The sequence below is a fragment of the Mesorhizobium sp. B2-1-3 genome (assembly GCF_006442495.1).
Classification (GTDB): domain Bacteria; phylum Pseudomonadota; class Alphaproteobacteria; order Rhizobiales; family Rhizobiaceae; genus Mesorhizobium.
Genome location: NZ_VFWL01000008.1, coordinates 1 through 112,872 on the forward strand (window position 1 = coordinate 1; position 112,872 = coordinate 112,872).

Below are 112,872 nucleotides of genomic sequence, written 5' to 3' on the forward strand. Positions count from 1 at the left end.
GTGCCGACAATGCCGAGCAACAGACCGAGCACGACCATCGCCAGCGCCTTGACGATCGAACCGTGCGCAAGCGCGACCGACGAGACGAGGCCGACGACCATCAGCGAAAAATATTCGGCCGCGCCGAACTCCAGCGCGATCGAGGTCAGCGGCGGGGCGAAGATGGCGACGAGGAAGGTCGACACCGTGCCGGCGAAGAACGAACCGATCGCCGCAATCGCGAGTGCCGCGCCGGCGCGGCCGTTCCTGGCCATCTGATAGCCGTCGATCGCCGTGACGGCCGAGGACGATTCGCCGGGCATGTTGATGAGAATGGCTGTGGTCGAGCCGCCATATTGCGCACCGTAATAGATGCCGGCGAGCATGATGAGGGAGGAAACCGGGTCGCCGATCTGAAAGGTGATCGGCAAGAGCATGGCGATGGTCGCGGTGGCGCCAATCCCGGGCAGGACGCCGATCAGCGTGCCAAGAAGGACGCCGATCAAGCAGAATCCAAGGTTCGTCAGCGATGAAGCGGTCGAAAAGCCGAGCGCCAGATTGCCGAGGAGCTCCATGCTCATCTCCTCACAATGGCAGCCATGGGCCAAAGCGCCGGAACGGAAGGCCGAGCGCGTAGCTGAAGACGAGGAATGCAAACAGGGTCAGGCCGGTCGACAGCACGAACGCAGTCAGCGGTTTCATGCGGCCGCTGGCGAACGATGCGATCAGCGCCGTCAGGAAGATAGACGGAATGAAGCCGAGGCCGCGCACCGTCAGGCCGAAGAAGATCGGAGCGGGAAGGATGAACAGCGAGCCGCGCCACGCAATGTAGCCGATCGGATCGCCCTCGAATCGCATCGCCTGGACGAGGATGACGAGGCCAAGCAGGATCAGCACGATCGCCAGCACCAGCGGGAAATAGCCCGGCCCCATGCGGAAGGCGGTGCCGATTTCCAGGCCGAGCGACTGCAACGCGAAAAATGCGCCGAAAACGATGAACAGCGCAGCGCATATGCCGTTCGTCCTGTCGATTGCGAAAGCCTTCATGACATTCCTCCCAAGCTGCGGGCGCGCGACGATACCGAAGCGAAAACGGGGCGCCGGCGGCGCCCCGTTCAAAACTCAGTCGGCGTATTGGCCGGCGGCTTCGATGATCGGCTTCCAGCGCGCGATCTCGTTTTCCAGCTTGGCCTTCAGCGCGGCCGGCGTCGCGTCGGCCTGCGGCGACGGCCTGGTGCCGAGCTCGGCGAAGCGGGCGGCGACGTTCTCGTCCTTCAGCGCGACCTGCAGGGATTTCGACAGCCGTTCGGTGATCTCCGCCGGAGTGCCCTTGGGGGCATAAAGACCGTGCCAGATGCTGACCTGCACGTCGGGAAGGCCGGCTTCCGTCGTCGTCGGGACATCGGGCAGCACATCGAGGCGCTCCGGCGAGGTGACGGCGTAAGCCTTGATCGTGCCGCCCTGGATCTGCTTGGTGGTGTTGGTCGTCTGGTCGCACATGATGTCGACCTGGCCGCCGAGGAGATCGGTCATGGCCGGGCCGGTGCCCTTGTAGGGGACGGTGACCAGCGGCGTCTTGATAGCGCTCATGAACAGCATGCCGCAGAGATGCGAGGCAGCACCTATGCCGGCATTGGCTACGGTGACGCTATCCTTGTTGGCCTTGGCGTACTCGACCAATCCCTTCAAATCGGCCGGCTCGAGGTCCTTTCGGCCAACGATGGTCATTGGCACCTCGGTGACGAGGCCGACATATTCGAAGGCGTTCAGCGTGTCGTAGGCGAGCTTTCGGTAGAGTGTGGCACTGGTGGCCATGCCGATGTGATGGAGGAGCAGGGTGTAACCGTCCGGCTCGGCCTTCGCGACGCGGCCAGCGCCCAGCGTGCCACCGGCGCCGCCGACATTCTCGACGATGACCTGCTGGCCGAGATCCTTGGACATGGCTTCCGCGACAAGACGCGTGACCGTGTCGGTCGGGCCGCCGGCCGCAAACGGCACCACGACGGTGATGGTGCGTTCGGGATAGGTTTGCGCGCCTGCGGCGACGGGATAAAGCGTGACGGCCACGGCGGCAGCCAGAGCGGCGACAAATCTTCTCATCGTGATTTCCTCCCAGAGCTTAAATCTTCAACCGCCGCGCGGAGTTCTCCTCGACACCGGCTGCACGGATACAACTAGCGCAGGCTAACAGATTGCAATCGTACTCAAATGGCAAAGTGCTGATATCCGCAACCGTTCTGGCTGGCGGCCCATGAGGCGCGGCCGGACCATCGGAGGAACGACTGTCCCGGCTGGATCGAGACACGCCAAGCGCGCGCCGTCTGTCTGGAAGATGATCCGCGCCGGCCTGGCCCTTGCTCGCGGCCGGTGATTTGCTAGGTGCTGCAGGTTTGAGCGAGGGCGACCCATGACCCATCACGACACAAGCGGCGTTCCGGTTATCGAAACGACGCGCGCCATCCTGCGAGCGCACCGGCTGGAGGATTTCGACGCCTATGTCGCCATGTGGGCCGATCCGGTCGTCACCCGCTTCATCGGCGGCAGGCCGCGCACGCGAGAAGAGAGCTGGATGCGCTTCCTGCGTCACGCCGGGCTCTGGTCGCTGCTCGGCTACGGTTTCTGGGCGATCGAGGACAAGGCGACGGGCCGTTTCGTCGGTGAGGCCGGGTTTCACGACCTCAAGCGCGATATGGAGCCGCCGATAGAGGGCATTCCGGAGGCCGGGTGGGCGCTCGCTCCGGCCGCCCACGGCGCCGGCCTCGCCACCGAGATCGTCAGCCGCGTGCTTGGCTGGGGCGACGAGACCTTCGGACGTGGCAAAACCGTCTGCATCATCGACCCCGAAAACACCGCTTCCTTGAACGTGGCGACGAAGTGCGGCTACCGGGAGGTGGCGCGGACCATCTATCACGAAACCCCGACCATCCTGCTGGAGCGGTTGGCCTGAGCACTCGCCAAGTGCCTAAAGCGCGCGGCGTCGAAACGGATTCATGCGCTGCGCTTAGCTTTCTTGTTTTACGTCGTTCTCCCAAAGCCGAGGTCCCTTTGGGCGGCATGCATTAGCGATCGTTCCGCAAGGGCGTCGAAATGATTCGAGAACGCCGTCTGCTCCTGATAACCGCGCCGGGACTGGCATTATCCGTTTGCACCGCGGCTTCGCGAGCCGCTTCATCGAGCATCGAGGCATCCTCGCCGAAGGCGCGGGTGGCACGGGCCGCCGCCTCGAGCAGCGGCCGCCGCATGCGCCGCAGGAAGGCCGCGTCGACGCGTGTGCTCGGGCCGGCCAGGGTCAAGGCGCCGAGCAGAACCCGCCCAGGCCCGAACACCGGCGCCGAGACGCCCGCCGTCTGCGGGTCGCGGTCGCCGATGGCGAGGCAGTTGCAGGTCTTGCGGATGGTTTCGTACGGTTCGCCCGGCTGTCCGGAAAACGCCGCCAGCACACGCCCGCCGGAGCCCACCAGCAACGGCAGGACGTCACCCTCGCGGATCGTATAGCGGATAGGATGCTTGGACTCGACGCGATAGAGACAGGTGCGTACGTCTCCCGACCGGACATAGAACGCAACGCTTTCCCAGCTTAGCTCGCAGAGATCGCGCATGATCGGCAGCAGGATGTCGACCGCCACGACCGACCGCTGATAGAGCGCGCCGAGCCGGAAGCTGGCCGGTCCGATGCGGTAGCGTCCGTCGTCCAGGCGCTCGAGCAATTGTCCGCGCAAAAGCGAATTGGCCAGCCGCAGAATGGTGCTCTTATAGAGGCCGGTTCGGGCCGCGATCTCGGAAAGGCTGAGCGAGCGGTCCGCCGTGGTGAATGCATCGAGGATGGCAATGGCCCGGTCAAGCGCGGCAACACCGTCGGCTGACGCGCTCCGGATTTCGATGCCAGCTGGTTTGCCTGCCGAATTCATTGGTTCCCAGTCGAACAAAGGTCGAGCGGCGCGATTGTGTCGCGCAGCTCAAGCATTCTGTCCAGCAGAATATCGTTCCTGTTGACGGAACGCGGTAAAGTCTGCTTGAACTCAAGCACGGGTCTGGTTTCAGGCGCGTTTTTGGCGGGCACCGGAGGAGGTGTCGTGATTTGGAGGAATCCCATGCTGAACAGACGCAAATTTTTGATGAGCACCGCTGCCGCGGGGGCCGCCGGGCTGGTGGCGTCGCGTCTTTCTCCCGCCTTTGCCCAAGGCACGCCGCAGATCCAGATTTTCGTGCCGGCGGCGCCCGGTGGCGGCTGGGACCAGACCGCGCGCACGATGGACCAGGTGCTGCGCAGCGAGAAGCTGATCTCCGGCTCGCAGATCACCAATGTCGGCGGCGCCGGCGGCACGGTCGGGCTGCCGCAATTCATCAGTCAATGGAACGGCAAGGGCAATTCGCTGATGGTTGGCGGCATGGTCATGGTCGGCGCCATCATCGCCAACAAGGCTGCCAATAATTTGACGCAGGTCACGCCGATCGCCCGGCTCACCGGCGAGTTCGAAGCGCTGGTGGTGCCGGCGGCCTCGCCGTTTTTTCAAGACGGCCGCCGACTTCGTCGCCGCGCTTAAAGAGGATCCGACGAAGGTTCCCGTCGCCGGCGGCTCGGCCGGCGGTTCGGACCATATCCTGTTCGGCCTGATCGCCAAGACGGCGGGCGTGCCGGCGACAAACCTGTCCTACGTGCCGTTCGCGGGCGGCGGCGAGGCGCTGTCAGCGCTGCTCGGCAACCAGGTGGCGGCGGGCATTTCCGGCTTTGGCGAGTTCTCCGAACAGGTCAAGGCCGGGGCGCTCAGGCTGCTCGCCATTTCCGCCGACAAGCGGCAGGAGGGCATCGATGCGCCAACGCTGAAGGAAGCCGGCATCGACGTCGAACTGTTCAACTGGCGCGGCGTCTTCGCACCCCCCGGCGTCTCCGATACCGATAAGGCGGCGATGATCACGCTGGTCGAGACCATGGCCAAGAGCGATGCCTGGGCCACGGAATGCAAGAACCGCAACTGGACGCCCATCCTGCTCACCGGCGACGACTATGCGAAGTTCCTTGCCGAGGATACGGCTCGCATCGAAGCCATCCTCAAGGATCTCGGGCTCGCCTGATTTCCCTGAAGGGGGCGGGTCCATGGTCCGCCCTTTTTCCTCCCGCCGTTCGCATGGACATGCGATCCACCGGGGATGAAGATAGGATAAAAGCCGGCTGTGAGACGCCGGCTGTCTTGGGAGGACATTCATGAGCACCAGCGACCAGCAGGCTGCGTCCTCGCGCCTTGCCGTACCCGAACTGCTGATCGGCATCGGGCTTCTGGCCTGTGCCGGGGCGGTCGCCTGGCAGACCTTGGCGATCCCGGTGTCGCCGCTCTACTCCAAGGTCGGCCCGACCGTCTTTCCCTACCTCACCATGTTCGGCCTGGTGGTTCTTTCGCTCCTGCTCATCGTCACCGCACTGCGCGGCGGCTGGCAGCCGGAGGAGGAAAAGGAGACGCCGACCGACTGGAAGGCGATGGGCTTCGTCGTCATCGGCCTTGTCGCCAACCTGCTCCTGATCCAGCCGCTCGGCTTCACCGCGGCATCCGTCATCATGTTCGTTCTGGTCTGCTACGGCTTCGGCAGCCAGCATACGCTGCGCGATGCGCTCACTGGCCTCGTGCTGGCGCTGGCCGCCTATTTCGGCTTCGCCAGGGCGCTCGGCGTCAATATCGGCGCCGGTTTCATCGAGAACCAGCTGAATACGGTAATCGATGCGTTCACCAGCACGCTGAGGGGCTGACGCCATGGAAACGCTAGGCCATCTGGCACACGGTTTCGCCGTCGCCTTCACTCCGGTCAACCTTCTGTGGTGCCTGCTCGGCACCACGCTTGGCACCGCCATCGGCGTGCTGCCCGGCCTCGGACCGGCGCTGACCATCGCGCTGCTTCTGCCGATCACCTACCAGGTTGCGCCGGAGGCCTCCTTCATCCTGTTTGCCGGCATCTATTACGGGGCCATGTATGGCGGCTCGACGACCTCGATCCTGCTCAACACGCCAGGCGAAAGCGCTACCATCGTCACCGCGCTGGAAGGCAACAAGATGGCCCGGTCCGGGCGCGGCGGCGCCGCACTTGCCACCTCGGCGATCGGCTCCTTCGTCGCCGGCACTCTCGGGACGCTGGGCGTCGCCTTCCTGGCGCCTATCGTGGTCAGGTTCGCGCTGGCCTTCGGCCCGGCCGAATATTTCTCGCTGATGGTGCTGGCCTTCATCACGGTTTCGGCGGTGCTGGGCTCGTCCTCGGTGCGCGGCTTGACCAGCCTGTTCGCCGGCTTTGTTATCGGCATGATCGGGGTCGACCTGCAGACCGGCCAGCCGCGCTTCACCTTCGGCATGACCGAACTGCTCGACGGCGTCGACGTCATCATCGCCGCCGTCGGCCTGTTCGCCGTCGGTGAGACGCTCTACATGGCCTCGCGCCGTTATGCTGGCAAGGACGAGATCGTGCCGCTGAAGGGCTCGCTCTATATGACGGCGGCCGAATGGAGGCGCTCGTGGAAGCCCTGGTTGCGCGGCGCCGCGATCGGCTTCCCGATCGGCGCCATGCCGGCCGGCGGCGCCGAGATCCCGACCTTCCTGTCCTATGCCATCGAAAAGAAGCTTTCGAAGCACAAGCAGGAATTCGGCACGGTTGGCGCCATCGAGGGCGTAGCCGGTCCGGAGGCCGCCAACAATGCCTCGGCCGCCGGCGTGCTGGTGCCGATGCTGACGCTCGGGCTGCCGACCTCGGCGACGGCGGCAATCATGCTTTCGGCCTTCCAGAGCTACGGCATCAATCCAGGCCCGCTGCTTCTGACGACACAAGGCAACCTGGTCTGGGGACTGATCGCCAGCCTGTTCATCGCCAACGTCATTCTCGTCATCCTCAATCTGCCGCTGATCGGGCTTTGGGTGCGGCTGCTGAAGATCCCGGCGCCGCAGCTCTATGCCGGCATCCTGGTTTTCGCCACCGTCGGCACCTACGGCATTTCGCAGTCGCCGATCGACCTCGCCATCCTCTATCTCCTGGGTGCTGCCGGCTTCCTGATGCGGCGCTTCGATTTCCCGACCGCGCCCGTCATCATCGGCATGATCCTGGGACCGCTCGCCGAAACTCAATTCCGCCGCGCCATGACGATCTCGAACGGCGACTGGTCGGTGTTCTACAAGCACCCGCTGTCGCTGACCCTGCTGACGCTGGCCTTCATCGGCCTGGTCGGGCCGCATATCTGGGCCTACATCGAACGCCGCCGATTGCGGGGGCCGGAGCATGTGCCGGGCGATGCCTGATCGATTTGAAGTGACATGACAGACCTGCTTTCCGGCATTCGCGTGCTCGACCTGACCAACGTCCTGGCCGGGCCCTACTGCGCCTACCAGTTGGCGCTGCTCGGCGCCGACGTCATCAAGGTCGAGGCGCCGCAAGGCGGCGACCTGGCGCGACAGCTCGGCGGTTCGCCGGAACTCAACCAGGCCGGCATGGGAGCTTCGTTCCTGGCTCAGAATGCCGGCAAACGCTCCGTCGTGCTCGACCTCAAGAAGGAAGCCGAGCGCGAACGCTTGCTCGACCTGGTCGCCAGCGCCGATGCGCTGGTGGAAAACTTCCGCCCCGGCGTCATGGACCGGCTTGGCCTCGGTTACGAGGCGCTGAAGGCGGTTCGCCCCAGCCTTGTCTACTGCGCGATATCGGGCTTTGGCCGGACCGGGCCGATGCGCGACAATCCGGCCTATGACCAGATCATCCAAGGCCTTTCGGGCATTATGAGCATCACCGGCACGCCGGAGACGGCACCCTTGCGGGTCGGCTATCCCGTCGCCGACACGCTGGGCGGACTGGTCGGGGCCTTCGCCATCGTCTCGGCGCTGGTAAGGCAGAAGACGAGCGGCGAGGGTGCTTTTCTCGACGTGTCGATGCTTGAATGCACATTGTCGGCGCTTGGCTGGCCGGTTTCCAACTATCTGACGGCCGGGGTCGATCCCAAGCCGATGGGCAATGAGAACATGACGGCGGCACCGTCGGGCGCCTTTCGCACCGGCGACGGTCTGCTCAACATCGCCGCCAACAAGCAGGAGCAGTTCGTAACGCTTTGCCGGCTTATCGAACGGCCGGAGCTGGCGTCGGATCCACGCTTTGCCGAGCGCGAGACGCGCAAGCGGAACCGTGCGGCGCTGAAGATCGAGATCGAGGGGGCCCTGGCGAATGGCCCGGCGGCTGCGTGGGAAGAAAAACTGAACCGCGCCGGGGTGCCGGCGGGCAGGGTGCTGACGATCCCGCAAGTGCTGGCCGAACCGCAGGTGCTGGAGCGCCAGATGACCAGGGCTTTCGACGGCGTGGCTGACATGGAGAGACCGCTGACGGTTCTGCGCGGCGGCTTCATGGTCGATGGTACGGCTCCATTGCCGGCCTCCCCGCCACCGGCCCTGGGCGAGCACATGGACGAGGTTTTCGCCGGCCTGTCGCCCCGAGCGAAGACAAAGGCACTCACATGAACGAGCAAAAGACGATATGAGTGAGCAAAAGACGGGCCGCGAGCGTGCAGAGGAGTGGTGGCAGACCGGCATTATCGAAATGCGGCCGGGCGTCATCCGGCTGCGCGGCTATGAAATCCAGGACCTGATCGGCCGCGTCAGCTTCCCGGCTGTCATCTGGCTGATGCTGCGCGGCGAATTGCCCAGCGAGGAACAGGCCGCGCTGCTCGGCATTGCGCTGGGCGCCGCAGTCGACCACGGGCCGCAGGCGCCGTCGATCGCTATCGCCCGCATGGCGGCGACCTGCGGTGTCGGCATCAACAGCGCCATGGCTTCGGCCATCAACGTGCTTGGCGACGTGCATGGCGGCGCCGGCGAGCAGGCGCTTGCCTTCTATGGCGACATTGCCGCGGCGCTCGATGGCGGCACGACGCTGAAAGAGGCTGTCTCGGGGCAGCTCGACCGGTTCTTTGCCGGGGAAAAGGGCTACGTGCCGGGGCTGGGCCATCGCTTCCATCCGGTCGACCCGCGCGCGCCGCGCCTGATGGAACTGACTCGGGAGTTTGCCGCGCGCGGCGTGATCAATGGCCGCTTCGCCGATATCGCCGAGGCGATCGAGGCGGAGGTCGCGCGGCGCAAGGGCAAAAAGATACCGCTCAACATCGATGGCGCGACCGCCGTCATTTACGGCGAGCTCGGCTTTCCGCCACCGCTGACGCGGGGGCTTTTCGTGCTGTCGCGCTCGGTCGGCATCCTGGCGCATGCCTGGGAACAATCCCAGCAAGCCGAGCGGAACAAAGGTCCGCTGCCACGCGAATGGCTGTGGGCCTATGCCGGGACGCCAGCGCGACCGCTCCCCGAAGAGGACGGCGCCGGGGCGTGAGGCCTTTACGTAGGGCCGATTTGTGCCGGCTGGGGAAGCTTCAAGGTCCTTACCAGCGTCGAAAGTTCGGGTTCGTCGATGAGCATGGCCGCATCGGCCGGCGCCAGCCAGGCCCGTTGCCGCCGTTTGGCTTCCTGCCAGTCGGCAAGCTCTTGCGTTACTTCCAACAGATAGACGATGACATCGACGCGCACGAACCGGTTGGCCAGCCGCTTCCAATAGGAATAGGTGCCCGCCGGCTGCTTCAGGGTCTTGCCGAGCACGCCCGCTTCTTCCTGCGCCTCGATGGTGGCCGCCTTGCGTCCGCTCTTGCCTTTCATCGGCCAGCCCTTGGGTACGATGAAGCGCCTGGTGGTGCGCGAGGTGACCAGCATCACCTCGATGTCGCCGCGCTGGTCCAGCCGAAAAGGGATAGCCGCGACCTGGCGGATCGTCTCGCCCTTCTTGGCCTTGCGCACGGCCTTTTTCTTGGTGGCTGCCATTCGTAAAATCCAGTCGGTGCAGTGCCCATACCGTGACGCGGTGTCGTTGCAAAACCCAAACTGCCGCAAGGGCACCGGAACGCCCCTACCATGTAAGTCGGCTAAATAAAAGGGAAGCCCGCCTCAGCGGCAGGTGCTTACGGCGGTGTTGCCGATTATCTGGGTCTGGCAGTTCGGCCTGACCCGCGGCACGATGGGCGGCGGCTGTTGCACGATCACCCGGTCCTGAGCCCGATTCTGTTGCTGCTGCTGCTGAAACTGCTGCCGCTGGACACGGTTTTGCAAGGCCTGCAGATCGTTCTGCTGGATCAACGCGTTGTTGTCGACGGAGGGAATGAGCACCTGCGCGGAAGCAGGCAGACAGATGCCCGCCAGCGTCGAGGCTGCCAATGCCGCCGTCATGAAAACCGTTGATGGCCGAAGCGCCAACATCTGCTCATTCCCGCACAAACAAAATTCCCTCTACATATAGTGCGTTTGTCCCCTCGTGCCACGCCAGAGTGCCGAATAACAGGAAATCGCGTGATCGCGCCCCCTTCGCGGCGGAGGAGAATCTGCCCCGCCGCCCGCATCGCACTTGACGGAAGCGATCGATTCGCCGCTCTATCGGGCTGACGCCGGCCTCCAATTCCATGGCGTCAACGGCGTCGGCATGTCCGTCGGATGTAACGGCGCCTTCGAGGAAACGGTCAAACAGAACGCCGACAGTGCGTCCTTCAGGGTCAGCTTCCAGCTGGCTCAGGGATGGAGCCGGGCAAAAGGGGTCCTTATGAGGAAGCACGCGTATCTGCTGGCGATGCTGGGGGCTGCCTGCATCGCCGGTCTGCCGGCCGCGGCGGCGCAGACAAAAGGCGACAAAGCGGCGGCCGCGCCCGCCGCCAACCAGCCACAGTTGCCCGGCGGCGCATCGGCCCTGTCCGAAACCCATGGCGACTGGGCGGTCAACTGCCAGATATCGGGCGCGGCCAAGGCATGCAGCCTGTCACACCAGCAGTTCAACAAGCAAAGCAACCAGCGTCTGCTGGCGATAGAGCTGTCGAGCAGGACGGGCGAAGACGCGACCGGTACGCTCGCTTTGCCGTTCGGCCTGGCGCTCGCCAAGGGCGTCACCCTGACGATCGACGACCAGAAGCTGGACGGCAGTCTGCAGTTCAACACTTGCCAAGCCGTCGGCTGCCTGGTGCCGGTGGCGTTCGATGCCAAGGTCGTCCCCGTGCTCAAGGCGGGCACCACCTTGAAGGTCGATGCCTTCGCGGCGGATACGGGGCAAGCGGTTAGCTTCTCCATTCCGCTCAATGGCTTCGGCAGTGCGCTTGCACGGACCGCGGAGCTTCTTGCCGACTAACACGTTCAGCGTTCGATAGAATCGCCAGCCCGCGCTAAACCTTTGTTTTTGCGGAATTCCGACGATCCAGCTCGTCAAACCACGATCGTTTTCAGCCGTTCTGCGATCAGGGTGGCGAGCCGGGCCGCGACTTCGTCCTTGCTCATCTCGGGCCATTCCTCGACGCCGGCCTTCGAGACGATGCGAACACGGTTGCGGTCGCCGCCCATCACACCGGACGGACCGACGCCGCTGGTCTGCGACACGTCGTTGGCGACAATGAAGTCGGCGCCCTTCTTCCTCAGCTTGGCTTCGGCGTTGCGCAAAAGGTCCTGCGTCTCGGCGGCGAAGCCGACCACCAGCGCCGGCCGCTGCTTGTGATGCCCGACGCCCGCAAGGATGTCGGGGTTCTCGATCATGCGCAGCACCGGCGGGCCTTCGCCCGGCGCTTTCTTGATCTTCTCGCCGGCCGGGCTGTCGGCGCGCCAATCGGCGACGGCGGCGACGAATACCGCCGCATCGGCCGGTAGAAGCTGTTCCACGGCATCGCGCATCTCCTGCGCCCGCTCGATATGGATGGTCTTCACACCAGCCGGATCGGCGATGCTGACGGGACCGGAGACCAGCCTCACGTCGGCGCCGAGCCTGGCCAATGCCGCCGCAATGGCATGGCCCTGCTTTCCCGACGATCGGTTGGCGATGTAGCGAACGGGGTCGATCGGCTCGTGCGTCGGGCCTGACGTGACGATGATCTTCTTGCCGGCCAGCGGCTTGGATCCGGTATCGAGCAGCGCCTCGATGGCGGCGACGATCTCCAGCGGCTCGGCCATGCGACCTTCGCCAGCCTCGTTGCTCTCGGCCATCTCGCCTTTGGCGGGGCCAACGAAGGTGATGCCATCCTTGTGCAGCGCCGCACGATTGCGCCGCGTCGCCGGATGCGCCCACATTCTGGGGTTCATGGCCGGCGCCATCAGCACCGGCTTGTCGGTGGCCAGGAGCACGGTGGAGGCAAGATCATTGGCGTGGCCGTTGGCGAGCTTGGCCATCAGGTCGGCGGTGGCGGGCGCCACCACTAGCAGATCGGCCTCGCGCGATAGCCTGATATGGCCGACATCGTGCTCGTCATTGCGATCGAAGAGATCGGTAAAGACATGGTCTGCCGAGAGCGCACCGGCGGACAGCGTGGTGACGAATTCCCGCGCAGCCGACGTCATGACCACGCGCACCGCCGCACCCCTTTCACGCAGACGGCGGATCAGGTCGAGTGCCTTGTAGGCGGCGATGCCGCCGCCGATGATGAGCAGGATGCGCTTGCCGGAGAGGCTACTCCGCGGCAGGCCCTTGCCCACCGGAGTTGGCACCGGAATCGGAGTGCCTTGCGAACTCGCCAGTTGGTTGAGGGCTTTCTCGATCTGATCGAGGCGGCCAACGGGGCCGATCTGACCGTCGACAGCGGCACGGATCATCACCCGCGCCTGTTCTTCCATGGAGCGATCGTTTTCCGCTGCCAACAGACGCAGCAGTTCCTTGACCTCATCGTCGAGGTTGCGGATCGTGATGCTGGCCATGTGATTGCACTCTGCTCGTCCTGTCCGTTAGCAATGATAGCAATGCAATCAAATTGCCGCAAGCCACGCTTCGAATGGGGCGAGGCTAAAGAAGCTTCCAGGCGATATAGACCAGCGTAAGAGCTATCACCCAAAGCGCCACGCGGCCGGAGCGGTTGTAGCGCGCTTCGGCCTTGCCGATGGCACGGGCCGTCGCCTCGTCGAAGCGCAGGCCATGCTCGGCCATCAGGTCGATCTCGCGCGACAGCCGCTCGGTTCGCGCTGCCAACTCGGGGGCTTGGCGGATCAGCGTCAGCATCGCCTTGCCGCCGTCGCGGGCGTCGGCCAGCAGGCCGCTTGGCCCGAGATTTCCTGATATCCAGCCGCTGACCACGGGTTCGGCGGTCTTCCACATGTTGAAGGCCGGATCGAGCGTGCGCGCCACGCCCTCGACCACCACCATGGTTTTCTGCAGGAGGATCAGTTCGGGCCGTGTCGCCATGTCGAAGAGTTCGGTCACCTCGAACAGCAGCGTCAGAAGCTTGGCCATGGAAATGGTCTCGGCCGGCTGGCCATGGATCGGCTCGCCAATGGCGCGGATCGCCTGGGCGAAGGCCGCGACATTGTGCTGGCGCGGCACGTAACCGGCCTCGAAATGAACCTCGGCGACGCGCAGATAGTCGCGCGTGATGAAGCCGTAGAGGATTTCGGCGAGGAACCGGCGCTCCTTCTTGCCGAGCCTGCCGGCAATGCCGAGATCGACCGCGACGATCGTGCCATCAGCCTCGACGAACAGGTTGCCCGGATGCATGTCGGCGTGAAAGAAGCCGTCGCGCAGCGTATGGCGCAAGAACGACTGGATGAGGTTGGCCGCGATTGCCCTCAGATCGTGTCCAGCGGCGGCGAGTCCGGCGATGTCGTTCATCTTGATGCCGTCGACCCATTCCATGGTCAGCACGTCGCGGCCAGTGCGCTCCCAGTCGACGGAAGGGACGCGAAAGCCCGGATCCTCCCTGGTGCTTTGACCAAGTTCGGAAAGCGCGGCCGCCTCGAGGCGCAGGTCCATCTCGATCTTGGTGGTCTGCGCCAGCGTCTCGGTCACCTCCACAGGCCGCAGCCGGCGTGAGGAGGGGATGTATTTCTCCTGCAGGCGGGCGGCGAGGAAATAGCTTTCGAGATCCTGGAAGAAGCGGCGGCGCACGCCCGGCCGGATCACCTTGACCGCTACCTTCCTGGCGACGCCGCCATCGACGGTTTCAGCGGCATGGACCTGGGCGATGGAGGCCGCGGCGACCGGGTCGCCGAACTGCGTGTAGAGGTCGCCGAGCTTGCGCCCGAGCGAGCCCTCGATGGCCGCCACCGCCTCGGCCGTCGGGAAGGTGTGCATCTTGTCCTGCAGCATGGCGAGATCGAGCGCCATGTCGTTGCCGACGACATCGGGTCGTGTCGCCAGAAACTGGCCCAGCTTGACATAGGACGGCCCGAGCCGGACCACCGCCTTGGCCAGCCGATCGCTGCGCTCATAGGCGAGCGCGCGGCGGCGGGTAAACAGCCGCGCCAGCCGCCAGCCCAATTTCGGCAGGCCGGACAGTTCCTCGCCGGGCAAAGCGGCGACGACGCCCTCGCGCACAAGCACCCAGCCGGCCCGCATGAGCCGAAATCCAGCGCTGACGGTGCTCATGCCCGGGCCTGCCTCAAAGTTTCCAGCCCGAATGAAGCGCGGCGATGCCGCCGGAATAGTTGCGGAACGAGACCCGATCGAAGCCCGCGCGGGTTATCATGGAAGCAAAATTCGCCTGGTTGGGGAATTTCGCGATCGACTCGACCAGATAGGAATAAGGCTCGCCGTCGCCGGTGACGGCCTTGCCGATCTTCGGAATGGCCTTGAACGACCAGGCCTCATAGACCCTGTCGAGCAACGGCATCTCGACCTCGGAAAATTCCAAGCACAGGAACCGCCCGCCCGGCTTCAGCACGCGCAACGCTTCGCTGAGAGCGACGTCGATCCTGGGGACGTTGCGGATGCCGAAAGCGATGGTGTAGGCGTCGAAGGTGGCGTCCGCGAACGGCAGTTCCTCGGCATTGGCTTCGACGAAGTCGGTGTTGCCGGACATGCCTTTCTTTTGCGCCCTGTCGCGACCGACGGCGAGCATCGAGCCGTTGATGTCGAGCACGGTGGCATGAGCATGCCCATGGCTGGCATCGACGATGCGAAAGGCGATGTCGCCGGTGCCGCCGGCGACATCGAGCACGCGCCAGCCCGGCCGCTTCGGCGGATTGAGCCAGGTTACCATGGCATCCTTCCACAGCCGGTGCAGGCCGCCCGACATCAGGTCGTTCATCAGGTCGTAGCGGTTGGCGACCTTGTGGAAAACATCGTTGACCAGGGGCTGCTTGTCGCCTGCCCCTACACGCTTGAAACCATAGGAGGTTTCCATGCCGCCGGCGGCCGTGGTTCTCTCAACTGACATTTTTTTGATCCGTCATAAAACCGGCGGGACCATAGCCGATCGATGGTGCGGGCGCTATTGTTTAAGGCGCGGTGTTCGGCCGCGCTTCCAGGTGGCGGGTTTCGAGACCTGGACTGACCGACGGGATGTTTGAATGCCTTTGAAAGCGGAACTGCACTGCCATATCGAAGGGGCAGCGGCACCGGAACTCGTCATCCGACAGGCGCAGAAATACGGCAAGGACATCTCGCCCTATATCCAGAACGGCTCTTTCGTCTGGCACGATTTCACCTCTTTTCTCGCCGCCTATGACTTCGCCTCCGACCTGTTCCGGACCGAGGAAGACTATGCACGGCTGGCTGACCACTATCTGACCAGCCTGGCGCGTGACGGCGCTATCTACTCGGAGGTCTTCACCTCGCCGGACCATGCCACGAAGGCGGGGCTGTCGCCGAAGGCTTATACGGATGCGCTCGGCGAAGGCATGGCCCGCGCCAAGGCCAAGACCGGCATCGAGGGCCGTATGATCGTCACGGGAGTGCGCCATGCCGGCGTCGAGTCCATCGAGCAGGCAGCGCGTTTCGCCGCGCGCTGCGGGCACCCGCTGGTCACCGGTTTCGGCGTCGCCGGCGACGAGAGGGTTGGCGATATGGAGGACTATGTCAGGGCTTTCGAGATTGCCCGCGAGGCCGGGCTCGGCATTACCATCCATGCAGGCGAGCTGACGGGATGGGAGACGGTCCAGGCGGCGCTCGATCATATCCGCCCGTCACGCATCGGCCATGGCGTGCGCGCCATCGAAAACCCCGATCTTGTCCGGCGCATCGCCGATGAGGGCGTGGTGCTGGAATGCTGTCCCGGCTCCAATATTGCGTTGAAAGTGTTCGACAGTTTCGCCGCCCACCCGTTCCCCGCCCTGCTCGCGGCCGGCTGCAAGGTGACGCTCAACTCGGATGATCCGCCCTATTTCTGGACCTCGCTGAAACGCGAATACGACATTGCGGCCGAGTATTTCTCGATGAACGAGAAGGCGCTGGCGGCCGTTACCCGAACGGCCATCGAGGCCGCTTTCGTCGACAGGAAGACCAAGGCAACGCTGCTCAGCCGGCTGGATGCGAAGGCCAGGTGAATGAAGGCTGGGTGGACAGGGAGTGGCCAGCAGTGAGCAGTTTGGCGGAGCGCGCATCGGGACTCGCAAATCGGCTCACTATTCACTACTCACTATTGGCTACTCACCACGAACCACGTCGGAGCACATCATGAAGGGCGTCACCGTCGTCGACCACCCGCTTGTCCAGCACAAGCTGAGCATCATGCGCAAGAAGGAGACCTCGACGGCCGGTTTCCGGCGGCTGCTGCGCGAGATCTCGCTGCTGCTCGGCTATGAGGTGACGCGCAATCTCGAACTCACGACGACGACCATCGAAACGCCGATCGAAACGATGGAGGCGCCGACGCTGGAAGGCAAGAAGCTGGTCTTCGCCTCGGTGCTGCGCGCCGGCAATGGCTTGCTCGAAGGCCTGCTCGACCTGGTTCCGGCGGCCCGCGTCGCCCATATCGGCCTCTATCGCGACCATGAGACGCTGGAGGCGGTCGAATATTTCTTCAAGGCGCCGAGCGACCTTGCCGACCGGCTGGTCATCGTCGTCGATCCGATGCTGGCCACCGCCAATTCCGCCATCGCGGCGATCGACAAGCTGAAGGGGCGCGGCGCCACCAACATCCGCTTTCTGTGCCTGCTGGCGGCGCCCGAAGGCATCGAGCGCTTCACCAAGGCACATCCCGACGTTCCCGTCTTCACGGCTTCCATCGATCGCCAGCTCAACGAGAAGGGCTACATCATGCCCGGCCTCGGCGACGCCGGCGACCGCATGTACGGGACAAAGTGATTTACCGAAAGTTTACGCAACGGCGCGGTTTCGAGCGGCGTTAAAACGGCAAACACCATCCCGGCGTTAAGGATCGGCCTTCACGACAGCGCCGCGCGTCCTGTCGGACGCTGCGACACTTTAATTCGCGCGTGATCCTTTCCGAAAATCGATCCCGATTTTCGGGGTCATGCGCCAGGGCCGATCCATGCTGCGCAAGCTACTTGTCCTCAGCGTCTTTGCCGGTACATCGGCATCCATCCCGATTGTCTATCAGTCGAATCCGCAGATGTTCGAAAGCCTGCTGAAAACGGCGGTGACGGCCAAGCCAGCGGCCGACGCCCGTCCGGAGGTCGCCTTGGCAGCGGCTCCCGACAAGCCGGTGGCGCCGTTGCCGATGGGCCGCAAGGTTGTCGTCACGGCCGACGCGCGAGGGCATTTCTCGTCGGCCTTCAAACTGAACGGACGCCAGATCGACGGCATGATCGATACAGGAGCGACACTGGTCGCCGTCAACACCTCGACGGCGCGCAGGATCGGTCTGTCGCTGAACCCGTCGGATTTCAGTCATGAGGTCAACACGGCCAACGGCACGATCAAGGCGGCGGTGGTGATGATCGACCGCTTGCAGATCGGCAGCATCACCGTCAACGACGTGCAGGCCATCGTGCTCGACGACAAGGCGCTGCACACCAATTTGATCGGCATGAGCTTTCTCAATCGGCTGGGCAAATATCAGGCCGAAAACGGCACGCTGCTTCTTGTCCAGTGAGCGGGCACGGCCGTTCGGGGTTGGGTCATATCAGCCACGCGGCAGGATGCGCCGGATGACCGACTTGTCGGCAGGCGGCTTGGAAGCGCCGATCGCATAGGCCGAAAGCACCGTTGCCGCCGCGGCTTCGGCGTCGGACACCGAGCGGGCATGGACCAGCGCCAGCGGCTCGCCAGCTCGAACCTCGGCGCCGACCGGCAACAGCCTGGTGATGCCGACCGCCGGGTCGACCTTGTCGTCTGGCCGGGTGCGGCCGCCGCCCAGCCCGACCACGGCAAGGCCGATATCACGCGTGGCAATGCCGGTGACGAAGCCGTCCGCGATCGCTCTCACCGCGTGTTCCGTTGGCGCAACGGGCAAATATCGTTCCGGCTTGTCGATGAAATCGGCGGGGCCGCCGAGCACCGTCACCATGCGCGCGAAGGTGGCGGCGGCGCGGCCGCTGGCAAGCGTTTCGGTGGCCCGCCGCATGCCGTCCTGGTTGGACGGCACCAGACCCGCCGCCTGCAGCATTTCGGCGGCGAGCGCCAGCGTCACATCCTCCAGGCGCCGGTCGCGAAGGCGGCCGGTCAGGAAATCGACGGCGTTGCGCACCTCGACCGCGTTGCCGGCGGCCGAGGCCAGCGGTTCGTTCATGCCGGTGATCAGCGCCGAAACTTTCAGTCCGGCGCCGCTTGCGACTTCGACCAGGCTGTTGGCGAGCGCCGTCGCGTCGCGCGACTTCTCCATGAAGGCGCCATTGCCGACCTTGACGTCGAGCACCAGCGAGCCCAGGCCTGCTGCCAGTTTCTTCGACAGGATCGAGGCGGTGATCAGCGGCACCGACTCCACGGTTCCGGTCACGTCACGGATGGCATAGAGCCGGCGGTCGGCCGGCGCGAGGTCCGCGGTCTGGCCGATGACGGCGCAACCCGCCTCCAGCACCGCCTTGCGAAACAGCGCGATGTCGGGCTGGCTGGCGTAGCCGGGGATGGAATCCATTTTATCCAGCGTGCCGCCGGTGTGGCCGAGGCCGCGGCCGGATATCATCGGCACATAAGCGCCGCAGGCAGCGACGATCGGCGCCAGCATCAGCGAGACGTTGTCGCCGACGCCGCCTGTCGAATGTTTGTCCGTGACCGGGCCGGGCAGGTCCGACCAGTCGAGCACGTCGCCGGAATCGCGCATGGCCAATGTCAACGCCACGGCCTCGTCGCGGCTCATGCCGTTGAAGAACACCGCCATGGCGAAAGCCGCGACCTGGCCATCGGGGACGGCGCCATCGGTTACGCCAGCGATGAAGTCGGCGATTTCGCGCGCCGGCAGTCTGTGGCCGTCACGCTTGTGGCGGATGATTTCCTGCGGAAGCATCAGTTCTCCAACAGTCCGTCGCGGAACACACGCTTCAGGATCGTCGCCAGCCGCGCGCCGCCGACCGGGGCCATATCCTTGGTCTCCTGGTGCGAAAGCTCGGCTCCGGTCATGCCGGCGGCAAGATTGGTGATGATCGAGCAGGCGGCGACACGCAGGCCAAGGAAGCGGGCAAGGATGACTTCCGGCACGGTCGACATGCCGACCGCGTTGGCGCCCATGATGCGCGCCATGCGGATCTCGGCCGGCGTTTCGAAGCACGGGCCGGAGAACCACATGTAGACGCCCTTGTGCAGCGCCGTGCCGGTCGCCTTCGCCGCCTGTTCGATCGCCTTGCGGATGCCGGCATCGTAGGCTTCGGTCAGGCCGACGAAACGGCGGTCGCTCGGCTCGCCGATCAGCGGGTTGGTGCCGGAGAAATTGATGTGGTCCGATATCAGCATCACCGAACCCGGCCCCATCTCCGGATCGACCGAGCCGGCGGCATTGGTGAGGATCAGCTTGGTGATGCCGGTGCCGGCAAGCACCTCCAGCACCGGCCGCATCGCCGCCGCGTTGCCGTGCTCGTAATAGTGGGCGCGGCCCGACAGCATCAGCACCGGCGTGCCGGCAAACAGCCCGACCACCACCTCTCCGGCATGGCCGGAAACGCCGCTTCTGGGAAAGCCGGGCAGATCGGCATAGGAAACACGGATCGGGTTCTCGACCTGGCTGACCAGCCCTCCCAGGCCAGAGCCCAGCACCAGCGCCGTGGTCGGCGCCAGGCCGTCCAGCCGTTCGATCAGATGGTCGAGCGCTTCCTTCATTTCAGCATGTCGCCGCGAAAGCCGTAAGGCAGCATGTCGCCCATGGTCACGGTTTCGGCGACGCCCGCATTGTCGCAGAGATAGAGTTTCGTTTCCGGACGGCAGAATTCGGCCAGCCGCTGCCGGCAGCCGCCGCAAGGCGAGCATTTGGCCATGCGCTCGGCAAGGACGGCGATTTCCATGATCTTGCCGCCGCCGCCCATGATGTAATGGCCGAGCGCCGTCGTCTCGGCGCACCAGCCTTCCGGATAGGAGGCGACCTCGATATTGGCGCCCGTGAAGACGCGCCCGTCCTCGGTGCGAAGTGCGGCACCGACCGGAAATTTCGAATAGGGGGCATAGGCCTTGGCCATGGCAGCCTTCGCCGCTTCGAATAATTCATGCGACATTTCGGTGTTCTCTCCGATGATCTTGTCCATAAGCCGGCGCGCCTTTTGCGTCGCGCCCTCGATCCTCAGCGTTCCTTGACATAAGGCACGCCGCCGGCGCGCGGCGGGATCGCCTTGCCGATGAAACCGGCGAGCAGGATGACGGTGAGAATATAGGGCAGGGCCTGCATGAACTGCACCGGCACCTTGCCGATGAGCGGCAGCGGCGAGCCTTGCAGGCGGATCGACAGGGCGTCGAGGAAGCCGAACAGCAGGCAGGCGAACATGGCGTTGACCGGCTTCCACTTGGCAAAGATCAATGCGGCCAGCGCGATGTAGCCCTTGCCGGCGGTCATGTCCTTCACGAAGCCGCCATTCTGCACCATTGACAGATAGGCGCCGGCGACGCCGGTCAGGATGCCGGTGCAGATCAGCGCCCTGTAGCGCAGCCAGGCGACCGAGATGCCGGCGGTGTCCACGGCGGCTGGGTTTTCGCCGACCGCGCGCAGCCGCAGCCCGAAGCGCGTGCGAAACAGCACCCACCAGGTGAACGGCACCATCGCGAAGGCGAGATAGACCAGTATCGAGTGGCCCGACAGCAGTTCCGAATAGATCGGCCCGAGAAACGGCACGTCGCGGATCGTCTCGGCGCCGGGCCATGTGATCGCCTCGAACCGCTCGGCTGGTTCCAGCGCCGGCGTGCGCCCGCCTTGCTGGAACCAGGCCTGGCCGAGGATGATGGTCGAGCCGGCGGCGATGAAGTTGATCGCCACGCCGGAAACGATCTGGTTGCCGCGATGGGTAATCGAGGCAAAGCCGTGGATCATGGCGAACGCGACCGAGATCAGGATCGCCATGCCCAGTCCGAGAAAGGCGGAATGGAAGACCGACGCGGCCGCCGCACCGGCGAAGGCGCCGACCAGCATCTTGCCTTCGAGGCCGATGTCGAAGATGCCGGCGCGTTCCGAATAGAGGCCGGCCAGGCAGGCGAGCAGCAGCGGCACCGAGAGGCGGATGGTGGAGTCCAACGTCTGGACGATGGCGTTGAAGGTGTCCATCTCAGGCGCCTTTTCCCTTGACCGCTTCCATGCCGACCGACCTCGGGCTGAGCGAGGCGAACAGCGCCTGGATGTAAGGCCTGAACATGTGTTCGAGAGCACCGGCGAACAGGATGACCAACCCTTGGATGATCACGATCATGTCGCGGCTGATGGCAGGCATCTCGAAGGCGAGTTCGGCGCCGCCCTGGTAGAGCATGCCGAACAGGATGGCCGCCAGCACGATGCCGACAGGGTGCAGGCGACCCATCAGCGCCACGGCGATGCCGACGAAACCGGCGCCGCTGACGAAGTCGATCGCGACATTGTGCTGGTCGCCCATCACCGGATTGAGCGCCATCATGCCGGCGAGCGCACCCGAGATCATCATGGCGGTGATGATGATGCGGGTTTCCGAAATGCCGGCATAGCGCGCCGCCTTTGGGCTGTGGCCGTAGGTGCGCATCTCATAGCCGAGCTTGGTGCGCCAGATCAGCAGCCAGACCAGGAAGGCCATGAGCAGCGCGAGCATGAAGGAGATGTTGAGTGGTGCCGAGCGGATCTTGGCGCCGAACAGCTCGATGACCCAGTTGAGTTTCGGCAATTCCGCGCCCGCCAGGAAGTTGCGCGTCTGCGGCGCCTGCGAGGCTGCCGGTTTCAACGGGCCGACCAGCAGGTAGACCATGATCGAAGCAGCGATGAAGTTGAACATGATGGTGGTGATGACGATGTGCGAGCCGCGCCTGGCCTGCAGATAGGCGGGGATCAGCGCCCACAAGGCGCCCACGGCCGCCGAAGCCACGATGGCCAGCGGAAATGTCAGCCACCATGGCAGCACGCTGTCGAAGGAGAGACAGACGATGGCGATGCCAAGGCCGGCGATGTAGGCCTGCCCCTCGGTGCCGATGTTGAACAGGCCGCAATGCGCTGCTACCGCCACCGAAAGTCCGGTGAAGATGAAGGTGGTGGCATAGAAGAGGGTAAAGGCGATACCTGTTCCCTTGCCGAAGGCGCCCTCGACCAGGATGACGGCGGCACGGAACGGGTTCTCGCCGACCAGAAGCACGACGAAGCCCGCGACGATGAAGGCCACAGACAGATTGATCAGCGGGATCAGCCCATAGTCGGCCCAGGCCGGCAATTTGGCATAGGGCGTGCTCATTGCGCCGCCTCCTGGCGCTCAACACCCGCCATCAGCAGGCCGAGCTCGCCCTCGCTCGCCTCCGGCCCGCGTTCGCCGACGATGCGGCCGGCAAACATGACCAGGATGCGGTCCGAGAGCGAGCGGATCTCATCGAGCTCGACCGACACGACCAGCACGGCCTTGCCCTGGTCGCGCATGGCGATCAGGCGCTTGTGGATGAACTCGATGGCGCCGACGTCGACGCCGCGCGTCGGCTGGCCGACGATGAGAACGCCGGGGTCCTGTTCGATTTCGCGCGCGAGCACGATCTTCTGCTGGTTGCCGCCGGAGAAGTTGGCCGTCTTCAGCCGAGGATTGCCGGGGCGGATGTCGTATTTCTCGATCTTGTCCTTGGCATCGGCAACGATGGCATCGATGTTGAGGAAGGGTCCTCTGAGGTAGCGGGGATCGTCATGATAGCCGAGGATGGAATTCTCGTTCTCCTCGAAGGCCAGCACCAGCCCGACATGATGGCGATCCTCAGGCACATGGGCGAGGCCGCGGTCGCGCAGTTCGCCGGGATCGGCCTTGCCGGTGAGATCGATCGGCTTGCCCTCGAGCATCACCGAACCGGAAACGGCGTGCCTGATGCCGGAGATCGCCTCGAGCAGTTCGGACTGGCCGTTGCCGGCGACACCGGCGATGCCGACGATCTCGCCGGCGCGCAGGTCGAAGGAGATGTCGTCGACCATGGTGACGCCGCGGGAATCCTTGACCGTCAGGTTCTTGACCGCGAGTTTTACCGCGCCGGCTTCCGCTTCGCCCTTCTCCACCCGCAAGAGCACGCGGCGCCCGACCATCAGCTCGGCCAGTTCCGCGACGGTGGTCTTCTTCGTTTCCCTGGTCGCCACCATCGTGCCCTGGCGCATCACCGAAACCGTGTCGGTGATGGCCATGATCTCGCGCAATTTGTGGGTGATCAGCACCACCGTCTTTCCCTGCTCCTTCAATTGCTTGAGGATGCGGAAGAGGTGGTCGGCCTCGGCCGGCGTCAGCACGCCCGTCGGCTCGTCGAGGATCAGGATCTCGGCGCCGCGATAGAGCGCCTTGAGGATCTCGACGCGCTGCTGCAGGCCGACCGGCAATTCCTCGACGATGGCGTCGGGATCGACCTCGAGGCCGTATTCACGCTCCAGCCGCTCCAGTTCGGAACGCGCCTTGGCGATGCTTTTCTTCAGCAAGGCGTCGCTTTCGGCGCCCAGGATGACGTTCTCCAGGACCGAGAAATTGTCGACCAGCATGAAATGCTGGTGCACCATGCCGATGCCGAGCGCGATCGCATCGTTGGGCGTGCTTATCGATGCCGGCTTGCCGCCGACGCGGATCTCGCCGCTGTCGGCCTGGTAGAAGCCATACAGAATCGACATCAGCGTCGACTTGCCGGCGCCGTTCTCGCCGACGATGCCGTGGATGGTGCCGCGCGCGATTTCCAGGTTGATGTCGCGGTTGGCGCGCACGGCGCCAAAACTCTTGTTGATGCCAATCAGTTCGATTGCGGCCAGTTCAATCGCGGCATGCGCCATGCAGCCTGTCCCACTCTTATTTTTTTATCGCTTGGTCAAAATGCCTAGCATGACGCTCCGCCCGTGCCAATTGGCCGGAGCAGCGTCCACTCTCGACAAATCCCGGCGCGCTTGTCAATTTCGAACGTGGCCGAAGCTCTCATATTCGCTAATATGGCAAGCCGATTTGACACTGCGCGCGATACCTGAGGACTTTGCATGACCATGCCCGCCGACCGGCTGACGACGCTGGAGATCCGCTCCGCCGAGCAGGAGAAGACCATCGAGGAGCTGTCCGGCCAGATCGCCGAGCAGTGGAAGGTGATCGAGCGCATGCAGCGCAAGCTCGACGCGCTGACCGACCGCTTCCTGGCGCTGGAGGAACAGGCGGCACCCGACGTGCCGGTGACTAAGCCGCCGCACTGGTAGGGGAGGGAAGTCGAGCGATGGCCAGCGATCGCATCGCAAGAGCCGGCGACTACGTGCTTGGCCTGATGAACGATGCAGAGCGCGAACGGGCCGAGCGCGATCTGGAGATCGATCCAGCCTTTCGCGATGCCGTGGTCCAGCTTGCTGAGCACCTGCATATTTTCGACCGCACCGAAGCCGCCGGTGGCGCGGAGCGCTGGCGGCAGATCACGCAGCGCATCGGCGACTTGCCGCAGATGCGCGCTGTCGGTCTTGAGGACGCTAAACCGGTGATCCGGGGCCCCGCCAAGCCGCATGATGTCGGCTTCTATTCTCTCGGCGACCGGCGCGGACTTGCGGTCGCCATTGGACTGGTCGTGGCTTTCGCATTGGGTTATCTGGCGGGAAAGCTATAGCCCACATTGGCGCGACATCAGCGCCATCGGCTCCCCGTTCTGCCTGAACGGCTCGACGACCATCCAACCAAGCCTCATGTAGTAATCGCGCGCCTCCCACGTGTAGAGATAAAGCGCCTCCACGCCGAGCGATGTGGCATGAGCTTCGATTGCCCTGACCAGCGCAGTGCCGATCCCTCGGTGCTGGTGCTCGGGAGCGATGGCCAGGCCGGCCAGCCATGGTGTCAGATCATGCGCCGGTTCGAGTTCGTCGCGGACCAGCAGGCAGGTCCCGACCGGCACGTCGCCGATCCGGGCCACGAACGCCGTTTCGAAGCCGTCGCCGTGCAGCAGTTTACGAAGTCCGGCCACGTCGTCGTCCAGCGTTCGTCCGGTGCCCGTGAAAAAGGCGGCAACGCGCAATCGCGCCACCGCTGCAATGTCACGTTCGTTCATGGGTTCGACTGTCAACTGCACCATTGGCCTGGGGTCGTGTTTCTTGCGAGACGTCTGCGTCTACCCGGCAGCGACTTCCAAAACAAAACCGCCGGGACCATGCCCGGCGGTTTGCTGTCGGTTTGGCAGATCAATACGGGCAGGCGTTGTCGGCGGTGTAGTCGTGCACCTCGACCTTGCCGGCGATGATGTCGGCCTTGGCCTTCTCGACCGCCGCCTTCATCTCGTCGGTAACCAGCGCCTTGTTGTTATCGTCCATGGCGTAGTCGACACCGCCTTCCTTGAGGCCGAGATTTTCGACGCCACCCTTGAAGGTGCCGTTCTTGCCGTCCATGAAGGCGGTGTAGACGGCAACGTCGACGCGCTTCAGCATCGAGGTCAGGACCTTGCCGGGCTGGAGGCCGTTCTGGTTGGAATCGACACCGATGCCGAGCTTGCCGGCATCAGCCGCCGCCTGCAGCACACCGACGCCGGTGCCGCCCGCGGCCGCATAGACCACGTCGGAACCCTGGTCGATCTGCGTCTTGGCGATCTCGCCGCCCTTGGCCGGGTCGTTCCAGGCGGCCGGCGTGTCGCCGGTCATGTTCTGGATGACGTCGGTCGCGCCTGCCGATTTGGCGCCGCCGACATAGCCGCATTCGAACTTGCGGATCAGCGGAATGTCCATGCCGCCGACAAAGCTCACCTTCTTCGTCTTGGAGGCCATCGCCGCCATGATGCCGACGAGATAGGAGCCTTCATTCTCCTTGAATACGAGCGAGCGGACATTGGGCAGGTCGACGGCATCGTCGATGATGGCGAAGTTGAGATCGGGATATTCGGTCGCGACCTTCTTCAGTGCATCCTCCCAGGCGAAGCCGGCCATGACGATCGGGTTGTGGCCGTCCTCGGCGAAGCGGCGCAACGCCTGCTCGCGTTGCGAAGCGTTGGAGACCTCGAACTCGACATAGGGGACGCCGGTCTCTGTCTTGAACTTTTCGGCGCCATGGTAGGCCGCCTCGTTGAAGGATTTGTCGAACTTGCCGCCGAGATCATAAAGGATGGCCGGCTGCACATCCGCGGCGAAAGCCGGAAGAACCATTGCAGTTGCGGCCAGAAGGCCGAGAACGATACGTTTCATGTGATCCACACCCTGTCGGTTATTTTTTCCGTTACGCCCGCCCGCCTGCCCGGTTCTGCGGCATGCGCGCGACGTCAGGCAGGAGTGTATATTCCCCTCCCGCTCAGCGGCAATCTGGCACGGCCCGAAACAAAATTCACGTGGAATTTTGACCTTTTGGAAAAGCATGGCGGGGTGCGATGCCCGTGCCCTTCAGGCGAACTGCCCGGTGCGCCGCTGCCGCCTGTAGCCGATGGCATAGAGCAGCAAGGCCAGCACCGCGAACACGGCAAAGCCCGGCTGGTTGAGCACCCAGGCGATGGCGCCGTCCCATAGCAGCGGGCCGGCCTTGGCGCGAACGAAGCTTTCAAAGGCGGCGCGCGTGTCGGGCGACACGGCCAGCCAGCTTGCATTGAGCGGGGTCAGCACCAGTGCCGAGGCGGCCACCGTGCGTGTCGTGTCAAGCACCGCCATGATGACCGAAATCGACAGCGCGACCATGGCCGCGAGACGAAAGACGAAGCGAAACATCAGAGACCTTTCCCCTGGCCGATCCTCAACATCTTCCCGAGGATCTCCGGCGGTGTTCCGAAATGAGAAATAGAGCGCATGGGCCCCGTTCGCAATCACGGCACGCGAATTGAATCGCGGCCGACGCAGCCTAGCCGGCCGGCCTGCGCTTGCGCCGGTTGGCGAGCCAGACGGCGAGAATGCCGCCGGCAATGGCGCCGACCACCAGCCCGGCCAGGCCGATGAATGCGGCGAAGTAGCCGCACGCACCCTCGAAGCAACTCACGTCGGTGACATCGGCGATGAGCGAACCGGCCAGGAAACCGCCCACCGCGCCGACGACCGCGCCGAGGATGATGCCGAGCAGCGCGGCGACAATGGAAACGAAGACCGACGGCGCTTCGGCTCGCGGCTTGGCATAAACGGTCTCGGCGCCGGAGCCGCGGCGCAACAGGTAGATGCAAAGCAGGCCGATGGCGATCTCGGCGGCGGTGATGGCCAGGCTTCTGGCGGAGAAGACGAAGCCCGGCACGGCAAGTGCGTAAGCGTGACTTGCCAGCAGCCATATGATCGTGGCGGCCTGCCAGATGGTGAAGTGGCTGGGGAAGCGCGCCGAACGGCCGAAGGCGAGGCCGAGCAGGTAAAGTCCCCATAGGATGGTGATGACGTCGGCGACGAGCCCGCTGAAGAGGAAATAGAAAACGGCGTCCGGCAGGCCTGAACTCCCCACCAGCCACAAGGCCGACGCCAGCCAATAGACCGACAGGGCCATAACGATAACCAGCCAGCCCACCGGGACATAGGAAAGTCCGCTGTCCAGATGTCGGGCCGGGATCTTTCCCTCGGCCGGTGGCTGTCCGTTGTCCGGCGTACCGCCCGGAATTCCGCTGCTTGACGTCATGTTGCGACGATGCCCCCCGCAAAGCCTTTCGGACACTCGACAGGCCGCTCGGGACGAAGTCAAGCGCGGCTGGCCTCGCAGCCTTGCCCGTGCACATCATCAAGCAGCGATTGAAGTGGCGGGACTCCAAACGGACGTGCCGGCGGCCCCCATGAACGCCGTGTGGCCGGCAAAGCGAATTGACCGCCGTTATGGCTTGGCATTCGGCGCCGGATCGACTAGATGAGCCCCGCGCCTGTTGCTTCGACGGCTCAGGTGCGGGCAGGGCGTCCGCTGGTTGGCGGCGCCCGGTGCGGGCAGTTCCGCACGCATCCCCAAAGGGAGAGCATCTCCCCAACCCGCGCGGCGAAACCGGCCGACGCGAAAGGCAAGGACGGAGAGGTGGCCGAGTGGTTGAAGGCGCACGCCTGGAAAGTGTGTTTACGGGAAACCGTAACGCGGGTTCGAATCCCGCTCTCTCCGCCATCCTGCTTCGCTCTTCGAGCTTCGCAGGATTGGCTCAATCGACAGCGCGAAGCAGGATGCCCTCCGAAGCTTCAGCGTAGGAGGGCAGGGTCATCAACCTTGCCGACCGGCTTGCACGATTAAAAAAGCAGCTGTTAGTTTCGAGCGCTTTGGGAAGCGCGTCGAGTGATCCTTGGGCATTCTATGAAAACGCCGCGCACGAGCCGGTTTTGGAATTCCTGGTGATCTGGTAGTGGTGATCCCGATCACAGGAGATAGCATGCCGGACGATGTAATGGTGCGCGACAGCAACGGCGCTCAGTTGAATGACGGCGATTCCGTCACGTTGATCAAGGACCTCAAGGTCAAGGGCACTTCGGAGACGATCAAGCGGGGCACGTTGGTGAAGAACATTCGCCTCAACGGCAATCCCGGTGAGATAGAATGCAACACCAGGCAAGTGAAGGGCCTCGTGCTCAAAACCGAGTTCGTAAAGAAGGCGTGACCCTCGAGGCGGTCGAGCCGCAGCGATAGAATTGCGTTTGCCGGCGAGGTCGCATCGTTGGCTAACCTGCCATCCTTGCGACTGGCGATATCGCTGGACGCATTCACCACTTTCAATTCATTCCGCCGAAAATCTTTATAGAATTCCTATTTCTTTCCGCTTTGCCCCGTCTCGAACCTTTATGGCGATCGGGTCCATATTCCGCTTTGAGAAAAACGTCGGACGCCGTCACCAATCCAGGTTGGCGCGCCGTTTCATGTAGTCGCCAAGCTGCTTCGAGCGGGCGCAAAGTGGAAAAATCAAAGCAAGGACAAGCACAATGGACATCATTGTTCTCGGGATCGGGGTTTTGTTTTTCGCCCTCTCCTTTGCCTACGTCAAAGCCTGCGACAGAATTTGAGCGGAAGGATCGGGCCATGCTTGTCGATTACATCCTCGGTAGCGGCGTGACGTTGTTCCTGCTCGCCTACCTGACATACGCCCTGATCCGCCCGGAACGCTTCTGACCGGCGCACGGAAAGCCAAATCATGACTATCAACGGATGGATACAGATCCTTCTTTATTGCGGGATCCTGGTTTTGCTCGTGAAGCCGCTGGGCGGCTACATGCATCGCGTCTTCACCGGCGACCGCAGCTTGCTGTCGCCGGTGCTCGGCCCCGTCGAGCGGGGCCTTTATCGCCTGGCCGGAACCGGCGACCAGGAGCAGCATTGGACGGGCTATGCCGCCGCCATGCTGTTCTTCAACCTTGCCGGCTTCCTGGCGCTCTATTTCCTGCAGCGCCTGCAAGGCGGCCTGCCCTACAACCCGGCCGGCATGAGCGCGGTCGAACCGGGGCTCGCCTTCAACACCGCGGCCAGCTTCATGACCAACACCAACTGGCAGAACTACGGCGGCGAGAGCACGATGTCCTATCTCGTGCAGATGGCCGGCCTCACCGTGCAGAACTTCCTGTCGGCGGCCACCGGCATCGCCATCGCCATGGCGCTGATCCGCGGCTTTGCCCGCGCCTCCGGCAAGTCGATCGGGAATTTCTGGGTCGATATGACCCGTGCCACGCTCTACGTGCTTTTGCCGCTCTGCGTCGTGCTCACCCTGGTCTATGTCTGGCTCGGAATGCCGCAGACGCTGGGAGCCTATGTCGACGCCACCACGCTCGAACGCGCCAAGCAGACCATCGCCGTCGGGCCGGTCGCCTCGCAGATCGCCATCAAGATGCTCGGCACCAATGGCGGCGGCTTCTTCAACGCCAATGCCGCGCATCCCTTCGAGAACCCGGACGCCATCTCCAATCTGATCCAGATGCTGTCGATCTTCGCCATCGGCGCGGCGCTCACCAACGTCTTCGGCCGCATGGTCAGCAACCAGCGCCAGGGCTGGGCGATCCTGGCCGCCATGGGCGCGCTGTTCATCGCCGGGGTCGCCGTCTGCTATTGGGCGGAAGCCGCGGGCAATCCGCTGGTCCATGCGCTGGGCATCGACGGCGGCAATATGGAAGGCAAGGAAACCCGCTTCGGCATCGCGCTCTCGGCGCTGTTCGCGGTCATCACCACGGCGGCCTCCTGCGGCGCGGTCAATGCCATGCATGACAGTTTCACCGCGCTCGGCGGCATGATCCCGCTCATCAACATGCAGCTCGGCGAAGTCATCGTCGGCGGCGTCGGCGCCGGCTTCTACGGAATCCTGATGTTCATCCTGATCGCCGTCTTCGTCGCCGGCCTGATGGTCGGGCGCACGCCCGAATATCTCGGCAAGAAGATCGAGGCCAAGGAGGTCAAGATGGCGATGCTAGCGATCCTGTGCCTGCCGCTGGCGATGCTGACCTTCACGGCCATCGCGGTGGTCCTGCCGAGCGCCGTGGCATCGATCGCCAATGGCGGTCCGCACGGCTTCTCCGAGATCCTCTACGCCTATACGTCGGCGGCGGCGAACAACGGCTCGGCCTTCGGCGGCCTCACCGGCAACACGCCCTGGTACAACATCACGCTGGGTCTCGGCATGCTCATGGGCCGCTTCCTGGTCATCATCCCGGCGCTCGCCATCGCCGGCTCGCTGGCGGCGAAGAAGACCGTGCCCGCCTCGGCCGGCACCTTCCCGACCGACGGCCCGCTGTTCGCCGGACTGCTGGTCGGTGTCATCGTCATCGTCGGCGGCCTGACCTTTTTCCCGGCGCTCGCCGTCGGGCCGATCGTCGAGCATCTGGCCTACATCCACGGGCAGACATTCTGAGACGGAAGTGTCCTGGCTGAAACGGAGATGTCCTGGTTCAACAACAGGCATCGCAGCGATCGCCATCCCGCCGAGAACGGAAAGGAGGAGCAGCCTCCTCCTTTCCCCACCATGTCGACATTCCTCGGCATCGCCGCCGTCATGATCGTTCTGTGGTTGCTGGCCTACGGGCTTCCGCATCTTCTTTCGGCATCCGACCGCTCGGTGCCGCCCACCAACACCGAAGCTGGAGCTTCAAAATGAGCCAGTCGAAATCAGCCAGCATCATGGATGCCGGCATCCTGTGGCCCGCCATCGGCGGCGCCTTCAAAAAGCTAAACCCACGCACATTAGCCAGGAACCCGGTAATGTTCGTCGTTGCCGTCGTCTCGGCGCTGACATCAGTGCTTTTCGTCAAGGACCTCGCCAGCGGCGGCGGCAATCTCGGCTTCACCATCCAGATCATCATCTGGCTGTGGTTCACCGTGCTGTTCGCCAACTTCGCCGAAGCCGTCGCCGAAGGCCGCGGCAAGGCGCAGGCCGATTCGCTGCGCAAGGCGCGCACCGAGACCCAGGCCAAGCTGCTGACCGGCGAGGACCGGACGAAATTCAGGCTGGTGCCGGGCACCAGCCTGAAGGTGGGCGACGCCGTGCTGGTCGAGGCCGGCGACATCATCCCCTCCGACGGCGAGGTGATCGAAGGCGTGGCTTCGGTCAACGAGGCGGCGATCACGGGCGAATCGGCGCCCGTCATTCGCGAATCCGGCGGCGACCGCTCCGCTGTCACCGGCGGCACGCAGGTGCTCTCCGACTGGATCCGCGTGCGCATCACAGCTGCCGCCGGCCACACCTTCCTCGACCGCATGATCTCGCTGGTCGAGGGTGCCGAGCGCCAGAAGACTCCGAACGAGATCGCGCTCAACATCCTGCTGGTGGGCATGACGCTGATCTTCGTGCTGGCCACCGCTACCATCCCGAGCTTCGCTTCCTATTCGGGCGGCTATATCCCGGTCACGATGCTCGTCGCTTTGTTCGTGACCTTGATCCCGACCACTATCGGCGCGCTTTTGTCGGCCATCGGCATCGCCGGCATGGACCGTCTGGTGCGCTTCAATGTGCTCGCCATGTCCGGCCGCGCCGTGGAGGCGGCCGGCGACGTCGACACGCTTTTGCTCGACAAGACCGGCACGATCACGCTCGGCAACCGCCAGGCGACCGAATTCCGCCCGGTCAAGGGCGTCACCGAGCAGGAACTGGCCGATGCGGCACAGCTTGCCTCGCTCGCCGACGAAACGCCGGAAGGCCGCTCGATCGTCGTGCTGGCCAAGGAGAAATACGCCATCCGCGCCCGCGACATGGCGACACTGCACGCCACCTTCGTGCCCTTCACCGCGCAGACCCGGATGAGCGGCGTCGACATAGACGGCTCCTCCGTGCGCAAGGGCGCGGTCGATTCCGTGCTCGCCCATGTCAACCAGACGACATCAGCCAGCCACGCGACGCGCCCGAACAGCGATACGATCAGGGATTTGCAGGCGATCGCCGACGAGGTCGCCAAATCGGGCGGCACGCCGCTTGCGGTGGAGCGCGATGGGCGCCTGCTCGGCATCGTGCACCTCAAGGATATCGTCAAGGGCGGCATCCGCGAGCGCTTCGCCGAGCTGCGCAGCATGGGCATACGCACGGTGATGATCACAGGGGACAATCCGATGACGGCAGCGGCCATTGCGGCCGAAGCCGGTGTCGACGACTTCCTTGCCCAGGCGACGCCGGAGGACAAGCTGAAGCTGATCCGCGACGAGCAGGCCAAGGGCAAGCTGGTCGCCATGTGCGGCGACGGCACCAACGACGCGCCGGCCCTTGCCCAGGCCGACGTCGGCGTCGCCATGAACACCGGCACGGTGGCGGCGCGCGAGGCCGGCAACATGGTCGACCTCGACAGCGATCCGACCAAGCTGATCGAGATCGTCGAGATCGGCAAGGCGCTGCTGATGACGCGCGGTTCGCTGACCACCTTCTCCATCGCCAATGACGTGGCCAAGTACTTCGCCATCATCCCGGCCATGTTCGCCGTGTTCTACGTCGCACCCGGCCACACCACAGGTCCGCTGCAGGCGCTCAACATCATGCATCTGGGGACGCCGCAGAGCGCCATCCTGTCGGCCATCATCTTCAATGCGCTGATCATCATCGCGCTGATCCCGCTGTCGCTGCGCGGCGTCAAATACCGGGCGATCGGCGCCGGGGCGCTGCTCAGCCGCAACCTGCTCGTCTACGGCCTCGGCGGCATCATCGTGCCGTTCGCCGGCATCAAGATTATCGACATGGCCGTCACGGCCCTCGGCCTTGCATAAGGGATCACTCCGATGCTCAAGCAAATCAGACCCGCGATCGTCATGATCGTCTTCTTCACCGTGCTGACCGGGCTCATCTATCCCATTGGCATGACCGGCATCGCCCAGGCGCTGTTCCCGAAACAGGCCAATGGCAGCCTGATCGAGAAGGACGGCAAGGTGCTGGGTTCGGAACTGATCGGCCAGGCCTTCGGCAGCGACCGCTATTTCCACGGCCGGCCTTCGGCGGCCGGCAATGGCTATGACGGCGGCGCCTCCAGCGGCTCGAATCTGGGTCCGACCAACCCCAAGCTGATCGAGCGCATCAAGGGCGACGCGGCGAAGTTGAAGGCCGAAAACCCCAATGCGCCGGTTCCGATGGGCCTGGTCACGACATCGGGCAGCGGGCTCGATCCCGACATCAGCCCCGAGGACGCTTCTTTCCAGGTTCCGCGTGTCGCCAAGGCAAGGGGCATCGATGAAGCCAAGGTCAAGGCGCTCGTCGACAGCCATGTCGAGGACCGGGAGCTCAGCGTGCTGGGCGAGCCGGTGGTCAATGTGCTGGCCCTTAACCTCGCATTGGACGACATAGCCAAGCAATGAAGAACAGCGCCGGGGATCGACACCGTCCCCGGCGCCGTTCAAACTGGATGCCGATGCCGGACGACAGAAGCAACGTCGAAAACAGACCTTCCCCCGACGCGCTACTCGAGCATGCCGAGCGCGAGGGCCGCGGGCGTCTGCGCATCTTCCTGGGCGCGGCACCGGGCGTCGGCAAAACCTACGAAATGCTGATGTCGGGACGCGCCAGGCTGGCCGACGGCATCGACGTGGTGATCGGCGTCGTCGAGACGCACGGCCGCAAGGAAACGCTGGCCCTCGTCGAGGGCTACGAGGTCATTCCGCGCCGCCCGGTCGAATACAAGGGACGCACCCTCGACGAGATGGACATAGACGCCATCCTGGCACGCCGCCCGGCACTGGTCCTGGTCGACGAACTCGCCCATACAAACGCGCCCGGCAGCCGTCACCCCAAGCGCTATCTCGACGTGCAGGAAATCCTGGCGCGCGGCATCGACGTCTACACGACGCTCAACATCCAGCATGTCGAAAGCCTGAACGACGTCGTCGCCCAGATCACGCGGGTCAGGGTGCGCGAGACGGTTCCCGATTCCATCATCGACCAGGCCGACGACGTCGAAATCATCGATCTGACGCCCGACGACCTGATCAAGCGGCTGGAGGAAGGCAAGGTCTATTTCCCCAACACCGCCCAGCGCGCCATCGAGAACTATTTCTCGCCGGGCAATCTGACCGCGCTGCGCGAGCTGGCGCTGCGGCGCACCGCCCAGCGTGTCGACGAACAACTGCTCAACCACATGCAGTCCCATGCCATCCAGGGGCCATGGGCGGCGGGGGAAAGGGTGCTCGTTTGCCTCGACGCGCGTCCGGGCGGGGCGGCGCGCGTGCGCTATGCGCGCAGGCTGGCCGACCGGCTCCGCGCGCCATGGACGGCGCTTCATGTCGACACGCCTCGTTCGGCCGCCATGTCGGAAGAAGAGAAGGACAGGCTGGCGAACCATCTGCGCCTCGCCGAGCAACTCGGCGCCGAGGTGACGACCATTCCGGGCCAGAACGTCGCGCAGGACATCGTGCGCCATGCGACGGCGAACAATTTCACCCATATCGTGGTCGGCAGGCCGACCCGGTCGCGCTGGCGGGAATTGATCGAGGGCTCGCTCACCTATGATCTGATCCGCAATGCCGGCGACATCAGCGTCCATGTCATCTCGGGAACCGAGCGCGATACCGACGCAGCATCGAGAAAGGTCAGGACGGCGGCCGAGCAGCGGCCATTCCAGATATGGCCATATCTGTTCGCCACGGCCTATGTCGCGGGCTCGCTGGCCGTCGGCACGGTTCTGGATCAGTTCCTCGACGTGCGCAATCTGGCGATCGTGCTGCTGCTGGCGGTGCTGACATCGGCGGTGACGTTCGGACTGTGGCCGGCCTTGTACGCCTGTTTCCTGAGCGCCCTTGCCTTCAACTACTTCTTCCTCGAGCCGCGCTACACGCTGACGATCAGGGATCCCGAGAGCATCGTTGCGTTTGCCGTCTTCCTCGTCGTTGCCGTCATCGCCAGCAACCTGACGGCGCGCGTGCAGCGCCAGGCTGCCGCCGCCCGCTCACGGGCGCGGGCCACGGAAGATATCTACCTGTTTTCCAAGAAGCTTGCCGGCGCCGGCACGCTCGACGACGTTCTGTGGGTCACGGCCTTCCAGATCGCCTCGATGCTGAAATTGCGGGTCGTACTGCTTTTGCCCGAAAACGGCGCCATCACCGTCAAGGCGGGCTATCCGCCCGACGATACGCTGGCCGAGGCCGATATCGCCGCCGCCCGCTGGGCCTGGGAGCACGATCGCGCCGCCGGCCGCGGCGCCGATACGCTGCCCGGTGCGAAGCGGCTCTATCTGCCGCTGCGCACCGGACGCACGGCGGTCGGCGTGGTCGGCCTCGACAACGACAAGCAAGGTCCGCTGCTGACGCCCGAGCAGCAGCGGCTGCTCGACGCGCTGGCCGACCAGGCAGCGGTCGCCATCGAGCGCATCCAGCTCGTCGCCGATGTCGACCGTGCCAAGCTCGCGGCCGAAGCCGACAGGCTGCGCTCGGCGTTGCTGACCTCCATCTCCCATGATCTGAAGACGCCGCTCGCCGCCATCATGGGCGCGGCCGGCACTCTCAGGGAGTTCGCGCCTGATCTGCCCGAGCAGGACCGGACGGAGCTGTTGTCGACGGTGGTCGACGAAGCGGAGCGGCTGAACCGCTTCATCGCCAATCTGCTCGACATGACCAAGATCGAATCCGGTGCGATGGAGCCCAATTATGCGCTGCATTACGTCGGCGACGCCGTCGGCACCGCGCTCGATCGCGCCCGCAAGATCACCAGCGAGCACAAGATCGAGGTCGATATTCCGCCCGACCTGCCGATGCTGAAGCTCGACCCTGTGCTGTTCGAGCAGGTCCTGTTCAATCTGCTCGACAATGCGTCGAAATATTCGCCGCCCGGCTCGACGATCCGCCTGCAGGGCTGGACCGACATCGGCTCCGTCGTGCTTCAGATCATGGATGAGGGATTGGGCATCCCTCCGCAGGATCTTGAGCGCGTGTTCGATACTTTCTACCGGGTGCGCAAGGGCGACCAGGTGCGCGCCGGCACCGGGCTCGGCCTGTCGATCTGCCGCGGCTTCATCGAGGCGATGGGCGGCACGATCTCGGCCGCCAACCGGACCGACCGTTCGGGTGCTGCCTTCACCATCAGGATGCCGGTGCCGGCGGAACTGTCCGGCAATCGCATCGGCTCCAGCGCGGATCAGCCTCGATGACCAATTCGAACGTCAGGATACTGGTCGTCGATGACGAGCCGCCGATCCGCAAGCTGCTCCGGGTCGGCCTCGCCAGCCAGGGCTACGCGGTCAGCGAGGCGCCGAACGCCAAGGCGGCTATCGAGCTGATGGTACAGGAAAAACCGGATCTCGTGCTGCTCGACCTTGGCCTGCCTGGCATGAGCGGCCATGAACTGCTGCGCAAATGGCGCGACGACGGCTTCGACATGCCGGTGGTCATTCTCTCCAGCCGCACCGACGAGGCCGGCATCGTCGACGCGCTCGAACTCGGCGCCGACGACTACATCACCAAGCCGTTCGGGATGAACGAGCTGGTGGCGCGCATCCGCGTGGCACTGCGGCACAAGTTCCAGCAGCAGGGCGAGAGGCCGGTGTTCCAAACCGGTGATCTCAGCGTCGACCTGGTCAAGCGCATCGTCAAGGTCGGGGGCAAGGAGGTAAAGCTGTCGCCCAAGGAATACGACATTCTGCGCATTCTCGTGCAGTATGCGGGCAAGGTTCTCACGCACCAGTTCCTGCTGAAGCAGGTGTGGAACGATTCGACCGACGTGCAGTATCTGCGGGTCTATGTCCGGCAGTTGCGGCAGAAGATCGAGAAGACGCCGGACCAGCCGCGCTACATCACCACCGAGACCGGCGTCGGCTACCGCCTGCGCGAGGTCGAATGAGCGTTGCCTGGCCTGATTAGCCGACAGCTTCCGGCAGCCGGTTCGCGGTCGTCGATGTGCGCAGGGCGGCGACGCAGCCAATGATGCCGAGCGGCACGAAGGCGAGGAACAGCCAGGTTGCCACATCAGCCGCCGCGTCCCGGTTCAGGCCTTGCGAGAAGCCGCTGGCATTGGCGACGATGCCGGCAAGGGCGGCACCCACCGCATAGCCGATGCGCTGCATGGTCGGCACCGCGGCCGAGGCGATGGTCTGCTCATCTTCCGGCGCGGAGGCCACGATGACGCGCGTCAGGAACGGCCAGGCAACGCCGAAGCCGCCACCCTGCAAAAGGGCGCATACCAGGATCAGCGGGATCGAGCCTGCCGGGATGGTGTAGGCGAAACCAGCGAGGCCGGTGGCGATCATCAGGGCGCCGATGACGATGATCAATCTCTCACGCTCCTGTGGCGCGTTGGCGACAAGGATCGACAGGATCGACCAGGCGATCGATTCGGCGGCGATGATGTAGCCGGTGGTCAGGAGCGGAACGTGGTGCAGCGTGGTCAGAAGCAGCGGGCCGTAAATGGCAAAGGAACAGGTCGCCACCGAGAAGGCGGCGACCATGGTCATGCCGCTGCCGACCGGCGTGCGCCACGAGAACAGCCGCGAGGGGAAAAGCCGCGATCTCGGCTTCAGCGCATCGATACGGAAGAACAGCACAAGGCCGACCAGGCCGAGCACCATCAGCACCGACGAGCGCAGCAAGGCGATGTCGACGCCCGCCGAGGCGATCAGCACGACGGCGACGGCAAGGCAGCCAAGCGCTATGAGCGGGAAGGGTGGTGCCTTGCCCGCGCCGGCACTAGGCCTCGTCGCTTCCGGCGTGTCGAGCACCACGAAGCTCGCCAGCGCCATCGCCGCACCGCCGAACACGAAGATGCCGAACGCCCAGCGCCATGACAGAAGCTCTGTCATGATCGCGCCAAGCATCGGCCCGCTGAAGGCGGCGACGCCCCAGATCGCCGACATGATACCGAAAAGCTGCGGCCAGATGGCCCGCGGAAACAGGCGCTCCACCGAGACAAAAGCCAGCGACACCAGCGCGCCGCCGCCCAGACCCTCGATCAGGCGCCCGGCCAGGAACAATTGCATCGAGGGCGCGGTGGCGCAGATCAGCGCGCCGGCCGCGTAAAGCAGCGCCGCGACCACCATGTTGGTGCGCAGCGCCACATAGCTGACCACCCGTCCGGCCGCGGCACCGGCGACGATGGCGCCCAGTTCATAGATCGCCAGCGACCAGCCGACGAGCTGCACGCCCGCCAGTTCGCCGATCATGGCGGGCATGACGGTCGCCACCATCGTCTCGTTGGTGGCGTGCAGCAGGATGCCGAGGCTGATGAAGCAGAAGCGCGCGAGGTCGCCGCTCGCCCACAATGCGCGCCAGTCGACCCTGTTTGTGCTGATGTCGGTCACTTCGGTCCCTCGAATTTCATATCCCGATCAAACGCATGGCGCCAGGAGCCGGCTCGGGGGTCCGGCAGGACCATGGTCGGATGGGTTTGTAGAACCTCAACCAAGCTTGAGCTCAAGCGATTTTTTGGATGTTCGTGGATGCCCGCATCCCTGGCCGGCCGGCATCGCCGGCCAATCAGTTCTCCGTGCTGCGCAGCTGGAACTGGCTGACACCGATGGCGAAATTGATGCCGGTCTGGGTCTGCAGGCTGAGCGGCTGCAAGGTGAAGGACTGCGAAGAGCCGCCAACCAGCAGATTGGCCCCGGCGCCGACGGTTGCCGTCACCTCGGCGCTGGCGCCGACATAGTCGCCGGCCAATGCGCCCGGCGCGTAGATGTTCTTCAGCGGCGTCAGCACCAGCCATCGCATCACCGCCTGCTTGGTCGTGCCGATGTCGAGGCCGTATTTGTTGACCGCGCCGAAATAGGCTTCCGGCGCGAAAGTCTTGTCGGCAGGGGTGAAGGTGCAGCTCAGATCCTTGCTCGAGCCGAAGATGAAGCCGGTGCCGCCCGATATGGCGCATTCAAGTGTGCCGAGCTCGATGCCCTGGTCCTGTGCCTGGGCCAAGGCGGAGCTGGCAATGGCAACGATGGCAGCAAGGATCATTTTGCGTGTCATGGGCCCCTCGTGCATTCGCTGCAGCCATCTTTGAGGAGCAGATGACACTGCTTCGCGAGCGAAGGATGCCAGGTCAGTGCACGGGGTCCGGTCGGTGATCGTCGGGCTTTGGCCGGCAACCGTCTATGGCGGGATGTATCGTCCACTGGTTCTGAGGCTCCTGCTGGGATGCGACGGTCAATGGCGATCCTGCCGTCCCAACGGCTTCACACCAGCGCGCGGGGCTGCCGTCGGGAACCGGGGATTCGTTCCAGCTGCCGTTCCAGGTGCCGATCTTCTGACAGTGCTTGATGGGATGGATTTCGTTCCAGCCGTCATGTGCCGAATCGTAGACCCACGTTCCCTTGACGAACAGGATGTCCGCGCCGCGGCGCGTCGGATCGTTGACGTGAAGATCGCCGAGATTCTCGTCGAGATCCGTCGGATTGGCTGTGTCGAGCAGGCCGACTATGCCGCCTATGATGACGATGACCGCCGCGATGAGCGACAGGACCGCGCAGGCGATCCAGCCGAAGAAGGGAATGGCGCAAGCAACCGCGGCGGCCGTGGCGACTGGAATTGCGGCAAGGCAGGCTATCATGAGGTCGTAGACGCCGGCGCCTTCGAACTCGCAATGCAGCACCGCGGTCGGGTCGTCATTGGCCCATTGGCGCGCTTCCTGACCTTTCCAGTCGAGGCCCGCGCCCTGGATCGCAGGCGTGTTGGCGATCAGGCGTCCAAACGGCGCTATCTTTTCGGCCGTTGCCTGGTTGGTGAATTCGACGACATTGGCCGGCACCAGATTGAGACTGTAGTCGGTGTCGAACCGGTCCAGTCCCGACTTCTCCTCCGGCGGATCGACCTTGAGCAGCCAGCCCACCGCGCATTCGTCGCCACCGAGACAGATCAGCCGGTCGTACAGCCACCAGCGGCAATAGGCCAATATGGCCGCAAGCGCCACCAGCATGGCGGCCGGTCCGGGAAGGGCGCCCACAAGGATGAGCGGCAAAGCGACCACGGCCGCCGCAATGATCATCTGCCCGTATTGTTTGCCGTGGTGATTTCCGACCGACACGCATTTGGTGTAGTGCCGATAAGCCATGGCGACCCCCTATCGCTCGACATAGAGCGTCACGCCGCCGGCGAGGCCGCGGGCCGAGAAAGCATGAACGTTGATTGCCTTATGGCCGGTGAAACCGGCTGGCGGTTCAATATTGACAGTGACGGGGATTTCCTCACCCGGGGCAAGGTCCGCTTGTGCGGGCTCGAACGTGACAAGCCAGCCGGCGGGCAAAGGATGCGATTGACGGGTGTGGCCGACAGGCACTGCCGCGATGGTGCCGGGGAAGGTGCGCAAGGGCCGGCGACGCGGCCTCGGGCGAGGGCGCGGCTCACAGACCGGCAATTCAGGAAGGGAATAGGCATCGGCCTCGAGACGAAATCCCATCCTCTCCCGCTCGCCATTGCGCAGGCGAAATTCAAATCTTGCGGGCGAATGGGCGACACCGACGGTGGTGTTGTCCTGGCCTAGGTTGTTGTTCGGGTTCGCATCGTCGAGCCAGTCGAGCAGGACCTGGATGCAATAGTGACCAGGCGCTGCCGGAGTTCGCCATTTGACCGACGCGAAAGCCGGATGGTTGGCCCCGCCCTTGACGCCGAGATCGGTCCTGGTCTCATCGATCCAATGCGACACCGTGCCGATGCCGAAACTCAGATAGGAGAATTTCACCGGCAGATCGACGACCGGGGCCTCGGTCGAGTTGTTCCAGATACGGGCGACGATTTCATATTCGGTGTCGGGCGCCAGCATATGTGGTGCGACAGGATTGCCGCCGCTTCGGATCTCGATGTCGGGGTTGTCCCATGTGACGGCGAGGCCCTGGCCCATCAAATAATACTGCGCGTAGATCAGGGGATCCGGGCGTTTATAGGCGGGGTCGCTGATCTTGACGCAACGTTGCGGCCCGCTTCGGTCCAACCGATCGGGGAGCTTCATTCTTTCGCAGAGCAATCTGGCGAGGGCGCAGATCCGGGCAGCGATCTGGCGCAGGTTCGATGGCCACTCGGTGAACGCGTCGGCGAGCGCGTTCAGGAAATCCAGTACTTTGGGGAGCGGGTTCATGGCCAGTCCGCGGCCATTTCGTCAACGTCGCTGTCGACGCATGAAAAACCAGACAGCGGCAATCAAGAATGGTGCGAGTATCAGAAGAAGTTCGAAGGATCCCGACCCGCCATCGGGCGAAAATCCGAATAACTGCTCGATGAAATCCATCACGGCCTCCGGCAGCTGCAACAAAATTGCATTCGACGATGTCTTTACATCTGCCGGAGCTCGCGCGCATTTTCGCGCAGAGCCAGCAACATTTCCGGTTGGTAGCACAGAACGAGCAAGTCTTCCATCGGCAATAATTTCGATCTGCTAGCTTGGCCTGGTCACAGCAGTTCGCAAATGCAAAGCGCGCGGCGGAACCAAGTCCACCGCGCGCTATTTTGATCATCGCGCGGTTGCCGTCCGTGCCGAGAAGATCAACGTGCCGTTACTTGAGAGAGTGGATCAGCTCAAGCGAGGTCACGGCAACGGCCAGGTTGACGCCGGTCTGCGCCTGGACGCTGAGCGGCTCCAGCATGAAGGCGCTGTCGAAGCCGCCGACCAGCAGATTGGCGCCGCCGCCGGTCACGACGCTCGCCTCGGCATTGACGCCGTAGTAGCTGCCGGCAAGATCACCCGCGTCGCGGTCACGGGTCGCGGCAAACACGGCCCAGGCGAGTTGGCCCTGGTGCGTCTTGCCAACATCGACGCCGAGCTTGGAGATGACGCCGGTGTAAATCTCGGCCGGACCGTGATGATAGGGGCGGAAGACACAGGACACGCCCTTGTTGGATGTCACGATGTAGCCGGTGCCGCCGTCGATGGTGCAGTCGAGCGTGCCGAGCTGCAATCTGCCGGCGCTTGCCGGTGCAACAGCGAACATGGTCGTGGCGAGCGCAGCGGCGCAGACGAGTTTCTTGGTCATGGGAGGTCCTTTCGCAAAACGCTTCAAAGTAACGGCTGGGTGGCCAGACCGTTCCGCTGAAACCTTGGCGCGAACAAGGCAGGCGATCACGGCTTGCAGCGGGGTCAGCGCGCGGTTGCCGGATTGATGGCGATCTGCGGCGATACGTGTCCTTTCGGACACGCATCCGACGCGTGTGGGCTTGGCCGGCCTTGCCTGATCTCAGCTGACGCGGGCGAGGCCATCCTTGGCCGGCTGGTAGGTGGGATCGAGCCGAACGGCTTCGCGGTAGGACTTGGCCGCCTTGGCCTTGTCGCCGCGCCGCTCGTAGATCAGCGCCTGGTTGGACCAGGCCTCGGCGTTCTTGCCGTCGAGCTTGATGGCCATGTTGAAATCGGAGAAGGCATTGTCCTCGTCATTGGTGGCGAGGTAGGAAAGGCCGCGGCCATTATACGGCTCGGCGGCGTCCGGGGCCAGCGAGATGGCGGTCGAGAAATCCTCGATAGCGAATTTGTGCTGGCCCTGGCTCTGATAGATCAGGCCCCGATTGTGATAGGCGCGGGCATCGGTCGTGTCGAGCTGGATCGCCTTCTGGAAATCGTTGAAGGCTTCCTGGGTGCGGCCGGCCTTCCGGTAGAGATTGCCGCGGCCGATATAGGCGGCATCGTAGTTGCCGTTGATCTGGATCGAGCGGTTGTAGTCCGCCAGCGCTGCTTCCTGATTGCCGAGGAAGCGCTGGATGAGCGCACGGTTCGAATAGGCCTGGTAGAAATTCGGGTTAAGCTGGATGGCCTGGTTGAAATCCTTGAGCGCCGCCTGGTACTGGCCGCCCCGGCCATAGGCCGAGCCGCGCACATTGTAGCCTTCAGGATCCTGCGGATTGCGCTGAATCACCGCCGACAGCGAGGAGATGTTCTCGCTCGACCCTTGCGCCTTGTCGATGTTGTTGAACTCGCCGGTCGGGCCCGAGGTCTGGCAGCCGGCAAGCATCAATCCGGAAAGCAGGGCTGTCGCCAGGGCAAAGCCACGAAATGTGGTTTTGCTCTCCACGCTGATTGCGTTCATGTCTGCCCTGTCCTCACTTGCCGCGTCATTCAGGTCCGGATCCCCCCTCCGGGCCGGGTCACATCAAAATAAAAAGGTGGCGGCGATTCCGCATCGCGCCACCCCTGGTATCCTTCGAAAAGGACGAAATATAGGCGTTAATCAGCGCGGCGGACGCGCTGCGCCGGCGGCACCGCCGGCAGCCACCGGACGCGGCGTCATCGGCAGCAGACCTTCGCGCTGTGCACGCTTGCGGGCCAGCTTGCGGGCTCGGCGCACGGCTTCGGCCTTTTCACGGGCGCGCTTCTCGGAAGGCTTCTCGTAGTGACCGCGCATCTTCATTTCGCGGAAGATGCCTTCGCGCTGCATCTTCTTCTTGAGAGCGCGAAGCGCCTGATCAACATTGTTGTCGCGGACGAGTACCTGCACGGGCAATCCTGTCTTTCGGGTTTGATATCAACAGGCAAGCGGCCATAGCCACTAGCCTCCGCGGCGATTTACACCACGAATTGTGGCGGCTGATAGCAGAATCACGCCGCGCTGTCCACAGCCGAAATGAACGGAGGCGGCCAATTCGCCCAGCGGGCGCTCGCAAGATAGGCAGCCAACTACGCGGTAGCCAGATGCAACCGCTCAAAATCCTCGAAGAATTCGCCATAGTCGCAGGTTATCTCTTCGCCCGCCGCTATGTCGCGGGTCGCAGTTGCCCCGCCATATTGCGAAAAGTCCGTGTTCGGCGTCGCCGAATGGTTCATGAAGCGGCCATTGTCGACCTCATAGACCACGAAGCCGGGCCGGTCGGGACTGGGATAGGCGTAGCGGTCGAGCAGTTCCCTGAGATGCGAGGGTGCCGCCTGGTATTTTTCCAGCGGGATCAGCCGGTCGAAATCCGGGTCGAGCCGCCAGATCGAGGCGCCTTTCCTGATTGGCTCGGCGGCGAACACGCCGACGCCCTCGATTGCGCTTTGGGCGACATAGGTTTTGATCAGCAGCATGGTTCCGGCCCGTTTCCAAGGAGAGAACGGAATCGTCAATTCGAGCCCAAATGCAAGCCCGGATTGCGACATCGCGGCCCGCGTTGATCCGCATGCCGGCGCCGAAACCGTTCACGTCCGGTTGATCGACACGCCGCCGTCGGCGAACAGCGCCGTTCCGGTGGTGAAGCTCGACGCGTCGGAGGCAAGATAAAGCGCCGAGCGGGCGATCTCTTCCGGCCGGGCCATCCGCTTCAGGGCATGGATGCCTTCGACGAACGTGCGGGCCTCGGGCGTGGTTGTGGTCGCGCCGGGCGTGTCTGTGCCGCCTGGCAGCAGTGCGTTGACGCGCAACCCCTTCGGCCCGTACTCGGCGGCCAGCACTTGCGTCAGGCCGATCAGGCCGGCCTTGGCCGCGGCGTAGGCCGCCATGCCTGGCATGCCGACGGTATAGCCAACGAAGCTGGAGGTGAAGACCAGCGATCCGCCGCCACGCTCCAGCATCGCCGGTATCTGATGCCTGGCGGCCAGATAGGCGCTGGTCAGATTGGTATCCATCGTGTCATGCCACGACGCCGGCGGCAGGTCCGGCAGCGGCGCCATCATGCCGACAGCGCCGGCATTGTTGAATGCAATGTCGACACCACCGAAGCTACCGGTCGCGAGATCGACCAGCGCCTTCGCATAGGCTTCGTCCCTGACGTCGCCGGCAAGAGCGAGCGCAGTGCCGCCGGTTTCCACGATCTCCTCGACAAGCCTATCGAGCTCGGCCTGACGGCGCGCGGCGGCGACGACCTTGGCTCCTTCCTCGGCAAAGAGCTTTGCAGTGGCGCGGCCGATGCCGGAACTGGCGCCAGTGACGATGGCGATCTTGTTGGCGAGTGCGAGCATGTTTCTGTCATCCTTCCGCTAAGCCGGCCTTGCCGGCGGTCGGATGCGTCGTCGCAAATGAGCATGGCCGCAGCCACCCGAAAGCTGCGAACCCGCCGATTTTCCCTGGCCTCGCACGCCGCGGCCGGTTGCGGCGCAAAACGGCAAGAGCCGTCGCAAACAGCGCAAGGGTGGCAGCGCTGTTTCGCTAGTGATACACCTCGCGCGCCGGGGGAAATTGCTAGCCCGGCCGCAAATCCGCGAGACTTTGGCGCGAGGCTGGAACGTGAAGAAATACTCTGTATTCGCCATCGCGCGTGAGGCCATGCGCGGCCACAAGGGCTGGGAGGAGCAATGGTCCTCGCCGGAGCCGAAGAAGGAATACGACGTCGTCATCGTGGGCGCCGGCGGCCATGGCCTGGCTACCGCCTATTATCTCGCCACCGTGCACGGCATCACCAATGTCGCGGTGCTGGAGAAGGGCTGGCTCGGTGGCGGCAATACCGGCCGCAACACCACCATCATCCGCTCCAACTATCTCTATGACGAGAGCGCCGGTATCTATGACCATGCGCTGAAATTGTGGGACGGGCTCAGCCAGGAGCTCAATTACAACGTCATGTATTCGGCGCGCGGCGTCATGATGCTGGCGCACAATGTGCACGACATCCAGGTGCTGAAGCGCCATATCCACGCCAACCGGCTGAACGGCATCGACAATGAATGGCTCACACCCGAGCAGGCGAAGGAATTCTGCCCGCCGCTCAATATTTCCAGGGATGCGCGCTACCCGGTCGTCGGTGCCGCCTTGCAGCGGCGCGGCGGCACGGCGCGCCATGACGCGGTCGCCTGGGGGTATGCGCGCGGCGCCTCGGCGCGGGGCGTGCACATCATCCAGAATTGCGAGGTCACCGGCGTCAAGCGGGCGGCCAATGGCGCGGTGACCGGTGTCGAGACGACGCGCGGCTTCATCGGCGCCAAGAAGGTCGGCGTGGTCGCGGCCGGCCATTCCTCGGTCATCATGAACATGGCCGGCGTGCGCATGCCGCTGGAAAGCTATCCGCTGCAGGCGCTGGTGTCGGAGCCGGTCAAGCCTGTCGTTCCCTGCGTGGTGATGTCGAACACGGTGCATGCCTATATCTCGCAGTCCGACAAGGGCGAACTGGTGATCGGCGCCGGCACCGACCAGTACGTCTCCTACTCCCAGACCGGCGGCCTGCACATATTACAGCATACGCTGGACGCAATCTGCGAGATGTTCCCGATCTTCACGCGCATGAAGATGCTGCGCTCCTGGGGCGGCATCGTCGACGTCACGCCCGACCGCTCGCCGATCCTGGCCAAGACGCCGGTGCCCGGCCTCTACGTCAATTGCGGCTGGGGCACGGGCGGCTTCAAGGCGACACCCGGCTCCGGCCATGTCTTTGCCCACACCATCGCCAGGGACGATCCGCATCCGATCAACGCGCCCTTCACCATCGAGCGGTTCCGCACCGGCCGGTTGATCGACGAGGCGGCGGCGGCGGCGGTGGCGCATTGACGATGACTGAGCTGTAGGAACGAAAACATGCTTCTCATCCGCTGCCCCTATTGCGAGGAAGAGCGTCCGGAACTTGAGTTCCGCAACGCCGGCGAGGCGCATATCGCGCGCTCGGCCAACATGTCAGGCGAGAGCGACGAGGATTTCGAAAAATTCTTCTTCATCCGCTCGAATCCCAAAGGCATCATCTATGAGCGCTGGCGACACATGCATGGCTGTGCGCGCTTCTTCAACGCCGTGCGCGACACCGTCACCGACAAGTTCGTCATGACCTACAAGGCCGGCGAGCCGAAGCCTTCCAAGCTGCCCAAGAACTCCAGCGAAGTGGTTGCCAAATGAGCGGCGCGTTCCGCATACCGAGCGCCGGCCGCCTGAGCCAGGCCAAGACCGCCCGCTTCAGCTTCGACGGTCAGTCCTTCGTCGGCATCGAAGGCGATACGCTGGCTTCGGCGCTGCTGGCCAACGGCGTGCACCTGGTCGGCCGCTCGTTCAAATATCACCGGCCGCGGGGCGTGCTGTCGGCCGGCGCGGAGGAGCCCAACGCGCTGGTGCAGATCGTGCGCGACGACGCGCGCAAAACGCCGAATGTTCGCGCGACCGTGCAGGAACTCTATGACGGACTCGCCGCCAACTCGCAGAACCGCTGGCCGTCGCTGTCCTTCGACGTCAGCGCGGTCAACGATCTGGCGTCGCCGCTGTTTTCGGCCGGCTTCTACTACAAGACCTTCATGTGGCCGAAGGCGGCCTGGAAGAGCCTCTACGAACCCAAGATCCGGGAAGCCGCCGGGCTTGGCGTGTCCCCCGACAGGCCGGACCCCGACCATTATTCGTCGCGTTACGCTCATTGCGACGTGCTGGTGCTGGGCGGCGGTGCGGCCGGCATCGCGGCTGCATTGGCAGCGGCTGAAACCGGCGTGCGGGTCATTCTGGCCGATGAGCAGGCCGAATTCGGCGGCAGCCTGCGCTTCGAGAGCGGCGCGAAAATCGACGGCCAGGGCGGCTTTGCCTGGGCGCAGGCGGCGATCGCCAGGCTGAAAGGCATGGACAATGTCCGCGTGCTGTCGCGCACGACTGCCTTCGGCTACTACGCACAGAACTTCGTCGGCCTGGTCGAACGGGTCAGCGATCATTTGCAAAATCCCGGCCACGACCTGCCGCGCGAGCGGCTGTGGCAGGTGCGCGCCAGGCGCGTGGTGCTGGCGTCCGGGGCCATCGAGCGCCACATGGTGTTCGCCAACAACGACCGGCCGGGCATCATGCTGGCCTCGGCCGCGCGCACCTATCTCAATCACCATGGCGTCGCGGTCGGAAAAAACGTCGGCGTCTACACCGCCAATGATTCCGCTTACGCGGCGGCGATCGACCTGAAGAAGGCCGGCGTCAACATCGCGGCTATCGTCGATCTGCGCGACAATCCGACAGGGCCGGTGATCGATGAAGCAAGGATGCTCGGCATCGAGATCAATTTCGGCCGCGCGGTGATCCGCGCCGGAGGCAAGCTGCGCGTCTCGTCGATGACGGTGCAGCCGAAGAATGGTGGCGGCGAGCGCACCATTGCGGTCGATGCGATCCTGATGTCGGCCGGCTGGACGCCGTCGGTGCACCTGTTCTCGCAGTCGCGCGGCAAGGTCGCCTTCAACGACGAAACCAAGCGCTTCGTGCCCGGCACCTCCGCGCAGGACTGCGTCTCTGTCGGCGCCTGCAACGGCACGGACGGCCTGTCGGCGACCCTCGACGAGGCCTATGCGGCAGGGGCCAAGGCGGCAAGGGACGCCGGCGCAAAGACTGCCAAGGGTACAAGGCCAAAAGTCGACGCCTCGGAAAGCTGGTCGCGTGGCATGCTGGGCGCCGCCCCCGGCGCCGGTCCGGATACGACGGTGAAGGCCTTCGTCGATTTCCAGAACGACGTCACCGCCAAGGACATCCGCCAGGCGGTGCATGAGGGCATGCGCTCGATCGAGCACGTCAAGCGCTTCACCACCAACGGCATGGCGACCGACCAGGGCAAGACCTCGAACATGCACGGCCTGGCGATTGCCGCCGAGACGCTTGGCAAGCCAATCCCCGAGGTGGGCCTCACTACGTTCCGCGCCCCTTATACGCCGGTGACCTTCGGCGCCATCGTCAGCCATGCGCGCGGTCCGCTGTTCGATCCGACGCGCAAGACGGCGATCCATCCCTGGGCTGAAGCCCAAGGCGCCGTGTTCGAGGACGTCGGCCAGTGGAAGCGCGCCTGGTACTTCCCCAGGGGTGGCGAGGACATGCATGCGGCGGTCGACCGCGAGTGCGTCGCCGTTCGAAACACGGCCGGCCTGTTCGATGCCTCGACGCTCGGCAAGATCGAAGTGGTCGGCCCCGATGCGGCAAAGTTCATGGAGCTGCTCTACACCAATCCGTGGGAAAAGCTGGAGCCCGGCCGCTGCCGCTACGGCATCATGCTGCGCGAGGATGGCTTCATCTATGATGACGGCGTCGTCGGCAGGCTGGCGCCCGACCGGTTCCATGTGACGACGACGACCGGCGGCGCGCCGCGCGTCATGAACCACATGGAGGACTATCTCCAGACCGAGTTCCCGCATCTCAATGTCTGGCTGACCTCGATCACCGAGCAATGGGCTGTCATCGCCGTGCAGGGGCCGAAGTCTCGCGACATCATCGCGCCGCTGGTCGAAGGCATCGACATGTCGGATGAGGCCCTCCCGCACATGTCGGTGCGCGAGGGCAAGATCTGCGGCGTGCCGACAAGGCTGTTCCGCATGTCGTTCACCGGCGAGCGCGGCTTCGAGGTCAATGTGCCGGCCGATTACGGCCAGGCCGTCTGGGAAGCGCTATGGGCCGAGGGCCAGAAGCATGGCGCCACCGCCTACGGCACCGAGGCGATGCACGTGCTGCGCGCCGAGAAGGGCTACATCATCGTCGGCCAGGACACCGACGGCACGGTGACGCCCAATGATGCCGGCCTCGACTGGGCCGTCGGCAAGAAGAAGGCCGATTTCGTCGGCATTCGCGGCCTGACGCGGCGGGACCTGGTCGCCAAGGGCCGCAAGCAACTGGTCGGCCTCAAGACCAAGGATCCCAAGGTGGTGCTGGAGGAAGGCGCGCAGATCGTGGAGGATCCCAGGCAGGCGATCCCGATGAAGATGATCGGCCATGTCACGTCGAGCTATTGGTCGCAGAATTGCGGCCGCTCGATCGCTCTGGCGCTGGTCGCCGGCGGTCGCGCACGCACGGGCGACACGCTCTACGTGCCGATGCCTGGCGGGACGATCGAAGTGGAGGTTTCCGGCATGGTGTTCTTCGACGAAACCGGAGGCCGCCTCAATGGCTAAGACTGCCGCAAAGAAAGCCGCTCCGGCCGCATCGCCGGCGGCCGAGCGCCGTCCGGCGCTTGCTGGACGCACCATCTCCGCGGCAGGCGCCAAGGTCGAACTGCTGGCGCCTGCCGAGCGTATCTCGCTGCGCGCGCCGGAGGCGTCGCTTGCCGCCTTGTCGAAGGCGCTCGGCGTGACCTTGCCGAAAAAGCCGAAGACGTCCGTGTCGAAAGGCGGGCGCACCGCGCTGTGGCTTGGACCGGATGAGTGGATGATCATCGACGAGGCCGGCAACGACCCGCTCGCCGATTGTGCAAAGATTTCCGCCCTGCATTCCGCTGTCGGCATCTCGCATCGCAACGTCGCGATATCGGTCGCCGGTCCGGCCGCGGCCGCGGCAATCAATTCGGGCTGCCCGCAGGATCTGTCGCTCGAAGCCTTCCCGGTGGGTGCCGCCTCGCGTACCATTCTCGGCAAGGCCGAGATCGTTCTGCTGCGCACGGCGCAAGACGCTTTCCGGGTCGAGTGCTGGCGTTCCTTCTCGGATTATGTCTTTACTTTCCTCTCCGAGGGAGCACGCGACGCGGCGGCCTGATCCCGGAACGTTTGCCGCCCGCGCCCGTTTGCGGGAACAGGTCGAGGGAGAATGCCGATGCCATCGAAGTCCACGCCGAAGTCGCCCGGGAAAAGCTCGGCCGTGCGCTCCCTGGAGCATGAGCGGCATCACGGCGCCGACGCCGAAGAGGAACTCGAGGAAGGCCTCGAGGATACGTTCCCGGCCAGCGATCCTGTGTCGATCACGGGGACGGCTATCCCCGGTGCCCCCGCAAGGCCGGGCAAAGCCAAGACCGTTCCCGGACGCAAACCGCGCTGATTTCCCCAGCTTCGGTTGAGGAGCCATCTTTCCAAGACGGCGCCAAGTGGGATATTCAAAGCGCTTTGGGAGATCGTAAAATGCCGGTAAAAGCCGTCGTCTGGGGCGAGAATGTCCACGAGCAGACCAATGCCGCCGTGCGCGGCCTTTATCCATTGGGCATGCATGGGACCATTGCAGCCGCGCTCAACCAGGATAAGGGCATCGAGGCGACCACCGCTACCTTGCAGGAGCCGGAGCACGGCTTGAGCGAAAGCCGGCTGGCTGCCACCCATGTCCTGCTCTGGTGGGGCCATGCCGCCCATGGCGAGGTCAAGGACGAGATCGTTGAGCGCGTGCAGAAACGGGTCTGGGAAGGCATGGGTCTGATCGTGCTCCATTCCGGACACTATTCGAAGATCTTCAAGCGGCTGATGGGCACGCCTTGTTCGCTGAAATGGCGCGAAGCGGGCGAGCGCGAGCGCGTCTGGGCCATCAACCGCGGCCATCCGATCGCGCAAGGTATCGGCGAGTGCCTGGAGATCGGCGAGACGGAGATGTATGGCGAGCCCTTCGCGGTGCCGGAGCCGCTGGAGACAGTGTTCGTCTCCTGGTACGAAGGCGGCGAAGTCTTCCGGTCGGGGCTGACCTATCAGCGCGGCGCCGGACGGATCTTCTATTTCTCGCCCGGCCACGAGACCTACCCGATCTACCACAATGAAGGCGTGCAGCAGGTGCTGCGCAACGCCGTGCATTGGGCGCACAATCCCGCACCCGCATGGTCCGGCATCATCAATGCGCCGAACGTGCCGACAGACCAGGCCAAGGAGAAGATCGTCCAGAAGGGCCTGCGCCTGCATGCCGACGGCGACAAGGGCCTGAGTTAGGCGTGAGTTGAAGATGCACCGCCTCCTTCTGCTCGGCACCGGTGGCATTGCCGGACATCACGTCGAGGAGTTCGCCAGGATTCCAGGATGCACAATCGTCGCCTGCGTCGACCAGGTGCCGGGCCGCGGTGCGATGTTCGCCGCCGCCAACAAGATCAGCCAGTCTTTCGAGAGCCTGGAAGCGGCGATCGGCTGGGGTGCGTTCGATGCGGCCATCAATGCGACGCCGGATGGCGTGCACAAGGCCACGACGCTGGCGCTGCTTGCCCAGGGGAAACACGTCTTTTGCGAAAAGCCGCTGGCGCCGAACCATGCCGACGCGCTTGCAATGACGGAAGCGGCCGAGGCGGCCGGGGTCGTCAACATGGTCAACCTGACCTACCGCAACTCGCCGGCGATCGAGGAAGCGCGACGCATGGTGCAGGCCGGCGAGATCGGCGCATTGCGCCATGTCGAGGCGAGCTACAAACAGAGCTGGCTGGTCAGCAAGTCATGGGGCGACTGGCGCATCGAAGACAAATGGCTGTGGCGCCTGTCCAACCGGCACGGCTCGACGGGCGTGCTCGGCGATGTCGGTATCCACATTCTGGATTTCGCAAGCTATGGCGCCGACCAGGACATCGCCACCCTGCACGCCGACCTGGTGACGTTTCCCAAGGCCGAAGGCGATCGGATCGGCGATTATGTGCTTGATGCCAACGACAGTATCGCAATGACGGCGCGGTTCAAATGCGGGGCGCTCGCGACGATCGTCGCCAGCCGCTACATGACCGGCCACGCCAACGACCTGTCGCTGGCCATGCATGGCACCAAGGGCGCCATCAAGGTCAAAACAGACGGCAAGGTTTCGCGCCTGTCGGCCTGCCTGGGCGAGGACATCGACCAGCAACGTTGGCGGACACTGGCGCTGCCGGATGTGAAGCGCAACGCGCTGCGTTTCGCCGAAGCGCTCGATAGGGGAAGGAACGGCGATCCATCCTTCCGTCGCGCCGCCGACATGCAGAGGCTGATCGACGCGGCCTTCGAGAGTTCGTCGTCCAGACTGCCGGTCACGATCGCCTGAATCACATCTGGCCGGCTGCACCGGCCAGGCGTGTGTTGCCGCTATCAGAACGCGCTCGGCACGATCCAGGGATTGATGCTGATGCCGAGGCGCGGGCCCTTGCCTTCAGCGGTGGTTTCCGTGACGCCCTTTTTCTCGAGCGAGCCGGTCGATGCGCAATCGAGCTTCACATTGGCCTTGGTGTCGACGCAGGTCGCGGCGGGCACGTGCTTGACCGGGTGTGTCGTGTTGGCGGCAAGGGCCGAGCCCGAAAGTGCCAGCACGGCAGCGAGGGTGAGGAGGGTCTTTTTCATTGTCCGTCTCCGGGTTCGATGGGTGAATTTGTTCTCGTACGTGTACGGTATTCCGTACAAATACGCCCACCGATCGCGGAGTTCAAGCCAGAATCGTACACGTACGGAAATTTTTGTTAACCAAGAAAATCCGCCCCGCTTGGCACGTTAAACGCGGAGCGTCGATGAAGCGTGGATACGCAAGGAGATATCGTTCAGCAGTTGACCGGTGTCTCGGTCAGCGGGGGCACGTTCTGCGTGCTGAGCGTGGCAAGGGTGAAATCGCACATCCGTTTCACGAAAGCCTGCGGATCACCGAAGGGGTAGAAGGGGAAGGTGATCAGCAGCGAGATGGTGCCGTGGCCGACCGCCCACAGCATGGTAGCAATGGCGCGCGGATCACCCTGCAACTTCCCCGCGGCGACGCAGGCCTCGACCCTGCTGATCAGCACCTTCATCGCCGGGTTGCTTTCTTCCATGTCCTCGTAGCTCCGGCCTGCCGGCAGCTTGGTCTTTTCGGTCATGAAGACGGTGCGGTATTCATTGGGATTGCCAAGCCCGAATGCGGCGTATTCCGTCATCACTGCTTGCAGCGCCTCGATCGGATCGTCGGAAGGATGCTCCTCGATGCGCCGGGCAAGCGTCTCGAACGCATCCTCGGCCAGCGCGAACAATATGTCCTGCTTGTCGGCGAAATAGGAATAGACCGACATCGGCGCGTAGCCGACGCGCTTGGCCAGCTTGCGGATGGTCAGGCCCTCATAGCCTTCCTCCTGCACGAGCTTGTGCGCGGCCTCCACAAGTTCGGAACGCTGTTCGGCCTTTTGTTTCTCGCGGCGTGTCTGGGCGCTCACCGGCAATATCGCCTGCCTCTGCTGGTTGGGTGGCCAACTGAATTATATACGCTGTACGGAAACGGACAAGGGCGTCGCTGGTTCCCGTCGCAGGTTCCCAGGCGGCAGGCGTCAGATGGCGCCGACGCCGCCGTCGACGGCCAATGTGTGGCCGGTCATGAAGGAGTTGGCGGGGTCGGCGGCGAACAGGATCACCGTGGTGATCTCATCCACTTCGGCCACCCTCCTCATCGGCACGCCGCGCGTCAGTTCGGCCAGGGCGTCGGCTTCCGGAGCGCCGGAGACGCGCACGAAACTGTCGACCATCGCCGTTCTCGTGTGCGCCGGACAGACCGCGTTGATGCGCAGGCCCTTGCTGGCGTATTCAATTGCCGCCGACCGGGTCAGCCCGACCACACCGTGCTTGGCGGCGGCATAGATCGAAAGCTTCGGCGCGCCACCCAGTCCGGCGGCGGAGGCGATGTTGACGATGGCGCCGCCCTTGCCGTCCGCCTTGAACTGCCGCTCCATCTGCGGGATTTGGTGCTTCATGGCATAGAAGACGCCGAGCAGATCGATTTCGATCACCCGGCGCGCCTCCTCCGAGGCGACCTGCGGCAAACGCACGAAACTCTGCACGATGCCGGCATTGTTGACTGCGACATCCAGCCGGCCGAATCTTTCGACCGCCAGAGCCACCAGCGCCTGCGACAGCGCCTCGTCGGCGATGTTGCCGGCCAGGACCGCCGTCTCGGCATCGAGCGTTTCGGCAAAGCTCCTCAAGGTTGGTTCATCGAGGTCGGAGAGGACCAGCCGCGCGCCTTCGGCGGCAAAAGCTTTGGCCGCGCCGCGGCCAAGCCCGCCCGCGGCACCCGTGATCAACACCGTTTTTCCGTCGAAGCGGCCCATCGATTATTTCTCGTCGATCAGTTTCGGTCGATCAGTTTCGCGGCGAGGTGCGAAAGCAGTTTCACCGCCTCGCCATAGGTCCTGGCCTTTTCCGGGTTCGAGGCATTGCCGTCCAGCGCGCGCTTGTAGACGCCCTGGCAGATCGCGGCCAGCCGGAAGAAGGAGAAGGCGAGGAAGAACGTCCAGTCGCCGATGCCGGTGAGCCCGCGCCGCCGGCAATAGGTGGCGACATAGTCCTCTTCCGAAGGCAGTCCGAGCGCGGCGCGGTCGATACCGCCCAGGCCGCGAAAGCCCGAGCTATGCGGCAGGCGCCATTGCATGCACTGGTAGGCGATATCGGCAAATGGATGGCCTGATGTGGACAGTTCCCAGTCGAGCACCGCCATCACCTTCGGCCGGTCCGGCGCGAATATCAGATTGTCCAGCCGATAGTCACCATGCACCAGCGAGACACGGCCGTCGTCGGCGGGCCTGTGCGTCTCCAGCCAGTCGATCAGCCGGTCCATGTCGGCAATGGCACCGGTCTCCGAGGCGCGGTACTGACTGGTCCAACGCGCCAGTTGGCGCTCGAAATAGTTGCCCGGCCGGCCGAAATCGCCGAGACCCACGGCCTCGATATCGACGCCGTGCAGGGCGGCGAGCGTGGCGTTCATGGCATCGTAGATGGCGGCGCGCTCGCCATTGTCGCGCGCTTCCGGCAGTGCCGGATTCCAGAAGATGCGGCCGTCGATGAAATCCATGATGTAGAACATGCGGCCGATCGGTGAGTTCTCGGCTGAGAGGTGCAGCATCCGCGGCACCGGCACGGCGGTGCCCGAAAGGGCGCTCATCACCCTGAATTCACGGTCGACCTGGTGTGCCGATTTCAGCAACTGCCCCGGCGGCTTGGCGCGCAGCACGTAGCGGCCGCTGGCCGCCGTCAGCAGATAGGTCGGGTTGGATTGGCCGGATTTGAATTTTTCGACGGAGGAAAGTCCGGCAAAACCGGGGATCCGCGCCTCGAGATAGGGCGAAAGCGCTGCCTGGTCGAGCGCGTTCGGGTCGCTCATGCGGTCTCTGGCTGGCGTTCGATCAGGGTCAGCGTCAGCCAGCGGGCGGTGAGCGCCGGTTTCTTCGAGCCCTCGATCTCGATCGTCACGTCATGGGCCGTCTGCACCCAACCTGAGGGCCTGACCTTGACGTCAGCCAGCACGAAACGGGTGCGGATGCGCGCGCCGGTCTTCACCGGCGCCAGGAAGCGCAGCGAATCGAAGCCGTGGTTGACGCCCATCTTGCCGTTTTCCAGCGGCGGCATGGTCTCGAACGTCATTGCCGACAACAGCGACAGCGACAGGAAGCCATGCGCGATGGTGCCGCCGAATGGCGTCTCGCGCTTGGCCCGCTCCGGATCGCAATGAATGAACTGGTGGTCGTCGGTGGCGTCTGCGAACTGGTCGATCATGCGCTGCGTGACCACCCGCCATGGCGAGACGCCCACCTCCTTGCCGACGCTGGCCAGAAGCACATCGAGACTGATCGGTTCCACGCGGATGTCCTCCAGTTTCATCCCCGGCTTCCCCGGCCGGACATGTCATTCCTTGAACAGGGTCAGCCCATGCTGCACCGACTGTCCGCCGTCAATCGGCAGGATGGCGCCGGTGACATAGCTGCCTGCACGGCTGCACAAATAGAGCGTTGCGCCGGCAATGTCATCCGGGGCGCCGATACGGCCGATCGGAACGTGGCTGCCGACATACCTGGCCTGTTCCTCAGTGGCGGTGGCAAACGCCGTCATCCGGCTCTGGAAGGGCCCAGGGGCAAAGGCGTTGACGGTGATGCGGCGGCCGGCGAATTCCAGCGCCAGGGTGCGCGTCAGGTGATGAACGGCCGCTTTGGAGGCGGTGTAGGAGTAGGCGTCGTCGGCCAGCGGCTGCGTGCCCATCACGGAGCCCAGATTGATCACCCGGGCTGGATCCTCGTCGCTGGCGGCGGCTTCGAGCAGCGGCAGCAGTTCGCGGGTCAGGTGGAAGACGGCGGTGACGTTGACGCCGAACACCTTGGCCCAGGCATGATAGGGGAAGCTCTCCAGCGGCGCTCCCCAGGACACGCCGGCATTGTTGACCAGGATATGCAGCCGTTCGGCCCGCGTCTTGACCTCGCCGACCAAGGCGGCAATGCCGGCCTCGCTGGAAACGTCTCCGGCAAAGCCTTCCGCCCGGCCCGGCGCGCCAAACCCGTTCAATTCCTCGGCGACCTTGATGCAGTCCTCGCCCTTGCGCGAGGCGATCATCACCGTTGCGCCGGCCTTGACGAGGCCCGTCGCCGCCATGCGGCCGATGCCGGTCGCCGCGCCCGTGACCAGCGCGGTCTTGCCGGCCACCGAAAAAAGATCGTCGAGATAGCTCATCGAACTCCTGCGCCTTTCATCGGCGGATCGGGGAAAGCGTTCGCGTTGACAAGGCTATCCGAAGTACGGTCATCCTTGCCACTGACAAAATGCCCGGCCTGAATGAAGGGTTAGCGACCGATGACGGAGATGAATCTCGGCATGACGGAGCGGCTGAGGCCGATCCACGCGCGCGTCGCGGCCATGGTGCGCGACGAGATCATGCCGCTCGACAAGGAATTCCTCGGTGAAGTCGGCAAGGCGGGCGACCGCTGGACATACACGCGGCGCCAGACCGAGATCCTCGAAGGGCTGAAGACGACCGCAAGAGAGCGCGGCCTTTGGAATTTCTGGCTGACCGGCTCGGAACGCGGCTACGGTCTTTCCACCGTCGAATACGCCTATCTGGCCGAGGAGATGGGCAAGGCGCATCTCGGTGCCGAGACCTTCAACTGCTCGGCGCCCGACACCGGCAACATGGAGGTGCTGGAGCGCTACGGCTCGGCGGAGCACAAGAAGGCTTGGCTGGAGCCGCTTCTCGACGGAAAGATCCGCTCGGCCTATCTGATGACCGAGCCGGACGTAGCCTCGTCGGATGCCACCAACATTTCGATGCGCTGCGAACGGCGCGGCGACGGCTATGTGCTGAACGGCGAGAAATGGTGGGCCTCTGGTGCCGGCGATCCCCGCTGCGCCATCTATATCGTCATGGTGAAGACCTCCGATGGAGAGCCGAAGCACAGGCGGCATTCGATGATCCTCGTGCCGGCGGACACCAAGGGTGTCAACAAGCTGCGCCCGATGCAGGTCTATGGCGACGACGACGCGCCGCACGGCCACATGCATCTTCGCTTCGACAATGTGCTGGTGCCGGCGTCGAACCTGATCCTCGGCGAGGGCAGGGGTTTCGAGATCGCGCAAGGCCGCCTCGGCCCCGGCCGCATCCATCACTGCATGCGGGCCATCGGCCAGGCCGAGATGGCGCTGGAGCTGCTGTGCCAGCGTTCGGTCCGCCGGGAAGCGTTCGGCCAGCCATTGGCGAAACTCGGCGCCAATTTCGACATCATCGCCGAATGCCGCATGGAGATCGAGATGGCCCGCCTGCTCTGCCTCAAGGCGGCGTGGATGATCGACCAGGGCGACGCGCGCGCCGCCGCGCCCTGGATCAGCCAGATCAAGGTGGTCGCGCCACGCATGGCTCTGAAGGTCACCGACGAGGCGGTGCAGATGTTCGGCGCGCAAGGCATCAGCCAGGACACGCCGCTGGCGCGCTCGTGGACGCATCTCAGAACGCTGCGCCTCGCCGACGGGCCGGATGCCGTGCATCGCCGCCAGGTGGCGCGGGCTGAATTGAGGAAATACACGCAGGAAAAGGTTTGAGCCGGCCGGCATCTCATCGTCTTGCGTCGACAACCAAGGAGCAGCCACCAATGGCCATACCCTCCGAAATGAAGGCCCTGCTCCTGGTCGGCGACGGCTACACCAGGGCGCCGAGCGGCAGCGTGCTGGAGGCGATGGAGCCCTATCTCAAGCCAGGCAGTATCGCAGTGCCGGCACCTGGGCCGACGCAAGTGCTGATCAAGGTCAGCCTTGCGTCGATCAATCCGTCCGATGTCGCCTTCATCAAGGGCCAGTACGGCCAGCCGCGGCTCAAGGGCCGGCCGGCCGGCTTCGAAGGCGTCGGCGTGGTCGTTGCCGGCGGCGACGAGCCCTATCCCAAGAGCCTCGTCGGCAAGCGCGTTGCCTTCGCCACCGGGCTCTCCAATTGGGGCTCATGGGCCGACTATGCCGTTGCCGAAGCCGCCGCCTGCATTCCGCTCCTCGACACCGTGCGCGACGAGGATGGGGCTGCCATGATCGTCAATCCGCTTACCGCGCTCGCCATGTTCGACATCGTCAGCCGAGAAGGCGAAAGGGCCTTCATCATGACCGCCGGCGCCAGCCAGCTCTGCAAGCTGATCATCGGGCTGGCCAGTGAGGAAGGATTCCGGCCTATCGTCACCGTGCGCCGCGACGAGCAGATCGCGCTGCTGAAGGAAATCGGCGCCGCCCATGTGCTCAACGAGAAGTCGCCCGATTTCGAAGCCTCGCTGCGCGAGGTGATAAAGGCCGAACAGCCGCGCATCTTTCTCGATGCGGTGACCGGGCCACTGGCCTCGGCCATCTTCAACGCCATGCCGAAGCGCTCGCGCTGGATCATCTATGGACGGCTCGATCCCGAGGCCACGATCATCCGCGAACCCGGCCAGCTGATTTTCCAGCACAAGCACATAGAGGGCTTCTGGCTGAGCGAATGGATGCGGCAGCATAAGGATCGCCGCGGTCCTGCGATCCTCGAGGCGCAGAAGCGCTTTTCCGACGGGCGCTGGACGACCGACGTGACGGCTGTGGTGCCGCTGGCCGAGGCGATGGCGCGCGTGCCGGCGGAACTGGCCAGGCCCAATGGCAAGGTGTTCATTCGGCCGTAAGGCAGGGGGTGTGCGGTTGAGCTGCATTCCGGTTCATCGAGAGCACAGCTGCTATAACCTTCGAGGGCCGGAAAGAGGGTGGTTTGTTGGCTGCGATCGTTCAATGTCATCGGCGGCCGCGCCGTTCGATCCCCCTATGCCACCCCGCTTTGTCCGTGATATGCCGCCGCCAATGAACGCTGGGACAGTGCCGGACCGGGCCTGTTCCGGATTGGTGTGGGGTGCTTGGTGAGGATTTCCAAACCGGTTTTCGACCGCCTGGGGCTTGGCCTGTGGATCGGGGCATTCGCGGTCGTGCTTGGCCTGGTCCTGTGGTCGCCCGATGCGCGCACCGTATTGCACGCCTACAGATATGGCAGTGTGGAGTTTCTCGCCGGCCGGCCGCTCTACGACCTCGAGTCCGAGATGGGATACCTTTACACGCCCGCCTTCGCCGCGCTCTATATTCCGTTCTTGAATCTGGGACCGCATCTTGGCGGGCTGGTCTGGCATGCCCTCGGTTTCGCCGTTCTCACCCTTGCCGCGGCGCGGCAGGTGCGCAAGCTGGGCGGACAGGAGCAGACCTGGCTGCTTTCCTTCGGCCTCTTTCTCGCTTTGCCGATGACACTGGGCGCCATCCGCAACGGCCAGGCGACAATCCTGCTGACCGGCGCCTGCTGGCTCTTGACCCTGTCGGCACTGGAAGGACGGCGTGCGGAGACCTTTTTCTGGGCCTCGCTTGCCATAACGGCCAAGCCGACCGCGATCATCATGCTGCTGTTGGTGGGGGCGTTGCGCCCGCGGCTGATACCGGTGCTGGTGCTCGCGGTGCTGTTCGTGCTCGCCATCCCCTACGCTTTCGCTCCCGCCGGCTACCTGAACGAGCAGTATGGCGATTTCGCCCGCATGCTGACGTCGATGGCCGTCGACAAGACCAGCCATTTTGTTCCTACCGATTTCACCGCGCCCTTTATCGAGATGGGGCTGCCCGTTCCGGACTCGGCTGCCACGGCGGTGCGCGTCGTGATCGGCCTGCTGACGCTCTCGATCGTGCTCTGGTTCGACCGCAAGCTCGAACAAGGAGCGGCCGGACTCGCGATCTTCCTGGCGGCCGCCTTCTACATGTGCGTCTTCAACCCGCGCGTCGAGCCCAACACCTATGCGATGATCGCGGTACCCGCCGGCCTTGCCATTGCCCTGTTGTGGCGCGAAGAAAAAGGTGGCGTCCTGGCCTGCGTGCTGTCCATGACTTTATTCCTGACAGGTTTGACTGGTGTCGAGCGCCACATGCATGACTTTCTCTATCCCTGGTTTCGGCCGATCACGGTCACTTTCATCGCCTGCTTCCTGATATGGTGGTTCTGGGCCAAGGCGCGGCAAAAATTGGTGAATGCGGAGCCTGTCGCCCATGGCTGAGATGCGCCCGACACTCGATATCGTGGCGCCGTTCTTCAACGAGGCGCAATCGGCGACGGCTTTCGCGGCATTGCTCGACGCGCTCGAGGCGGCGGTGTCGAGCCGCTTCGGCATGCAAGTCCACAAGATCCTGGTCGACGACGGCAGCCGGGACGATAGCGCCGGGCGGTTTTCGCAGGCACTTTCGGGATCCTGGGAAATCGTGCGCCTCAGCCGCAATTTCGGCAAGGAGGTCGCCGTGCTCGCCGGCCTCGACCACTCGCGGGGCGACATGGTGCTTGTCATGGACGCGGATCTGCAGCACTCCCTGGAGACCAGCCTGAAGATGATCGTCGAGCTGGCTGAGAATCCGGACGTCGACGTCGTCTACGCGCAGAACGACCGGCGCGGGGCAAGCTGGCGGCGCAGCCAGTTGGCGAAACTGTTCTACAGTCTGATCAACAGCAGCCAGCGGTTCGATATACCCGAGAATGCAGGCGATTTTCGTGTCATGCGCGGCACCGTGGCGCGCGCATTGACCAGCCTGCGCGACAAAAGGCGCTTCAACAAGGGCCTGTTCGCCTGGGCCGGCTTCCGCCAGAAGGCCATATCCTATTCGCCGGAAAACCGCGCCAGCGGCAAGTCGAAATGGAGCCGGCTCAACCTGATCGCCTTTTCGTTAGAGGGGTTTACGTCCTTTTCGGTGATTCCGCTGCGCCTGATCAGCCTCAGCGGACTGCTTGCGGCGTTTGCCAGCGCGGTCTACGGCGCGAAAGTGCTCTTCGAGGTGCTGTTCTACGGCATTGCCGTTCCAGGCTATCCGAGCCTGCTGGTCGCCGTGGTGCTGCTCGGCGGCCTCAACCTGACACTTCTCGGGCTGATCGGTGAATATGTCTGGGTCACGCTCAGCGAAAGCAAGGATCGCCCGGTCTACATCGTGCGCGATATCGTGCGCAGCGATGTTCCCGCCAGGTCGGCGCCGGGCGTTCCCGGGGCATGATGCGCGGCATCCGCCTGATCGCCGACGATTACGGCCTGGCGCCCGGCGTCTCGGCGGCGATCCTCGACCTGCTCGATCGCGGGCGGCTTACGGGTACCGGCTGCATGACCGGTTTCGCGGAATGGCCGGGGGAGGCGGAACGCATCAAGCCGCTGTGCGGCCGGGTCGCCGTCGGCCTGCATCTGACCTTGACGGACCAGCCGGCCGTGACCGGCCCGTCGAGCCTGGCGCCGGAAGGCCGGCTGCCGCCGCTCCGCTCGCTGGCATTGCCGATCCTGCGCGGCGGCATCGAGACCTGCGACGTCCATGCCGAGCTCGACGCCCAATTTGGCCGCTTCGTCGAGGCGCTCGGACACCGGCCCGATTTCATCGACGGCCACCAGCATGTGCATTTCCTGCCTGTCGTGCGCAAATGGCTGCGGGGGCGTTTCGCCGGAGATGCCGGCAGACCGTGGCTGCGCGGCGCGCCGGCACTGGCCGGCAGCGGAGCGGCGGCATCGAAAATTGCGGCGATCGCCGCCCTGGCAACTGGTTTCAACCGATCCATGCGGCGCGCCGGCTTCACCGTGAGGGCGCCGCTCGCCGGCATCTATGACTGGCGGCAGCCGGAAAAGTTCGCGCCCGCCCTGCAAACCGCCGTTGAAAGCCTGCCGGAAGAGGGACTGTTCATGTGCCATCCCGGGCATGTCGACGAGACGTTGCGTGCACGCGACCCGATGCAAGATGTGCGCGAAGTCGAATTCGCGGTTCTCGCCTCCGATCATTTCGGCGCAAACCTGGCTCGCGCGCGTGTCGGCATCATGGACGGCACAGCATGAGTGCCGATCAGTCCCGGCGTTCGACCGGCAACAAGATTATCCGCTTCGCCATTGTCGGCCTGGTGAACACGGCCATCGACCTTGCCGGTTTCTTTCTGCTGCTCAAGCTGCACGTGCCGCCGCTGCCCGCCAACGTTGCGTCCTGGTTCATTGCCGTCACCTTCTCCTTCGCGGCCAACGGCTTCTGGTCGTTCGAGCGCGATCCGACCATCCGGCTGCATCATGCCTTTCTTCGCTTCGCCTCGCTCGGCGCGCTGATTTCGCTTGGTGTCTCCAGCCTTGCGATCGCGCTGTTCGCCGGCGTCGTCGGCGTGTGGCCGGCAAAGATCGGCGGGGTGGTTGTGGCGGCGGTGCTGAATTTCCTCGCCGCGCGCTGGTCGATCGAGGGCCGTCTCTTGAAATAGCAGGCTGTTTCCCCACGAAAATTCCGGACCCGCTACACGGTCTCCCGGAATTTCCCTATTCAGCCGGCTCCACATCGGTGTAGGCGGCTTCCTCGAGTTCGCGCTTCAGCCGCGCCTCCTCGTGGGTCTTCGGCGTGACGAAGCGGCCGAGCAAGAGATAGGCGACGGGGGTCAGGAACAGCGTCGAGACGGTGGCCAGCCCCAGTCCGCCGACGATCACCCAGCCGAGCGCGATACGGGCCTCGGCGCCGGCGCCCGCCGCCAGCACCAGCGGCACGCCGCCGAGCACGGTGCAGATCATTGTCATCATCACCGGGCGCAAGCGAATGGTCGAGGCCTGTTCGATCGCCTCGCGCACGCCCAGTCCGCGATCGCGCAGCTGGTTTGCGAATTCGACGATCAGGATGCCGTTCTTGGCCATGACGCCGACCAGCAGCACCAGACCTATCTGGCTGTAGGCGTTGAGGCTGGTGCCCGAGAGCAGAAGCGCGAAGATGGCGCAGGCGAGGCCGAGCGGCACTGTCGCCATGATGATGATGGCGCTGACGAAGCTCTCGAATTGCGCGGCAAGCACCAGCAGGATGATGACCAGGGCAAAACCGAAGATGGTGACCATGGCGCTGTTTGTCTCACCCAGCGTCGCCGCCTCGGCCAATGGCACGATGCGGCTGCCCGGCGGCAGAAGCGGCGTTGCGATCTCCTCGGCGCGCGTAAGGGCCGAGCCGAGGGCGAAATCGCCGCCGAGGTTGGACGTGATCGCCACCGACGGCTGCTGCTGCTCGCGCGACAGCGAGGGCGGCACGGCACGCTCGGTCAGCGTGGCTATGGTCGACATCGGCACGAAACGGCCGTCAGCCGTCTTCAGGAAGACGTTCTCCAGGTCCGTCGGATCGTTGATCGGGTTGGTGGTCGAAACCAGCTTCACCCCGTAGCTGCGGTCGGCGATGTAGACATCGACGACATCGTTGCCGTCGAGCATGGCCTGCATGGTATTGGCCAGCCCGGTGATGTCGATGCCGAGATCGGAGGCGCGCTCGCGGTCGACGGCAACGGAAAGCTGCGGTTGCGTCGGGTCGATGGAAAGGCGTGGCGTCTGGAAACGCGGATCCTTCTGCATCTCGGCGATGATCTTGACGGCCGAGTCGCCGAGCGCCTTGCGGTCGTTGCCGACCAGCGCAAACTGCAGGCCGTTGCCGGCGCCACGGATGCCGAGGCTGTTGGGCTGCACCGGGAAGATGCGCACGCTGGGCACCTGGCGGGTGAGCTGGCTGATCTCGGCCATGATCTCCTGCTGGCTGCGGCTGCGCTCGTCCCACGGCGCCAGCGTCATCACCATGAAGCCTGAATTATAGGCGCCGTTCTGGCCAGCACTCTCGAAAGTGCTGACGATTTCGCCGGAATCGCGCAGCGGCTGGATCAGCTTTTCGATCTTCTGCATCTGCTGCGTCGTGTAGTCGAGGCTGACGCCTTGCGGGGCGCTGATGCGAAGCAGCACGACCGCGCGATCCTCGGTCGGCGTCAATTCCTGGCGGATGGTGCCGAACAGCGCGAATGCGGTGCCGGCGAACAGCAGCGCCACCAGCACCACGATCCACGGCGCATCGAGGCAGACATGCAGGCTGCGCCGATAGGCCGCGTTCAGCGCGCCGCCGATGCGTGCGCCGACGCCGTTGCCGCCCTCGTGGTGGAGGGCGGCACTGGACAGCATGCGCGAGGCAAGCATGGGGCAAAGCGTCAGCGCGACCACGCAGGACAACAGCACCGACATGGCGAGCACGAAGCCGAATTCGCGGAACAGGCCGCCGGTCTGGCCCGGCAGGAAGGAGATCGGCACGAAGACGGCAACCAGCGTCAGGGTGGTGGCGATGACGGCGAAGAACACCTCCTGTGCGCCGAGCACGGCGGCGGCACGCGGCCCCATGCCTTGATTGCGCCGCCGCACGATGTTTTCCAAAACGACGATCGCGTCATCGACGACAAGCCCCGTCGCCAGCACCAGGGCCAGCAGCGTCAGGATGTTGATCGAGAAACCAGCGAGATAGATCGCCGCAATGGTGCCGATCATGGCGACGGGCATCGACAGGCCCGGAATGAGCGTGGCGCGCCAGTCGAGAAGAAAGGCATAAATGACGACCAGAACGATGGAGACGGAAAGCGCGAGCGCGATCTCCACCTCGTGCACGGCGCCGTTGACGAACACCGCGTCGTCGCTTGTGACCTTGATCGACATGCCTTCCGGCAGGTTTGCCTGCAATTTCTCGACGGCGGCCTTGACGCCAGTGGAGATATCCAGCGTGTTCGATTCCGCCTGGCGGATGATGCCGATGCCGATGCCGGTCTTGCCGTCCGAACGCAACGTGGTCTGGCCGATGTCGGGGCCGAGCGTGACGGTGGCGACATCGCGGATGCGCGTCGTGCCGCCAATGATGATGTTCTCGAATTCTTCCGGCGTCGTCACATCGGCCGTGGTGCGAACGATCAGGTCCTGATTGGTGGTGGTGATCGAGCCGGCGGGTGAATCGAAGGCGACCGAGGCAAGGGCGGTCCTGAGGTCGGCGACGGTGAAGCCCAGGCTGGCGAGCTTGTTCTGATCGACGTCGATGCGGAAGATCTTGTCGCGGTCGCCATAGACCTGGACGTCCGCGACGCCTGGAACGGCAGCCAGTTCGTCCTCGATCTGGTCCTGGACCACGACGGTCATGTCCTGAACCGACATGGTGTCGGAGGTGACGGCCAGGCGCATCACGGGGTCGGAGTTGGCGTCGGCCTTGACGATGCGCGGCGGATCGGCCGTTTCCGGCATCTGGTTGGCGACGCGGCCGACGGCATCCCGCACATCCGAGGCCCCGACATTGAGATCGACGCCGTCGTTGAATTCGATGGTGACGCGGCTCGAGCCGAAGGAGGAGGTCGAGGAGATCGACTTGACGCCGGAAACGCGGGCAACAGCTCCCTCGATGGTATCGGTCAGTTCGCGATCGACCGTTTCGGCCGCCGCGCCTTCGAAAGTCGTGGAAACGGTGACGACGGCGCGGTCGACGTCAGGCAGTTCGCGGATCTCGACGCCATAGAAGGCGGCGAGGCCGGCGACCGCGATGAGGACATTCAGCACCAAGGCCATGACCGGCCTGCGGATGAACAGGGCGGTAAAGCCGGTCTCGCTAGCGGCGTTGACGGCTCCGGTCATGAGCCTTCGGCCGCGTTCGCGGCGCGCTGCTCTCCGCGGGCGATGCGGACTTCGCCGCCCTCGCTGACGCTCTGGGTGCCTTCGGTCACCACCATGTCGCCACTGTCCAGTTCCGCGTCGATCAACACGGTTTCGGTGTTGCGCTGGATGATGCGCACCGGCACCCGCTTGGCCTTGCCGTTCTCGACCGCCCAGACGTAAGCGCCCTCCGAGCCCCACAGGATCGCCAGCGGGCTGACGGCGGGGTAAGTCTCGCCAGGGAATTTCATGGTGATGGCGAACGACATGCCGGCGCGCAGCGAATCGGCCGGGTTGGCGATCGTCGCCTTGACCAGAAGCGTACGGCTGTTCTCGTCGATGTGGTTGTCAATGGCCGAAACCGTGCCGGTATAGCTGTTGCCGGGGTTGGCGATCGGCGTCGCCGACAATTGCGCGCCGATCTTGACGGCGGCGGCGAAGCGCTCCGGCACCAGGAAATCGACAAGGATCGAGGAACGGTCGTCGAGCGTGGCGATCGCCGACTGGTTGGTCACATAATTGCCGGCGGAGATCGGCAGGATGCCGACCGTGCCGGAGATCGGGGCGAGAACAGACCGGCGGTGCAGGGCGAGTTCCGCATCCTGTAGCGCCAGCTTGGCACCGGCCAGCACCACTTCGGCATCGGCGACGGCGACCGGTGTCGCCGCATTGGAGGCGCGCAGCGACCTGACCCGGTCGAGCTTGGCCTGTGCGTCCTGAAGCGCGAGCCGGGCACGGTCCTGGGCGATCACTTCGGTTTCGGAATCAAGGGTCGCGATGACCTGTCCCTTGTCGACATGGGTGCCGGACGAAACCAGCAATTCGGCGAGACGGCCGGAGGAGTAGGGGTTGACCGTCACCGACGCATTGGCGCGGCCGGTGCCGATGGCCTGGAGCCGATCGTTTATGGTCGCGGAAATAGCGGGCACGACAACGACGTTGACCTGACGGGCTCGCTCGCCGCCAGCGGATTTCGTGCCGGCGCCGGTTTCAGCCGGAGGCGTTGCCGCGTAGGCCCAGTCTATTCCCCAGCGCGCCAGCACGTCCGGCGCGCCCGGGAAAAAGCGCAGCCAGGCGGCAACCGCCACCACCAGCACCACAAGGGCGAAAAGTATCTGTTTCCAGGCGGCCATCGGCACTCCGGTTGGCAAAACAATCCTTCCGTCCACCGGTTTCCCGAAATAAGCAGACGCAGCGGGGCTATTCTAAGGCAAGAAGCAAGCCCCCGATATCGTGCCTTTATGACAATTCTTCAGTGTCCGCGCACATTAAATATGCGTAACGTTGCCGGTGTTCGTGCCGTTTTGATTTTTTAGTTCACTTCGAGCCGGGCTTTCGAGATTACAACGGTGGCTATGCCGCCCCGACGCCAGTTTCGGACCGAAATCGTTCCAGACTTATCCCGGGCTGCATCAACGCAGGCCTTCCATCTCGCGGATGCGCCGGGCGCCGTCGGCCTCGAGTTGCCTTGTGACGGCGCCGATCAGCGTTTCGGCGACGACGAAGAGCGCCGCCGAGGAGTCCCACGCCGAAGGCACGGCGGTTCGCCCGGCGATGACGTGACGGGCGAAGCGGGCGATCGGCGACAGCCACTGGTCGGTGAACAACACGATCTGCACGCCACGCTGATGCGCCTTCTCGGCGAAGCGGATGAGGCTGTCCTGGTAGCGCCTGATGTCGAAAATGACCAGCACGTCGCGCTTGCCCATGTCGATCAGCCTGTCGCGCCACATGCTTTCCTGACCGGCGAGGTGAATGACGTCAGGCTGGATGATGGCAAGGTGGGCGGCCATGTAGCGCGCCAGCGGATCGGTGAAGCGGCCGCCGATCAGGAATGTCTTGCCGCGACGCTCTGCGAGGCGGGACGCGATGTCGGCAAGCTGCTTGTCGGACAGGTGCCGGAACGTCTCGCGCATATTGTCGAGCGTTGCCTCCAGCATCGGCGACGCCGTGCCGCCGGGCAAGGGCGGATTGAGCGTGCGGGTCGCGGGGGACTGCAATTGCGCCGCCAGTTCGTCCTGCAGGCTCGACTGGAACTCCGGATAGTTCTGGAAGCCGAGCCTGGCGACGAAACGCAGGATCGTCGGCGAGGACACGCCGGCCGCGGACGAGAATTCGGCGACAGTCTTCAGACCGATCATCGGATAGCTCGCTATCAGCGTCTGGGCCGCGCGCCGCTCGCCGGCCGGCATTGTGCCGATGCGGTCGGCGATCAATTCGGCAATACTGGAAATCATCTTTCCCATCCATGGCCCGGCCGACGGTGTTTTCCCCAAATCGCATTTGACAAAGCCGGGCAAACTGTATGAAATCATCCATAGGGACGCAATGAGGCAAAATACGTAACATACGATACAGCGCTCCCCGGGGACCGCAGACTATGGAGAAAGCACGGCCCGCCAGCCTTGCATCGCCTGATGCCGTAAGGGTGACCAACCCGGGCGGATCGAGTCCCTTCGTGCTCACCTGCGACCACGCCTCCAATTTCCTGCCCGCCGAATTCGGCACGCTCGGCCTCACCGCCGAGGACCTGTCGCGTCACATCGCCTGGGACCCGGGCGCGCTGCCCGTTGCGCTGCGCATGGCGCAGTCGCTCGATGCGACGCTGGTCGAAACCTGCATTTCGCGTCTCGTCATCGACTGCAACCGGCCGCTTGACGCGCCGGACCTGGTGCCGCCGGTCAGCGAAACCACAGCCATACCGGGCAACACCGGCCTGTCGGAAAAGCAGCGCGCGGCGCGGGTCGCCCTGTCCTGGCAGCCGTTTCATAACGCCATCGAGCATATTGTCGAAGACAGGCTGGCGCGCGGCCAGGAGACGCGGCTGGTATCGGTGCATTCCTTCACGCCGGTCTACAAAGGCCGAGACCGGCCCTGGCATATCGGCATCATCCACGATGACGACCGCCGGCTGGCAGCGCCGCTGATATCGGCGCTGCGGCACCTTGCCGGCATCACCGTCGGCGTCAACGAACCCTATTCGCCGGCCGACCGCGTCTATTTCACGCTGGAACGCCATGCGCGCCCGCGCGGGCTGCCCTGCGCGATGATCGAAATCCGCAACGATGAAATCTCCGGCGAGACCGGGCAGCGGAAATGGGCGGATTTGCTCACAGGCATCTTTTCGGATCTGGAGCCCGAGGAGACCAGAGGCGCCAGGGAACACGCAACGGGAAAGTCAGTTCAATCGGCTAGCTGAGAACGCAAGGGGACTAAAAATGGCAGCACCTGGATATACCGAAGTTGACAAGGCGGAGGACGTCAAGGTCCTCCACAGCATGGGCTACGCCCAGGAACTGGAGCGGCGCCTCAGCCGCTTTTCGAACTTCGCCGTTTCCTTCTCCATCATCTGCATCCTGTCGGGCGGCATCAATTCGCTGGCGCAGGCAACGTCGGGCGCCGGCGGCATCGGCATCGGCATCGGCTGGCTGGTCGGCTGCTTCGTCTCGTTGACGTTCGCCGTCGCCATGTCGCAGATCAGCTCGGCCTATCCGACGGCAGGCGGGCTCTATCATTGGGGCTCGATCCTGGGCAACCGCGGCACCGGCTGGGTCACGGCCTGGCTCAACCTGCTCGGCCTGATCACCGTGCTCGGCGCCATCAATGTCGGCACCTGGACATTCTTCATCGGTGCCTTCGGACCGGCGCTCGGCATCGAAGGCACGCTGACCAACCAGATGATCTTTCTGGTCATCATCACCGGCGCCCAGGCGCTCATCAACCATCTCGGCATCAAGCTGACGGCCAAGCTCACCGACTTCTCGGGCTACCTCATCTTCTTCGGCTCGATCCTGATCGCAGTGGTCTGCCTGCTTTCCGCCGAAACCTGGGATTTCAGCCGGCTGTTCACCTTCCATAACTACTCCGGCGATGCCGGAGGCGGCGTCTGGCCGTCGGTTTCGAATGCCTGGGTGTTCGCGCTCGGCCTCCTGCTGCCGATCTATACCATCACCGGTTACGACGCCTCGGCGCATACCTCCGAGGAGACCATCAAGGCGGCCAGCTCGGTGCCGCGCGCCATGGTCATGTCGGTGATCTGGTCGGCGGTCTTCGGCTATCTGTTCCTGGCCGCCTTCGTGCTGATGATCCCGAACATGGACGATGCCGCCAAGCAAGGCTGGAACGTGTTCTTCTGGGCCTTCGACCAGCGCGTCAGCCCTGGCCTCAAGGAGTTCGTCTATCTCGTCGTGTTCATCGCTCAGCTGCTGTGCGGCCTCGCCACCGTCACCTCAGCCTCGCGCATGATCTTCGCCTTCTCGCGTGACGGCGGCCTGCCGGGTTCGTCGGCACTGGCCAAGGTCAGCCCGACCTACCGCACGCCGGTGGCGGCGATCTGGACGGCATCGATCCTGTCGGTGCTGTTCGTCTGGGGTTCGACGCTGGTTTCGGTCGCCGGCACCTCGGCCTACACCATCGTGGTCTCCTGCACCGTCATCTTCCTGTTCCTGTCCTTCACCGTGCCGATCGTGCTCGGCATGCTGGCCTGGGGCACGCCCAAATGGGACAAGATGGGACCGTGGAACATGGGGCGCGGCGTGTTCATGCTGTTTGCGGTCCTGTCGATCGTGTCGATGATCCTGATCTTCGTCATTGGCATCCAGCCGCCGAACGACTGGGCGCTCTACATCACCGTCGGCTTCTTCATCCTGACCGCGATCGTCTGGTTTGCCTTCGAGCGCAACCGCTTCCAGGGTCCGCCGCTCGGCGACATCATCGCGGCGCGCCAAGCGGCGATCAAGGCGGCTGAGCAGGCCGTCGGCGAAACCGGCCACTGAGGCCAGCATCTCACAGCCATGGCCCGCGCATCGCCGGCCATGGCTTCGACCCTTCGAAATCGACAAGCCCAAAATGACAAGCACTGGAGCGCCAAAGGAATGGCCGGAAATTTCTCGTTCGATCAGTTGAAGAAAGCGGTTTCCGGCGGGGAGATCGACACGGTGCTGGCCTGCATCGTCGATATGCAGGGACGGCTGGCGGGAAAACGGTTCCTGGCCCAGTACTTCGTGGATTCCGCGCATGACGAGACGCATGGCTGCAACTATCTCCTGGCCGCCGACATCGATATGGAGCCGGTGCCCGGCTATAAGGCGGCAAGCTGGTCGAAGGGCTATGGCGATTTCGTCATGAAGCCCGACCTCGCGACGCTGCGGCGCATTCCGTGGCTGGAAAAGACGGCGCTCGTGATCTGCGACGTGCTCGATCACCACACCCATGACGACCTGCCGCATTCCCCGCGCGCCATCCTGAAGAAGCAGGTCAAGCGGCTGACGGAGCGGGGTTATATCGGCTATTTCGCCTCCGAGCTCGAATTCTACCTCTTCAGCGAGACCTACGATTCCGCCCGCAAGAAGCACTGGCAGGGCCTCGACACCGCCTCGCCCTATATCGGCGACTATCAGATCGGCATCACCACCAAGGAAGAAGGCGTCATGCGACGGCTTCGCAACGAAATGGAAGCGGCAGGCATCCCGATCGAGAACTCGAAGGGCGAGTGGGGGCCGGGTCAGGAAGAGATCAATGTGCGCTATGCCGAGGCCCTCGACATGGCCGATCGCCACGTCATCCTGAAGAATGGCGCCAAGGAGATCGCCGAATCCGAAGGCAAGGCGATTTCCTTCATGGCCAAGTACAATTACGGGCTCGCCGGCAATTCCAGCCACATCCACAATTCGCTCTGGAGCGCCGACGGCAAGACGCCGCTTTTCTTCGACAGACAAGCCGACTGGACGCTATCGAGCCTCGGCCAGCAGTGGGCGGCGGGTCAACTCAAATACGCCAAGGAGTTCACCTGGTTCCTGGCGCCCTACATCAATTCCTACAAGCGCTTCCAGGCCGGCACGTTCGCGCCGACCAAGATCATGTGGAGCGAAGATAACCGCACCGCCGGCTTCCGCCTGTGCGGCGAGGGCACCAAGGGCATCCGCATGGAGTGCCGCATCGGCGGCGCCGACTTGAACCCCTATCTCGCCTTCGCGGCGTTGATCGCCGCCGGCCTTGCCGGCATCGACGAGAAGCTGGAGCTGCAGAAGCCCTTCGTCGGCGACGCCTATCAGGCCTCGCGCCTGCCGGAGATCCCGAAGACGCTGCGCGACGCCACCGACACGCTGGCCAAGTCCAAGATGCTGAAACAGGCGCTCGGCGAGGACGTGCTCGAACACTACGTCCACACCGCTAAATGGGAGCAGTTCGAATACGACCGCCGCATTACGGATTGGGAACTGCATCGTGGGTTCGAGCGATACTAGAAGATAGTATATTACTATCTTTACCTTGATCGGAAACGCGGATTGGACTAAATTTGTACAATGACCGACGGAACCAAATACCATCCGCTTTTCGAGCATCTTCTGTTCTCGGGCCAAGGCCGTATGTCCATGAGCTTCGCGGAGATCGAGCAAGTAATAGGCGGCCGCTTGCCACCGTCGGCGCGACAGCGGCAGGAATGGTGGGCGAACAGCCCGAGCGGGCACAGCCAGGCGCGCGCCTGGTTGCGCGCAAACTATCGGGCGTCCCATGTCGACCTTGCGAACGAACGCGTGGATTTTAAACTGGAGGGATGGCCCGAGGGCTATCGAAAGCCGAACATGGCTACCATGGACAAGACTCCTCCGGGAATGGCGGAGCCAGCGCAGGCCAGCTACGAACTTCCACGGGAAAATATCGACCATCCGCTTTTCGGCATATGGACAGGCAAGGTTACGCTTTGCCCAGGGCATGATTACACTAGGCCGGCTTTTGAGCCTGATGTGCAGCCGTGACGCATAGGCTGCTGCTCGACACGTGCGCGATCATATGGATAGCGCTGAACGAGCCGATCAGGCCGGAAGCCAAGACTGCGATCAATACCGCCGCGGCTGTTGACGAGAAGATCCGGGTTTCCCCCATATCGGCCTGGGAATTGGGCCTGCTGAGCGCCAACGGCCGATTGGCGGCAGCAAAGTCGCCAACAAGCATTTTTGGGGAAGTGATCGCCACGCCAGGCATCAAGGTAGAGGCTCTTTCGCCGGGCTTATTGATTGAATCGTCCTTCTTGCCCGGATCGCTTCACGGCGATCCGGCAGATAGAATATTGATCGCGACGGCACGGGCGTTCGATCTGACGCTCGTGACGCGCGATCAGTCGATACTGGATTATGCGAGAGCGGGGCATGTTCGCGCCCTTGCCTGCTGACGCTTTGCCTTTCGATATGGAGACATCTTCTTGGAAATCGTGAAACTCAAATCCCCTATCGATGGTTCGGTCTATGCCGAGCGTCCGATCGCCACTGACCAGGCGGTCAATGCCGCTGTCGAGCGCGCCAAAGCGGCGCAGGAGAAGTGGGCCGGGACGCCGATCGTCGAGCGCGGCAAGTACATGCTGGCGATGCTCGAAACGCTGGTCGCCATGACCGACGAAATCGTGCCGGAGATTGCCTGGCAGATGGGGCGTCCGGTGCGCTATGGCGGCGAGTTCGGCGGCGTCAAGGAACGCACCAGCTATATGGTCGAGATCGCCGAGGCGGCGCTGAAATCGGTCCCGGCCTCCAATCCGAAGGACGGGTTCCGCCGCTATGTGAAGAAGGATCCGCTCGGCGTGGTCATGGTGATCGCGCCGTGGAACTATCCTTACCTCACCGCGGTCAACACGATCGTGCCGGCGCTGATGGCCGGCAACACCGTCATCCTCAAACACGCCGCGCAGACGCTGCTTGTCGGCGAGCGTTTCCAACAGGCTTTCGACAAAGCCGGCCTGCCCAAGGGCGTGTTCCAGAACATCGTGCTGAACCACGCGCAGACAGAAAAATTGCTTGGCTCGGGCAAGATCGACCACGTCAATTTCACCGGCTCGGTCGCCGGCGGCCGCGCCATCGAAAAGGCAGCGGCCGGCACCTTCATGACGCTCGGGTTGGAGCTTGGCGGCAAGGATCCTGCCTATGTGCTGCCCGACGCCAAGATTGACCATGCAGTCGCCAATCTGGTCGATGGCGCCTTCTACAATTCCGGCCAGTGCTGCTGCGGCATCGAGCGCGTCTATGTGCATGAGAAGGTCTATGACGAATTCGTCGCAGGCTTCATCGCCGAGACGAAACACTATGTCGTCGGCAACCCGCTCGAACAGGCGACGACGATGGGGCCGATGGCGCAGGCCCGTTTCGCCGACTTGATCCGCGAGCAGAAGGCCGAGGCGCTGCGCAAGGGCGCCAAGGCGCATATCAACATGAAGGTGGCTCAAGACAAGGCCGGCTCGCCCTATCTGGCGCCGGAAGTACTGACCGACGTCGACCACCAGATGAGCGTCATGCGCGAGGAAAGTTTTGGCCCGATCGTCGGCATCATGAAGGTGCGCAACGACGAGGAGGCGATCGCGCTGATGAACGACAGCCCCTACGGCCTGACCGCCTCGATCTGGACGCGCGACACCGAGCATGCGGTGGCGATCGGCGACCGCGTCGAGACCGGCACGGTGTTCATGAACCGCTGCGACTACCTCGACCCGGCGCTGGTCTGGACCGGCGTCAAGGACACCGGCAAGGGGGCCGGCTTGTCCGCCATCGGCTACGACAACCTGACCCGGCCGAAATCCTTCCACCTGCGCGAAGCCATCTGATTTTTTGAAAGACAAACATGTCCAAGCTGATCTCCAAATGGAACTACCCCACCACCGTTCGCTTCGGCGCCGGGCGCATCAAGGAATTGCCCGAGGTGCTCGCCGCCACCGGCATCAAGCGGCCGCTCTTCGTCACCGATCCGGGGCTGGCGAAACTGCCGGTCGTCGCTTCGACGCTGAAAATCCTCGATGACGCAAAAGTGCCCTACGGCGTTTTCTCCGAAGTGAAGCCGAATCCGGTCGATTCCAATCTCACCGCCGGCATCGCGGTGTTCAAGAAGGGCAAGCATGACGGCGTCATCGCCTTTGGCGGCGGCTCGGCGCTCGACCTCGGCAAGCTGATCGCCTTCCAGGCGGGACAGACGCGGCCGGTCTGGGATTTCGAGGACATCGGCGATTGGTGGACGCGCGCCAACTCGGATGCGATCGCGCCGATCATAGCGGTGCCGACCACGGCCGGCACCGGCTCCGAAGTCGGCCGCGCCGGCGTCATCACCAACGAGGCGACCCACACCAAGAAGGTCATCTTCCATCCGAAGCTGCTGCCGGCGATCGTCATTGCCGATCCGGAGCTGTCGGTCGGCATGCCGGGCTTCATCACCGCCGGCACCGGCATGGACGCGCTGGCCCATTGCCTCGAGGCTTATTGCGCGCCGGGCTATCATCCGATGGCCGACGGCATCGCCGTGGAAGGCATCAGGCTTGTCTTCGAGAACCTGCCAAAGGCCTATGCCAACGGCAGGGATCTGGTCGCCCGCGCCAACATGATGAGCGCCGCGGCGATGGGCGCGGCAGCCTTCCAGAAGGGGCTGGGGGCGATCCATTCGCTGTCGCATCCCATCGGGGCGCTCTACGACACCCATCACGGCATGACCAATGCGGTTTTCATGCCCTATGTGCTCGCCTTCAATCGCGAGGCGATCGAGGACCGCATCGCGCGGCTCGCCGCCTATTGCGGCATAAGAGGCGGCTTCGACGGCTTCGCCAAGGCTGTCATCAAGCTTCGCAAGGAATTGAAGGTGCCGCATGCGCTGCCAAGCCTGATCAAGGGGCTCGACATGGACAAGAAGCGCAAGGCCTTGATCGCCGATATGGCGGTGGTCGATCCGACAGCCGGCGGCAACCCGGTCAAGCTGACCAAGAAAGCAGCGCTGACGCTGCTCGAAAATGCAATCGCCGGGACGGTGTGATACCGCTTTAAGGGTACAATTGATCTGGAAAATCAGGGGCAACCAAGGGGAAAGGGTGAAGTGCAAAGCAAAAAGTAATTAGCCGGAAAATTAAGTGATGGCTAATTGCTACAGTCGATTAAAAGGAGTTAACTTTCGTGCTGCCAGCGGTGGGGTTTCATAAAGCTTTCATCTGGCTGTCACACGAAAACGATACCGCATCGCAGGCGTCCAACGGCGTCAGTTCAACGGAGAGAACACATGTTCAAATTCACGGGGAAAGTGCTTTCCCTTTCGGCCGCGGCGCTGTTTGCGTCGACGGTGATTTCGTCCGCGGCTCCGCTGGACGATCTCGTCAAGGCCGCGAAGACGGAAGGCCAGCTCACCACCATCGCTTTGCCGCATGACTGGTGCGGTTACGGCGACGTCATCGCCGGGTTCAAGGCGAAATATCCGGAAATCACCATCAACGAGCTCAACCCCGACGCCGGCTCGGGCGACGAGGTCGAGGCGATCAAGGCCAACAAGGACAATAAGGGCCCGCAGGCGCCCGACGTCATCGACGTCGGCCTGTCCTTCGGCCCGACCGCCAAGGCCGACGGCCTGCTGATGCCCTACAAGGTGTCGACCTGGGACTCGATCCCCGACAGCGCCAAGGATGCCGACGGCGCCTGGTACGGTGATTACTACGGCGTTCTGGCGATGATGGTGAACAAGGATCTGGTCAAGGAATCGCCGAAGGACTGGGCCGATCTGCTGAAGCCGGAATTCGCCAATTCGGTGGCTCTCGCCGGTGATCCGCGCGCTTCGAACCAGGCCATCCAGGCGGTCTATGCCGCTGGCCTTTCGAGTGGAGCCGCGGCTGGCGAAGCCGCGGGCACCGCCGGCCTCGACTTCTTCAAGAAGCTCAATGCCGCCGGCAACTTCGTACCGGTCATCGGCAAGCCGGCGACACTCGCCCAGGGCCAGACCCCGATCCTGATCAACTGGGACTACAACGCGCTCGCCGGCCGTGACACGCTGAAGGGCAACCCGCCGGTCGACGTCGTCGTGCCGAAGACCGGCGTCGTCGCCGGCGTCTACGTGCAGGCGATCAGCGCCTATGCGCCGCATCCGAACGCAGCCAAGCTCTGGATGGAATACCTCTATTCAGACGAAGGCCAGATCGGCTGGCTCAAGGGCTATTGCCACCCGATCCGCTTCAACGATCTCGCCAAGAACGGCAAGATCCCGGCGGACGTGCTGGCCAAGCTGCCGCCGGCGGAAGCCTATGCTTCGGCGGTGTTCCCGACGCTGGACGAGCAGGGCAAGGCCAAGGAAGCCGTCACCAAGAACTGGGACTCCGTTGTCGGTGCCAACGTCAAGTAACAGTTGAAATCCACCGGGCGGCTTCGCGGCCGCCCGGTTCCCCCTCGAAGACGGTAGCCGGCGCATGACCGATCTCTCGCTTTCCAATCACGATGCCGCAGGCAAGACCGCGCCGCCCGCGGAGGCACGCGCATTGCGATTGCCGACGCAATGGCTCGGCGTCGCACCGTTCTTCATCTTCGCCATCATGTTCCTGATTTTGCCCACGCTCTATCTGATGCTGGGCGCGTTCCAGAATGATGCCGGCGAATTCACGCTCGAAAACATCGTCGCTCTGGCGCAGCCGTCGATCGTTGCCGCTTACTGGATATCGATCAAGGTTAGCCTGGCCTCGGCGCTGATCGGTGCTTTCGCGGGCCTGGCCATCGCCATCGCCATCGTGCGCGGCGGGCTGCCGGACTGGATACGCTCGGCGACCCTGACCTTTTCCGGCGTTGCCTCCAATTTCGCCGGCGTGCCGCTGGCCTTCGCCTTCCTCGCCACGCTCGGCCGGCTCGGTCTTGCCACGGTGATCCTGAACACCGTGTTCGGCCTCAACATCTATGCCCACGGCTTCAACATCCTGTCCTTCTGGGGCCTGACGCTGACCTATGTCTATTTCCAGATACCGCTGATGGTGGTCATCATCACGCCGGCAATCGATGGCTTGAAGAAGGAATGGGGTGAAGCTGCCGCCACGCTTGGCGCGACCACCGCGCAATATTGGCGCATCGTGGTCATCCCTGTGATCTGGCCGAGTTTTCTCGGCACCGTGATCCTGCTTTTCGCCAACGCCTTCGGGGCGATCGCCACCGCCTATGCGCTGACCGGCTCGTCGCTCAACATCGTGCCGATCCTGCTCTACGCGCAAATCCGCGGCGACGTGCTGCACAATGCCCATCTCGGCTACGCGATCGCCTTCGGCATGATCGTCATCACCGGCCTGGCCAATGTCTTCTACATCTGGTTCCGGACCCGTTCCGAGAGGTGGCTGAAATGAAGTCGGGCAGATTCTGGGCCTGGGTGGTCTTCATCCTCGGCGCGGCCTATTTCTTCATCCCGTTGATCGCGACGGTGGAATTTTCCATGCGCATGCGGCGCGGCGCCTATTCCTTCGACGCCTACCGGATCGTGCTCGGCGACGCGCGTTTCCAGGCGACCTTCCTGTATTCGGTGGTCGCCGCCATCTTCACCATCATTCTGGGTGTGCTGATCGTGGTGCCGGCAGCCTACTGGATCCGATTGCGGCTGCCGCAGCTCAGGCCGATCGTCGAGTTCATCACGCTTTTGCCGTTGGTCATTCCGGCCATCGTCATCGTCTTCGGCTATATCAGGATGTACGGCTCGAATTCACCCTTGCCGTTCCTCGGGTCCGATATGGGAACCAATGCCTTGCTGGTCATCGGCTATGCGACCTTGGCGCTGCCCTATATGTATCGTGCCGTCGATACGGGGCTCAGAACCATCGACGTGCGGACGTTGACGGAAGCGGCCCAGATCCTCGGAGCCGGCTGGGGCACGATCATCACCCGCGTCATCCTTCCCAATGTGCTGATTGCGGTGTTGTCCGGCGCCTTCCTGACATTCGCCATCGTCATCGGCGAGTTTACGATGGCGAGCTTGCTGAACCGGCCGGCTTTCGGCCCGTACCTGCAGAATGTCGGGGCCAACCGCGCCTATGAGCCGGCGGCCCTTGCCATCATCGCCTTCGTCATCACCTGGGGCTGCATGTCGCTGATCCAGATCCTGTCGCGCTTCGCGCCGAAATCGGCTAATCGTCCGAACTGACCCGAAAGAAAAAGCCATGGCCGAGCCATTCCTCTCCATCCAGCATGTGCGAAAATCCTTCGGCGCCACCACCGTTGTCGAGGATTTCAATCTCGACGTCGAACCGGGCGAGTTCGTCTCATTCCTCGGCCCGTCAGGCTGCGGCAAGACGACGGTGCTGCGCATGGTCGCCGGCTTCGAGGAGCCGTCGGCCGGCAAGATCGTCGTCGGCAGCAAGGACATCACCAGGCTGAAGCCGAACCAGCGCAATGTCGGCATGGTGTTCCAGGCCTATGCGCTGTTCCCGAACCTGACCGTGGCGCAGAACATCGGCTTCGGACTGAAAGTCGCCGGCATGTCCAGGGCTGATATCGATGCCCGTGTCGCCGAAATGCTGGGCATTATCAAGCTGCCGCAGATGGCCGACCGCTATCCTTATCAGCTCTCGGGCGGCCAGCAGCAGCGTATCGCGCTGGCCCGCGCCATCGCACCGAAGCCGAAGCTCTTGCTGCTCGACGAGCCGCTGTCGGCGCTTGATGCCAAGGTGCGCGTCTCGCTGCGCGAGGAAATCCGCTCGATCCAGAAGAAGCTCGGCATCACCACCATCTTCGTCACCCATGACCAGGAAGAGGCGCTGTCGATCTCCGACCGCATCGCGGTGATGTATGGCGGCAAGGCCGAGCAGGTCGGCACGCCGTTCGAGATCTACAACCGGCCGGCAACCAAGTTCGTCGCCAATTTCGTCGGCACGCTGAACGTGCTGGAAGGCACCGTCACCGACGCGGCGTCGGGCAAGGTTCGTGTCAACACCGAGGAAGTCTCGCTCAAGGGCAGGCTCAACGGCTCGAAGTCCGGCGATACGCTGTCATTGGCGTTGCGGCCGGAAGCCATTTCGCTCGGCCGCCAGCCCGGCCGCGATTCAAGCCTGTCCGGCGAGATCTCCGAAGTGCACTTTCTCGGCTCGGTGATCCGGGTCCGGGTCGGCATCGGCGGCAACACCGTTTCGCTCGACACGTTCAACAGTTCGACGACGCCACCGCCGGCCGTTGGCGAGAAGGCGGAGATTTCCTTCTCGTCGGGCGACCTGCTGGTGCTGCACTGACGCGGCCGAAGCGCCCTGTCGATCCGGTCACCGGTCCAGTTGCCGGACGATGCACTCCTATTGGACAATCAACAGCATCCTGCGGCTTTGCCACTGCCAAGAGCTCCGCTTCGCCGCTACGATGAGCCATGGCGCTATTTGAGCTCACCCTTGTCCTCCTGCTGATCGCCGTTGCGCTGACGGCGCTGTCGCGGCGCCTGCAGGTTCCTTACCCCGCCTTGCTGGCGCTGGCGGGCGCCGGCCTTGGCTTCCTGCCCGGCGCGCCGACGATCGAGATCGATCCGGAACTGGCGCTTGCGCTGTTCATTGCGCCGGTGCTGCTCGACGCGGCCTACGACACATCGCTGCGCGATCTTAACCGCTACAGGCTGCCGCTTGTGCTGCTGGCGCTTGGCGCGGTCGTTTTCACGACCGCCGTCGTGGCACTGGTCGGCTGGAAAATGGCCGGCCTGCCGATCGCTGCCGCCATAGCCCTTGGCGCCATCGTGGCGCCGCCGGACGCGGTTGCCGCGAGCGCCGTGCTCGGGCAGTTCAAGGTGCCGCACCGCATCACGGCCATCCTTCAGGGCGAAAGCCTGCTCAATGACGCCACCGCGCTTTTGATCTATCGCATCGCGATCACTGCCGCCGCCGGTCCCGTTCTTTTGGGCAGTGCCGTTCCGATGGTCCTGCTGTCGACCATCGGCAGCCTGGCCGCGGGCTATCTGCTCGGCCGCCTGTCCCAGGCGATGCTTGGACGTATCGAAGATGCGGCGAGCGGCACCGTCGTGCAGTTCGCCGGGACGTTCGGCGTCTGGATCCTGGCTGACAGGCTGGGGCTCTCGGCCATCATCACCATCGTCGTCTATGCCATGACCATCGCGCGCACCGCACCGCGGCGCATGTCGGCCAGAAAGCGCGTCAGCTCCTATTCCGTCTGGGAGACGGCGGTGTTCGTGCTTAACGTGCTGGCTTTCGTGCTGATGGGCCTGCAGGCGCGGCTGATCGTCGGTCGCCTGGCCGAGCAGGGACAGTCCGAGGCATTCCTGTTTGCAGGGACGATCCTGGCGGTCGTCATCGTTTCCCGCCTTGCCTGGGTGCTGGGCTGCGGCGCCGTGATCCGATGGCTTGCCCGCTTCGGCAATGCGGAGCAGCGGCAAGAGGTGCCGTCGTTTCGCGGCGGGGTGCTGATCGGCTGGTGCGGCATGCGCGGCCTGGTGACGCTGGCGGCTGCCTTCGCATTGCCGGCGGACTTCCCCGGCCGCGATCCGATCGTGCTCACCGCCTTTTGCGTGGTGCTGGGCACGCTTGTCCTGCAAGGCATGAGCCTGAAGCCGTTGCTGCGCCTGCTTCGTCTCGAACCGGATGAGACCATAGACCGCGAGGTCGCGCAGGCCCGTGTCGCCATCATGCAGGCGGCCCTCGACATTTTGAGCGGCAAGACCTCGACCGCGGCGGCGGCGGTGCGCGAGCAGTATGCCGCACAGCGCAAGGTCGCCAAGAACCCCGACGACGCCCAGGCAGCAACCGAGTACGACCGGCTGCGGCTCTATGCCATCAAGCGCCAGCGCGACGCGCTGGAAGAACTTCGCCGCAACGGGACGATCGGTGACGAGGCCTATCACCGGCTGGAGGAAGAAATCGACTGGTCGGAGCTGGCGGCTTCCCCGGCGGGACGGTTCCAGCCGCTGACGACCTAGGCGAGGCGAGGGGCTTTTGCGTCGTGGCCCAGCAGGGCCGCCGCGGCGGTCCATTGCAAGGTCGCCGTCGAAACGGTACTGCCGTCACCAAACTGAGCCGGATAAGCAATGAAGCTGGTCAGCTACAATATCCAATACGGGTTCGGCAGCGACGGCCTCTACGATCCGGCGCGCGCCGCGCGCATTGTTGCCGGCGCCGATATCATCGCCTTGCAGGAGGTCGAGCGGCACTGGCAGCGCAGCAATTTCGACGACCAGCCAGAGCTGCTTTCGCGGCTGCTGCCGGACTATCACTGGGTCTACGGCCCGGCCTTCGACATGGACGCCAGCGAACAGCGCGACGGCCGTATCGTCAACCGGCGCCGGCAGTTCGGCACCATGGTGCTGTCGAAGCTGCCGATCGTCTGGTCGCGGCTGCATGCGCTGCCGATGCGCCGCACACTGCGGCCGCTCAACACCCGCAACGCGGCGCTCGAATGCATGATCCGCACGCCGGCGGGTCCGGTGCGGGTGCTTTCATTGCATCTCGCCCATGTCGCGGCTGAAGAACGGCTGGAGCAGATCGACTATCTGCTTGCCGAGCATCGCCGGGCGCCCTCCGATGGCGGGCCGTGGAGCGGCGCCGACGACGAGCCGGCGCGCAATTGGAGCAATGGCGAGCCAGAGCCGGAGAACCCGCTGGCGGCGATCTGGATGGGCGATTTCAACATGGAGCCGGGCAGCGCCGAATACCGCCGCATCGTCGGCGGCACGCCCTATCATCGCGGTGCCGCCTATCTGGATGGGTTCGTCGATGCCGCTGCCGTGGCGATTGAACCGGCGGATGACTTCCACACGCATGAGAAGATCATCGACGGCAGGCTGGCAAAGCGCCGGCTCGATCATTGCTTCGTCGGCGGCCTGTTTGCCGGTCGTGTGCGCTCCGTCAGCTCGGACATTGGCGAAGTGGCTTCCGATCATTTTCCGGTCAGGATCGACATCGATCTCGAAACGCCCGCCGGCCCCGGAGGCGGATGAGGCCCAAATGACGCTTTTCGTCTTCTTCGCGGTGCTTGCCGCGGCCGCGATGCACGCGATCTGGAATGCGCTGGTCAAGGTCCATCTCGACCGCTTCCTGTCGATCACCCTGATGACGCTTGGCATGGGATTTGCCGCGCTTTTCGCACTTCCCTTCGTCGAGGTGCCGAGGGCGGAAGTCTGGCTCTATATCATTGCCTCCGTCGTCTTCCACATGGGCTACCGGACCTTCCTGATCGGCGCTTACCAGGCCGGCGACTTCGCCCAGACCTATCCTCTGGCGCGCGGCACCGCGCCCTTGCTGGCGGCGCTTGGCGGTATGTTCGTGGTCGCCGAAGTGCCGGCGCCGCTCGCCATTCTGGGTATCCTTTTACTGTCGGCCGGCACGCTGGTGATGTCGTTTCGCGGCGGCGCGCATCTGGAACGATTGAACCTGCGCGCGGTCGGCTTTGCGCTGGGGACCTCGATCTTCATCGCCAGCTACACACTGTCCGACGGCAGCGGGGCGCGGCTGGCGGCCACGGCGCAGAGCTATGCCGCCTGGCTGTTCGTGTGCGATGCGCTTGGAGCGCTGGTGCTGTGCCTGATCTTCCGTGGCCCGCGGGCCTTGCCGGTGCTGGCGCGCGACTGGAAAGCGGGGCTGTTCACCGGCGTGCTCAGCGGCGCTGCCTACTGGATCGTCATGTGGGCTATGACCAAGGCGCCGATCGCCTCGGTGGCGTCGCTGCGCGAGACCTCCATCCTGTTCGCCATGGTGATCTCGGTGTTCGCGCTCGGCGAGAAGATGACGGGCTGGCGCGGCGCCGCCGCGCTCAGCATCGTCGCCGGCGTCGTGGCGCTCAGACTCGGCTGACGTCGTGGTCCAGCACGGTCATCACCTGGCCGCGCCGTTCCGGACTGAAGCGGATGACGATGATGATGCAGACGGCGACCACGCCGGCGAACAGCGCCAACGCGTAGCCATAGCTGCCTCCGGGAGCCTCGGCTATGCCCGCCTGATAGGGACCGCCATAGGAGGCCGCGAGATTGCCGGCCTGGTAGATGAAGCCGGGCAGGGTCGCGCGCACCGCGCCGGGCGAGAGCTCGTTGAGGTGCACCGGAATGACGCCCCAGGCGCCCTGGACCGCGACCTGCATGACGAAGGCGCCGATGGCCAGCATGAAGGGCGTCGAGCTGTAGGCCCATAGCGGGATGGACGGCAAGGCAATCAGGCAGGCGAGCGTGATCGCATTGACGCGGCCGATCTTCTCGGACAGCGCCCCGAACGCCAGACCGCCGATGATGGCGCCGATGTTGGCGACGATGGTGATCCAGCTCACCGTGTGCGGGTCGAAACCATGCTGCTTCTTCAGGAATGTCGGGTAGAGATCCTGCGTGCCGTGGCTGAAGAAGTTGAAGAACATCATCAGCACCACCGCATAGAGGGCGACGCCCCAGTGCTTTTGCAGCGTCTCCAGCATGCCGGGCCTCGCGGTCTTCCGCGCCTCGACGAAGGCCGGCGATTCCGGAACATGCGAGCGGATGAAAAGGACGATCAGCGCCGGGATGAAACTGAGCAGGAACATGGCGCGCCAGCCGATCGTGTAGCCGCCGACCGTCTGGTGATAGAGCAGGCCATAGACGACCGCCGCTAGAAGGTAGCCGGCCGGATAGCCGCATTGCAGGATGCCCGAGACCATGCCGCGGGCGCTGGGCGGGATGGATTCCATGGCAAGCGAGGAGCCAAGTCCCCATTCGCCGCCCATGGCGATGCCGAACAGTGCGCGCAGCGCCAGGAATATGCCGAGATTGGGCGAGAGGGCGGCCAAAGCGCCGATCACGGAATAACTGACGATGTTGAGCATCAGGATGGGCTTGCGCCCGAATTTGTCTGCCAACGTGCCGAAGAAGAACGCGCCAATGAAGCGCGTCGCAAGGGTCAGGAAAAGCGCCTTTGACACCGCCGGGACGTCGGTCTGGAATTCAGACGCAATGTCGGTGAGCAGGAATGTCAGAAGGAAGAAATCGAAAGCGTCGAGCGTCCAGCCCAGGAATGAGGCAAGGACGGTTTTCTTCTGCTGCGAATTGAGCTTCAAGGCGTTCCTCCTGATGTCGAGGAACGTTATCGCGTCGAGGCGAACAATCGTCAGTCACTTTTCAGAGAACTTGGTCACGTTTGCGTAGGGGGTCACCGAGTCCACAGCCGCATTCATTGGACGCCCGCCGGCCGAAGCCGACGGCCTATCAGCCCAGCAGGTGGTTCCAACTGACGCGAGGCACCTGGAGGCCAAGGTTGCGAGTCGAGACATCAGCGGCAATGCGGTCAGCAACCTTCCGTCGTCGTTTCCATCTGGCCAGGGGCCGCGGACTTGGCGCTGGTTTCCTGCTGACCGGGAGCTGACTCCTTGGCGCTGCCTGTCTGTTGGCCCGGTGCGCAATCCTTGGCGGAGTTGGAGTTGGTCGACTTGGTCGTGGTCGAGTCCGTGTTCTGATCCGTCGGCATCGTTGTCGTCGTGGAGGAGGAGCCGCTCGACGTCGTATTGGTCGATTGCGCCAGGGCAAGGCCGCCGGAAAGAATCACTACGACGGAAGCGAGAAGAAGTCGTTTCATCATTCACTCCTGGTGAGTATCCCTTCGGCCGCATAACAAGGGAGTCGGCGAACGCTTCCGTGGAGTATCTGGCGCCGTCGCCGTGGCATCAACGTGCCGGTTGTGGTGCGTCGATGACGACATACGGCCCGGCCCGGCCCGGAACAAAGAAAAGCGCCGTTAGTTTCACCCGCAGGGCACTCAAACAGAAGGACGAGCATGATGAAAATGGCTTTGGTAATCGCGCTTGCGGTGTCGTTTTCTGCGGGCTCTGCAATCGCGGCATGTCCGGACAAGTCGGCTGCCAACACGGGCGCCGACACCCAACAGACCGCCGGTATTTCGAAAGATGGTACCCACGCGCCCTTGGAAACTCCGAAGGCCAAGGATAGTGCCGGCAAACCGGCCGCCAAGGATGGCAGCACAATGCCGTTGGCGGGGGCGGAAGGCGGCGGTGACAAGAATCTCGCAACATCGCAGCAGGATATCGAGGCGCAGCAGCATGGCGGCAAGACCGCGGCGGCAAAGGCCGACGACAGCTGCAATGACTGACGACGAAACAGGGCCGGAGCGATTGTTGGCTCCGGCCTTTTCATCAAGTCTACAGAAGGTCGCGCATCGCGCTCGATCCCGCGTCAAAGACAACACCCATGAACAAGCCGTAGCCCCGGCCGAAGCCAGCGGCTTGGTTCTAGGTGCCGCTTTGTGGGCCCGCACCACTGGCGGGGCGATGCGGGCCCGACCAAGGTTCGGAACCTCGGCCAGCAGCGTGTGGGAACGCTGCCGCCACGGAAATCAGCCGCCGAATATCAGGTTCCGCTTATATGACAAAAAGCCTTTGTTGCCCAGCGAGACGAAACCGCCTCCGGCAAGTTCGAAGAGCCGGCCGGCCGGAGCCAGCGGGGCCTTCGACGGACCGCGAGTGTTTGCCTTCAGCAGGTAGAGCTATGCCTTGGACGAGGCGGCCTCAGAGTTCCGCGTCGTTCGATGGCCGAAGGGGAAGAGGGAGCCAAACGAAGAGCACTCCTCCGCGGCCAGGGCTATGATCATTTCATCGATTCTCTCAACCGTTTCTCTGCTCACGTGATCATCGCCATGAAGGCACTGACGCGCGCGCTTCAGGTGTCGTCGTGCGGCCTCGAAATCGCTGCCCATCCGTTCCTCCCGCTTAGAGAGACTCCAGATTTGAACAGTTCACTCCTTTAAGAAAGTCACCCGAAAGAGCGATTCGGTCGGCAATTGGAGGTAGATGCCCAAAACGCAGAAACCCCGGGAGCGCAGACGGGGCTATTGAGCCGACGGAGGGCGGAGGGAAGCGTGCCGGCTAACTTCTCACGGCGCTGGTTGTTCCGTTCGGCTTTTTCTTGACCCCGCCATATCGGGCGTAACACACAAGCTGTCACGGATCGGCCGCATCGGAATACTCAAGGGCACCATTCAGGAGCTCAGTGGGCGTTTTGTGCCGTTCTGTGCCAATCGGCCCAAGAAGCTAAGTCTTTGAAAGGATGGTGGGCGTGACAGGGATTGAACCTGTGACCCCTGCAATGTCAATGCAGTGCTCTCCCGCTGAGCTACACGCCCATCCGAAGCCGCGCATACACCATTTTTGATCCGGCGCGTCAATAGCAGGAAAGGGGAAAGAAGGCTCCGTTTTGCCGCACCGGCCGATAGTCGCCGATGCCTTGGGCAAAAACGGCTCAGGCCGCCTGCAGCATCTTCTCGACCTCGTTGACGAGGTCGCGCAGATGGAACGGCTTCGACAGCACCTTGGCGTCTTTCGGCGCCTTGGAATCCGGGTTCAGCGCAACGGCGGCGAAACCGGTGATGAACATGACCTTGAGGTCGGGATCGATCTCGGTGGCGCGGCGGGCCAGCTCGATGCCGTCCATCTCCGGCATGACGATATCGGTCAAAAGCAGCGAGAACGGTTCCTCGCGCAGCCGCTCATAGGCACTGGCGCCGTTGTCGAAATCGCTGACCTGGTAACCGGCGCGCTCCAGCGCCTTGACGAGGAAGCGACGCATATCGTCGTCGTCTTCCGCCAGAAGAATGCGTGCCATGATATCCCGTCCGAATCACCCGCCCGGACTCTGCCGAAAGGCAGGGCCGTTAACCATCCTGTATATGAGGAGGCGAGGGTAAACATCAAGTGAACGAGGCGCGGCATAATCCGCATTCGGAAAGGCGGTGCCGGCGCCGAAATGCTGGACATGCGGCCGTCGAGGTGGCACTTTCATCCTATGATGCATTGGTGTTTTCGGGTTCGTTCAAATTGAAGACGGCAGCCGAGGATTTTTCGGTCGTTCCCCCCTTCGAAATCCGGTCGGGCGCCGAGCAGCGCGTCCCCTTCCTCTTCAACTCACCCCACAGCGGGCGCCATTATCCGGAGCGCTTCCTCGCCATGGCGAGGCTGGACCGCAACGCCATTCGCCGGTCCGAGGACTGCTATGTCGACGAGCTGTTCGGCGGCGCGGTGGCGCTTGGCGCGCCGATGCTCGCGGCAAATTTCCCGCGTGCCTATCTCGACGTCAACCGCGAGCCGTGGGAACTCGATCCGCGCATGTTCGCCGAGCCGGTGCCGTCCTTCTGCAACATCCGTTCCGCGCGCGTGGCCGGCGGGCTCGGCACCGTTCCGAAGCTGGTCGGTGAAGGCCTCGACATCTACTCCGGTCGCCTGCCGCTGGCCGAAGCGGTTGCCCGCATCGAGGCGGTCTACAAACCCTATCATGAGACGCTGAAACGGCTGTTGACGCGAACCCACGCGCGTTTCGGCTTTGCCGTGCTGATCGACTGTCACTCGATGCCGGCGAGCATCCGCGTCGGCGACAACGGCCTGCGGCCCGATTTCATCATTGGTGACCGCTTCGGCATCTCGGCCACCGCGGCATTGACCGAGACCGCAATCGGCCTGCTCAACGCCATGGGCTATACCGTCGCCCACAACAAGCCCTATGCCGGCGGCTTCATCACCGAACACTACGGTCGCCCGGCGCGCCATCTCCATGCGCTGCAGATCGAGGTCAATCGCGGGCTCTATATGAATGAGCGGACATTCGAGAAAGCGGCGGGCTTCGATGCGCTGGCCGACGACCTGGCGCGATTTTCGGCCGACCTGATGGCCATGCCCGACCACCATTTCATGGATCTGCCGCTGGCCGCGGAGTGAACAGAGCCCGGTTTCATTAGATGGCGCCATCCACAACCGCCGCATAGTTCTGGGCGACATGGATCGGGATTGGCGGGGATTGGAACTGGCGGCGAAAAAAAGACCGCATCGTTCGCACGATACGGTCGAAGTCTAGGGAGGAAACGCCCAAGGAGGGCATGGACAGGAAACCCTGTCCGAGATCAAGGGTATGGTGCGCTGCACAAATGTCAAGCGACCTACCGGCTTTTTTAATTCAGAGTGATGTGGAAATTGCGCTTCGGTGGCGCCGGCGTGTTATTCTGGCAACAGTCGGCGCGGCGAAAAATCCTGGAACACCCTTGTCTTGGCGCGGAACTGGCGGCACACGTGGGCTCGGCCATGCTGCAATGCGGGAGAATCAGTTGGACATCAGCATCGATTTCATGCGCCGCATCGCGCAAGCGGCGGCGGCGGAAACCTTGCCGCGCTTCCGCAACCAGGGCGCGGTCGCCAACAAGGAAAAGGGCAGCTTCGATCCGGTCACCGAAGCCGATCGCGAAGCCGAGCGTGCCATCCGGGCGCTGATCTCGGCGCAATATCCGGACCATGGCATTCTCGGCGAGGAACATGGAAGCGAGAATATTTCCAGCAGGCATGTCTGGGTAATCGATCCGATCGACGGCACGCGCGCCTTCATCTCCGGCCTGCCGGTGTGGGGGACGCTGGTCGGATTGACGGTGGAGGGCGATGCCGTTGCCGGATTGATGTCGCAGCCCTTCACCGGCGAGCTCTTCTACGCCAACGCCTCCGGCTCCCATTATGAGGGGCCGGGCGGGCCGCGCAAACTGGTCACACGCAAGACGACGAGCCTTGCTGAAGCAACGCTGTTCACCACGACGCCGGCGCTGTTCAAGGGCGAGGCGCGCCTGCGCTACGACCAGTTCGAGAGGCAGGTGCAACTCGCTCGCTATGGCACCGACTGCTACGCCTTCGCCATGGTCGCCGCGGGAAGCGTCGACATCGTCGCCGATCCCGGACTGAAGCCCTATGACATCGTGGCGCTGATCCCCATCATCGAGAAGGCGGGCGGCGTGGTCACCACCTTCGACGGCGGGCCGGCCGAGAATGGCGGCGATATATTGGCGGCGGCGACGCCCGAGCTCCATGCAGCGGCGATGGCGGCCCTGCGCGGCTGAGCATCCGTTTCGCCGCGATGCGCTTTAGGCGTCTGAGAGACGCAGGCCCCATAGAATGAGCGCGAAAGCGATGAGGCCGGTCGGCGCGGACGAATAGGCGATGCCTTTGATCGCGTATTCCTGAAAGGCGCTTCCATGCGCGGCTCCGGCCGCCAGCGGCATCGTCTCGTCGCCGGCTCCCCAGAGGCTGGCCATCACATAGGCTGCCAGGATGGCCAAGGCTGAATAGATCAGGAACCAGAACGCAATCCGCGACATCGCGACGCCAAGATTGAGCCTGGACCAGACGAGACCCAAAACCAGCAGCAGGACGCCCTGCAAGGCGCTGAGTGTGTGAACCGACAATCCGAGCCGCGGTGCGGCGAGGTATGGGATGGCGAACCCTTCGAATGACGAAAACAGCAGGAGGGCGATGCCGAGCTGCAGCAGGCGATGGCCCTGGCGTGGCAGCGTGCCCGATGCGTTCATGACCGCTCCTCCCGATCCCGTCGACTGACCTCTGCGGACGGTAACTAGCGCCCGGCGCCGGAACGGGAACCAGGCGTCGAGCTGTCTCCGGCCGAACGGCCGAATTGAGAAGCATGCATAGCCGTTAAACCTGCCGAGGCGTCGGCGCGATCATCGTCCGACATTGATCCGTGCAAGACGGCGTGCTGGGAACGGGCGTTGTCGGCGGATAGCGGGGCGACCTGGGGGGCCAACCGGATTATGGAATTTCGCCAACCAGGCATGAGCCGGCGCCGGACCGGCTCCGGTCTCGGCAATACGCGCCATCAGGCCGTCGGGTCGTCGCTGCCGGGAATGAAAGCGTCGAAGGCGGCGAGGAATTGCTCGCGGTAGATGTCGGCCTCCTGCAGGATCTCGTGACGCGCGCCGTCGATCATGAGCAGCGAGCCGAGGCGCAGACGCCTGGCATAGGCTTCCACGGCCTTGGTCGAGACGACCTGATCGGCACCGGCGGCGATGACCAGCAGGGGGACCCGGATGCGGGCCATGAATTCGGGATCGCTTACCGCTTCCGCGGCTTCGGCAGCCGCTCTCAGCCAGCGGATCGTCGGGCCGCCAAGCGCCAGTTGCGGGTGATCCTCGTAGATCTTAGTGTTGCGGCGGTAGCGTTCCGGATCCGTCGTTACCTTGTTGGTGTCGAAGGGAGCGGTAACCTTCGGCCGCGGCCCCCAGGCGGCGTAAAGCCGGCCAAGGCCCAGGGCACAAAACAGCGAACAGACGCGGCGGACCGTCCGGATCGAGACGGGCAGGTCGGGCAAGGTGAAGAACGGCGCGATCAGCACCATGCGCCGCACGCGGTTGACCATGGAGGGCGAAGCAAGCAGCGTGATCACGGCGCCGGCCGAATGGGCAAGGATGTAGTACGGCCCGCGGCAGTCCGGCAGCACGATCTCCTCGAAGAACTGTTCAAGGTCGGCCGTGTGGTCGCGGAAGGACCTGATATAGCCGCGCTGGCGATCGCGGATCAGCCGGTCGGAGCCGCCTTGGCCGCGCCAGTCCAGCGTGGCGACGCCAAAACCGCGCGCCGCAAGGTCGCGGATGGTTTCGAAATATTTCTCGATGCACTCGTTGCGGCCGGACAGCAGCACCACGGTGCCCTTCATCGGGCGGGCGACCGCGGCGAACAGGCCATAGCGTATCTTCTTGCCGTCGCGTGCCGTAAAAAAGCCGCCGGTGGCGTTTTCCGGTCGCGGGTTGCCCTCAGTTTCATGAAAAAGGGGAGTTTCGTGAAAAGGGAGATCCGTCATTCGGCGCTTCGTGCTCGGCGTCTCGCATGCCTGCCTGTCGTGGCCGGCCTCGCCAAGGTTGATAGCCGTCCATGGGCCAAAAGCAAAGGAATTCCGGGAGCGTCGGATCGGCAACAGGGAAGGCCGGAAGCCGCTATGAGCGCGCTTCCGGCCCCTGTCGATCCGGGAGGAAGGGACGTTGCACCCGGTTCGGCCTCGTCGCGGCGCCCGGTCCATGCAAATCCGGCGCCGCTTGTCCTTGATGTCGAGAGCAGTCTAGCGGCGGCTGTCTGAACGCGCGCAAAAGCGCCGGTTCATCTGCCGTTCATCCTCGATTTTTGCCGGGAGGCAAAATCTTGAAATGGCTTTGCCCGCTCCCCAAATGTTGATTGCGGCCGCCAATGTCGGGGCCGCTGGTCAAACCGGAACGCCGCTCACGGGTTTCGCACCGGCCAAACGCAAGCCTTGTTGCTCAACAGGAGAACACACCATGCGTCACGTTGATTTTTCCCCGCTCTATCGCTCGACCGTCGGCTTCGACCGTCTCTTCACCATGCTTGATTCCCTTGCGCAGCCCGATGGCGCGCAGACCTATCCGCCCTACAACATCGAGCGCACCGGTGAGGATGCCTACCGCATCTCGATGGCTGTCGCCGGCTTCTCGGACGAGGAGATCTCGATCGAGGCCCACCGCAATGTGCTGACCGTGAAAGGCGAGCGCAAGGATGAGGGCACGGGCGAGGGTTCCGAACTGCTCTATCGCGGCATTGCCTCCAGGGCCTTCGAGCGCCGCTTCCAGCTTGCCGACCACGTCGAGGTCGTGGGCGCCACGCTGAAGAACGGCCTGCTCTTCGTCGACCTGAAGCGCAACATCCCCGAGGAACTGAAGCCGCGCAAGATCGCGATCACTTCGGCTCCGGCCAAGGCCAAGCAGATCGAGGCCAAGACCGCTGCGTAATCCCTAAGTCTCCTCCCGAGACGGAAGCGGCGCCGAAAGGCGCCGCTTCTTTTTTATTTGCCGAGAACAGCAATTATCCTGCGATCAACTGGCCAAAGCGGTCGACTTCCTCTGACGTCGTCGCAAAACTGGTGACGAAGCGATAGAGCAATTCGTCCTCGCCGATATGGCCTTCGAAGCCATGCGGCTTGTGCCAGTCGTAGAAAACAGCACCCGCCGCCTGCAGCCTGTCGGCTTCAGCCTTTTTCATCACCGCGAAAACCTCGTTCGCTTGCGGCAGCCAAGCCAGTTTCGCCGTCTCGGAATCCTCGATCGCCGCGGCAAGACGGGCAGCCATGGCATTGGCGTGCCTGGCGGTGTCGAGCCACAGGCCGTCGCGGAAATAAGCCTCGAACTGTGCCGCGATAAAGCGCGATTTGGAAAACAGCTGGGCGGCGCGCTTGCGCAGGAAGGCCAATTCCCGGGCACGCTCGAGATCGAACAGCACGATCGCCTCGGCGCACCAGCAGCCGTTCTTGGTGCCGCCGAAAGACAGTATGTCGACGCCACTTTTCCAGGTCATTTCGGCGGGCGTCGTGTCGAGCGCGACCAGTGCATTGGCAAAGCGGGCGCCGTCCATATGCAATGGCACGGAATGTTGCCGCGCGATGGCCGAGATCGCGGCGATGTCATGCAGGCCGTAGACCGTGCCGACCTCCGTCGACTGGGTGATCGAGACCGCCATCGGCCGGCCCCAATGGACCACCTCGCCGGCGAAACGGCCGATCGCCGTTTCCAGATTGTGCGGATCGATCCGGCCCAGCGCGCCATCGACGGCATGCAGCCGCGAGCCGCCGGAGAAATATTCCGGTGCGCCGCACTCATCTTCGATGACATGCGATTCGCGATGAGCGAAGGAAATGCCGCCGGGCTTGTTGTAGGCGGTCAGCGCCAGCGAATTGGCGGCGGTGCCGGTGGCCACGAAGAACACCGCAACCTCGCGTTCGAAGATTTCGCTGAAGCGCTGGCAGACGGCCTGGTCGAGCGCGCCATCGCCATAGGCAGTGGAAAAGCCGCCGGCGTGGGCCGAGAGGCCGGAGGCGATGTTGGGGTGGGCGCCTGCCCAATTGTCGGAAGCGAAGAACATGCATCTGCCTGTGCTGGGAAAATCGCTGCAACCTTGACCGGTTTCATGGCTGGCTCGCAAGGGCCAGACGCCAGAAAACGGGTAAAGCCAGCGAGCTGCCGAAAACCGGCAGGGACCGAAGCTTGCGTTTAGCGGGTATTTCACGAAACTTTGTGTCGCGGAACGCCTAAGTTTTTTGTGAATCGGTCTTGTATGCGCCCGGCTTTTCTGCCATAAAAATTTAGGACAGTAGTGCTGTCTTATTTTGTCGCGCAAAACAGGCTGGATTGGCGTATTCTAAGCCTCTCCGGCTTTTGCTGCGAGCGACAGGTGGACGGCCGTGCTCTGGCCTGTACGATACCGGATGCGAACCGCGCGGTGAGCCGCATGGTTCGGCAAGGATTTCGCAAGACGTGCCGTAAGGATGAAGGGGAAGCAATGCGCTTCCCGAGGCAAACCAGCGCCCGCAAGGACGCGGAATGGAGGACAGGACGATGACGGAATTGACGCACGCTGCGACGAACGGCAAGGCCGCGCAGACGAAAGCGGCAGCCGTCAAAACCCTGGCCAATACCCGCCGCACCGGTTTGACCGCCCAGGGCCTTTATGATCCGCGCAACGAGCACGATGCCTGCGGTGTCGGCTTCATCGTCAACATGAAGGGCGCGAAGTCGCACACGATCGTCGAGGACGGGCTTTCCATGCTCGAAAACCTGACGCATCGCGGCGCCGTCGGCGCCGATCCGCTGATGGGCGACGGCGCGGGCGTGCTGGTGCAGATACCCGACGGCTTCTTCCGCGAGGAGATGGCCGCGCAGGGCGTCGAGCTGCCGCCGGCGGGGCAGTATGGCGTCGGCCATTGGTTCATGCCGCAGGATGCCGCGCTGCGCGCCCATGTCGAGGACATCATTGCCGAATCGGCGCAGTCCGAGGGGCTGCCGCTGCTCGGCTTCCGTGACGTGCCGGTCGACAATTCGTCGCTCTCCAAGGCCCCGGATATCGTGGCATCCGAGCCGTTCCACCGGCAGGTCTTCATCGGACGCACGGCCGACATTCCCGACGACGAGGAGTACGAGGCCAGGCTCTATCTGCTGCGCAAGGTCATATCGGGCCGCATCTACGCCGAGAACGACAACAAGGACATCGGCGCCTACTGCGTGTCGCTGTCGGCGCGCACCATCGTCTACAAGGGCATGTTCCTGGCCTATCAGGTCGGAGCCTATTACAAGGACCTGTCCGATCCGCGCTTCGAAACGGCGCTGATCCTGGTCCACCAGCGCTTCTCCACCAACACCTTCCCCTCGTGGAAGCTGGCGCATCCCTATCGCATGGTCGCGCATAATGGCGAGATCAACACCGTGCGCGGCAACAACAACTGGATGGCGGCGCGCCAGGCGTCGGTGGATTCGGAGCTGTTCGGCAACAACATCTCCAAGCTCTGGCCGATCTCCTATGAGGGCCAGTCCGACACCGCATGTTTCGACAATGCGCTCGAGTTCCTGTTCCAGGGCGGATACAGCCTCAGCCACGCCATGATGATGCTGATCCCGGAAGCCTGGGCCGGCAACAAGCTCATGGACGCCGACCGCAAGGCCTTCTACGAATACCACGCGGCGCTGATGGAGCCGTGGGACGGGCCCGCCGCGGTCGCCTTCACCGACGGGCGCCAGATCGGCGCCACGCTCGACCGCAACGGCTTGCGGCCAGCGCGCTACATCGTCACCGACGACGACCGGGTCATCATGGCGTCGGAGGCCGGCGCGCTGCCTGTGCCGGAGGAAAAGATCGTCCAGAAGTGGCGGCTGCAGCCCGGCCGCATGCTCTTGATCGATCTTGCCAAGGGCCGCATCGTTTCCGACGAGGAGATCAAGTCGGAGATCGCCACCAGGCATCCCTACAAGACCTGGCTCGCCAATACGCAGCTCATCCTGGAGGACCTGAAGCCGGTCGAGCCGCGCGCGCTGCGCAAGGATGTCAGCCTGCTCGACCGCCAGCAGGCGTTCGGCTACACCCAGGAAGACACCAAGCTCTTGATGTCGCCGATGGCCACCACAGGCCAGGAAGCCGTCGGTTCGATGGGCACCGACACGCCGATCTCGGCAATGTCGGACAGATCGAAGCTGCTCTACACCTATTTCAAGCAGAACTTCGCCCAGGTCACCAATCCGCCGATCGATCCGATCCGCGAGGAACTGGTGATGAGCCTGGTGTCCTTCATCGGCCCGCGGCCCAACATTTTCGACCTGGTCGGCAGTTCGCGCCGCAAGCGGCTGGAAGTGCGCCAGCCGATCCTGACCAATGGCGATCTCGAAAAGATCCGCTCCATCGGCCACACCGAGGATCGGTTCGACACCAAGACGATCGACATCACCTATGCCTCGATCGAGGGCGCGGCCGGCATGCAGGGCGCCATCGATCGGCTGTGCGAGCGGGCGGAAGCGGCGGTCGCCGGCGGCTACAACATCATCATCCTGTCCGACCGCCAGCTCGGGCCGGACCGCATCGCCATTCCCGCGCTTCTGGCCACGGCCGCGGTGCATCATCATCTGATCCGCAAGGGGCTGCGTACTTCGGTCGGGCTCGTCGTGGAATCCGGCGAGCCGCGCGAAGTGCATCATTTCTGCTGCCTCGCCGGTTACGGCGCCGAAGCGATCAATCCCTATCTCGCCTTCGACACGCTGCTCGACATGCACAAGCGCGGCGAACTGCCTGAAGAGGTCGACGCCTACGAAGTCGTGTCGCGCTACATCAAGTCGATCGGCAAGGGCATCCTCAAGGTGATGTCGAAGATGGGCATCTCGACCTACCAGTCCTATTGCGGCGCGCAGATCTTCGACGCGATCGGGCTGAAGACCGATTTCGTGGAGAAGTATTTCACCGGCACCGCCACGCTGATCGAAGGCGTCGGGCTGGACGAGATCGCCGAGGAGACGTTCAGGCGTCATACGGATGGTTTCGGCAACGATCCGGTGCTGCGCAACAGCCTGGATGTCGGCGGCGAATACCTGTTCCGCATGCGCGGCGAGGCGCATATGTGGTCGCCCGACGCGGTCGCCACCTTGCAGCATGCCGTGCGCCAGGGGTCTTGGGAGACCTTCAAGGAGTATTCCGCGCAGATCGACAGCGAGACGGCGCGCGCGCAGACCATTCGTGGCCTGTTCAAGATCAAGCTGGCGGAAGATACCGGCCGCAAGAAGGTCGCGCTCGACGACGTCATGCCCGCGGCCGAGATCGTCAAGCGTTTCTCGACCGGCGCGATGTCGTTCGGCTCGATCTCCAGGGAAGCGCATACGACGCTGGCGCGCGCCATGAACGCCATCGGCGGCAAGTCGAACACTGGCGAGGGCGGCGAGGAGGCAGACCGCTATCTGCCGCTGCCCGGCGGCGGCAAGAACCCCGAACGTTCGGCGATCAAGCAGATCGCTTCCGGACGGTTCGGCGTGACGGCCGAATATCTCGTCAACTCCGACGTCATGCAGATCAAGGTGGCGCAAGGCGCCAAGCCCGGCGAGGGCGGCCAGTTGCCCGGCCACAAGGTCGACGCCACCATCGCCAAGGTCCGGCACTCGACGCCCGGCGTCGGCCTGATCTCGCCGCCGCCGCATCACGACATCTATTCGATCGAGGATCTGGCGCAGCTGATCTACGATCTGAAGAACGTCAACCCGGCGGCCGACATTTCGGTCAAGCTGGTGTCGGAGGTCGGGGTCGGCACGGTAGCGGCGGGCGTCGCCAAGGCGCGCGCCGACCACATCACCATTTCGGGCTACGATGGCGGCACGGGTGCCTCGCCGCTGACGTCGCTCAAGCATGCCGGCAGCCCGTGGGAGATGGGCCTTGCCGAGACGCACCAGACGCTGGTGCTCAACGGTCTCAGGTCGCGCGTGGCGCTGCAGGTCGATGGCGGATTGCGCACGGGCCGCGACGTCATCATCGGCGCGCTGCTCGGCGCCGACGAGTTCGGCTTCTCGACCGCGCCGTTGATCGCGGCCGGCTGCATCATGATGCGCAAATGCCATCTCAACACCTGCCCGGTCGGCGTGGCGACGCAGGATCCGGTGCTGCGCAAGCGCTTCAAGGGCACGCCCGAGCACGTCATCAACTTCTTCTTCTATGTCGCTGAAGAGGTGCGCGGACTGCTTGCCGAAATGGGCTTCACCCATATCGACCAGATCATCGGCGACGCCGATCTCCTGGAAAAGCGCGACGTGATCCAGCATTGGAAGGCGCGCGGGCTCGACTTCTCGAAGATGTTCTACAAGCCCGATGCGCCACATGAGGCGGTGCACTGGACCGAGCGGCAGAAGCACCCGATCGACGACGTGCTCGACCGCAAGCTGATCGAGCTGGCCAAGCCGGCACTGGAGGCCAAGCAGCCGGTCAAGATCGAGGTCGACATCCGCAATGTCGATCGTTCGGCGGGCGCCATGCTGTCGGGCGAGGTGGCCAAGCGCTTCAGGCACAAGGGCCTGCGCGAGGATACGATCCAGGTGAAGCTGACCGGCACCGCCGGCCAGTCCTTCGGCGCCTTCCTGGCGCGCGGCATCTCCTTCGAGCTGGTCGGCGCCGGCAACGACTATGTCGGCAAGGGCCTGTCGGGCGGCCGCATCGTCATCCGGCCGCCGGATGAAGCCAAGATCGTCGCGGCCGAGTCCATCATCGTCGGCAACACGGTGCTCTATGGCGCTACCGAAGGCGAGGCCTATTTTGCCGGTGTCGCCGGCGAGCGCTTCGCGGTGCGCAACTCGGGCGTCGTCACCGTCGTCGAGGGCGTCGGCGACCATGGCTGCGAATACATGACCGGCGGCATCGTCGTCGTCATCGGCAAGACCGGCCGCAACTTCGCCGCCGGCATGTCGGGCGGCGTTGCCTATGTGCTGGACGAGGCGGGCGATTTCGCCGAGCGCTGCAACATGGCCATGGTCGAGCTGGAGCCGGTGCCGGAAGAAGACGACCTGATGGAAAAGCTGCTGCATCATGGCGGCGACCTCGACCACAAGGGCCGCGTCGACGTCTCGGGTGACATGACCAGCCATGACGAGGAGCGGCTCTATCAGCTGATCTCGAACCACGTGCACTATACGGGTTCGGTGCGCGGCCGCGAGATCCTCGACAATTGGGCGGCGTTCCGGCCGAAATTCCGCAAGATCATGCCGGTCGAATACCGCCGCGCGCTGATCGAGATGGAACGCATGCGCATGAGCGTGGCGGCCGAATAGATCTTCGCAAAGGCCGGGAAGCCCAGGCTTCCCGGCTCCATGTCACTGATAATTTGACCTCTCGCGGAAGGTTGCCACGGCTGCCTGAAGAGGTTAACGGGTGCGGCGAAAACCGCACCATCTGGACAGCAGGAACTGGACTATGGGCAAGGTAACAGGCTTTCTCGAGATCGACCGGCAGGTGCACAAGTACCAGCCGGCCTCCGACCGCATCCGGCATTTCCGCGAGTTTACGCTGCCGATGTCGGACAAGGAGGTCGAGAAACAGGCCGCGCGCTGCATGGACTGCGGCATCCCGTTCTGTCACGGGCCGACCGGCTGCCCGATCCACAACCAGATCCCGGACTGGAACGACCTCGTCTATAACAGGGACTGGGACAATGCGATCCGCAACCTGCATTCGACCAACAATTTCCCCGAATTCACCGGCCGCATCTGCCCCGCGCCTTGCGAGGAAGCCTGCACGCTGAACCTCGAGGACATTCCGGTGGCCATCAAGACGGTCGAGCAGGCGATCGCCGACAAGGCCTACGAGACCGGCCATATCAGGCCCTATCCGCCGGAGAGGAAGACGGGCAAGCGCGTCGCCGTCATCGGCTCCGGCCCGGCCGGCATGGCCGCCGCCCAGCAGCTCGGCCGCGCCGGCCATGATGTCCATGTCTACGAACGCGAAAGCCGGCCAGGCGGGCTGATGCGCTATGGCATTCCCGACTTCAAGATCGAGAAGCACTATATCGATCGCCGCATCGAGCAGATGCAGGGCGAAGGCGTGACCTTCCATTGCGGCGTCAATGTCGGCATCGACAAGCCCGTGGCCGAACTGCTCGCCGAGCATGACGCGGTGCTCTATTGCGGCGGATCCGAGACCCCGCGTGCGGCCAACATCCCCGGTGACGATCTCGGCGGCGTCTATGACGCGATGCCTTACCTGGTGCAGCAGAACCGGCGTGTCGGCGGCGAGCCGATCCAGTCGGTGGCGTGGCCGTCGCACCCGATCATCGCCAGCGGCCAGCATGTCGTCGTCGTCGGCGGCGGCGATACCGCTTCCGACTGCGTCGGCACCGCCTTCCGCCAAGGCGCCGTGCGCGTCACGCAGCTCGACATCCGTCCGCAGCCGCCGGAGAAGGAAGACAAGCTCGCCGTCTGGCCCTACTGGGCGACCAAGATGCGCACCTCCTCCTCGCAGGCCGAGGGCGCCGAGCGCGAATTCCAGGTGGCGACACTCGAATTCATCGGCGAGGAAGGCCAGCTGACCGGTGTCAAATGCTGCGAGGTCGACGACAAGCGCCGACCGATCGTCGGCACCGAGTTCGTCATCCGCGCCGATCTCGCCTTCATCGCCATCGGCTTTGCCGGGCCGGCCATGGCCGGCGTGGTGTCGGAGCTCGAAGGGGAGATGAAGATCGTCACCGACAGCCGACGCTCCCGCAATGTCGAGGCCAATGACCGCGACTACCGGACCAGCGTCGACAGGCTCTATGCCGCGGGTGACGTGCGCCGCGGCCAGTCGCTGGTGGTGTGGGCGATACGCGAAGGCCGCCAGGCGGCGCGTTCGATCGACGAGGCATTGATGGGTTCGAGCGTCCTGCCCCGCTGAGCCCGTTTGGAAACTCTACTGCTGCGGCCATAAGGCGTTTTCTGCGCTTCCGGTGCTCCCGTACCCAAAAAGTACGCTCGCTCCGGTTCTTGAAAACGCCATCCTATGGCTCGCAGGAGCGAGTTCCGAAACGGTTTCGGGCCCTCCGCGCTGCTAAGGAGTGATGGCCGTCGTCGTGCCAGCCGCGGCCGCTGGATTTGTCCTGGGCGGCCAGGCGAAATCGTCGGCGCGGCCGGGCGAAGCCACCGGCGCCTTGCCCTCGACCACCAGTCTTTCGCCGGGCAGGCGCGGGTTGGCCTTCGCGGGCGGTCCGGCGCCGAGCAGTTCCGTGCCGCCGTCGAGCGCCGGATCGCTGAGCAGCATCGGCGCGGTGCGGTCAATGACGATGGGAGCGGCGGCCGGCGCCGGCGCCTCGACCGGCGCGCCGGCAGGAGCAGCGGTCGGGGCGACGCTTCCCGGCGCGGCCAGGCCCAGGACCTTCATCAACGGCTTTTCGGTATAGAAGGCGAGCTTGCGCTTGCCGGCCTTCGACATGTTGATGCCGTCATCGGAGCGCAGCCGCACGGGCTGGCCGTTGATGTCGGGGCCACTGGTGACGAAGGCGCCGTTCTCGTCGACGAATCCATCCCAGATATCGACGAATTCGCCGCCATGGCTTTCGGCCGCCTGACGGTAGATGTCGTTGAAGGCGAGCATGTCGGATGTCATCTTCGAAACCCTGAACGCCGGCATGCCGACCCACAGGAAAGGCACCTTAGCCGTGGCGATGGCCTTGCCGAACGCTTCGGTGCGACGTTCGTATTCCTTGGTCCAGGTCTCGGAACGGGGCTGCTCGCGCACATCCCCCACCTTCATCGGCTGGCGGTCGTTGGAACCGAGCATCACGACCACGGCGGCGGGCTTTTCGGTCTCTATCAACGATTTGATCTGTTCCGGCCAATTGTAGAAATCATCGCGCACGAAGCCCGACGAGCCATTGGAGCGAACGACGATCCTGACGCCGGTATTCTCGGCAAAGGCGGTATCTAGACCTTCGGCGAGCCCGGCCGCCATGAAATCGCCGACCACCAGGACGACCCGGGCGTCCGGCGCCTTCTCGGCGATCGGGATTTCCGGTTCCGCGGGCGGACGCGGGGCACGCGGCTTTTTTGCCTTCGGCCTGGGCCTTGGTTTCTGGATGTCCAGCGGCGGCTCGATCCGCTCGCTGCGGCGCGGGAACAGAAGGTCACGCAATGACCAGCCGCGGCTTTGCTGCTCCTGCGCCATGGCGGGGGCATGGAAGGCGCCTGCCATGGCGACGGCGAGCACGGCGACGGCCAGGAACAGCACCAGCATGCGGGGAATGAAGGTCCCGATGCGCGCAGCCCAAGCCAATCGCTCCTCCTCAGTTCATGACAGGCCCTATTTTTGCCTGAGCCATTTTAGCACTTCCATGCTCGGATAGCCGTCCTGGGTCAAGCCGACCTTTGCCTGATAGGCCATGATGGCCGACTTCGACCCGTCGCCGATCTTGCCGTCGAATTTGCCGTCATAAAGGCCGTGCTGGGAGAGCCGCTTCTGCAATTCCTGCCTTTCCTCGAACGTCAGCTTGGTGAAAGGCCGTTTCCAGTCCTGTACGAGGCCGGTGGAACCGGCGATCTCGTCGGCAAGAAGGCCAACGGCAAGCGCGTATTTGTCCGCATTGTTGTAGGCCTTGATGACCGAGAAATTCCTGATCATCAGGAAAGCGGGGCCGCCGCGGCCATCCGGTACTTTCAACGTCGCCTTGTCGCTGAGGTTCCTGAACGGCTTGCCGCTCGCCCTGACCACGCCGAGCGCCTGCCATTGCGCCAGCGTCCTGGAGCCTGCGGGCAGCTTGCCGGCCGGCAAGGCCACCTCGTAGCCCCAGGTCTTGCCGGCCTGCCAGCCATTCTTCTTGAGCAGATTGGCTGATGTCGCCAGCGCATCGGGAATGGAATTCCAGATGTCGCGCTTGCCGTTGCCGTCCATGTCCACGGCATAGTGCTGGTAGCTGGTCGGGATGAACTGGGTCTGGCCCATGGCGCCCGCCCAGGAACCCATGAGGTGGCTCTCGTCGATGTCGCCGGTCTGGAGGATCTTCAGTGCGGCGACCAGTTGCGTGCGGGCATATTTCGACCGCTTCTGATCGCCATAGGCCAGGGTCGCCAGCGAGCGGACGACATTGCGCATGATGTCGTCGCGCTTGAGGATCTCGCCATAGTTGGATTCCATCGACCAGATGGCCAGCAGGACGTTGCGGTCAACGCCGAACCTCGCCTCGATCCTGTCCAGCCACGGCTTCCATTTCCTGGCCATCTGCTGGCCGACCGCGACCGACTGGTCGTGGACGCGGTTGTCGAAATAATCCCAGGCGGGCGCGGTGAATTCCGGCTGGGTTCGGGCTTTTTCCAGCACCACCGGATCGGGTTCGTCGATGCCCCTGAAGGCGCGGTCATAGACGGCGCCGGAAACGCCCCCCTGCACCGCGGTGGCGCGGAAGCCGGCGACCCATTGCCGGAAGCCGGCATCGGCGAAGGCCGGCCCGGCAGGCATCAGCATGGCGAGCGAGAGGCTGGCGGCCGTCATGACGCTGGTGAAACGCTTTGCGGCATTGCGAACGGACATCTTTTCCTCCTTCTCCGTCTTGGGAAAGACCATTCATCGCCGAACCAGGTTAGGAATTGGTTTACCATAGGCTGCCCCTGGAACGAAAAGGCGCCTCGATGCTTCTACCGGTGCAAGTTTCCCTTCATCCGCCCGATAATCCTCAATTCCGGCGTGAAAATGTCGCGGGGCGGGATTGCGGAGCCGGCCTGCAAACGGATAATTGAAGGCATGAAGAGAGTTCGCAAGGCAGTTTTCCCGGTCGCAGGTCTCGGCACGCGGTTTCTCCCGGCCACCAAGGCCGTCCCCAAGGAAATGCTTACCGTCGTCGACCGGCCCGTCATCCAATACGTGGTGGACGAGGCGCGCGAGGCAGGCATCGAGCATTTCATCTTCGTCACCGGGCGCAACAAGGCGGTCATCGAGGATCATTTCGATATCCAGTTCGAGCTCTATGACACGCTCGCCCAGCGTGGCAAGGACGACCAGCTCGCCAGGCTGCAGCGGCTGCAGCCCGGGCCGGGACAGACCAGCTTCACTCGCCAGCAGGTGCCGCTCGGACTTGGCCATGCCGTCTGGTGCGCGCGCGAACTGGTCGGCGACGAGCCGTTCGCGCTGTTGTTGCCCGACATGATCATGCAGTCGGAAAAGAGCTGTATGAGGGACATGGTCGACCTCTATGCCGAGACCGGCAACAACATCATCGCGGTTCAGGAATGCGATCCCGCCGAAACCCATAAATACGGCATCGTCGGCCGGGGCGAAGCCACCCATCATGGCTTCCGCATCACCGAGATGGTGGAAAAGCCGAAGACCGGCACCGCGCCCTCCAATCTCTACATCAATGGCCGCTACATATTGCAGCCCGAGATTTTCAAAATCCTCGAAGGCCAGGAGAAGGGCGCCGGAAACGAGATCCAGCTCACGGACGCAATGCTGAAGCTGGAGAAGCAGCAGCCCTTCTACGGCTACCACTTTCAGGGCCGCACCTTCGATTGCGGATCGCCGGAAGGGTTCGTCGAGGCCAATGTGGCCTTCGCGCTCTGGCGCAACGACATGAACCAGAGCATGGCCGGCGTCATCCGCAGGCTTCTCGACGAGATGGCGCCTTCGGAGCACGTTGTGGCGGCGCTTTAAGGGAGGCGCTGTCTGGCCGATGTCTCGGATGCGGCACGCAGCTTAGCGGCCCGCGCTTACCGCTGCACCTTCAAGCCGAGATAGATGCTGTTGGCGGTGTAGTCGCGGCCAGGCAGGTTGCTGGTGAGCTTCTCGGTCCTGGCGCGGGTGGTGAGGCCGGCATAGCGGTTCAGCCACCATGTCAGCCCGGCTTCGGCGCTCAGCACCCTGTCATGGCCGTCTATGCCGATATAATCGCGCCAGTCCAGGCCCAGCGCGGCATTGCCGGTCAGGTTGGCGCGGATCTGGCGTTCGGCCGTGAGGCGGCCGGAATAGAGGATGTCGCCGCTTTCACCTGCGGTGGTCGTGGGCTCGACCGTGGTCCGCCCGGTCAGGCCGATCGTGGTGCCGCGTTCGGGCGACCATTTCAGGTCGGCGTCCACGGTGGCACCCGCGATCGCCCCCAGGCGGTCGTCGTCGATCGCTTCCCGCAGCCAGCCGGCCGAGAACTCGCCGGCGAGCTTCTCGCCCATGTCGAGCTCGAGGCCGGCGCGGGCACCAAGCCGCGTTGATGAACGCTCGAAGCCTTCATTGTCGAAGCGTTGATCATAGGCCCTGCGCCCGAGCTCGATTTCGGTGAAAGGCGTAAGGGCAGGGGAGATTTCGTAGCCGGTGCGCAAGGTCGCCGTATAAAGCGTGGAGTTACGATCCTTCTGCGACAGCGAGGTGTCGTCAGAAAGCTTGGCATCGCCATAGAAGTCGTGCGAGACCGCGCCGGTCAAAGTGTATTGCGCCTTGCCGACGTCCTTTTCGATGCCGAGGCTGCCGTCGATGGTCTGGCGCAGCGGTTGCTTGCTGACGCCTGCAATGGCGTCGGGCGACGAGGCCGATTCCGGCACGGCCTCGTAACCGAGCTTGGCGACGGCGCGTTGCTCGTTGTCGAGGTCGACATTGAGCTGGCCTTCGATGCGGCCTTGCTCATTGTGAACCGGGTAGCCCGAGACGGTCTCGCGGAAGAGGCCATAACCATCAATGGTCGCGGAGTTCTCGCGCCAGTCGGAGGCGGCGGAAAAGCGCAGTGCCGTCTCGGACAGCAGCGCCGCTTTGCCGGCACTGCTGGAATCGCCGTTCGAGGTGGCGGTCAGGCCCTGCTCCAGCGTCGGCCTTATGACGAAGGAGCCCCATTTGATGCCTGGAGCGGCGAACGGATCGTCCTCGATTTTCTTCTTCTGCCCTTCGATGGAAGCGGTGCGTTCGGCGCCCGGATCGAGCTGCTGCCGGTCGACGCTGTCGATCGTGACGGCGCGGCGGTTGGCGGTCTCCTGGTCGGTGCCGGTGCCGGTGGCGGTGACGGTGGCGTCGGCATCGTCGGCCGTGCTGGCGGTCGTGGTCGCGTCGGTCGTCGCGGTGGTGTTCTTTTTCTTTGTCTTCGCCCTGTCGGCGGCCTTGTCCGCATTGGCCTGCCCGCTGGCCGATGGCCGGCGTGGCTTGGGCGGAGGCGGATTGTCGGCGCTCGCGTCGTCACCGGCCGCCGGCGGGTCGAAAATGCTGCCAGCGGGCGAGGCGGCACCGCTATCGTCAGGAGCAGCGCCGGCGCTGGCGGGCAGATAGGTGCGCGACGGCGTGTCGTCCTGACCGGCGGCATTCGCTGGCTGCTGTTGACCCTGACCGGCTATGGCGGCCAGTCTCGCTTTGCGCTGCTGGTCGGACAGGATCGCCGATTCCGAGACCTCGCCGCGCAGCTCCGTTTCCTGGGCGAAGGACAGCGTCGGTCGCGGCAGGCCGAAGATGCTGGTCGCCAGCAGCAAGGCGCAGGCAGCCTTGCTCTTTCGCCTTCTCGTCTTTTCTGACTGGGCCCCGGACATCGCCACCACTGCTTGCGCGGCGCGAGCGCGCGCCATACTTACCGAACCGTAAATGGGGATGGTTAACGGAGCGTTGAGGCGGGGGGCGATTGCTTTTCCAGGCGCTCATTGTTCCAGGCCTCGACATTCGTGACCTTGCGCTTCGTTCATTCGAACCGCTCTCCTAGACGGTCGGGGGAGGCATTTCCGTTGGACAGGCGCGGCACAAAGGGCTAATCGCATCGGCCATGGATGCGAGATCCCTCGACAAGAAGCCGTTGGACAGACAGGCCTCTATCGCTTCGGCGCTAAGAACGGTGGCGACCGAACAGTCGGGAGTGGCGGCGCTGGCCGAGGCGCTCGAAAACGGGCTGGCGAAGCCCTTTGCCGAAGCGGTCGACATGATCTCGAGGATCGAAGGCCGGGTCATCGTCACCGGCGTCGGCAAAAGCGGCCATATCGGCTCGAAGATCGCCGCGACCCTGGCCTCGACCGGAACGCCGGCTTTTTTCGTCCACCCCGCTGAAGCCAACCACGGCGATCTCGGCATGATCGCCAGGGACGATGCCATCATCGCCATGTCATGGTCGGGCGAAAGCAAGGAGATGATGGGCATCGTCGCCTATTCCAGGCGCTTCTCAATCCCGCTCATTGCAATCACGTCCGGTGAGACATCGGCGCTGGCGCGCGCAGCCGATGTCGTGCTTTTGCTGCCGCGAGCGCCGGAAGCCTGCCCGCACGGGCTGGCACCGACGACATCGGCACTGCTCCAACTGGTGATGGGCGACGCGCTGGCGATCGCCCTGCTCGAGGCGCGGGGTTTCACGCCCGACCATTTCCGCACCTTCCATCCCGGCGGCCAGCTCGGCGCCAACCTGATGCAGATCCGCGAGATCATGCATGTCGGCGAGAGGTTGCCGCTGGTCGTTTCGGGCACCGGCATGCAGGACGCGATCCTGGAATTGTCGCGCAAGGGCTTCGGCTGCGTGGCGGTTACCGCCGCCGACGGCGCGCTGATCGGCATCGTCACCGATGGCGACATCAGGCGTCACATAGGCAGCAACCTGACGGCGATGACCGTCGATCAGGTGATGACGAGATCTCCCAAGACCGCGGCGCCGGACACGCTGGTGGCTACGGCGCTGCAGACGATCAACAATTCAGCCATCACCAGCCTGATGGTGGTGGAGGGCAACAAGCCCGTCGGGCTCGTCCACCTACACGATCTCTTGCGCATCGGCGCTGCGTAGCGCGGAGCCGGTTTCACACCCGCTCGACGGTCAGTTCGAGATCGGTGTCGGCGGCTCCGGTGACGCGCACCTGCGTGCCGGCCGGCAGGTCAGGGCCAGAGACGCGCCACAGCGTGTCGCCGAGCTTGATGCGGCCGCGGCCGTCGCGGATCGGCTCGGACAGCGTCGCCATCCTGCCGATCATCTGGGCGCCACGACGGTTGAGCAGCGGCTGGTCGGTCGGTTCGTCGCGTCCGCCGATGAGCTTCTTGCCGACGAAGGCCGAGACCAGCGACAGCGCGAGGAAGACGAGCACCTGGACCTGCCAGGTCCAGGTGGCCGCATCCCAGACCAGCAGCGATACCGCGCCGACGATCAGCGCGGCGATGCCGATCCACAGCATGAAGATGCCAGGCGCGATGATTTCCATCACCAAAAGCACGAAGCCCAGAACCATCCAGTTCCACGGACCGAGTTCGGAAACGATGCGGTCGATCATGGTTTTGATCCACTCACAAGGACATTAGTTGTCGCTCGGCCTGACGACCGGAGGTCGTGAGACCTGCCGCTGCGTGCCGGACGGCCCCTCGCCCTTGAACACTTCCCTGGCGATCTCGCCGATGCCGCCCAGCGAGCCGATCAGCGACGACGCTTCGAAAGGCATCAGCACGATCTTGCTGTTGGTGGCCGAACCGATCTTGCCCAGCGCTTCGGTGTATTTCTGGGCGACGAAGTAGTTGAGCGCCTGCACATCTCCCTTGGAGATCGCTTCCGACACCACTTGCGTGGCGCGGGCTTCCGCTTCGGCGGAGCGTTCGCGTGCCTCGGCATCGCGGAAGGCGGCTTCCTTGCGGCCTTCGGCCTCGAGGATCTGCGACTGCTTGAGGCCCTCGGCGGCAAGGATCTGCGCGCGTTTGTTGCGTTCGGCCGTCATCTGCCGGCCCATCGATTCGATCAGGTTGGCGGGCGGATTGATATCCTTGATCTCGACGCGGGTGATCTTGATGCCCCAGGGATGGGCCGCTTCGTCGACCACGCGCAGCAGGCGCTCGTTGATCGCGTCGCGGTTCGACAGCAGCTCGTCGAGATCCATCGAGCCCATCACGGTGCGGATGTTAGTCATGGTCAGGTTGAGGATGGCGTTCTGCAGGCCGGAAACCTGGTAGGCCGCCTGCGCCGCGTTGAGGATCTGGAAAAAGGCGATGCCGTCGACACCGACGATGGCGTTGTCGCGGGTGATGATCTCCTGGCTCGGGACGTCGAGCACCTGCTCCATCATGTTCAACTTGGCGCCGATGCGATCGATGAACGGCACGATGAGGTTGAGGCCTGGCGACAGCGTTTTCGTGTAACGGCCAAAGCGTTCGACCGTATAATTGTAACCTTGCGGGATTGTCTTTATGCCTTTGAACAGCACCAGCACGACAAGAGCGACCAGAACAATAATCGCGATATCGAAACCACTGAAATCCATTTGGCTCTCCCTCAAGAGGCAAGCCATGGGAGCCATTCTCCCGCAGCCGGCTTCAGCAAACACTTAAGTGTGTTTCAACAACGTTACAATCAGGTGATGAGGGATTGTTTGTGTCGCTGCTGCCGGTGGCTGAAGGCGAACAGGCTTGCGTCCGTATCTTCCGATCCGGCGATGGCGGCAGAAACGATTTCGGAAGCGATTTGCGAGAAGGCGATGCCGTTGCCGCCATAGCCCATCACGGCCTGGATACGCGGATGCCCAGGGATGGCGCCGATATAGGGCAGGCCGGTGGTTGTGGTGCCGAAGGAGCCGGTCCAGGCGAAATCGGGCCTGATGTCGAGATCCGGGAACAGGCGGCCGAGCTTCCTGGCCAGTCTCAGGCTCTTGCCGGCGATCAACGCGTCACGCCGTTCCTTGTCGATAAAATCCTCGTCTTCGCCGCCGCAGATCACCCTGCCGTCGGCTGTCGCCCTTGCATAAAGATAGGGGTCCGACGCTTCCCAGATGAGGGCCGCGTCCGGCCAGATCTTTCGCGGCTGCGGGCGTGTGGCGATGGCCCATGTCGAGATGACGCGGTGGGCGGCTGCCGGCACGATGTCGGTCAACTCGTAGCCGGTCGCGAGCAGGACGTGCTGCGCGCTGATTATGGGGCCGCCCCTGGTGGCGACGACGACCTCCTTGGCGCTGTCTTCGATCGTGGTCGCCTCGACCGGGGCGTAGAGGCGCGCCTTGCGCTCCAGCGCCTTCAGCAGCAATCCGGCGGTCAGTTTGCGCGGATCGAGCGCGATGTTGCCATGGCTGAGGATGGCGCCGTCGCGCTCGATGCCGAATCGCGCAGCCAGCGGCGCAGGGGCGAGATAGGTCGCGGCGATGCCAGCCTGTCGCCGCGCCTCGGTCTCGTCACGCAACTGCGATGGGCCGAGCACGGTACCGGCCAGATAGAGGGAGGGGGCGCGGCTCAGGCGGCAGTTGATGGAGAGCTCGGCTATGCGGCCGGCAAGGTTGGAAACAGCCAGACGCGAGCGCCGCCAGGCCTGTTCCGCCGAAGCCTTGCCGATCATCCTGCCGAGCGCCGTCAGCGGCTGGTCGATCTCGAACTGCACCAGGGCGGTGGTCGCCGACGTCGACCCTCTCAGCGGGCCGCGCCGGTCGATGCAGATCACCGAACGGCCGTCCGCCGTCAGCGCTTCTGCGATCATGGCGCCGCTGATGCCCATGCCTATTACCAGCACATCGGCCTTGGCGTCACGGGTCAGAGCGCTTGTCGGGACAGCGGGTGCCCGATAGGCGGACCAGACTGGCCGCCCGCTTCTGAGGTCGAGCTTGCGGGGCATCGATGGTCTCCGGAGGGCGCGCCTCAACGCCCCGGAACGTCCATTGTTCCCGATTTCAGATCCAGCCGGACAGTTCGCGCCGCACCATCGCCTCGATCACCGCCATGCCTTTGGGACTGTCGTTGAGGCAGGGGATGTGCGCGAATCTCCCACCGCCGGCATGATGGAAGGTTTCCGCCGCCTCGCGGCCGATCTCGTCCAACGTTTCGATGCAGTCAACGGAAAAGCCGGGGTTGACGATGGCAATCGATTTCACGCCGTCCTTGGCCAGTTTCTCCACCGTCTTGTCGGTGTAGGGCTGCAGCCATTCCTGTGCGCCGAAGCGCGACTGGAAGGTGGTGATCAGCTTCTTCTCGTCCCAGCCGAGCCTCTCGCGCAGCAGCCGTGTCGTCTCGAGGCAATGCTCGCGGTAAGGATCGCCTTTGTCGGAATAGGGTTTCGGGATGCCGTGATAGGAGGTGATGACCACCTCCGGTTCGAAATCGAGGCTGGCCAGATGCCGTTCGATCGAATGGGCGAGCGCCTCGATATAGACCGGTTCGGCATAATAGGGCGGCACGCTGCGGACGGCAGGCGCCGCACGCATCTTCATCAGCGCCCGGAACAACTGGTCATTGGCAGTCGCCGTGGTGGTGGCCGAATATTGCGGATAGAGCGGAAAGGTCAGGATGCGGTCGCAGCCCTGCGCGACCAGGCTTTCGGCGACGCTCGCGGTCGAAGGATTGCCGTAGCGCATCGCCCAGCCGACGACCACGTCGGGCAGGTCGCGCAATGCCACGGTCAGCTTCTCGGCCTGGGCGCGGGTATAGGTGCGCAGCGGCGACTCGTTGTTCTCGCGATTCCAGATCCTGGCATAGTTGGCGCCCGACTTCTTCGGTCGCGTGGTCAGCACGAGGCCGTAGAGGATCGGATACCAGATCGCCTTGTTGAGTTCGATGACGCGTGGGTCGGACAGGAATTCGCGGAGATAGCGCCACATCGGCCTGAAATCGGTGCCGTCCGGCGTGCCGAGATTGACCAGCATGACGCCGACCTTGCCCGCCTTGGCCGGCGAATGTCCGGCCGGTCTCGGTCCCACGGTCCTCGCGGGCTTGGCGTCGACAGGGATGGAAGGCGGCATTGCGGGTCTCCGAACACGGCGCGAAAGTAGCGATGCGGCGCTGCTTTTCAATGCAGCGTCTGGCCGCACCTTACCCGAAACAGGATGCCCGCCCTGTTTCGGGCGGGTGTCCCTGCGCGCAAAGGCGAAGGCGGTTACCTCGGCGGTATGGTCAAGGTGGCGCCGACCGGAAGCCGGCGCGGCTCGTAGCCCTTGTTGGCTTCGGAAATGACTTTCCACCTGGTGCCGTCGCCATAGGCCTTCTTTGCCAGGTCCCAATAGGTATCGCCGGCGACGATGACATGGCTGGTTTCGGCCGGTGCGGCCTCGGCGGGCTTTGCCGGCTCAGCCGGCGCGGGTGTTGCCGGGGCAGGGGCGGCTTCGGCAGGCTTTGCCGGTTCCGCAGGTGCTGGCGTTGCCGGAGCGGCAGGCGTTGCCGGCGCAGGCGCGGCCTCGGTCGACACGGCCGGCGGCGTGTTGGCGATATCGCCGGAGTTGGCAGGCAGGTCGGGCATTGCTTCGGCTGGCTTGGCGGGCTCCGCCGCAGGCGCGGCCGCTGTCGTCGCGGCGATCTCGGTGATGCGGCCGTCGAGCTTGGGCGTGTAGGGCCGGTGCGCGCCGAGATAGTCGGCGACCACCTGTTCGAGGCCGGGGCCGTAATCATAGGCGTTCTTGGCCTTTTCGGCGAAAACCTTGTAGCCGTCGCCGCCCTGGCGGACATAGTTGTTGGTGGCGACCAGATAGTCCTTGTCGGGATTGAGCGGCGTCCAGGCGCCGTTCTCCATCACCTCGACAGACTTGACGCGGCCGGCATTGGCCGGGGCGGATTTGTCGAAGGCGTATTTCAGGCCGGCCACCTGCGGGAAGCGGCCGGCGCCGTCTTCGACCTGGCTGAGGCCGCTTTCGAGCCCGGCAACAAGGTCCTTGCCCGAGATCTGGAAGGTCGCCAGCGTGTTCTGGAAGGGCAGCACGGTCAGCACCTCGCCCATGGTGACGGTGCCCTTGTCGATCGAGGCGCGCAGGCCGCCGCCATTGGAGATGACGATCTCGACGCCCTGTCCCTTGACGCGGTCGAGGATGGCGTCGGAGACGAGATTGCCCATCGCGCATTCGCGGGCGCGGCAGCTCTCGCGGCTGCCGTCGATGACGTCGGTGGTCTCGGCCACTTCCTTGTTCTTCAGCGCTTCGATCGGCGCGCCGAGCTCCTTGATGCGGGCGAGCACGGCGGGATCGGGCGTGATCGACTTGTCGAGGAGGATCGGGTCGCCGCTCGCCGACTTGACGACGCCATTGTCGTCGAACACGATCTTGAACTCGCCGAGATATTTCGAATAGGACGCCGCCTGCACGACCGGTACCTTGTAGCCGTCCGGATTGTCGACCATGGTCGGATAGGGG

Annotated in this window: 106 protein-coding genes, 2 tRNA genes and 1 pseudogene (1 of these 109 only partly in view); 56 read left to right on the plus strand and 53 right to left on the minus strand. The window is 64.0% G+C overall.

Features of this window, described 5'->3' with window-relative positions:
- The 3 genes from FJ973_RS14900 to FJ973_RS14910 all read right to left on the minus strand — a co-directional run.
- Positions 1-554, minus strand: a 554-nt coding sequence (locus FJ973_RS14900) for a tripartite tricarboxylate transporter permease (protein ID WP_181170913.1), incomplete at its 3' end; no start/stop codon positions are given.
- Between the two features lie 10 nt (positions 555-564).
- Positions 565-1,026 carry a tripartite tricarboxylate transporter TctB family protein gene (locus tag FJ973_RS14905; protein ID WP_140496398.1) on the minus strand — a complete coding sequence of 154 codons (462 nt, stop codon included), beginning with the start codon at positions 1,024-1,026 and terminating at the stop codon, positions 565-567.
- Between the two features lie 75 nt (positions 1,027-1,101).
- Positions 1,102-2,079, minus strand: coding sequence for a tripartite tricarboxylate transporter substrate-binding protein (locus FJ973_RS14910; RefSeq protein ID WP_140496395.1), 978 nt, complete (start codon positions 2,077-2,079; stop codon positions 1,102-1,104).
- 307 nt (positions 2,080-2,386) lie between these two features.
- Between FJ973_RS14910 and FJ973_RS14915 the strand changes: the two genes are divergently transcribed.
- The gene (locus FJ973_RS14915; protein WP_140556470.1) at positions 2,387-2,926 is read left to right on the plus strand and encodes a GNAT family N-acetyltransferase; all 540 of its coding nucleotides are present in this window, start codon (positions 2,387-2,389) and stop codon (positions 2,924-2,926) included.
- Between the two features lie 112 nt (positions 2,927-3,038).
- Here the strand turns inward: FJ973_RS14915 and FJ973_RS14920 are convergent, their stop codons facing one another.
- A complete protein-coding gene (locus FJ973_RS14920; RefSeq protein WP_224680568.1) occupies positions 3,039-3,887 on the minus strand; it encodes an IclR family transcriptional regulator in 849 nt (282 codons plus the stop codon).
- Between the two features lie 183 nt (positions 3,888-4,070).
- Between FJ973_RS14920 and FJ973_RS14925 the strand changes: the two are divergent.
- The 5 genes and pseudogenes from FJ973_RS14925 (at position 4,071) to FJ973_RS14945 (ending at position 9,309) form a co-directional block, all read left to right on the plus strand.
- Positions 4,071-5,052 (plus strand): annotated as a pseudogene (locus FJ973_RS14925) (tripartite tricarboxylate transporter substrate-binding protein).
- Positions 5,053-5,182: 130 nt separating this feature from the next.
- Positions 5,183-5,719: a tripartite tricarboxylate transporter TctB family protein gene (locus FJ973_RS14930; protein ID WP_140556472.1), complete on the plus strand. Its 537-nt coding sequence runs from the start codon at positions 5,183-5,185 to the stop codon at positions 5,717-5,719.
- A gap of 4 nt (positions 5,720-5,723) precedes the next feature.
- Positions 5,724-7,247, plus strand: a complete 1,524-nt coding sequence (locus FJ973_RS14935) for a tripartite tricarboxylate transporter permease (protein WP_140556474.1) — start codon at positions 5,724-5,726, stop codon at positions 7,245-7,247.
- A gap of 15 nt (positions 7,248-7,262) precedes the next feature.
- Positions 7,263-8,447 carry a CoA transferase gene (locus FJ973_RS14940; protein ID WP_140556476.1) on the plus strand — a complete coding sequence of 395 codons (1,185 nt, stop codon included), beginning with the start codon at positions 7,263-7,265 and terminating at the stop codon, positions 8,445-8,447.
- Positions 8,448-8,463: 16 nt separating this feature from the next.
- A complete protein-coding gene (locus FJ973_RS14945) occupies positions 8,464-9,309 on the plus strand; it encodes a citryl-CoA lyase (RefSeq protein WP_140556477.1) in 846 nt (281 codons plus the stop codon).
- A gap of 5 nt (positions 9,310-9,314) precedes the next feature.
- Here the strand turns inward: FJ973_RS14945 and FJ973_RS14950 are convergent, their stop codons facing one another.
- Both FJ973_RS14950 and FJ973_RS14955 read right to left on the minus strand, forming a co-directional pair.
- The gene (locus FJ973_RS14950) at positions 9,315-9,791 is read right to left on the minus strand and encodes an NUDIX hydrolase (RefSeq protein ID WP_140496381.1); all 477 of its coding nucleotides are present in this window, start codon (positions 9,789-9,791) and stop codon (positions 9,315-9,317) included.
- Positions 9,792-9,914: 123 nt separating this feature from the next.
- On the minus strand, positions 9,915-10,193 hold the full coding sequence (locus FJ973_RS14955) for a hypothetical protein (protein ID WP_224557047.1): 279 nt from the start codon (positions 10,191-10,193) through the stop codon (positions 9,915-9,917).
- 367 nt (positions 10,194-10,560) lie between these two features.
- On the opposite strand from FJ973_RS14955, the gene FJ973_RS14960 reads away from it, so the two are divergent.
- Positions 10,561-11,136, plus strand: a complete 576-nt coding sequence (locus FJ973_RS14960) for an invasion associated locus B family protein (RefSeq protein WP_140556479.1) — start codon at positions 10,561-10,563, stop codon at positions 11,134-11,136.
- A 74-nt stretch (positions 11,137-11,210) separates the two neighbouring features.
- Here FJ973_RS14960 and coaBC read toward each other — a convergent pair whose 3' ends face one another.
- From coaBC to ubiE, 3 genes are all read right to left on the minus strand, one after another.
- The gene (gene coaBC / locus FJ973_RS14965; protein ID WP_210240111.1) at positions 11,211-12,683 is read right to left on the minus strand and encodes a bifunctional phosphopantothenoylcysteine decarboxylase/phosphopantothenate--cysteine ligase CoaBC; all 1,473 of its coding nucleotides are present in this window, start codon (positions 12,681-12,683) and stop codon (positions 11,211-11,213) included.
- A gap of 85 nt (positions 12,684-12,768) precedes the next feature.
- Positions 12,769-14,343 carry a 2-polyprenylphenol 6-hydroxylase gene (gene ubiB / locus FJ973_RS14970; protein WP_140556481.1) on the minus strand — a complete coding sequence of 525 codons (1,575 nt, stop codon included), beginning with the start codon at positions 14,341-14,343 and terminating at the stop codon, positions 12,769-12,771.
- A 13-nt stretch (positions 14,344-14,356) separates the two neighbouring features.
- Positions 14,357-15,133: a bifunctional demethylmenaquinone methyltransferase/2-methoxy-6-polyprenyl-1,4-benzoquinol methylase UbiE gene (ubiE, locus tag FJ973_RS14975; protein ID WP_140513738.1), complete on the minus strand. Its 777-nt coding sequence runs from the start codon at positions 15,131-15,133 to the stop codon at positions 14,357-14,359.
- Positions 15,134-15,266: 133 nt separating this feature from the next.
- On the opposite strand from ubiE, the gene FJ973_RS14980 reads away from it, so the two are divergent.
- From FJ973_RS14980 to FJ973_RS14990, 3 genes are all read left to right on the plus strand, one after another.
- On the plus strand, positions 15,267-16,241 hold the full coding sequence (locus FJ973_RS14980) for an adenosine deaminase (RefSeq protein ID WP_140556482.1): 975 nt from the start codon (positions 15,267-15,269) through the stop codon (positions 16,239-16,241).
- Positions 16,242-16,371: 130 nt separating this feature from the next.
- The gene (gene upp, locus FJ973_RS14985; RefSeq protein ID WP_140496366.1) at positions 16,372-17,001 is read left to right on the plus strand and encodes a uracil phosphoribosyltransferase; all 630 of its coding nucleotides are present in this window, start codon (positions 16,372-16,374) and stop codon (positions 16,999-17,001) included.
- A gap of 187 nt (positions 17,002-17,188) precedes the next feature.
- Positions 17,189-17,752 carry a TIGR02281 family clan AA aspartic protease gene (locus tag FJ973_RS14990; RefSeq protein ID WP_140556484.1) on the plus strand — a complete coding sequence of 188 codons (564 nt, stop codon included), beginning with the start codon at positions 17,189-17,191 and terminating at the stop codon, positions 17,750-17,752.
- Between the two features lie 30 nt (positions 17,753-17,782).
- Here FJ973_RS14990 and deoA read toward each other — a convergent pair whose 3' ends face one another.
- The 6 genes from deoA to FJ973_RS15020 form a co-directional block, all read right to left on the minus strand.
- Positions 17,783-19,102: a thymidine phosphorylase gene (deoA, locus tag FJ973_RS14995; protein ID WP_140556485.1), complete on the minus strand. Its 1,320-nt coding sequence runs from the start codon at positions 19,100-19,102 to the stop codon at positions 17,783-17,785.
- Positions 19,102-19,908 (minus strand): purine-nucleoside phosphorylase, encoded by an 807-nt coding sequence (locus FJ973_RS15000; RefSeq protein ID WP_140496360.1) that lies wholly within the window; start codon positions 19,906-19,908, stop codon positions 19,102-19,104. The genes deoA and FJ973_RS15000 overlap by 1 nt, the downstream gene beginning before the upstream one ends.
- Complete coding sequence (gene cdd, locus FJ973_RS15005) at positions 19,905-20,297, minus strand: cytidine deaminase (RefSeq protein WP_140522725.1); 393 nt, start codon at positions 20,295-20,297, stop codon at positions 19,905-19,907. Before cdd ends, FJ973_RS15000 begins: the two co-directional genes overlap by 4 nt.
- A gap of 65 nt (positions 20,298-20,362) precedes the next feature.
- Complete coding sequence (locus tag FJ973_RS15010; RefSeq protein WP_140496358.1) at positions 20,363-21,334, minus strand: ABC transporter permease; 972 nt, start codon at positions 21,332-21,334, stop codon at positions 20,363-20,365.
- Between the two features lies 1 nt (position 21,335).
- Positions 21,336-22,475 carry an ABC transporter permease gene (locus FJ973_RS15015; RefSeq protein WP_140556487.1) on the minus strand — a complete coding sequence of 380 codons (1,140 nt, stop codon included), beginning with the start codon at positions 22,473-22,475 and terminating at the stop codon, positions 21,336-21,338.
- Complete coding sequence (locus tag FJ973_RS15020; RefSeq protein ID WP_140513932.1) at positions 22,472-24,004, minus strand: ABC transporter ATP-binding protein; 1,533 nt, start codon at positions 24,002-24,004, stop codon at positions 22,472-22,474. Before FJ973_RS15020 ends, FJ973_RS15015 begins: the two co-directional genes overlap by 4 nt.
- Positions 24,005-24,217: 213 nt before the next feature.
- On the opposite strand from FJ973_RS15020, the gene FJ973_RS15025 reads away from it, so the two are divergent.
- Positions 24,218-24,427 carry a SlyX family protein gene (locus FJ973_RS15025; protein WP_140513732.1) on the plus strand — a complete coding sequence of 70 codons (210 nt, stop codon included), beginning with the start codon at positions 24,218-24,220 and terminating at the stop codon, positions 24,425-24,427.
- Between the two features lie 17 nt (positions 24,428-24,444).
- Positions 24,445-24,822, plus strand: a complete 378-nt coding sequence (locus FJ973_RS15030) for a hypothetical protein (protein WP_140496352.1) — start codon at positions 24,445-24,447, stop codon at positions 24,820-24,822.
- On the opposite strand, the gene FJ973_RS15035 is transcribed toward FJ973_RS15030, so the two are convergent.
- The 4 genes from FJ973_RS15035 to FJ973_RS15050 all read right to left on the minus strand — a co-directional run bounded on the left by FJ973_RS15035 (position 24,817) and on the right by FJ973_RS15050 (position 27,767).
- Entirely contained in the window at positions 24,817-25,257 is a 441-nt protein-coding gene (locus tag FJ973_RS15035) for a GNAT family N-acetyltransferase (RefSeq protein WP_224681353.1), read from the minus strand. The genes FJ973_RS15030 and FJ973_RS15035 overlap by 6 nt on opposite strands.
- Positions 25,258-25,387: 130 nt before the next feature.
- Positions 25,388-26,377 carry a BMP family ABC transporter substrate-binding protein gene (locus FJ973_RS15040; RefSeq protein WP_140496350.1) on the minus strand — a complete coding sequence of 330 codons (990 nt, stop codon included), beginning with the start codon at positions 26,375-26,377 and terminating at the stop codon, positions 25,388-25,390.
- A gap of 192 nt (positions 26,378-26,569) precedes the next feature.
- Positions 26,570-26,887: a hypothetical protein gene (locus FJ973_RS15045; RefSeq protein ID WP_140513730.1), complete on the minus strand. Its 318-nt coding sequence runs from the start codon at positions 26,885-26,887 to the stop codon at positions 26,570-26,572.
- Between the two features lie 130 nt (positions 26,888-27,017).
- On the minus strand, positions 27,018-27,767 hold the full coding sequence (locus FJ973_RS15050; protein WP_246675687.1) for a hypothetical protein: 750 nt from the start codon (positions 27,765-27,767) through the stop codon (positions 27,018-27,020).
- Between the two features lie 375 nt (positions 27,768-28,142).
- Here FJ973_RS15050 and FJ973_RS15055 point away from each other — a divergent pair.
- Positions 28,143-28,232: transfer RNA gene (locus tag FJ973_RS15055), tRNA-Ser, on the plus strand.
- Positions 28,233-28,491: 259 nt separating this feature from the next.
- Positions 28,492-28,716 (plus strand): alkylphosphonate utilization protein, encoded by a 225-nt coding sequence (locus FJ973_RS15060; RefSeq protein ID WP_140556489.1) that lies wholly within the window; start codon positions 28,492-28,494, stop codon positions 28,714-28,716.
- A 112-nt stretch (positions 28,717-28,828) separates the two neighbouring features.
- Here the strand turns inward: FJ973_RS15060 and FJ973_RS15065 are convergent, their stop codons facing one another.
- Positions 28,829-29,134 (minus strand): hypothetical protein, encoded by a 306-nt coding sequence (locus FJ973_RS15065; protein ID WP_140556490.1) that lies wholly within the window; start codon positions 29,132-29,134, stop codon positions 28,829-28,831.
- Between FJ973_RS15065 and kdpF the strand changes: the two genes are divergently transcribed.
- The 7 genes from kdpF to FJ973_RS15100 are packed head-to-tail and all read left to right on the plus strand — an operon-like array spanning position 29,133 to position 37,329.
- Positions 29,133-29,222: a K(+)-transporting ATPase subunit F gene (gene kdpF, locus FJ973_RS15070; RefSeq protein WP_140556492.1), complete on the plus strand. Its 90-nt coding sequence runs from the start codon at positions 29,133-29,135 to the stop codon at positions 29,220-29,222. The genes FJ973_RS15065 and kdpF overlap by 2 nt on opposite strands.
- 22 nt (positions 29,223-29,244) lie before the next feature.
- Positions 29,245-30,945 carry a potassium-transporting ATPase subunit KdpA gene (kdpA, locus tag FJ973_RS15075; protein ID WP_140556493.1) on the plus strand — a complete coding sequence of 567 codons (1,701 nt, stop codon included), beginning with the start codon at positions 29,245-29,247 and terminating at the stop codon, positions 30,943-30,945.
- Between the two features lie 27 nt (positions 30,946-30,972).
- Entirely contained in the window at positions 30,973-31,188 is a 216-nt protein-coding gene (locus tag FJ973_RS15080; RefSeq protein WP_140556495.1) for a hypothetical protein, read from the plus strand.
- Positions 31,185-33,278, plus strand: coding sequence for a potassium-transporting ATPase subunit KdpB (gene kdpB / locus FJ973_RS15085; protein WP_140556496.1), 2,094 nt, complete (start codon positions 31,185-31,187; stop codon positions 33,276-33,278). The genes FJ973_RS15080 and kdpB overlap by 4 nt, the downstream gene beginning before the upstream one ends.
- A 12-nt stretch (positions 33,279-33,290) precedes the next feature.
- On the plus strand, positions 33,291-33,860 hold the full coding sequence (gene kdpC, locus FJ973_RS15090) for a potassium-transporting ATPase subunit KdpC (protein WP_140556498.1): 570 nt from the start codon (positions 33,291-33,293) through the stop codon (positions 33,858-33,860).
- 53 nt (positions 33,861-33,913) lie between these two features.
- A complete protein-coding gene (locus tag FJ973_RS15095; RefSeq protein ID WP_140556499.1) occupies positions 33,914-36,640 on the plus strand; it encodes a sensor histidine kinase KdpD in 2,727 nt (908 codons plus the stop codon).
- Complete coding sequence (locus FJ973_RS15100; protein WP_140556501.1) at positions 36,637-37,329, plus strand: response regulator transcription factor; 693 nt, start codon at positions 36,637-36,639, stop codon at positions 37,327-37,329. The genes FJ973_RS15095 and FJ973_RS15100 overlap by 4 nt, the downstream gene beginning before the upstream one ends.
- A gap of 16 nt (positions 37,330-37,345) precedes the next feature.
- Here the strand turns inward: FJ973_RS15100 and FJ973_RS15105 are convergent, their stop codons facing one another.
- From FJ973_RS15105 to FJ973_RS15145, 9 genes are all read right to left on the minus strand, one after another.
- Positions 37,346-38,782, minus strand: coding sequence for an MFS transporter (locus FJ973_RS15105; RefSeq protein ID WP_140556503.1), 1,437 nt, complete (start codon positions 38,780-38,782; stop codon positions 37,346-37,348).
- Between the two features lie 175 nt (positions 38,783-38,957).
- On the minus strand, positions 38,958-39,440 hold the full coding sequence (locus tag FJ973_RS15110) for a DUF992 domain-containing protein (RefSeq protein WP_140556505.1): 483 nt from the start codon (positions 39,438-39,440) through the stop codon (positions 38,958-38,960).
- A gap of 73 nt (positions 39,441-39,513) precedes the next feature.
- Positions 39,514-40,521: a hypothetical protein gene (locus FJ973_RS15115; RefSeq protein ID WP_140556506.1), complete on the minus strand. Its 1,008-nt coding sequence runs from the start codon at positions 40,519-40,521 to the stop codon at positions 39,514-39,516.
- Between the two features lie 9 nt (positions 40,522-40,530).
- Positions 40,531-41,541 (minus strand): hypothetical protein, encoded by a 1,011-nt coding sequence (locus tag FJ973_RS15120; protein ID WP_140556508.1) that lies wholly within the window; start codon positions 41,539-41,541, stop codon positions 40,531-40,533.
- Between the two features lie 415 nt (positions 41,542-41,956).
- On the minus strand, positions 41,957-42,433 hold the full coding sequence (locus FJ973_RS15125; protein WP_140522452.1) for a DUF992 domain-containing protein: 477 nt from the start codon (positions 42,431-42,433) through the stop codon (positions 41,957-41,959).
- Positions 42,434-42,634: 201 nt separating this feature from the next.
- Positions 42,635-43,477: a tetratricopeptide repeat protein gene (locus tag FJ973_RS15130; protein ID WP_140496334.1), complete on the minus strand. Its 843-nt coding sequence runs from the start codon at positions 43,475-43,477 to the stop codon at positions 42,635-42,637.
- A 141-nt stretch (positions 43,478-43,618) separates the two neighbouring features.
- Complete coding sequence (gene rpsU / locus FJ973_RS15135) at positions 43,619-43,885, minus strand: 30S ribosomal protein S21 (protein ID WP_010911429.1); 267 nt, start codon at positions 43,883-43,885, stop codon at positions 43,619-43,621.
- A 179-nt stretch (positions 43,886-44,064) separates the two neighbouring features.
- Positions 44,065-44,451, minus strand: a complete 387-nt coding sequence (locus FJ973_RS15140) for an SET domain-containing protein-lysine N-methyltransferase (protein WP_140496333.1) — start codon at positions 44,449-44,451, stop codon at positions 44,065-44,067.
- A 111-nt stretch (positions 44,452-44,562) separates the two neighbouring features.
- Positions 44,563-45,321, minus strand: a complete 759-nt coding sequence (locus FJ973_RS15145) for an SDR family oxidoreductase (RefSeq protein ID WP_140556510.1) — start codon at positions 45,319-45,321, stop codon at positions 44,563-44,565.
- Between the two features lie 265 nt (positions 45,322-45,586).
- Here FJ973_RS15145 and FJ973_RS15150 point away from each other — a divergent pair, with 265 nt between their 5' ends.
- From FJ973_RS15150 to FJ973_RS15180, 7 genes are all read left to right on the plus strand, one after another.
- A complete protein-coding gene (locus FJ973_RS15150) occupies positions 45,587-46,840 on the plus strand; it encodes a sarcosine oxidase subunit beta (protein ID WP_140556511.1) in 1,254 nt (417 codons plus the stop codon).
- A gap of 27 nt (positions 46,841-46,867) precedes the next feature.
- A complete protein-coding gene (locus tag FJ973_RS15155; protein WP_140496330.1) occupies positions 46,868-47,179 on the plus strand; it encodes a sarcosine oxidase subunit delta in 312 nt (103 codons plus the stop codon).
- On the plus strand, positions 47,176-50,169 hold the full coding sequence (locus FJ973_RS15160; RefSeq protein WP_140556513.1) for a sarcosine oxidase subunit alpha: 2,994 nt from the start codon (positions 47,176-47,178) through the stop codon (positions 50,167-50,169). The genes FJ973_RS15155 and FJ973_RS15160 overlap by 4 nt, the downstream gene beginning before the upstream one ends.
- Positions 50,162-50,746, plus strand: a complete 585-nt coding sequence (locus FJ973_RS15165) for a sarcosine oxidase subunit gamma (protein WP_140556514.1) — start codon at positions 50,162-50,164, stop codon at positions 50,744-50,746. The genes FJ973_RS15160 and FJ973_RS15165 overlap by 8 nt, the downstream gene beginning before the upstream one ends.
- Before the next feature lie 57 nt (positions 50,747-50,803).
- Positions 50,804-51,025 carry a hypothetical protein gene (locus tag FJ973_RS15170; protein ID WP_140496327.1) on the plus strand — a complete coding sequence of 74 codons (222 nt, stop codon included), beginning with the start codon at positions 50,804-50,806 and terminating at the stop codon, positions 51,023-51,025.
- 80 nt (positions 51,026-51,105) lie between these two features.
- A complete protein-coding gene (locus FJ973_RS15175; RefSeq protein ID WP_140496326.1) occupies positions 51,106-51,891 on the plus strand; it encodes a ThuA domain-containing protein in 786 nt (261 codons plus the stop codon).
- A gap of 13 nt (positions 51,892-51,904) precedes the next feature.
- Positions 51,905-52,954, plus strand: a complete 1,050-nt coding sequence (locus FJ973_RS15180) for a Gfo/Idh/MocA family oxidoreductase (RefSeq protein WP_140556516.1) — start codon at positions 51,905-51,907, stop codon at positions 52,952-52,954.
- Positions 52,955-52,998: 44 nt separating this feature from the next.
- Here the strand turns inward: FJ973_RS15180 and FJ973_RS15185 are convergent, their stop codons facing one another.
- From FJ973_RS15185 to FJ973_RS15210, 6 genes are all read right to left on the minus strand, one after another.
- On the minus strand, positions 52,999-53,247 hold the full coding sequence (locus tag FJ973_RS15185) for a DUF680 domain-containing protein (protein ID WP_140496324.1): 249 nt from the start codon (positions 53,245-53,247) through the stop codon (positions 52,999-53,001).
- 194 nt (positions 53,248-53,441) lie between these two features.
- Positions 53,442-54,086, minus strand: coding sequence for a TetR/AcrR family transcriptional regulator (locus FJ973_RS15190; protein ID WP_140496323.1), 645 nt, complete (start codon positions 54,084-54,086; stop codon positions 53,442-53,444).
- 105 nt (positions 54,087-54,191) lie between these two features.
- Positions 54,192-54,968 carry an SDR family oxidoreductase gene (locus tag FJ973_RS15195; RefSeq protein WP_140496322.1) on the minus strand — a complete coding sequence of 259 codons (777 nt, stop codon included), beginning with the start codon at positions 54,966-54,968 and terminating at the stop codon, positions 54,192-54,194.
- Positions 54,969-54,985: 17 nt separating this feature from the next.
- Positions 54,986-56,017, minus strand: a complete 1,032-nt coding sequence (locus tag FJ973_RS15200; protein ID WP_140513711.1) for a phosphotransferase family protein — start codon at positions 56,015-56,017, stop codon at positions 54,986-54,988.
- The gene (locus tag FJ973_RS15205) at positions 56,014-56,514 is read right to left on the minus strand and encodes a MaoC family dehydratase (RefSeq protein WP_263483366.1); all 501 of its coding nucleotides are present in this window, start codon (positions 56,512-56,514) and stop codon (positions 56,014-56,016) included. Before FJ973_RS15205 ends, FJ973_RS15200 begins: the two co-directional genes overlap by 4 nt.
- A gap of 24 nt (positions 56,515-56,538) precedes the next feature.
- Positions 56,539-57,354, minus strand: a complete 816-nt coding sequence (locus FJ973_RS15210; protein ID WP_140496320.1) for an SDR family oxidoreductase — start codon at positions 57,352-57,354, stop codon at positions 56,539-56,541.
- A 120-nt stretch (positions 57,355-57,474) separates the two neighbouring features.
- On the opposite strand from FJ973_RS15210, the gene FJ973_RS15215 reads away from it, so the two are divergent.
- From FJ973_RS15215 to FJ973_RS15240, 6 genes are all read left to right on the plus strand, one after another.
- Positions 57,475-58,713 carry an acyl-CoA dehydrogenase family protein gene (locus FJ973_RS15215; RefSeq protein WP_140556518.1) on the plus strand — a complete coding sequence of 413 codons (1,239 nt, stop codon included), beginning with the start codon at positions 57,475-57,477 and terminating at the stop codon, positions 58,711-58,713.
- 50 nt (positions 58,714-58,763) lie between these two features.
- Positions 58,764-59,801 carry a zinc-binding dehydrogenase gene (locus FJ973_RS15220; RefSeq protein ID WP_140556519.1) on the plus strand — a complete coding sequence of 346 codons (1,038 nt, stop codon included), beginning with the start codon at positions 58,764-58,766 and terminating at the stop codon, positions 59,799-59,801.
- Positions 59,802-60,029: 228 nt separating this feature from the next.
- Positions 60,030-61,196: a glycosyltransferase family 87 protein gene (locus FJ973_RS15225; protein ID WP_140556521.1), complete on the plus strand. Its 1,167-nt coding sequence runs from the start codon at positions 60,030-60,032 to the stop codon at positions 61,194-61,196.
- Positions 61,189-62,175 (plus strand): glycosyltransferase family 2 protein, encoded by a 987-nt coding sequence (locus tag FJ973_RS15230; RefSeq protein WP_140556523.1) that lies wholly within the window; start codon positions 61,189-61,191, stop codon positions 62,173-62,175. The genes FJ973_RS15225 and FJ973_RS15230 overlap by 8 nt, the downstream gene beginning before the upstream one ends.
- A complete protein-coding gene (locus FJ973_RS15235) occupies positions 62,172-62,993 on the plus strand; it encodes a ChbG/HpnK family deacetylase (protein ID WP_140556525.1) in 822 nt (273 codons plus the stop codon). The genes FJ973_RS15230 and FJ973_RS15235 overlap by 4 nt, the downstream gene beginning before the upstream one ends.
- On the plus strand, positions 62,990-63,397 hold the full coding sequence (locus FJ973_RS15240; protein ID WP_140556527.1) for a GtrA family protein: 408 nt from the start codon (positions 62,990-62,992) through the stop codon (positions 63,395-63,397). The genes FJ973_RS15235 and FJ973_RS15240 overlap by 4 nt, the downstream gene beginning before the upstream one ends.
- Positions 63,398-63,452: 55 nt before the next feature.
- Here FJ973_RS15240 and FJ973_RS15245 read toward each other — a convergent pair whose 3' ends face one another.
- The 3 genes from FJ973_RS15245 to FJ973_RS15255 all read right to left on the minus strand — a co-directional run bounded on the left by FJ973_RS15245 (position 63,453) and on the right by FJ973_RS15255 (position 68,839).
- Complete coding sequence (locus tag FJ973_RS15245) at positions 63,453-66,584, minus strand: efflux RND transporter permease subunit (protein ID WP_140556529.1); 3,132 nt, start codon at positions 66,582-66,584, stop codon at positions 63,453-63,455.
- Complete coding sequence (locus FJ973_RS15250; RefSeq protein WP_140496312.1) at positions 66,581-67,735, minus strand: efflux RND transporter periplasmic adaptor subunit; 1,155 nt, start codon at positions 67,733-67,735, stop codon at positions 66,581-66,583. Before FJ973_RS15250 ends, FJ973_RS15245 begins: the two co-directional genes overlap by 4 nt.
- Before the next feature lie 279 nt (positions 67,736-68,014).
- Positions 68,015-68,839 carry a MurR/RpiR family transcriptional regulator gene (locus tag FJ973_RS15255; protein ID WP_140496311.1) on the minus strand — a complete coding sequence of 275 codons (825 nt, stop codon included), beginning with the start codon at positions 68,837-68,839 and terminating at the stop codon, positions 68,015-68,017.
- 143 nt (positions 68,840-68,982) lie between these two features.
- On the opposite strand from FJ973_RS15255, the gene FJ973_RS15260 reads away from it, so the two are divergent.
- The 14 genes from FJ973_RS15260 (at position 68,983) to FJ973_RS15325 (ending at position 84,123) form a co-directional block, all read left to right on the plus strand.
- Entirely contained in the window at positions 68,983-69,801 is an 819-nt protein-coding gene (locus FJ973_RS15260) for an N-formylglutamate amidohydrolase (protein ID WP_140556530.1), read from the plus strand.
- Positions 69,802-69,820: 19 nt separating this feature from the next.
- Positions 69,821-71,377 carry an amino acid permease gene (locus tag FJ973_RS15265; protein ID WP_140496309.1) on the plus strand — a complete coding sequence of 519 codons (1,557 nt, stop codon included), beginning with the start codon at positions 69,821-69,823 and terminating at the stop codon, positions 71,375-71,377.
- Positions 71,378-71,476: 99 nt separating this feature from the next.
- Complete coding sequence (locus FJ973_RS15270) at positions 71,477-72,847, plus strand: glutamine synthetase family protein (RefSeq protein WP_140496308.1); 1,371 nt, start codon at positions 71,477-71,479, stop codon at positions 72,845-72,847.
- A gap of 60 nt (positions 72,848-72,907) precedes the next feature.
- Positions 72,908-73,360, plus strand: coding sequence for a hypothetical protein (locus tag FJ973_RS15275; protein ID WP_140522427.1), 453 nt, complete (start codon positions 72,908-72,910; stop codon positions 73,358-73,360).
- Positions 73,357-73,773 carry a type II toxin-antitoxin system VapC family toxin gene (locus tag FJ973_RS15280; RefSeq protein ID WP_140522425.1) on the plus strand — a complete coding sequence of 139 codons (417 nt, stop codon included), beginning with the start codon at positions 73,357-73,359 and terminating at the stop codon, positions 73,771-73,773. The genes FJ973_RS15275 and FJ973_RS15280 overlap by 4 nt, the downstream gene beginning before the upstream one ends.
- 30 nt (positions 73,774-73,803) lie before the next feature.
- The gene (locus tag FJ973_RS15285; RefSeq protein ID WP_140556532.1) at positions 73,804-75,189 is read left to right on the plus strand and encodes an aldehyde dehydrogenase family protein; all 1,386 of its coding nucleotides are present in this window, start codon (positions 73,804-73,806) and stop codon (positions 75,187-75,189) included.
- Positions 75,190-75,206: 17 nt separating this feature from the next.
- Positions 75,207-76,379 (plus strand): iron-containing alcohol dehydrogenase, encoded by a 1,173-nt coding sequence (locus tag FJ973_RS15290; protein WP_140556534.1) that lies wholly within the window; start codon positions 75,207-75,209, stop codon positions 76,377-76,379.
- 240 nt (positions 76,380-76,619) lie between these two features.
- Positions 76,620-77,726 carry an ABC transporter substrate-binding protein gene (locus tag FJ973_RS15295; RefSeq protein WP_140556535.1) on the plus strand — a complete coding sequence of 369 codons (1,107 nt, stop codon included), beginning with the start codon at positions 76,620-76,622 and terminating at the stop codon, positions 77,724-77,726.
- Between the two features lie 64 nt (positions 77,727-77,790).
- Positions 77,791-78,705: an ABC transporter permease subunit gene (locus FJ973_RS15300; RefSeq protein ID WP_140496302.1), complete on the plus strand. Its 915-nt coding sequence runs from the start codon at positions 77,791-77,793 to the stop codon at positions 78,703-78,705.
- Positions 78,702-79,493 carry an ABC transporter permease gene (locus FJ973_RS15305; RefSeq protein WP_140513696.1) on the plus strand — a complete coding sequence of 264 codons (792 nt, stop codon included), beginning with the start codon at positions 78,702-78,704 and terminating at the stop codon, positions 79,491-79,493. Before FJ973_RS15300 ends, FJ973_RS15305 begins: the two co-directional genes overlap by 4 nt.
- 16 nt (positions 79,494-79,509) lie before the next feature.
- The gene (locus FJ973_RS15310; protein ID WP_140496300.1) at positions 79,510-80,574 is read left to right on the plus strand and encodes an ABC transporter ATP-binding protein; all 1,065 of its coding nucleotides are present in this window, start codon (positions 79,510-79,512) and stop codon (positions 80,572-80,574) included.
- A 128-nt stretch (positions 80,575-80,702) separates the two neighbouring features.
- The gene (locus tag FJ973_RS15315) at positions 80,703-82,253 is read left to right on the plus strand and encodes a sodium:proton antiporter (RefSeq protein ID WP_140513695.1); all 1,551 of its coding nucleotides are present in this window, start codon (positions 80,703-80,705) and stop codon (positions 82,251-82,253) included.
- A gap of 108 nt (positions 82,254-82,361) precedes the next feature.
- Positions 82,362-83,270, plus strand: a complete 909-nt coding sequence (locus FJ973_RS15320) for an endonuclease/exonuclease/phosphatase family protein (RefSeq protein ID WP_140556537.1) — start codon at positions 82,362-82,364, stop codon at positions 83,268-83,270.
- 7 nt (positions 83,271-83,277) lie between these two features.
- The gene (locus FJ973_RS15325; RefSeq protein WP_140496297.1) at positions 83,278-84,123 is read left to right on the plus strand and encodes an EamA family transporter; all 846 of its coding nucleotides are present in this window, start codon (positions 83,278-83,280) and stop codon (positions 84,121-84,123) included.
- Here the strand turns inward: FJ973_RS15325 and FJ973_RS15330 are convergent.
- Positions 84,110-85,345, minus strand: coding sequence for an MFS transporter (locus tag FJ973_RS15330; protein ID WP_140556539.1), 1,236 nt, complete (start codon positions 85,343-85,345; stop codon positions 84,110-84,112). The genes FJ973_RS15325 and FJ973_RS15330 overlap by 14 nt on opposite strands.
- Positions 85,346-85,572: 227 nt before the next feature.
- Entirely contained in the window at positions 85,573-85,860 is a 288-nt protein-coding gene (locus FJ973_RS15335; protein ID WP_140556540.1) for a hypothetical protein, read from the minus strand.
- Between the two features lie 207 nt (positions 85,861-86,067).
- Between FJ973_RS15335 and FJ973_RS15340 the strand changes: the two genes are divergently transcribed.
- Complete coding sequence (locus FJ973_RS15340) at positions 86,068-86,391, plus strand: hypothetical protein (protein WP_224656141.1); 324 nt, start codon at positions 86,068-86,070, stop codon at positions 86,389-86,391.
- Positions 86,392-87,345: 954 nt separating this feature from the next.
- On the opposite strand, the gene FJ973_RS15350 is transcribed toward FJ973_RS15340, so the two are convergent.
- Together FJ973_RS15350 and FJ973_RS15355 are read right to left on the minus strand one after the other, a co-directional pair.
- Positions 87,346-87,420: transfer RNA gene (locus FJ973_RS15350), tRNA-Val, on the minus strand.
- 116 nt (positions 87,421-87,536) lie between these two features.
- The gene (locus tag FJ973_RS15355; RefSeq protein ID WP_006199474.1) at positions 87,537-87,899 is read right to left on the minus strand and encodes a response regulator; all 363 of its coding nucleotides are present in this window, start codon (positions 87,897-87,899) and stop codon (positions 87,537-87,539) included.
- A 164-nt stretch (positions 87,900-88,063) separates the two neighbouring features.
- Here FJ973_RS15355 and FJ973_RS15360 point away from each other — a divergent pair, with 164 nt between their 5' ends.
- Complete coding sequence (locus FJ973_RS15360; protein WP_140556542.1) at positions 88,064-89,005, plus strand: N-formylglutamate amidohydrolase; 942 nt, start codon at positions 88,064-88,066, stop codon at positions 89,003-89,005.
- Positions 89,006-89,388: 383 nt separating this feature from the next.
- Entirely contained in the window at positions 89,389-90,162 is a 774-nt protein-coding gene (gene hisN, locus FJ973_RS15365) for a histidinol-phosphatase (protein WP_140556544.1), read from the plus strand.
- 24 nt (positions 90,163-90,186) lie between these two features.
- On the opposite strand, the gene FJ973_RS15370 is transcribed toward hisN, so the two are convergent.
- On the minus strand, positions 90,187-90,630 hold the full coding sequence (locus tag FJ973_RS15370) for a hypothetical protein (RefSeq protein ID WP_140556546.1): 444 nt from the start codon (positions 90,628-90,630) through the stop codon (positions 90,187-90,189).
- Positions 90,631-90,935: 305 nt separating this feature from the next.
- Entirely contained in the window at positions 90,936-91,916 is a 981-nt protein-coding gene (locus FJ973_RS15375; RefSeq protein ID WP_140513689.1) for an alpha/beta hydrolase, read from the minus strand.
- Between the two features lie 469 nt (positions 91,917-92,385).
- Between FJ973_RS15375 and FJ973_RS15380 the strand changes: the two genes are divergently transcribed.
- Positions 92,386-92,853 (plus strand): Hsp20 family protein, encoded by a 468-nt coding sequence (locus FJ973_RS15380; RefSeq protein ID WP_140496288.1) that lies wholly within the window; start codon positions 92,386-92,388, stop codon positions 92,851-92,853.
- Between the two features lie 73 nt (positions 92,854-92,926).
- Here FJ973_RS15380 and FJ973_RS15385 read toward each other — a convergent pair whose 3' ends face one another.
- Entirely contained in the window at positions 92,927-93,979 is a 1,053-nt protein-coding gene (locus FJ973_RS15385; protein WP_140496287.1) for a low specificity L-threonine aldolase, read from the minus strand.
- A gap of 473 nt (positions 93,980-94,452) precedes the next feature.
- Here FJ973_RS15385 and gltB point away from each other — a divergent pair, with 473 nt between their 5' ends.
- Together gltB and FJ973_RS15395 are read left to right on the plus strand one after the other, a co-directional pair.
- On the plus strand, positions 94,453-99,177 hold the full coding sequence (gltB, locus tag FJ973_RS15390) for a glutamate synthase large subunit (protein ID WP_140556547.1): 4,725 nt from the start codon (positions 94,453-94,455) through the stop codon (positions 99,175-99,177).
- Between the two features lie 142 nt (positions 99,178-99,319).
- Positions 99,320-100,774, plus strand: coding sequence for a glutamate synthase subunit beta (locus tag FJ973_RS15395; protein WP_140522407.1), 1,455 nt, complete (start codon positions 99,320-99,322; stop codon positions 100,772-100,774).
- A gap of 153 nt (positions 100,775-100,927) precedes the next feature.
- On the opposite strand, the gene FJ973_RS15400 is transcribed toward FJ973_RS15395, so the two are convergent.
- Positions 100,928-102,148: a DUF459 domain-containing protein gene (locus FJ973_RS15400; RefSeq protein ID WP_140556549.1), complete on the minus strand. Its 1,221-nt coding sequence runs from the start codon at positions 102,146-102,148 to the stop codon at positions 100,928-100,930.
- 27 nt (positions 102,149-102,175) lie between these two features.
- Positions 102,176-103,399 (minus strand): lytic murein transglycosylase, encoded by a 1,224-nt coding sequence (locus FJ973_RS15405; protein WP_140496283.1) that lies wholly within the window; start codon positions 103,397-103,399, stop codon positions 102,176-102,178.
- A gap of 201 nt (positions 103,400-103,600) precedes the next feature.
- On the opposite strand from FJ973_RS15405, the gene galU reads away from it, so the two are divergent.
- The gene (gene galU, locus FJ973_RS15410) at positions 103,601-104,515 is read left to right on the plus strand and encodes a UTP--glucose-1-phosphate uridylyltransferase GalU (RefSeq protein ID WP_181168598.1); all 915 of its coding nucleotides are present in this window, start codon (positions 103,601-103,603) and stop codon (positions 104,513-104,515) included.
- A 56-nt stretch (positions 104,516-104,571) separates the two neighbouring features.
- Here the strand turns inward: galU and FJ973_RS15415 are convergent, their stop codons facing one another.
- The gene (locus FJ973_RS15415; RefSeq protein ID WP_181170917.1) at positions 104,572-106,359 is read right to left on the minus strand and encodes an outer membrane beta-barrel protein; all 1,788 of its coding nucleotides are present in this window, start codon (positions 106,357-106,359) and stop codon (positions 104,572-104,574) included.
- 227 nt (positions 106,360-106,586) lie between these two features.
- Between FJ973_RS15415 and FJ973_RS15420 the strand changes: the two genes are divergently transcribed.
- Positions 106,587-107,588, plus strand: a complete 1,002-nt coding sequence (locus tag FJ973_RS15420) for a KpsF/GutQ family sugar-phosphate isomerase (protein WP_140556551.1) — start codon at positions 106,587-106,589, stop codon at positions 107,586-107,588.
- A 13-nt stretch (positions 107,589-107,601) separates the two neighbouring features.
- On the opposite strand, the gene FJ973_RS15425 is transcribed toward FJ973_RS15420, so the two are convergent.
- The 5 genes from FJ973_RS15425 to FJ973_RS15445 all read right to left on the minus strand — a co-directional run.
- The gene (locus tag FJ973_RS15425; protein WP_140556553.1) at positions 107,602-108,066 is read right to left on the minus strand and encodes an NfeD family protein; all 465 of its coding nucleotides are present in this window, start codon (positions 108,064-108,066) and stop codon (positions 107,602-107,604) included.
- Between the two features lie 24 nt (positions 108,067-108,090).
- A complete protein-coding gene (locus FJ973_RS15430; RefSeq protein ID WP_140556555.1) occupies positions 108,091-109,041 on the minus strand; it encodes an SPFH domain-containing protein in 951 nt (316 codons plus the stop codon).
- A gap of 89 nt (positions 109,042-109,130) precedes the next feature.
- Positions 109,131-110,375, minus strand: coding sequence for an FAD-binding oxidoreductase (locus tag FJ973_RS15435; RefSeq protein WP_140556557.1), 1,245 nt, complete (start codon positions 110,373-110,375; stop codon positions 109,131-109,133).
- A gap of 55 nt (positions 110,376-110,430) precedes the next feature.
- On the minus strand, positions 110,431-111,495 hold the full coding sequence (gene hemH / locus FJ973_RS15440; RefSeq protein ID WP_140556559.1) for a ferrochelatase: 1,065 nt from the start codon (positions 111,493-111,495) through the stop codon (positions 110,431-110,433).
- Between the two features lie 134 nt (positions 111,496-111,629).
- Positions 111,630-112,872: the 3' portion of a bifunctional metallophosphatase/5'-nucleotidase gene (locus FJ973_RS15445; RefSeq protein ID WP_140556561.1), read on the minus strand. Its footprint extends 776 nt past the window's final position; only the last 1,243 of its 2,019 coding nucleotides appear in the window; its start codon lies beyond the right edge, outside the window; its stop codon occupies positions 111,630-111,632.

Bases quoted from the DNA above. Each gene is read 5' to 3' on its own strand.
- FJ973_RS15000 (WP_140496360.1), bottom strand. From the start codon at position 19,908: ATGAAGGAAGCGCTCGACCATCTGATCGAACGGCTGGACGGCCTGGCG.
- FJ973_RS15035 (WP_224681353.1), bottom strand. From the start codon at position 25,257: ATGAACGAACGTGACATTGCAGCGGTGGCGCGATTGCGCGTTGCCGCC.
- FJ973_RS15395 (WP_140522407.1), top strand. From the start codon at position 99,320: ATGGGCAAGGTAACAGGCTTTCTCGAGATCGACCGGCAGGTGCACAAG.
- FJ973_RS15235 (WP_140556525.1), top strand. From the start codon at position 62,172: ATGATGCGCGGCATCCGCCTGATCGCCGACGATTACGGCCTGGCGCCC.
- FJ973_RS15125 (WP_140522452.1), bottom strand. From the start codon at position 42,433: ATGACCAAGAAACTCGTCTGCGCCGCTGCGCTCGCCACGACCATGTTC.
- FJ973_RS15315 (WP_140513695.1), top strand. From the start codon at position 80,703: ATGGCGCTATTTGAGCTCACCCTTGTCCTCCTGCTGATCGCCGTTGCG.
- FJ973_RS15140 (WP_140496333.1), bottom strand. From the start codon at position 44,451: ATGCTGCTGATCAAAACCTATGTCGCCCAAAGCGCAATCGAGGGCGTC.
- FJ973_RS15255 (WP_140496311.1), bottom strand. From the start codon at position 68,839: ATGATTTCCAGTATTGCCGAATTGATCGCCGACCGCATCGGCACAATG.
- FJ973_RS15415 (WP_181170917.1), bottom strand. From the start codon at position 106,359: ATGTCCGGGGCCCAGTCAGAAAAGACGAGAAGGCGAAAGAGCAAGGCT.
- FJ973_RS15175 (WP_140496326.1), top strand. From the start codon at position 51,106: ATGCCGGTAAAAGCCGTCGTCTGGGGCGAGAATGTCCACGAGCAGACC.
- FJ973_RS15430 (WP_140556555.1), bottom strand. From the start codon at position 109,041: ATGGATTTCAGTGGTTTCGATATCGCGATTATTGTTCTGGTCGCTCTT.
- FJ973_RS15240 (WP_140556527.1), top strand. From the start codon at position 62,990: ATGAGTGCCGATCAGTCCCGGCGTTCGACCGGCAACAAGATTATCCGC.
- FJ973_RS15130 (WP_140496334.1), bottom strand. From the start codon at position 43,477: ATGAACGCAATCAGCGTGGAGAGCAAAACCACATTTCGTGGCTTTGCC.
- FJ973_RS15120 (WP_140556508.1), bottom strand. From the start codon at position 41,541: ATGAACCCGCTCCCCAAAGTACTGGATTTCCTGAACGCGCTCGCCGAC.
- coaBC (WP_210240111.1), bottom strand. From the start codon at position 12,683: ATGGCCAGCATCACGATCCGCAACCTCGACGATGAGGTCAAGGAACTG.
- FJ973_RS15270 (WP_140496308.1), top strand. From the start codon at position 71,477: ATGGCCGGAAATTTCTCGTTCGATCAGTTGAAGAAAGCGGTTTCCGGC.
- FJ973_RS15060 (WP_140556489.1), top strand. From the start codon at position 28,492: ATGCCGGACGATGTAATGGTGCGCGACAGCAACGGCGCTCAGTTGAAT.
- kdpC (WP_140556498.1), top strand. From the start codon at position 33,291: ATGCTCAAGCAAATCAGACCCGCGATCGTCATGATCGTCTTCTTCACC.
- FJ973_RS15265 (WP_140496309.1), top strand. From the start codon at position 69,821: ATGGCAGCACCTGGATATACCGAAGTTGACAAGGCGGAGGACGTCAAG.
- cdd (WP_140522725.1), bottom strand. From the start codon at position 20,297: ATGTCGCATGAATTATTCGAAGCGGCGAAGGCTGCCATGGCCAAGGCC.
- FJ973_RS15220 (WP_140556519.1), top strand. From the start codon at position 58,764: ATGGCCATACCCTCCGAAATGAAGGCCCTGCTCCTGGTCGGCGACGGC.
- kdpA (WP_140556493.1), top strand. From the start codon at position 29,245: ATGACTATCAACGGATGGATACAGATCCTTCTTTATTGCGGGATCCTG.
- FJ973_RS15115 (WP_140556506.1), bottom strand. From the start codon at position 40,521: ATGGCTTATCGGCACTACACCAAATGCGTGTCGGTCGGAAATCACCAC.
- FJ973_RS15305 (WP_140513696.1), top strand. From the start codon at position 78,702: ATGAAGTCGGGCAGATTCTGGGCCTGGGTGGTCTTCATCCTCGGCGCG.
- FJ973_RS15180 (WP_140556516.1), top strand. From the start codon at position 51,905: ATGCACCGCCTCCTTCTGCTCGGCACCGGTGGCATTGCCGGACATCAC.
- FJ973_RS14940 (WP_140556476.1), top strand. From the start codon at position 7,263: ATGACAGACCTGCTTTCCGGCATTCGCGTGCTCGACCTGACCAACGTC.
- FJ973_RS15295 (WP_140556535.1), top strand. From the start codon at position 76,620: ATGTTCAAATTCACGGGGAAAGTGCTTTCCCTTTCGGCCGCGGCGCTG.
- FJ973_RS15100 (WP_140556501.1), top strand. From the start codon at position 36,637: ATGACCAATTCGAACGTCAGGATACTGGTCGTCGATGACGAGCCGCCG.
- FJ973_RS14915 (WP_140556470.1), top strand. From the start codon at position 2,387: ATGACCCATCACGACACAAGCGGCGTTCCGGTTATCGAAACGACGCGC.
- ubiB (WP_140556481.1), bottom strand. From the start codon at position 14,343: ATGAGCACCGTCAGCGCTGGATTTCGGCTCATGCGGGCCGGCTGGGTG.
- FJ973_RS15010 (WP_140496358.1), bottom strand. From the start codon at position 21,334: ATGGACACCTTCAACGCCATCGTCCAGACGTTGGACTCCACCATCCGC.
- FJ973_RS14935 (WP_140556474.1), top strand. From the start codon at position 5,724: ATGGAAACGCTAGGCCATCTGGCACACGGTTTCGCCGTCGCCTTCACT.
- FJ973_RS15170 (WP_140496327.1), top strand. From the start codon at position 50,804: ATGCCATCGAAGTCCACGCCGAAGTCGCCCGGGAAAAGCTCGGCCGTG.
- FJ973_RS15205 (WP_263483366.1), bottom strand. From the start codon at position 56,514: ATGAAACTGGAGGACATCCGCGTGGAACCGATCAGTCTCGATGTGCTT.
- FJ973_RS14990 (WP_140556484.1), top strand. From the start codon at position 17,189: ATGCTGCGCAAGCTACTTGTCCTCAGCGTCTTTGCCGGTACATCGGCA.
- FJ973_RS15300 (WP_140496302.1), top strand. From the start codon at position 77,791: ATGACCGATCTCTCGCTTTCCAATCACGATGCCGCAGGCAAGACCGCG.
- FJ973_RS15435 (WP_140556557.1), bottom strand. From the start codon at position 110,375: ATGCCCCGCAAGCTCGACCTCAGAAGCGGGCGGCCAGTCTGGTCCGCC.
- FJ973_RS15335 (WP_140556540.1), bottom strand. From the start codon at position 85,860: ATGAAACGACTTCTTCTCGCTTCCGTCGTAGTGATTCTTTCCGGCGGC.
- FJ973_RS15165 (WP_140556514.1), top strand. From the start codon at position 50,162: ATGGCTAAGACTGCCGCAAAGAAAGCCGCTCCGGCCGCATCGCCGGCG.
- FJ973_RS15155 (WP_140496330.1), top strand. From the start codon at position 46,868: ATGCTTCTCATCCGCTGCCCCTATTGCGAGGAAGAGCGTCCGGAACTT.
- FJ973_RS15355 (WP_006199474.1), bottom strand. From the start codon at position 87,899: ATGGCACGCATTCTTCTGGCGGAAGACGACGACGATATGCGTCGCTTC.
- FJ973_RS15320 (WP_140556537.1), top strand. From the start codon at position 82,362: ATGAAGCTGGTCAGCTACAATATCCAATACGGGTTCGGCAGCGACGGC.
- FJ973_RS15245 (WP_140556529.1), bottom strand. From the start codon at position 66,584: ATGACCGGAGCCGTCAACGCCGCTAGCGAGACCGGCTTTACCGCCCTG.
- FJ973_RS15050 (WP_246675687.1), bottom strand. From the start codon at position 27,767: ATGACGTCAAGCAGCGGAATTCCGGGCGGTACGCCGGACAACGGACAG.
- FJ973_RS15095 (WP_140556499.1), top strand. From the start codon at position 33,914: ATGCCGGACGACAGAAGCAACGTCGAAAACAGACCTTCCCCCGACGCG.
- FJ973_RS15420 (WP_140556551.1), top strand. From the start codon at position 106,587: ATGGATGCGAGATCCCTCGACAAGAAGCCGTTGGACAGACAGGCCTCT.
- FJ973_RS14960 (WP_140556479.1), top strand. From the start codon at position 10,561: ATGAGGAAGCACGCGTATCTGCTGGCGATGCTGGGGGCTGCCTGCATC.
- FJ973_RS15405 (WP_140496283.1), bottom strand. From the start codon at position 103,399: ATGTCCGTTCGCAATGCCGCAAAGCGTTTCACCAGCGTCATGACGGCC.
- FJ973_RS15310 (WP_140496300.1), top strand. From the start codon at position 79,510: ATGGCCGAGCCATTCCTCTCCATCCAGCATGTGCGAAAATCCTTCGGC.
- FJ973_RS15065 (WP_140556490.1), bottom strand. From the start codon at position 29,134: ATGGCCCGATCCTTCCGCTCAAATTCTGTCGCAGGCTTTGACGTAGGC.
- FJ973_RS15160 (WP_140556513.1), top strand. From the start codon at position 47,176: ATGAGCGGCGCGTTCCGCATACCGAGCGCCGGCCGCCTGAGCCAGGCC.
- FJ973_RS15215 (WP_140556518.1), top strand. From the start codon at position 57,475: ATGACGGAGATGAATCTCGGCATGACGGAGCGGCTGAGGCCGATCCAC.
- FJ973_RS15230 (WP_140556523.1), top strand. From the start codon at position 61,189: ATGGCTGAGATGCGCCCGACACTCGATATCGTGGCGCCGTTCTTCAAC.
- FJ973_RS14910 (WP_140496395.1), bottom strand. From the start codon at position 2,079: ATGAGAAGATTTGTCGCCGCTCTGGCTGCCGCCGTGGCCGTCACGCTT.
- FJ973_RS15210 (WP_140496320.1), bottom strand. From the start codon at position 57,354: ATGAGCTATCTCGACGATCTTTTTTCGGTGGCCGGCAAGACCGCGCTG.
- FJ973_RS15040 (WP_140496350.1), bottom strand. From the start codon at position 26,377: ATGAAACGTATCGTTCTCGGCCTTCTGGCCGCAACTGCAATGGTTCTT.
- FJ973_RS15025 (WP_140513732.1), top strand. From the start codon at position 24,218: ATGACCATGCCCGCCGACCGGCTGACGACGCTGGAGATCCGCTCCGCC.
- kdpF (WP_140556492.1), top strand. From the start codon at position 29,133: ATGCTTGTCGATTACATCCTCGGTAGCGGCGTGACGTTGTTCCTGCTC.
- FJ973_RS15250 (WP_140496312.1), bottom strand. From the start codon at position 67,735: ATGGCCGCCTGGAAACAGATACTTTTCGCCCTTGTGGTGCTGGTGGTG.
- FJ973_RS15195 (WP_140496322.1), bottom strand. From the start codon at position 54,968: ATGGGCCGCTTCGACGGAAAAACGGTGTTGATCACGGGTGCCGCGGGC.
- FJ973_RS15385 (WP_140496287.1), bottom strand. From the start codon at position 93,979: ATGTTCTTCGCTTCCGACAATTGGGCAGGCGCCCACCCCAACATCGCC.
- FJ973_RS15370 (WP_140556546.1), bottom strand. From the start codon at position 90,630: ATGAACGCATCGGGCACGCTGCCACGCCAGGGCCATCGCCTGCTGCAG.
- FJ973_RS15145 (WP_140556510.1), bottom strand. From the start codon at position 45,321: ATGCTCGCACTCGCCAACAAGATCGCCATCGTCACTGGCGCCAGTTCC.
- FJ973_RS14950 (WP_140496381.1), bottom strand. From the start codon at position 9,791: ATGGCAGCCACCAAGAAAAAGGCCGTGCGCAAGGCCAAGAAGGGCGAG.
- FJ973_RS15045 (WP_140513730.1), bottom strand. From the start codon at position 26,887: ATGTTTCGCTTCGTCTTTCGTCTCGCGGCCATGGTCGCGCTGTCGATT.
- hemH (WP_140556559.1), bottom strand. From the start codon at position 111,495: ATGCCGCCTTCCATCCCTGTCGACGCCAAGCCCGCGAGGACCGTGGGA.
- FJ973_RS15425 (WP_140556553.1), bottom strand. From the start codon at position 108,066: ATGATCGACCGCATCGTTTCCGAACTCGGTCCGTGGAACTGGATGGTT.
- FJ973_RS15375 (WP_140513689.1), bottom strand. From the start codon at position 91,916: ATGACGGATCTCCCTTTTCACGAAACTCCCCTTTTTCATGAAACTGAG.
- deoA (WP_140556485.1), bottom strand. From the start codon at position 19,102: ATGCTTCCGCAGGAAATCATCCGCCACAAGCGTGACGGCCACAGACTG.
- FJ973_RS15080 (WP_140556495.1), top strand. From the start codon at position 30,973: ATGTCCTGGTTCAACAACAGGCATCGCAGCGATCGCCATCCCGCCGAG.
- FJ973_RS15340 (WP_224656141.1), top strand. From the start codon at position 86,068: ATGGCTTTGGTAATCGCGCTTGCGGTGTCGTTTTCTGCGGGCTCTGCA.
- FJ973_RS15380 (WP_140496288.1), top strand. From the start codon at position 92,386: ATGCGTCACGTTGATTTTTCCCCGCTCTATCGCTCGACCGTCGGCTTC.
- FJ973_RS14930 (WP_140556472.1), top strand. From the start codon at position 5,183: ATGAGCACCAGCGACCAGCAGGCTGCGTCCTCGCGCCTTGCCGTACCC.
- kdpB (WP_140556496.1), top strand. From the start codon at position 31,185: ATGAGCCAGTCGAAATCAGCCAGCATCATGGATGCCGGCATCCTGTGG.
- FJ973_RS15325 (WP_140496297.1), top strand. From the start codon at position 83,278: ATGACGCTTTTCGTCTTCTTCGCGGTGCTTGCCGCGGCCGCGATGCAC.
- ubiE (WP_140513738.1), bottom strand. From the start codon at position 15,133: ATGTCAGTTGAGAGAACCACGGCCGCCGGCGGCATGGAAACCTCCTAT.
- FJ973_RS15260 (WP_140556530.1), top strand. From the start codon at position 68,983: ATGGAGAAAGCACGGCCCGCCAGCCTTGCATCGCCTGATGCCGTAAGG.
- upp (WP_140496366.1), top strand. From the start codon at position 16,372: ATGAAGGGCGTCACCGTCGTCGACCACCCGCTTGTCCAGCACAAGCTG.
- FJ973_RS15185 (WP_140496324.1), bottom strand. From the start codon at position 53,247: ATGAAAAAGACCCTCCTCACCCTCGCTGCCGTGCTGGCACTTTCGGGC.
- FJ973_RS14980 (WP_140556482.1), top strand. From the start codon at position 15,267: ATGCCTTTGAAAGCGGAACTGCACTGCCATATCGAAGGGGCAGCGGCA.
- gltB (WP_140556547.1), top strand. From the start codon at position 94,453: ATGACGGAATTGACGCACGCTGCGACGAACGGCAAGGCCGCGCAGACG.
- FJ973_RS15290 (WP_140556534.1), top strand. From the start codon at position 75,207: ATGTCCAAGCTGATCTCCAAATGGAACTACCCCACCACCGTTCGCTTC.
- FJ973_RS14905 (WP_140496398.1), bottom strand. From the start codon at position 1,026: ATGAAGGCTTTCGCAATCGACAGGACGAACGGCATATGCGCTGCGCTG.
- FJ973_RS15200 (WP_140513711.1), bottom strand. From the start codon at position 56,017: ATGAGCGACCCGAACGCGCTCGACCAGGCAGCGCTTTCGCCCTATCTC.
- FJ973_RS15275 (WP_140522427.1), top strand. From the start codon at position 72,908: ATGACCGACGGAACCAAATACCATCCGCTTTTCGAGCATCTTCTGTTC.
- FJ973_RS15110 (WP_140556505.1), bottom strand. From the start codon at position 39,440: ATGACACGCAAAATGATCCTTGCTGCCATCGTTGCCATTGCCAGCTCC.
- FJ973_RS14945 (WP_140556477.1), top strand. From the start codon at position 8,464: ATGAGTGAGCAAAAGACGGGCCGCGAGCGTGCAGAGGAGTGGTGGCAG.
- FJ973_RS14920 (WP_224680568.1), bottom strand. From the start codon at position 3,887: ATGAATTCGGCAGGCAAACCAGCTGGCATCGAAATCCGGAGCGCGTCA.
- FJ973_RS14955 (WP_224557047.1), bottom strand. From the start codon at position 10,193: ATGACGGCGGCATTGGCAGCCTCGACGCTGGCGGGCATCTGTCTGCCT.
- FJ973_RS15030 (WP_140496352.1), top strand. From the start codon at position 24,445: ATGGCCAGCGATCGCATCGCAAGAGCCGGCGACTACGTGCTTGGCCTG.
- FJ973_RS15015 (WP_140556487.1), bottom strand. From the start codon at position 22,475: ATGAGCACGCCCTATGCCAAATTGCCGGCCTGGGCCGACTATGGGCTG.